100 protein-coding genes and 1 pseudogene (1 of these 101 only partly in view) are annotated in these 107,870 nt (G+C 59.5%); 63 read left to right on the top strand and 38 right to left on the bottom strand.

Features of this window, described 5'->3' with window-relative positions:
* A pseudogene (locus BSF40_RS22830) lies at window positions 1-614 on the top strand (tyrosine-type recombinase/integrase) (its annotated part extends 322 nt beyond the left edge of the window); the annotation flags it as partial.
* A gap of 178 nt (window positions 615-792) precedes the next feature.
* On the opposite strand, the gene BSF40_RS33145 reads toward BSF40_RS22830, so the two are convergent.
* Entirely contained in the window at window positions 793-1,422 is a 630-nt protein-coding gene (locus tag BSF40_RS33145) for a hypothetical protein (protein WP_256589574.1), read from the bottom strand.
* Between the two features lie 277 nt (window positions 1,423-1,699).
* Here BSF40_RS33145 and BSF40_RS22840 point away from each other — a divergent pair, with 277 nt between their 5' ends.
* Together BSF40_RS22840 and BSF40_RS22845 are read left to right on the top strand one after the other, a co-directional pair.
* Window positions 1,700-2,890 carry a hypothetical protein gene (locus BSF40_RS22840; protein ID WP_095966858.1) on the top strand — a complete coding sequence of 397 codons (1,191 nt, stop codon included), beginning with the start codon at window positions 1,700-1,702 and terminating at the stop codon, window positions 2,888-2,890.
* A gap of 169 nt (window positions 2,891-3,059) precedes the next feature.
* A complete protein-coding gene (locus tag BSF40_RS22845) occupies window positions 3,060-3,776 on the top strand; it encodes an HNH endonuclease (RefSeq protein WP_095966859.1) in 717 nt (238 codons plus the stop codon).
* A gap of 367 nt (window positions 3,777-4,143) precedes the next feature.
* Here BSF40_RS22845 and BSF40_RS22850 read toward each other — a convergent pair whose 3' ends face one another.
* Window positions 4,144-5,103 carry a universal stress protein gene (locus BSF40_RS22850; RefSeq protein ID WP_095966860.1) on the bottom strand — a complete coding sequence of 320 codons (960 nt, stop codon included), beginning with the start codon at window positions 5,101-5,103 and terminating at the stop codon, window positions 4,144-4,146.
* Window positions 5,104-5,467: 364 nt separating this feature from the next.
* Between BSF40_RS22850 and BSF40_RS22855 the strand changes: the two genes are divergently transcribed.
* On the top strand, window positions 5,468-5,893 hold the full coding sequence (locus BSF40_RS22855) for a potassium channel family protein (RefSeq protein WP_095966861.1): 426 nt from the start codon (window positions 5,468-5,470) through the stop codon (window positions 5,891-5,893).
* Between the two features lie 63 nt (window positions 5,894-5,956).
* Here the strand turns inward: BSF40_RS22855 and BSF40_RS22860 are convergent, their stop codons facing one another.
* On the bottom strand, window positions 5,957-6,841 hold the full coding sequence (locus BSF40_RS22860; RefSeq protein WP_095966862.1) for a universal stress protein: 885 nt from the start codon (window positions 6,839-6,841) through the stop codon (window positions 5,957-5,959).
* A gap of 260 nt (window positions 6,842-7,101) precedes the next feature.
* On the opposite strand from BSF40_RS22860, the gene fnr reads away from it, so the two are divergent.
* The gene (gene fnr / locus BSF40_RS22865; protein WP_095966863.1) at window positions 7,102-7,845 is read left to right on the top strand and encodes a fumarate/nitrate reduction transcriptional regulator Fnr; all 744 of its coding nucleotides are present in this window, start codon (window positions 7,102-7,104) and stop codon (window positions 7,843-7,845) included.
* A gap of 85 nt (window positions 7,846-7,930) precedes the next feature.
* On the opposite strand, the gene BSF40_RS22870 is transcribed toward fnr, so the two are convergent.
* Window positions 7,931-8,842 (bottom strand): universal stress protein, encoded by a 912-nt coding sequence (locus tag BSF40_RS22870; protein ID WP_095966864.1) that lies wholly within the window; start codon window positions 8,840-8,842, stop codon window positions 7,931-7,933.
* Window positions 8,843-9,067: 225 nt separating this feature from the next.
* Here BSF40_RS22870 and BSF40_RS22875 point away from each other — a divergent pair, with 225 nt between their 5' ends.
* On the top strand, window positions 9,068-9,631 hold the full coding sequence (locus tag BSF40_RS22875) for a GNAT family N-acetyltransferase (RefSeq protein ID WP_095966865.1): 564 nt from the start codon (window positions 9,068-9,070) through the stop codon (window positions 9,629-9,631).
* 53 nt (window positions 9,632-9,684) lie between these two features.
* On the opposite strand, the gene BSF40_RS22880 is transcribed toward BSF40_RS22875, so the two are convergent.
* The gene (locus BSF40_RS22880) at window positions 9,685-10,608 is read right to left on the bottom strand and encodes a universal stress protein (protein WP_095966866.1); all 924 of its coding nucleotides are present in this window, start codon (window positions 10,606-10,608) and stop codon (window positions 9,685-9,687) included.
* A 284-nt stretch (window positions 10,609-10,892) separates the two neighbouring features.
* On the opposite strand from BSF40_RS22880, the gene BSF40_RS22885 reads away from it, so the two are divergent.
* The gene (locus tag BSF40_RS22885; protein WP_095966867.1) at window positions 10,893-11,813 is read left to right on the top strand and encodes a universal stress protein; all 921 of its coding nucleotides are present in this window, start codon (window positions 10,893-10,895) and stop codon (window positions 11,811-11,813) included.
* Between the two features lie 21 nt (window positions 11,814-11,834).
* Here the strand turns inward: BSF40_RS22885 and BSF40_RS22890 are convergent, their stop codons facing one another.
* The 3 genes from BSF40_RS22890 to BSF40_RS22905 form a co-directional block, all read right to left on the bottom strand.
* Window positions 11,835-13,034, bottom strand: coding sequence for a patatin-like phospholipase family protein (locus BSF40_RS22890; RefSeq protein WP_095966868.1), 1,200 nt, complete (start codon window positions 13,032-13,034; stop codon window positions 11,835-11,837).
* A gap of 326 nt (window positions 13,035-13,360) precedes the next feature.
* Window positions 13,361-13,642, bottom strand: a complete 282-nt coding sequence (locus tag BSF40_RS22895) for a hypothetical protein (protein ID WP_095966869.1) — start codon at window positions 13,640-13,642, stop codon at window positions 13,361-13,363.
* A gap of 592 nt (window positions 13,643-14,234) precedes the next feature.
* Complete coding sequence (locus BSF40_RS22905; RefSeq protein WP_095966870.1) at window positions 14,235-16,370, bottom strand: calcium-binding protein; 2,136 nt, start codon at window positions 16,368-16,370, stop codon at window positions 14,235-14,237.
* 529 nt (window positions 16,371-16,899) lie between these two features.
* On the opposite strand from BSF40_RS22905, the gene BSF40_RS22910 reads away from it, so the two are divergent.
* From BSF40_RS22910 to BSF40_RS22925, 4 genes are all read left to right on the top strand, one after another.
* The gene (locus BSF40_RS22910; RefSeq protein WP_095966871.1) at window positions 16,900-17,460 is read left to right on the top strand and encodes a YSC84-related protein; all 561 of its coding nucleotides are present in this window, start codon (window positions 16,900-16,902) and stop codon (window positions 17,458-17,460) included.
* A gap of 232 nt (window positions 17,461-17,692) precedes the next feature.
* Window positions 17,693-18,907 (top strand): sodium/glutamate symporter, encoded by a 1,215-nt coding sequence (gltS, locus tag BSF40_RS22915; RefSeq protein WP_015094820.1) that lies wholly within the window; start codon window positions 17,693-17,695, stop codon window positions 18,905-18,907.
* A 115-nt stretch (window positions 18,908-19,022) separates the two neighbouring features.
* A complete protein-coding gene (locus BSF40_RS22920) occupies window positions 19,023-19,838 on the top strand; it encodes an AraC family transcriptional regulator (RefSeq protein WP_095966872.1) in 816 nt (271 codons plus the stop codon).
* Between the two features lie 108 nt (window positions 19,839-19,946).
* Window positions 19,947-21,020, top strand: a complete 1,074-nt coding sequence (locus BSF40_RS22925) for a low specificity L-threonine aldolase (RefSeq protein WP_256589575.1) — start codon at window positions 19,947-19,949, stop codon at window positions 21,018-21,020.
* Window positions 21,021-21,099: 79 nt separating this feature from the next.
* On the opposite strand, the gene BSF40_RS22930 is transcribed toward BSF40_RS22925, so the two are convergent.
* From BSF40_RS22930 to BSF40_RS22945, 4 genes are all read right to left on the bottom strand, one after another.
* Window positions 21,100-21,357, bottom strand: a complete 258-nt coding sequence (locus BSF40_RS22930; RefSeq protein WP_095966954.1) for an Atu4866 domain-containing protein — start codon at window positions 21,355-21,357, stop codon at window positions 21,100-21,102.
* A gap of 15 nt (window positions 21,358-21,372) precedes the next feature.
* On the bottom strand, window positions 21,373-22,110 hold the full coding sequence (locus BSF40_RS22935) for an SDR family oxidoreductase (RefSeq protein ID WP_095966873.1): 738 nt from the start codon (window positions 22,108-22,110) through the stop codon (window positions 21,373-21,375).
* 133 nt (window positions 22,111-22,243) lie between these two features.
* Window positions 22,244-23,167 (bottom strand): NADP-dependent oxidoreductase, encoded by a 924-nt coding sequence (locus BSF40_RS22940; RefSeq protein ID WP_095966874.1) that lies wholly within the window; start codon window positions 23,165-23,167, stop codon window positions 22,244-22,246.
* A gap of 75 nt (window positions 23,168-23,242) precedes the next feature.
* Complete coding sequence (locus BSF40_RS22945; RefSeq protein ID WP_095966875.1) at window positions 23,243-23,683, bottom strand: DoxX family protein; 441 nt, start codon at window positions 23,681-23,683, stop codon at window positions 23,243-23,245.
* Window positions 23,684-23,836: 153 nt separating this feature from the next.
* Between BSF40_RS22945 and BSF40_RS22950 the strand changes: the two genes are divergently transcribed.
* Window positions 23,837-24,739 carry a helix-turn-helix domain-containing protein gene (locus tag BSF40_RS22950; RefSeq protein WP_095966876.1) on the top strand — a complete coding sequence of 301 codons (903 nt, stop codon included), beginning with the start codon at window positions 23,837-23,839 and terminating at the stop codon, window positions 24,737-24,739.
* Between the two features lie 44 nt (window positions 24,740-24,783).
* Here the strand turns inward: BSF40_RS22950 and BSF40_RS22955 are convergent, their stop codons facing one another.
* Complete coding sequence (locus BSF40_RS22955; protein WP_095966877.1) at window positions 24,784-25,548, bottom strand: SDR family NAD(P)-dependent oxidoreductase; 765 nt, start codon at window positions 25,546-25,548, stop codon at window positions 24,784-24,786.
* Between the two features lie 246 nt (window positions 25,549-25,794).
* Between BSF40_RS22955 and BSF40_RS22960 the strand changes: the two genes are divergently transcribed.
* Both BSF40_RS22960 and BSF40_RS22965 read left to right on the top strand, forming a co-directional pair.
* On the top strand, window positions 25,795-26,712 hold the full coding sequence (locus BSF40_RS22960) for a LysR family transcriptional regulator (RefSeq protein WP_095966878.1): 918 nt from the start codon (window positions 25,795-25,797) through the stop codon (window positions 26,710-26,712).
* A 163-nt stretch (window positions 26,713-26,875) separates the two neighbouring features.
* Complete coding sequence (locus BSF40_RS22965) at window positions 26,876-27,769, top strand: LysR family transcriptional regulator (protein ID WP_095966879.1); 894 nt, start codon at window positions 26,876-26,878, stop codon at window positions 27,767-27,769.
* Here BSF40_RS22965 and BSF40_RS22970 read toward each other — a convergent pair.
* The 3 genes from BSF40_RS22970 to BSF40_RS22980 all read right to left on the bottom strand — a co-directional run bounded on the left by BSF40_RS22970 (window position 27,757) and on the right by BSF40_RS22980 (window position 31,168).
* Window positions 27,757-28,929, bottom strand: a complete 1,173-nt coding sequence (locus BSF40_RS22970) for a carboxymuconolactone decarboxylase family protein (RefSeq protein WP_095966880.1) — start codon at window positions 28,927-28,929, stop codon at window positions 27,757-27,759. The two genes, BSF40_RS22965 and BSF40_RS22970, sit on opposite strands and share 13 nt — an antisense overlap.
* A gap of 18 nt (window positions 28,930-28,947) precedes the next feature.
* On the bottom strand, window positions 28,948-30,000 hold the full coding sequence (locus BSF40_RS22975; protein ID WP_095966881.1) for an alpha/beta hydrolase: 1,053 nt from the start codon (window positions 29,998-30,000) through the stop codon (window positions 28,948-28,950).
* Between the two features lie 64 nt (window positions 30,001-30,064).
* On the bottom strand, window positions 30,065-31,168 hold the full coding sequence (locus BSF40_RS22980; protein ID WP_095966882.1) for an alpha/beta fold hydrolase: 1,104 nt from the start codon (window positions 31,166-31,168) through the stop codon (window positions 30,065-30,067).
* Between the two features lie 206 nt (window positions 31,169-31,374).
* Between BSF40_RS22980 and BSF40_RS22985 the strand changes: the two genes are divergently transcribed.
* Both BSF40_RS22985 and BSF40_RS22990 read left to right on the top strand, forming a co-directional pair.
* Entirely contained in the window at window positions 31,375-31,674 is a 300-nt protein-coding gene (locus BSF40_RS22985; protein WP_095966883.1) for a DUF4189 domain-containing protein, read from the top strand.
* 160 nt (window positions 31,675-31,834) lie between these two features.
* A complete protein-coding gene (locus BSF40_RS22990) occupies window positions 31,835-33,574 on the top strand; it encodes a dipeptidase (RefSeq protein ID WP_095966884.1) in 1,740 nt (579 codons plus the stop codon).
* Window positions 33,575-34,151: 577 nt separating this feature from the next.
* Here the strand turns inward: BSF40_RS22990 and BSF40_RS22995 are convergent.
* Together BSF40_RS22995 and BSF40_RS23000 are read right to left on the bottom strand one after the other, a co-directional pair.
* Window positions 34,152-34,679, bottom strand: coding sequence for a GNAT family N-acetyltransferase (locus tag BSF40_RS22995; protein ID WP_095966885.1), 528 nt, complete (start codon window positions 34,677-34,679; stop codon window positions 34,152-34,154).
* A gap of 3 nt (window positions 34,680-34,682) precedes the next feature.
* Complete coding sequence (locus BSF40_RS23000) at window positions 34,683-36,167, bottom strand: PLP-dependent aminotransferase family protein (RefSeq protein WP_095966886.1); 1,485 nt, start codon at window positions 36,165-36,167, stop codon at window positions 34,683-34,685.
* Window positions 36,168-36,283: 116 nt separating this feature from the next.
* Here BSF40_RS23000 and BSF40_RS23005 point away from each other — a divergent pair, with 116 nt between their 5' ends.
* Together BSF40_RS23005 and BSF40_RS23010 are read left to right on the top strand one after the other, a co-directional pair.
* Entirely contained in the window at window positions 36,284-37,048 is a 765-nt protein-coding gene (locus BSF40_RS23005) for a sulfite exporter TauE/SafE family protein (RefSeq protein ID WP_095966887.1), read from the top strand.
* Window positions 37,049-37,224: 176 nt separating this feature from the next.
* Window positions 37,225-39,351 carry a TonB-dependent receptor domain-containing protein gene (locus BSF40_RS23010; protein WP_095966888.1) on the top strand — a complete coding sequence of 709 codons (2,127 nt, stop codon included), beginning with the start codon at window positions 37,225-37,227 and terminating at the stop codon, window positions 39,349-39,351.
* A gap of 46 nt (window positions 39,352-39,397) precedes the next feature.
* On the opposite strand, the gene BSF40_RS23015 is transcribed toward BSF40_RS23010, so the two are convergent.
* Window positions 39,398-40,228 carry an oxidoreductase gene (locus BSF40_RS23015; protein ID WP_095966889.1) on the bottom strand — a complete coding sequence of 277 codons (831 nt, stop codon included), beginning with the start codon at window positions 40,226-40,228 and terminating at the stop codon, window positions 39,398-39,400.
* A 130-nt stretch (window positions 40,229-40,358) separates the two neighbouring features.
* Here BSF40_RS23015 and BSF40_RS23020 point away from each other — a divergent pair, with 130 nt between their 5' ends.
* From BSF40_RS23020 to BSF40_RS23035, 4 genes are all read left to right on the top strand, one after another.
* Window positions 40,359-41,270, top strand: coding sequence for a LysR family transcriptional regulator (locus BSF40_RS23020; RefSeq protein WP_095966890.1), 912 nt, complete (start codon window positions 40,359-40,361; stop codon window positions 41,268-41,270).
* A gap of 38 nt (window positions 41,271-41,308) precedes the next feature.
* Window positions 41,309-42,586 (top strand): tyrosine/phenylalanine carboxypeptidase domain-containing protein, encoded by a 1,278-nt coding sequence (locus BSF40_RS23025; protein ID WP_095966891.1) that lies wholly within the window; start codon window positions 41,309-41,311, stop codon window positions 42,584-42,586.
* Between the two features lie 172 nt (window positions 42,587-42,758).
* Complete coding sequence (locus BSF40_RS23030; protein ID WP_095966892.1) at window positions 42,759-44,315, top strand: DUF3300 domain-containing protein; 1,557 nt, start codon at window positions 42,759-42,761, stop codon at window positions 44,313-44,315.
* 80 nt (window positions 44,316-44,395) lie between these two features.
* Window positions 44,396-45,235, top strand: coding sequence for a DUF2950 domain-containing protein (locus tag BSF40_RS23035; protein ID WP_095966893.1), 840 nt, complete (start codon window positions 44,396-44,398; stop codon window positions 45,233-45,235).
* A gap of 30 nt (window positions 45,236-45,265) precedes the next feature.
* Here BSF40_RS23035 and BSF40_RS23040 read toward each other — a convergent pair whose 3' ends face one another.
* Window positions 45,266-45,769: a GNAT family N-acetyltransferase gene (locus BSF40_RS23040; RefSeq protein WP_095966894.1), complete on the bottom strand. Its 504-nt coding sequence runs from the start codon at window positions 45,767-45,769 to the stop codon at window positions 45,266-45,268.
* A 144-nt stretch (window positions 45,770-45,913) separates the two neighbouring features.
* Between BSF40_RS23040 and BSF40_RS23045 the strand changes: the two genes are divergently transcribed.
* The 4 genes from BSF40_RS23045 to arsH are packed head-to-tail and all read left to right on the top strand — an operon-like array spanning window position 45,914 to window position 48,774.
* On the top strand, window positions 45,914-46,261 hold the full coding sequence (locus BSF40_RS23045; protein ID WP_095966895.1) for a metalloregulator ArsR/SmtB family transcription factor: 348 nt from the start codon (window positions 45,914-45,916) through the stop codon (window positions 46,259-46,261).
* A 23-nt stretch (window positions 46,262-46,284) separates the two neighbouring features.
* Complete coding sequence (locus BSF40_RS23050) at window positions 46,285-47,568, top strand: arsenic transporter (RefSeq protein WP_095966896.1); 1,284 nt, start codon at window positions 46,285-46,287, stop codon at window positions 47,566-47,568.
* A gap of 28 nt (window positions 47,569-47,596) precedes the next feature.
* Entirely contained in the window at window positions 47,597-48,067 is a 471-nt protein-coding gene (locus BSF40_RS23055; RefSeq protein ID WP_095966897.1) for an arsenate reductase ArsC, read from the top strand.
* Window positions 48,068-48,078: 11 nt separating this feature from the next.
* Window positions 48,079-48,774 (top strand): arsenical resistance protein ArsH, encoded by a 696-nt coding sequence (arsH, locus tag BSF40_RS23060; protein WP_095966898.1) that lies wholly within the window; start codon window positions 48,079-48,081, stop codon window positions 48,772-48,774.
* A 144-nt stretch (window positions 48,775-48,918) separates the two neighbouring features.
* On the opposite strand, the gene BSF40_RS23065 is transcribed toward arsH, so the two are convergent.
* From BSF40_RS23065 to BSF40_RS23075, 3 genes are all read right to left on the bottom strand, one after another.
* Complete coding sequence (locus BSF40_RS23065) at window positions 48,919-49,704, bottom strand: hypothetical protein (protein WP_095966899.1); 786 nt, start codon at window positions 49,702-49,704, stop codon at window positions 48,919-48,921.
* Window positions 49,705-49,973: 269 nt separating this feature from the next.
* The gene (locus BSF40_RS23070) at window positions 49,974-50,360 is read right to left on the bottom strand and encodes a YkvA family protein (RefSeq protein WP_095966900.1); all 387 of its coding nucleotides are present in this window, start codon (window positions 50,358-50,360) and stop codon (window positions 49,974-49,976) included.
* 138 nt (window positions 50,361-50,498) lie between these two features.
* Entirely contained in the window at window positions 50,499-51,713 is a 1,215-nt protein-coding gene (locus tag BSF40_RS23075) for an aldose 1-epimerase family protein (RefSeq protein WP_095966901.1), read from the bottom strand.
* Between the two features lie 240 nt (window positions 51,714-51,953).
* On the opposite strand from BSF40_RS23075, the gene BSF40_RS23080 reads away from it, so the two are divergent.
* A complete protein-coding gene (locus BSF40_RS23080; protein ID WP_095966902.1) occupies window positions 51,954-53,087 on the top strand; it encodes an aminotransferase class V-fold PLP-dependent enzyme in 1,134 nt (377 codons plus the stop codon).
* 90 nt (window positions 53,088-53,177) lie between these two features.
* Here the strand turns inward: BSF40_RS23080 and BSF40_RS23085 are convergent, their stop codons facing one another.
* On the bottom strand, window positions 53,178-54,008 hold the full coding sequence (locus tag BSF40_RS23085) for an alpha/beta fold hydrolase (protein ID WP_095966903.1): 831 nt from the start codon (window positions 54,006-54,008) through the stop codon (window positions 53,178-53,180).
* A gap of 247 nt (window positions 54,009-54,255) precedes the next feature.
* On the opposite strand from BSF40_RS23085, the gene BSF40_RS23090 reads away from it, so the two are divergent.
* The gene (locus BSF40_RS23090; protein WP_095966904.1) at window positions 54,256-54,735 is read left to right on the top strand and encodes a MerR family transcriptional regulator; all 480 of its coding nucleotides are present in this window, start codon (window positions 54,256-54,258) and stop codon (window positions 54,733-54,735) included.
* 15 nt (window positions 54,736-54,750) lie between these two features.
* Here the strand turns inward: BSF40_RS23090 and BSF40_RS23095 are convergent, their stop codons facing one another.
* A complete protein-coding gene (locus BSF40_RS23095; RefSeq protein WP_256589578.1) occupies window positions 54,751-55,677 on the bottom strand; it encodes an acetoacetate decarboxylase (ADC) in 927 nt (308 codons plus the stop codon).
* Between the two features lie 115 nt (window positions 55,678-55,792).
* Window positions 55,793-56,596 (bottom strand): type 1 glutamine amidotransferase domain-containing protein, encoded by an 804-nt coding sequence (locus tag BSF40_RS23100; RefSeq protein ID WP_095966906.1) that lies wholly within the window; start codon window positions 56,594-56,596, stop codon window positions 55,793-55,795.
* Window positions 56,597-57,193: 597 nt separating this feature from the next.
* On the opposite strand from BSF40_RS23100, the gene BSF40_RS23110 reads away from it, so the two are divergent.
* The 5 genes from BSF40_RS23110 (at window position 57,194) to BSF40_RS23130 (ending at window position 62,367) form a co-directional block, all read left to right on the top strand.
* Window positions 57,194-58,045, top strand: coding sequence for a sugar phosphate isomerase/epimerase (locus tag BSF40_RS23110; RefSeq protein ID WP_095966907.1), 852 nt, complete (start codon window positions 57,194-57,196; stop codon window positions 58,043-58,045).
* A 14-nt stretch (window positions 58,046-58,059) separates the two neighbouring features.
* Window positions 58,060-59,130 carry an isopenicillin N synthase family oxygenase gene (locus BSF40_RS23115; RefSeq protein ID WP_095966908.1) on the top strand — a complete coding sequence of 357 codons (1,071 nt, stop codon included), beginning with the start codon at window positions 58,060-58,062 and terminating at the stop codon, window positions 59,128-59,130.
* Window positions 59,131-59,175: 45 nt separating this feature from the next.
* Window positions 59,176-59,970, top strand: a complete 795-nt coding sequence (locus tag BSF40_RS23120) for an ABC transporter substrate-binding protein (protein ID WP_095966909.1) — start codon at window positions 59,176-59,178, stop codon at window positions 59,968-59,970.
* A 64-nt stretch (window positions 59,971-60,034) separates the two neighbouring features.
* Entirely contained in the window at window positions 60,035-61,582 is a 1,548-nt protein-coding gene (locus BSF40_RS23125) for an amino acid ABC transporter permease/ATP-binding protein (RefSeq protein ID WP_095966910.1), read from the top strand.
* A complete protein-coding gene (locus tag BSF40_RS23130) occupies window positions 61,579-62,367 on the top strand; it encodes an SDR family oxidoreductase (RefSeq protein ID WP_095966911.1) in 789 nt (262 codons plus the stop codon). The genes BSF40_RS23125 and BSF40_RS23130 overlap by 4 nt, the downstream gene beginning before the upstream one ends.
* A gap of 150 nt (window positions 62,368-62,517) precedes the next feature.
* On the opposite strand, the gene BSF40_RS23135 is transcribed toward BSF40_RS23130, so the two are convergent.
* Window positions 62,518-63,495 carry a LysR family transcriptional regulator gene (locus BSF40_RS23135; RefSeq protein ID WP_015094778.1) on the bottom strand — a complete coding sequence of 326 codons (978 nt, stop codon included), beginning with the start codon at window positions 63,493-63,495 and terminating at the stop codon, window positions 62,518-62,520.
* Between the two features lie 394 nt (window positions 63,496-63,889).
* On the opposite strand from BSF40_RS23135, the gene BSF40_RS23140 reads away from it, so the two are divergent.
* The 18 genes from BSF40_RS23140 to BSF40_RS23225 all read left to right on the top strand — a co-directional run bounded on the left by BSF40_RS23140 (window position 63,890) and on the right by BSF40_RS23225 (window position 84,683).
* Window positions 63,890-64,219 carry a DUF485 domain-containing protein gene (locus BSF40_RS23140; protein ID WP_095966912.1) on the top strand — a complete coding sequence of 110 codons (330 nt, stop codon included), beginning with the start codon at window positions 63,890-63,892 and terminating at the stop codon, window positions 64,217-64,219.
* A complete protein-coding gene (locus tag BSF40_RS23145) occupies window positions 64,216-65,865 on the top strand; it encodes a cation acetate symporter (RefSeq protein ID WP_095966913.1) in 1,650 nt (549 codons plus the stop codon). The genes BSF40_RS23140 and BSF40_RS23145 overlap by 4 nt, the downstream gene beginning before the upstream one ends.
* Window positions 65,866-66,037: 172 nt before the next feature.
* Window positions 66,038-67,288, top strand: coding sequence for an OprD family porin (locus BSF40_RS23150; protein ID WP_095966914.1), 1,251 nt, complete (start codon window positions 66,038-66,040; stop codon window positions 67,286-67,288).
* A 278-nt stretch (window positions 67,289-67,566) separates the two neighbouring features.
* The gene (locus BSF40_RS23155) at window positions 67,567-69,270 is read left to right on the top strand and encodes an AMP-binding protein (RefSeq protein WP_095966915.1); all 1,704 of its coding nucleotides are present in this window, start codon (window positions 67,567-67,569) and stop codon (window positions 69,268-69,270) included.
* A 107-nt stretch (window positions 69,271-69,377) separates the two neighbouring features.
* Window positions 69,378-70,886 carry a CoA-acylating methylmalonate-semialdehyde dehydrogenase gene (locus BSF40_RS23160; protein ID WP_095966916.1) on the top strand — a complete coding sequence of 503 codons (1,509 nt, stop codon included), beginning with the start codon at window positions 69,378-69,380 and terminating at the stop codon, window positions 70,884-70,886.
* Between the two features lie 89 nt (window positions 70,887-70,975).
* Window positions 70,976-71,866: a 3-hydroxyisobutyrate dehydrogenase gene (mmsB, locus tag BSF40_RS23165; RefSeq protein WP_095966917.1), complete on the top strand. Its 891-nt coding sequence runs from the start codon at window positions 70,976-70,978 to the stop codon at window positions 71,864-71,866.
* Window positions 71,867-71,868: 2 nt separating this feature from the next.
* Complete coding sequence (locus tag BSF40_RS23170; RefSeq protein WP_095966918.1) at window positions 71,869-72,957, top strand: enoyl-CoA hydratase/isomerase family protein; 1,089 nt, start codon at window positions 71,869-71,871, stop codon at window positions 72,955-72,957.
* A gap of 18 nt (window positions 72,958-72,975) precedes the next feature.
* Window positions 72,976-74,127 carry an acyl-CoA dehydrogenase family protein gene (locus BSF40_RS23175; RefSeq protein WP_095966919.1) on the top strand — a complete coding sequence of 384 codons (1,152 nt, stop codon included), beginning with the start codon at window positions 72,976-72,978 and terminating at the stop codon, window positions 74,125-74,127.
* Between the two features lie 66 nt (window positions 74,128-74,193).
* Window positions 74,194-75,822 carry a methyl-accepting chemotaxis protein gene (locus tag BSF40_RS23180; RefSeq protein WP_095966920.1) on the top strand — a complete coding sequence of 543 codons (1,629 nt, stop codon included), beginning with the start codon at window positions 74,194-74,196 and terminating at the stop codon, window positions 75,820-75,822.
* Window positions 75,819-76,502: a TetR/AcrR family transcriptional regulator gene (locus tag BSF40_RS23185; protein WP_095966921.1), complete on the top strand. Its 684-nt coding sequence runs from the start codon at window positions 75,819-75,821 to the stop codon at window positions 76,500-76,502. The genes BSF40_RS23180 and BSF40_RS23185 overlap by 4 nt, the downstream gene beginning before the upstream one ends.
* A gap of 343 nt (window positions 76,503-76,845) precedes the next feature.
* On the top strand, window positions 76,846-77,622 hold the full coding sequence (locus tag BSF40_RS23190) for an ABC transporter substrate-binding protein (protein WP_095966922.1): 777 nt from the start codon (window positions 76,846-76,848) through the stop codon (window positions 77,620-77,622).
* A 111-nt stretch (window positions 77,623-77,733) separates the two neighbouring features.
* Entirely contained in the window at window positions 77,734-78,423 is a 690-nt protein-coding gene (locus tag BSF40_RS23195; protein WP_007978261.1) for an ABC transporter permease, read from the top strand.
* A gap of 12 nt (window positions 78,424-78,435) precedes the next feature.
* Window positions 78,436-79,134 carry an ABC transporter permease gene (locus tag BSF40_RS23200; protein ID WP_095966923.1) on the top strand — a complete coding sequence of 233 codons (699 nt, stop codon included), beginning with the start codon at window positions 78,436-78,438 and terminating at the stop codon, window positions 79,132-79,134.
* A gap of 9 nt (window positions 79,135-79,143) precedes the next feature.
* Window positions 79,144-80,256: a succinylglutamate desuccinylase/aspartoacylase family protein gene (locus BSF40_RS23205; protein WP_095966924.1), complete on the top strand. Its 1,113-nt coding sequence runs from the start codon at window positions 79,144-79,146 to the stop codon at window positions 80,254-80,256.
* A gap of 18 nt (window positions 80,257-80,274) precedes the next feature.
* A complete protein-coding gene (locus BSF40_RS23210) occupies window positions 80,275-81,039 on the top strand; it encodes an ABC transporter ATP-binding protein (RefSeq protein WP_095966925.1) in 765 nt (254 codons plus the stop codon).
* Between the two features lie 123 nt (window positions 81,040-81,162).
* Complete coding sequence (locus BSF40_RS23215; RefSeq protein WP_095966926.1) at window positions 81,163-82,071, top strand: MurR/RpiR family transcriptional regulator; 909 nt, start codon at window positions 81,163-81,165, stop codon at window positions 82,069-82,071.
* 308 nt (window positions 82,072-82,379) lie between these two features.
* Window positions 82,380-83,483 carry a polyamine ABC transporter substrate-binding protein gene (locus tag BSF40_RS23220; RefSeq protein WP_095966927.1) on the top strand — a complete coding sequence of 368 codons (1,104 nt, stop codon included), beginning with the start codon at window positions 82,380-82,382 and terminating at the stop codon, window positions 83,481-83,483.
* Window positions 83,484-83,555: 72 nt separating this feature from the next.
* A complete protein-coding gene (locus BSF40_RS23225; protein ID WP_095966928.1) occupies window positions 83,556-84,683 on the top strand; it encodes a P1 family peptidase in 1,128 nt (375 codons plus the stop codon).
* A 212-nt stretch (window positions 84,684-84,895) separates the two neighbouring features.
* Here BSF40_RS23225 and BSF40_RS23230 read toward each other — a convergent pair whose 3' ends face one another.
* Window positions 84,896-85,777 carry a LysR family transcriptional regulator gene (locus BSF40_RS23230; RefSeq protein ID WP_095966929.1) on the bottom strand — a complete coding sequence of 294 codons (882 nt, stop codon included), beginning with the start codon at window positions 85,775-85,777 and terminating at the stop codon, window positions 84,896-84,898.
* Window positions 85,778-85,876: 99 nt separating this feature from the next.
* Here BSF40_RS23230 and BSF40_RS23235 point away from each other — a divergent pair, with 99 nt between their 5' ends.
* From BSF40_RS23235 to BSF40_RS32200, 5 genes are all read left to right on the top strand, one after another.
* A complete protein-coding gene (locus BSF40_RS23235) occupies window positions 85,877-86,941 on the top strand; it encodes an alkene reductase (RefSeq protein ID WP_095966930.1) in 1,065 nt (354 codons plus the stop codon).
* Between the two features lie 11 nt (window positions 86,942-86,952).
* Window positions 86,953-87,789, top strand: coding sequence for a pirin family protein (locus tag BSF40_RS23240; protein ID WP_095966931.1), 837 nt, complete (start codon window positions 86,953-86,955; stop codon window positions 87,787-87,789).
* Window positions 87,790-87,837: 48 nt separating this feature from the next.
* A complete protein-coding gene (locus BSF40_RS23245; protein WP_095966932.1) occupies window positions 87,838-88,422 on the top strand; it encodes an isochorismatase family protein in 585 nt (194 codons plus the stop codon).
* A gap of 430 nt (window positions 88,423-88,852) precedes the next feature.
* Entirely contained in the window at window positions 88,853-90,283 is a 1,431-nt protein-coding gene (locus BSF40_RS23255; RefSeq protein WP_095966933.1) for an IS1182 family transposase, read from the top strand.
* A 515-nt stretch (window positions 90,284-90,798) separates the two neighbouring features.
* Window positions 90,799-91,449 (top strand): hypothetical protein, encoded by a 651-nt coding sequence (locus BSF40_RS32200; protein WP_141249788.1) that lies wholly within the window; start codon window positions 90,799-90,801, stop codon window positions 91,447-91,449.
* A 465-nt stretch (window positions 91,450-91,914) separates the two neighbouring features.
* On the opposite strand, the gene BSF40_RS23265 is transcribed toward BSF40_RS32200, so the two are convergent.
* The 5 genes from BSF40_RS23265 to BSF40_RS23285 form a co-directional block, all read right to left on the bottom strand.
* Window positions 91,915-92,682: an ABC transporter ATP-binding protein gene (locus tag BSF40_RS23265; protein WP_095966935.1), complete on the bottom strand. Its 768-nt coding sequence runs from the start codon at window positions 92,680-92,682 to the stop codon at window positions 91,915-91,917.
* Window positions 92,683-92,702: 20 nt separating this feature from the next.
* On the bottom strand, window positions 92,703-93,416 hold the full coding sequence (locus BSF40_RS23270) for an ABC transporter permease (RefSeq protein ID WP_095966936.1): 714 nt from the start codon (window positions 93,414-93,416) through the stop codon (window positions 92,703-92,705).
* A complete protein-coding gene (locus BSF40_RS23275; RefSeq protein ID WP_095966937.1) occupies window positions 93,413-94,102 on the bottom strand; it encodes an ABC transporter permease in 690 nt (229 codons plus the stop codon). Before BSF40_RS23275 ends, BSF40_RS23270 begins: the two co-directional genes overlap by 4 nt.
* Before the next feature lie 99 nt (window positions 94,103-94,201).
* The gene (locus tag BSF40_RS23280) at window positions 94,202-94,990 is read right to left on the bottom strand and encodes an ABC transporter substrate-binding protein (RefSeq protein ID WP_095966938.1); all 789 of its coding nucleotides are present in this window, start codon (window positions 94,988-94,990) and stop codon (window positions 94,202-94,204) included.
* A gap of 58 nt (window positions 94,991-95,048) precedes the next feature.
* A complete protein-coding gene (locus BSF40_RS23285; RefSeq protein WP_095966939.1) occupies window positions 95,049-96,218 on the bottom strand; it encodes a M20 aminoacylase family protein in 1,170 nt (389 codons plus the stop codon).
* A gap of 129 nt (window positions 96,219-96,347) precedes the next feature.
* Here BSF40_RS23285 and BSF40_RS23290 point away from each other — a divergent pair, with 129 nt between their 5' ends.
* The 4 genes from BSF40_RS23290 to BSF40_RS23305 all read left to right on the top strand — a co-directional run bounded on the left by BSF40_RS23290 (window position 96,348) and on the right by BSF40_RS23305 (window position 100,069).
* Complete coding sequence (locus BSF40_RS23290; protein ID WP_095966940.1) at window positions 96,348-97,298, top strand: LysR substrate-binding domain-containing protein; 951 nt, start codon at window positions 96,348-96,350, stop codon at window positions 97,296-97,298.
* Between the two features lie 179 nt (window positions 97,299-97,477).
* A complete protein-coding gene (gene gfa / locus BSF40_RS23295; protein WP_095966941.1) occupies window positions 97,478-98,056 on the top strand; it encodes an S-(hydroxymethyl)glutathione synthase in 579 nt (192 codons plus the stop codon).
* A gap of 337 nt (window positions 98,057-98,393) precedes the next feature.
* Window positions 98,394-99,203, top strand: a complete 810-nt coding sequence (locus tag BSF40_RS23300) for a glycosyltransferase family 2 protein (RefSeq protein WP_095966942.1) — start codon at window positions 98,394-98,396, stop codon at window positions 99,201-99,203.
* A 62-nt stretch (window positions 99,204-99,265) separates the two neighbouring features.
* A complete protein-coding gene (locus BSF40_RS23305; protein ID WP_095966943.1) occupies window positions 99,266-100,069 on the top strand; it encodes a 2OG-Fe(II) oxygenase in 804 nt (267 codons plus the stop codon).
* A 567-nt stretch (window positions 100,070-100,636) separates the two neighbouring features.
* On the opposite strand, the gene BSF40_RS23310 is transcribed toward BSF40_RS23305, so the two are convergent.
* Window positions 100,637-100,972 carry a hypothetical protein gene (locus tag BSF40_RS23310; RefSeq protein ID WP_256589579.1) on the bottom strand — a complete coding sequence of 112 codons (336 nt, stop codon included), beginning with the start codon at window positions 100,970-100,972 and terminating at the stop codon, window positions 100,637-100,639.
* A 323-nt stretch (window positions 100,973-101,295) separates the two neighbouring features.
* On the opposite strand from BSF40_RS23310, the gene BSF40_RS32760 reads away from it, so the two are divergent.
* Both BSF40_RS32760 and BSF40_RS23315 read left to right on the top strand, forming a co-directional pair.
* A complete protein-coding gene (locus tag BSF40_RS32760; RefSeq protein ID WP_172435740.1) occupies window positions 101,296-101,454 on the top strand; it encodes a hypothetical protein in 159 nt (52 codons plus the stop codon).
* A complete protein-coding gene (locus BSF40_RS23315) occupies window positions 101,455-102,429 on the top strand; it encodes a TerC family protein (protein ID WP_095966945.1) in 975 nt (324 codons plus the stop codon).
* Window positions 102,430-102,483: 54 nt separating this feature from the next.
* On the opposite strand, the gene BSF40_RS23320 is transcribed toward BSF40_RS23315, so the two are convergent.
* The gene (locus tag BSF40_RS23320) at window positions 102,484-103,419 is read right to left on the bottom strand and encodes a LysR substrate-binding domain-containing protein (RefSeq protein ID WP_095966946.1); all 936 of its coding nucleotides are present in this window, start codon (window positions 103,417-103,419) and stop codon (window positions 102,484-102,486) included.
* A 90-nt stretch (window positions 103,420-103,509) separates the two neighbouring features.
* On the opposite strand from BSF40_RS23320, the gene BSF40_RS23325 reads away from it, so the two are divergent.
* Window positions 103,510-104,460, top strand: a complete 951-nt coding sequence (locus BSF40_RS23325) for a DMT family transporter (protein WP_095966947.1) — start codon at window positions 103,510-103,512, stop codon at window positions 104,458-104,460.
* A gap of 47 nt (window positions 104,461-104,507) precedes the next feature.
* Here BSF40_RS23325 and BSF40_RS23330 read toward each other — a convergent pair whose 3' ends face one another.
* From BSF40_RS23330 to BSF40_RS23340, 3 genes are all read right to left on the bottom strand, one after another.
* Entirely contained in the window at window positions 104,508-105,935 is a 1,428-nt protein-coding gene (locus tag BSF40_RS23330; protein WP_095966948.1) for a GGDEF domain-containing protein, read from the bottom strand.
* 23 nt (window positions 105,936-105,958) lie between these two features.
* A complete protein-coding gene (locus tag BSF40_RS23335) occupies window positions 105,959-106,918 on the bottom strand; it encodes an alpha/beta fold hydrolase (protein ID WP_095966949.1) in 960 nt (319 codons plus the stop codon).
* Window positions 106,919-106,934: 16 nt separating this feature from the next.
* On the bottom strand, window positions 106,935-107,870 hold a 936-nt coding region (locus tag BSF40_RS23340; RefSeq protein ID WP_095966955.1), incomplete at its 5' end, for a hypothetical protein.

Here is a 107,870-nt window from a genome sequence, read left to right on the forward strand (position 1 = left end):
GGGGTCTGACCTCCAAAGAAAATCCCTGTCAGGGTGTACGCAAGAACAAGGAGACGCCTCGGGACTATTACGCAAACGATGTGGTTTGGGATGCTGTTTACAAAAAAGCAGCTCAAGAGCTGAAAGATGCAATGGACCTTGCCTACCTGACAGGGCAGCGGCCGGCCGACGTTTTGGTCATGCGCAAGGATGATATCGAAGGGGGATATTTGATGGTGCAGCAGAACAAGACGCACAAGAAGCTGCGTATCCAGATGACTGCCAGCGGCTCTGCAAACAGCTTGGGTATGCTGATCGCAAAAATCGCAGAGCGAAACGCTCAACACGTTTCGAGCTATCTGATTGTGAGTGCGCGCGGGAAGCGTATGACTGCCAAAATGCTTCGCGACCGCTGGGATAAGGCCCGGGAAAGGGCCAAGAATGAAGCGATCGAGACTGGCGACACGCTGCTTGCTGGAAGAATCAGCAGCTTTCAGTTTCGGGACATCAGGCCAAAAGCCGCGTCGGAAATTACTGACATCGGAGAGGCGAGCCTGCTCTTGGGGCATACCAAGGGTGACATAACTGAACGTGTTTACCGTCGCGTCGGTGCCATTGCGAAGCCATCTAAATAGCGGAACAACGCGTTACAAGACACTGAGTTCATCAAGATAACGCTGGCGGTGACGCCAGCCTCAGATCGTCGCCGCAATGACTACTTTCGGCCAGAAGCAGTCTGAATCGCTTCTGATTTCCTAGACACGTGCGACTGCCTGGTTTGGGTCGGGATCCGTCGGTGGCCATAGATCTCAGTCAATGACGTGGGGGAATCTGACCCGGTAAAACCTGATGGTGCTTTTCCTGCACGGCTCTCACAGTGCTTGACAGGCACGTGTCACCCGTAAGAATCACTCCAAGCTGGAGTGTCATGACGTTAAGCCCATTGCTATTCTGGATGCCACTCTGAATCAGCTCAGGTGGATAGCCTTCGGAGTGTCGGCGCAGAGGGTGAATGCCGCTGTGTACGAACGAGTTCATGGCGTGATAATTCACATCCTTGAAATTCATTAGCATGCTCGATGCCTGCACAGGAGCCCTTTCGACGATCTCATGGAGCATCTGCGAGAACATCGGGAGTTTCTTTGCGCTGTGTTCGGCTTCCAGTGTGAGTGCTGCCGCGAGGGTTTCGACCTGCTGATCCTTAGCCGCATACAGAAGCCAAACGGCCCTTGTTAGGGCTTCATATTGCAAACGCATCATCGCCAGAGCTGACGTGTAGCATTGAGCTCTTACCAACAGGCGCAGGCTTAGAGCGTGTTCCAGCGCCATGCCGCAAGCCACCATTGCGACCTCATGCCGTGTGCCGGGGAATGGAGTAACTCCCTCCAAAAGGTGAAGGATTTCTATATGAAGCTCATCAGATCTATTCAGAAAATCCTCCATCACCCATCTTTCCTTTTGTTTACGTACATGTGAAGTCGTTCGTACCTAATCTTAAGCTTGCGACTGATCGCTGTGGGCCCTTAACTGACGTGTCGATCGCACGCGGTGCCGTTTGCGGCAGGTAGCTTTGGCCCGATCACAGTCGTTGTAAGTGGCTGCAATGTGTCGCCTCCCTTGTTAACCAACAGCTATCGGCCAATATTAGTTATCCTTGGAAGGTAGCCCCCACGCGCGACGGGCGTCTGCTGGCGTAATAAACATTTAAGTGAGATTGATCATGGATGAATCAGATCGGCCGATCATCAAGGCCTATGGTTTTTTGGAGGCAGTTACCTTCCCAGAGGAAAAGACAAAATCCAGAGGCCGAGTGAACGTCGTCATAGACTCAATCAAGATCGAGGCTATCGAATCCGGTACTGCTCACAACCGAGAGGCTTCCGACCTTTTTATCGTACGCATCCTTTCGACCATCAACCGGCTGGATTCATTGTTTCCTGAAAGCCGCTGGGATGAGGGGGGCTGGATTGAATTCGAGTTGCAAGATTGCCCTGGAGAGCCTCCAGCCTGGTTCCTATCGGCCGAAAATGACTATAGTGGTCCCGTTGTCAGAACCAACATCATAAGCGCTGTCGCCTTGTCTGGAGGACCTTTAGAGCCTGCCCCGGCGGTGGATAAATTGATGGAGCTCTGCCAGTCGACGGCGGCTGTTCGAACCCAGAAGCAAGACAAACGCCCTCGAAAACTTGCGGGTGTCGGCCCATTTGTAAGGGTCGTAGACGTCGGACACGCCAGTTTCTCAACTATTCATCCTGTCCGCTCTATACAATCGCCAGTACTCGGTTACTTCGATGTAGGCGGCCCGGTGTTCTTCCATCACCGAACCTTCCCGAATAGTTTTTTTGAAGCCAGACGCGTACCTGCGTCGGGGTTTGTCGTCCTCTCACACTGGGATTTTGATCATTACTCTCTAGCTGTGAGCAAAATCCCAGCACTAAGACAACTCGACTGGTTTGCCCCCGATCAACCAGTAGGCCCTAATGCCGCGTCTCTACAAGCCAAACTCGGTTCAAAGCTTACGCTCCTTTCGGCCCCCTCCTACTCGCTCGACTCTAGCCTTCATCTCTGGAAAGGCACTGGCGCATCGACAGATAGAAACGGAAGCGGATATGTCATGAAGATAAACAGGGCTGGAGGCGACGTTCTGCTTTCCGGAGATGTCCCATATTCGTTACTCCCAAGTGGCGCCGGAAACCAGTTTGCAGCGATTACAGTGACACACCACGGGGGCTCCTTCAGCGGCAGCCCTCCTATTCCGGTAAAAGCAGGCGCCACTGCGGCGGTCTCGTATGGCCATCCGAATCGCTATCACCACCCCAATTCGGAAGCGATTGGACTGCATCAGACTGCGGGATGGCGAATTATCCCGACGTACGAAACGTCCAAAGTACGGGGAGACGTATGGCTATGACTAAGAATTGCCGAGCGATGAGGTACACCTTAAGGCAAAGTCTGCTTTGGGGTCGGGAGCAGCCAGCCGGGAACGATCCATGATGGACGGCGGGCATGCGTATATGCCTACAAACTCGTGGCGATTCAGTTATTGAGTCGTAAATAAACTAATGCTGAGGACGCTATGAATGGCGGTCACTAAAGGACACGGAAATCCTGATTGGACACGCGACGAGGTGATACTTGCGCTTGATCTCTATCATACTTGCAATGGTCAGATTCCGGGCTCGACCGATGATAGGGTTCGAGAATTATCTTGTGTGCTAAGAGCTTTCCCACACCACAGCCAAGCAGCGCGCCAAGAGTCCTTTAGAAATCCAGACGGTGTAGCATTCAAATTACAAAATCTCCGCAGTGTTCATACCGGTGCGGGCCTTAAAAATACCTCAAAGACGGATCGCGAAGTATGGGTAGAGCTTGGTCATGATCGTGTGCGAACACGGGAGTTGGCTGATCTTATTCGCCATTGCCTAAAAATTGTCGACGAGCTTCCGGAAATTGATGATGAGGAAGAGTTTGCTGAGGGTAAGTCAGCAACAAAGGTGCATATTCGACGGGAGCGCAGCCCCAGGCTACGAAAGGAAGTAATTGCTAAGCGCCTTAAACAGGGGGGGCTGACGTGCGACCTTTGCGACTCAGATGGAAGCAAATATGATCCCGCGATAAGGGAGTCGATGTTTGAGTGCCACCACGTCATACCGCTCAGCATTATTGGCGAGACAAAAACCAAGGTGAAAGATATGGCACTACTCTGTGCAAACTGTCATCGCTTACTTCACCGAGCTATAGCTCATAAAAAACAATGGTTTTCGATTTATGAAGCCAAAAAGCAGTTTTTCAGCTGAATTAAGTTAATCAACTCTGGTCCAGAAGCGGGCCTGCTCTTGGGGCCTACCGAGGGTGACATAACTGAACGTGTTTACCGTCGCGTCGGCGCCATTGCGAAGCCGTAAAATAACGGAAAATGCGTTACAAAACGCTGATGCTGCCCCTTGTAGAATGCGGCCTGCAGCGGAGCCAAAAAATAATCGTATTAAAACGAAATCAAGCTAGGGGCGACGAATTACGGGCGTTTGTATCTCGGACTTGAAAACCGTCGACTGTAACAGGTCCATGAGTTCGAATCCCATCGCCTCCGCCATCTTTATACGACAAAGCCCTGATTTTTCAGGGCTTTGTCGTTTCCGGGGTTTGGCGAACATGCGACCACACTCAAAGCGTGGCAAAACCATCCCGTATTCCCGCCTTCCTACATCCTGCCCCCGATAATGGTTTGACGATCATCAAACTGCACGGTGCCCGGTTCAACACGCTCTCGGCGGTATCGCCGATAAACCGGTCAGGCCCATGGTGATAAGCCGTGCCCAGCACCACCATGTCGAAAGCATGCTGTTGAGCGAACAGTGCGATTACCTTGTGGGGGGAGCCCGTCAATAAATGTCGACGGGCATTCTTGATGCAATAGCGCTCGGCAAGCACATCGAACGCCTCTTGTTGGGCATCCTCGATAGCGTCTCTCAAACTCTCATCAAGACTGCCTGTCGGTACACTCATCGGCGCATCGCTTATCTCTGACCAACGACTGACGTTAAGCAAGTGCAACTGCGCACCGCAACTGGCCGCCAGAGTAGAGGCCAAGTCGAGTATTCGGTCATTTAATCCCTGAGTGAGTTCCTCCAGATGGGACAGATCGATCGCCGCGAGAATTTTCAAGGGATTGGGATTTTTGGCGCTGGTCACCAGGTGCAGGTGGGTCGGACACTCGCGAAGCAGTCGCCAGTCCACAGGCCGGTGAAAGGCACGGTCAAGTGCCGGCACATAATGGGTGTCCTTGATCACCAGGTCCGGAACAAAGTCGTTCACGTACTCCAGCAGGTTTGTCAGGCTCGACTTGGCCCAGACCACTTCGGTGGTCACCTGTATGCCGCCGCATCGTTGAAACCGGGCCTGCTGCTCCAGCCAATGACGGTGAACCTGCAGATAGCCTTCTCGTGCCTGTGCCATCGCGTCATGGTCAAGCAGACCGGCTACCGCCAGGGCCTGGACATAATCGAACGCGACAATGTGCAATAAGGCACCGGTTGCACCCGCCAAGGCATGTGCACGCTCAAACGCCGGGGTCAGGGTCATTTCGCTGGGAGCTATCAATAGAATGCGTTTGAGCTTGAGCATGACCTACCTCGCCCTGAAACCTGCCTGAGTGCAAACCCGACTGGCTGTCTGGGCCTTGAGTCAAATGCTTGTTACTTCGAGCGAACTCGTGACGGCAGCCAGCAAAAAATGCCCCGCAATAGAATGAACAGGTACGTGTTCATAATCGTCCTGTCGACTGGTTGCGACCGGGGAAAGCGGCAGTTCGATTATTTGGCGTTATGCCGTGGGGGATCTGACTTTTATCAACTAATCAACAGCTATCGTTAACGGAGCGACTGACTTTCGATGACTTAAACCCTTGTTGATTCAGCTCAACGATTTTCCGGCTTCCTGGCGTAGAACTACGCTGATGCACCACCTCCCCTATCGCTGGAGATTTGCCATGCTGGCAGTCACGCTGATCAATACACTGGTGGTGGTCATCGCCGTAGTGATCCATTACGAATGCCTGTTACGCCTGAATGACTGGCTGCCCCGGCTCAAGGTGTGGAACCGCTTCAGAATCGTGGTTGGCGTATTCGGCGCCCTCCTGGCCCACGCCATAGAGGTCTGGTGCTTTGCGCTGGTCTATTACCTGATGGTGCACTCAGGGAAATGGGGCAACCTGACGGGTAACTTCGACGGTTCGCTGATGGACTGCGTTTACTTTTCCTTTACGACGTACACGACCATCGGCTTCGGCGATATTTCGCCAGTGGGCAACCTCAAATACCTGACCGGTCTACAAGCCCTTACCGGGCTGGTGCTCATCACATGGACCGCATCCTTCCTGTTTCTGGAAATGCAAAAGTACTGGAAGCGCAAATAATCCCCTTTCTGACTCGTATCAGACTCAACTGACGGTCTGGATCAAGTCTGGTACGGACAGGATCTAGACCGCCAGAACGCAGCATGGCACCTGATACAGAATATGCTCGGTCGTGCTGCCTAGAAGCTTGCCCACACCATGGGACTGGACTTTGCCCATCACGATCACATCCACATTGTGTTCATTGGCAAACTCGCTCAACACCGTGACCGGGTTTCCCTCAATTAAATGTCGACGATCGGCGGGCACTCCGAACCGATCTGCCAACTCAATGAAAGACTTTTCCAGGTCTCTGCGAAGTGCTTTGGTCAGGTCAGCCAGTGTCAGGCCGCCCATGTCCGCCAGAAAAGCGGCCGAGATATCGCAGGCATACAGCAAATGCAGCTCGGCGTTGCACTGCATCGCAAGGCTGCAAGCCTGTTTGATGATTCGGTCGTTCAGTTCATTGTCGGTAGACTCGATATCCGATACCTCGACCGCTGCGACAACCTTGCGAGGCAAAACGAAGCTGCTCCCGCCCACCAGAAAAACCGGCACCGGACAGTGACGCAACAAGTGCCAGTCCAACGGGGTGAAGAAGGCCCGCTTGAGCGCGGACTCATGCTGAATCTCCTTGATCAACACGTCGGGCTGCATGTCCGTGACGTGTTCAATGATGTCTTGCTTCATGTCCTCAGCCCAGGCCACCTCGGTGGTCACCTCTATCCCCCTGCCACGCAAATTTTCGGCCTGAGCCTCAAGCCAGCCGTGATGATCCTGCAGGTAGCGCTCTCGACCCGATTCTCGATCGCCCTCTTCAAGCAGCGATAACCATTTGAACGACGGGATAAGCGCCGCGACATGCAAACTTGCACCGCTGGCCTTGGCCAACGCCGCTGCATGACTCATGGCTGGAGAATGGCGCAAGGCCGGGTTGATGATCAGTAACAGGCTTTGATACTGGCTCATGATAAATCTCCCGTGGGGTGGAAATTCGACGCAGGCGGACTCTGTGTAGACGAAAGCGCCTGTCCATCAATGGCAATTGCCGCTCAGCCTGAACGTCATGTGCCTGCAGTTGCCCGGCACTTGGATGATTGCTCATGGGAGCCAGCCGACGGAGCGGTTTTTTACCCGTTTGTCTGTTACATCCACAATAGTTCGGAACAACCGGTGGTTTGGGCAGGTAGCACCTATGCTAAGCCCATCCATACGGGGGCATTTAGATCATGTCTGAAGCCAGGCCGTTTCAAAGTCAGAACCTCAAGTCTGCATGTTCCAACTGCAGCGTCCTGGAGCTGTGCCTGCCGCTTGGCCTGACCAGTCCGGAAATCGAACGTCTCGACACACTGATCGTGCAACGATTCAAGGTCAAAAAGGGCGCGACGCTTTACCGCGCAGGCGACCCGTTGCGTTCGCTGTATGCGGTGCGAATCGGTTCGTTCAAGACCAGCGTGCTGTCGGTCGATGGTCGCGAGCAAGTCACAGGGTTCCAGATCCCCGGCGAAATGCTCGGTCTGGACGCCATCAGCACCGATCTGCATGCGTGTAATGCCGTTGCTTTGGAAGATAGCGAGGTCTGCCCCGTCCATTTTGCTCACCTGGAAAAACTTGCTCGACAACTGCCTTCATTGCAGCACAACCTGAACAAAATCCTCAGCCGGGAAATCGTTCGCGATCACGACATGCTGATGATGCTGGGCAACATGAACTCGGAAGAACGCCTGGCCGCTTTTCTCCTCAATTGGTCGCAGCGCTTGAATACCCGCGGTTATTCATCCCGCAGCTTTGTGCTGAAAATGCGTCGGGAGGAAATTGGCTCCTACCTGGGACTGCGCCTTGAAACCATCTGTCGGGGCATCGCGCACCTGCGTGACCAGGGACTGGTGGAAATAAACGGCCGCGACGTCAACATCCTGAACATGGACGGACTCAAGCAACTGATCGTGGGCTGCCATCGCAACCTCCACTGACACCTGCAGCCTGGAGAATCTTCATGCGTGCCCTTGTGCCAGCTGGCGCTGTTGCGCACAGGTCAGTTCAACGGTGCGACAGTGCTCAATCCCTGACATGCGGCCTGACCACCAACAGACTACCTGGCACGGAGTACAGCGCCCGCTCTGTGTTGCTGCCGATCAACCGGTCGAGCCCCACCCGATGCGCAGTGCCCATCACCACGACATCGGCCAGGTATTGCTCGACAAACTCACTGATCACCGGCACCGGCAGCCCCATGACGAAATGCCGTCGCTCCGGTGGCACCCCGTAGCGCTGCGCCAGTGCAACAAACGCCTGGTGCAAGGATTGACGCAGCTCTTCGCTCAGATCCACGCCCCAACCGCCCCCGGCCAATGGCGCGTCGCTGTTGAAAGCAGGTGACAGGTCATAGGCGTAAAGCAGGTGTAGCGGCGCATCGCATTGCAGGGCCAGGGCATTGGCGGTCTGAATGATGGTGTCGTTCAAACCGCTTAATTGTGTCGACGGATCGAACGGATCCACTGCCGCCACGATTCGGTGCGGCAAGCTGTAACGAACGTGGTTGACCAGATGCACGGGGATCGGGCATTCACGCAATAAGTGACAATCAAGCGGGGTGATGAACACTCGCTTGAGCACAGGTTCAAGGGTTACATCCTTGAGCAACAGGTCGGGTTTGAGATCCTCTACCGTCTTCAAGATATCCAGCAGCGCATGGGTGGTGAAGACGGCTTTGACCGTCACCTGCAGCCCCAGGTCGCTGAGTCGATCAAGCTCTTCGACCTCCCAGCGACGGTAGCGACGCAAATACCGCTGTTGCTCTGCGTCATCGACTTTTTCTTGCCATAAATGCACCACCGGTGCCGGTTCGACAAAGACCCGCACATCCACTACGGCCCCGGCTGCCTTGGCCAATGCGACGGCACGCAACTGGGCGGGAGACTGATGCAGGGTTTGGTCAGCGATCAGCAGAAAACGTTGATATTGACCCATCACACACCTCCGTTCGACTCCGGTCATACAGTGCCGGCATATTTTCCAGACTGCGCTCTATCACCTGGCGCGGTTTGATTTACATCAAGCCCACGCAAACCAGTGCCGCCGGCACGGCTATCTGATCCAGATCAGATTCAAGCATCGACAGCGGTGTAGAAAAGTACTCAAACGCGACCTTTTTACCCCATGCCAACCTTGCAAACCGCACTGGAGGAACACCTCATGCTTACCGTCAAAGACCACAATGATCGGGCCGCGGCCACCTATGCAGCGGTCGACGGCCAATACTGGATAGAAGCGCTCAGGGACGGTCGCCACGTTTTGATCCGACCACTGGCGCAGAAGGATCGCGACCGTGAATACGCTTTCATCAAACGGCTGTCTCCCGAATCCCGGCACATGCGCTTTCTCGCGCAGATCAGCGAACCCGGCGCTGCGATGCTCGATCAGTTGATGGACACGGACAATAAACAGCGCGTGGCCTATATCGCCCTGGTCCATGACAAAGGGAATCTGGTCGAGATCGGCATCAGCCGTTACGCGGCCACTGGCGACCATGAGTGTGAATGTGCCGTAACGGTCGCCGATGAATGGAAGTACTTGGGTCTGGGCACATTGCTGATGGACCATCTGATCAAGGCGGCGCGCAAAAACGGCTTTCGTCAAATGTATTCGATGGACGCCTCCAGCAATGCCCCCATGCGCGACCTGGCCAAGGCGCTCGGATTCGAGACACACAATGATCCCGACGACAGCCGTCAGGTGATTCATCATCTTTACCTGTAGACAATCGCTGCGCGATGTTCCGGCCAACGACTCGTCGCGGGGCGATCAAGCCCTCAGGATTGCAGCATTCTTCCCGGCTTGATCGCCAGCACACTGCACGGCGCCCGATGCAGGAGTTGCTCGGCCGTGGTTCCTAGCAGTCTGCTCAAGCCCTTGTGCTGTACCGTGCCCATGACAATGACATCGCAGCGGTGCTTGAAGACAAACTCACAAATACTCGGTACGGGTGCCCCCACTATGAAGTGACGATGCTCCGGTGACACGCCGTGGCGCTCAGCGATGGCCGCAAATGCCTCATGCTGAGCCGCTCCCAACATTTCATGGATCCCGCTGGCCAGCGGCAATGCGGCAATGCCCATGTCCTGTACGTATACAGCCGTCCAGTCATACACATGCAGCAACTCAAGACTGGCATCACAGACTGAGGCCAGTTTCGCCGCGGCGTCGATAACCTGGTCGTTGAACACGCGGTCCTGATCTTCATCGCGCAACACATCAATGATGGCCAGCACGTTGCGTGGTCGGGCATACAGCGCAGTAGTCACCAGATGCACCGGCACAGGACAATCGCGCAGCAGCTGCCAATCCAGCGGAGTAAAAAATACTCGTTTTAACGCCGATTCTTCCTGGGCGTCCTTGATGATCAGCGTCAGCGGCATCTCATTGATGAAGTTCAGAATCTCCTCATAAGGATGCTGTACCCACACCACTTCGCTGGTGGCCTCGACACCCTGCTTGCTCATCAATCCGGCCTGATCCACGAGCCATTGGCGATGGGTTTGCAAGTAGCCGTCCCGAGCCCGACTGAATTGTTCCGGGGCGAACAACCCGGCCACCGCCAAGGCCTGGGAATAGTCGAACGCCACGATGTGCAACGGCAATTGCATCGCGATCGCAAGCGCAGCAGCCCGGTCGAATGCCGGTGTCCGAGTCATGGCGGCAGGAGCGATCAAGAGTAAACGCTGAGATTGCGACATGGAGCACCTCGGCACACGGCCATTTCAATCCAGGAATAGAACCACAGATTGATTACTCCTTGTTCCGACCACTTGATTTTTATCAGATGCGCGCGCGATATCCTTCAGGGCACTGGATGAAGCCCGGACAACCGCACGTCGGGCAACACCCTCCATTCCCTTCCATTTGACAAAGATCAAACCCGACGCCCTGAACAGCGGCAAGCTAAAGGAAAGGTTTCACTGCCCAATAACGCCGCAGCATTCGGGCGAGCGACTGCGCGATTGCCTACCGGAGATCTGTCATGTCTGATCAATTACGCTTCATGCTGGTCGTTTCGCCGTTGATGGAAAACAGCCCCGCCTTCGACCGGGCCGCTGCCTTGGCCAAGGCCTCAGGTGCTGCCCTGCACATCGTGGCGTTCGATTATCTTGAAGGGCTGGCGACTGCAGGAATGGTCAATGGACAGGCGCTGGAACAGATGCGGCTGGGCTATGTCGAGCGCCATCGCCAGTGGCTGGAAGACCAGGCCCGCCCCCTGCGTAAGATCGGTGTGCACGTCACCACGGAAGTCGTCTGGGTCGAAAGGCCCTTGCAGGAAATCCTCATTCATCTCAAAGAACAGCCAATGGCCGTATTGATCAAGGCACTGGAACACGAATCGCTGCTGTCACGCCTGATGTTTACGCCATTGGATATCCACCTGCTACGTGAATGCCCGGTGCCCCTGCATTTTGTCAGTCATTTGCACAACGCTTTGCCGCGCAAGATCGTCGCCGCCGTTGACCCTTTTCATTCTGATGAGCAATACGAAGGCTTCAACGACAGCATTCTGCGCGAGGCCTCCAAACTGGCGAGCACCTGTAATGCAGAACTGGACGTGATCTACGCCCATGACCTTTCCAGCATCAGTGCGGACGAATTCGGTTTCAGCAATGGATCGGCTTTTTTCTCCTCGGGAAAAGCCAAGTCGCTGTTCGAGGCGCAGGCTGATGCGTTTCGCGAACTTTCTGAGCGCAACGGTATCCCGCCGGAGCACCAGCACATGATCATGGGCAATCCGGTCAAGGTGCTTTCCAGCTACGCGCAGACTTATGACATCGATGTGATTGTCATGGGACGCATTGGTCATCGCGGCATGGAGCGGCTGGTTGGCAGCACGGTGGAACATCTGCTGTACAAGTTGCCCTGCAGCGTGTGGGTGGTTTCTCCGGAAAAAATCTGAATGTTCGATGACGCGCTTGTTTCATCGTTTAGCGTTTTCCAGGTACGGCAATTTATGCCACGGATAGCCCTTCGCGCTGAGTTGAAAGGCGTAATCGAATAAACGCTTCATGTACTCGCCATCGAATTTCCGATCGTGCGCAAAGTTAAAGTCGGAGCCAATGTACGCAAGATTGAAATCCGCCCCATCCTGTTGCGCCATACGGTAGATACGCTCCAGATCGCTGATCCCCTGGGTTTGAATCAAGGCACTGATGGCTCGACCGCCGATGCTCAATGTGCGGCGCTTGGTCCCGGACCACTGTGGCTCCAGTGTCCCGTTACGAATGACATAGAAATGGCGGTCGAATCGCAACGGTGCTCCGGTGGCTTTGCTCAGCGCCATCACGGTGCTGGGTGGGTAAAGAAACACTTGGGTGATAACCCCTCCGTCCACGTGCATTTCCTGGAACTGTTTGCCGTCCACGTCCACATCAATCATGACGGGTGAGACTGCACCGGGAATGCTCATTGACGCGAGCATGATGTTGCGAAAGAGGTCGAGCGCTCCCGGTGCCCGGCTTGCAGCAATCGCGCCCATGTTCCAGGTGACTGGCCGGCCGGAATCAAGGTCTGTTGTGCCGATCAGCAGGATTCGTCCTTTGGCGTACTCCGTCGCAATTGCCTCAAGAGTCTGTGCCGTGACGTATTTTGCGATGAGCCGCGACAGTGGCTTGCTGTCCGCTATACCGTCGCTGGCAAAACGGGTTAATACGTTTCGCGAATGAAAAATGTCTTTGGGACCGATTGCGTTGGAGACATACCGAATCACGCCGTCGTAATCGGACCCCAGGTAAGCGAACGGGGCGACCAAGGCACCCGCGCTAATGCCTGTGACGACCTTGAACTGGGGGCGAGTCCCATGCGTCGTCCATCCCGCAATCAATCCCGCTGCGAAAGCGCCCGCATCGCCGCCACCGGAAACCGCCAGCATATTGGCCAGCGGAAGGATATGGTTCGGCTTCCCGGCCTTGGCGAGCACCTCGCTCTCACGCTTGTTGGACTGAACCGCATCCTCAATGAAAGGCGTCAGGTCGTGGTCCAGCCTGTAGCGAGCATTGGGAATGTCCGGGATGACCGCTTTTTCCGTCAAGGTTGGCGGAACAGCGTCACGACGTGGCAGACACGCTTGAAGAAACATGTCCAGAGTTGAGGCGCCTGGTCTGAGCGGGAATGGTTTCAAAGCGCGTCTCCAGCCCTTGCCGTCGTCGGCAAGCGCTCATCATCGCCGAGAGAGTCCCTCCCCGGCTGCTCGAGTTGACCACACGCCAGCCCCGCCTGCGGCACTACATTCGAACGCCCGGCTGATCATTCTGCGCTCCTTTCCCTGATAAAAAAACTCATTGGCCGCGCGCGCCAGGTTTCATACGAAAGCCGTTGGACTCACCAGGTTAAGGGGCAGAGCGTAATATTCAACAAGCCGGGTTGGAGCGCCTGATGAAAGAGCATGGTTTCAATAACCAGCAGAAGATGCATCAGAACCACTAGTTCACGAATTACAACCCACTATTAGAACAGGACGTTGTATTTATTATTGGCGATGTTCAGTGTTGCCATAACCCTGACAGAACGATCAGCGTAGAACTTCTGGATAATGCCGTCATACACACAGAGCACAACCCCTTCACTTGGCACGTATGAACTACCGTTATCCACCAGCATCAAGTTGTGCACGCCGTAACTACGAGTGATATCTGGCTTGAGCTCGTCGCAAATGGCCAGGTGATCAGGTTCGCCAGCAATGGCGATAAGGGGTGCAAGCAGGGTCAACAGGATGAGTGACTTTTTCACTTTGGCTCGCCTTGACGCACATTGAGTTTGAATCTGACAGGCTCGGCATTCAGCAATACTGCAGGCACAACAGCAGATGAATATATATTTACACCCGGGTGTCCGAGCAAATGCAAGATACCCGTTATTAGCTGCCTTAAAGCTCATGACGCCGGATGGTAGTTTTGGCTTGACTACCTGTCAATATGCGATATCTGCTAGATTTTTATGCAGTATCGGATCCCATCAAATGCAAAAACCGACTGTTTAACTATTGGAACATCAATAATAAAACCGACAAGCCAACCAGGTTAATACTGAGTTTCCATCGTTAAGATCAGCGATTTGCAAGGCACCCAAGTTATCTCGTGCTTGCAACCGGTCCTGGTGGTGACGCTCAGCAACTGTCGCAGGTGCTCATCGACAAGCGTGCTGCCCGAGCTCAAGGCCCAGTTCGGTGAAAAACTCAATGGCAGCGTCGATGTCTTCTACAACGATGCCGATGTTGTCCATGCGCTTGACCGTCATGATGTCTCCCTGGCGCTTGAAGGGGCCCGACGCCCGGCCTGAGGCATGCTCACGCCCTCAATCGGCGTGAGCATGCGTCGTTCACTCACGTAAAGGCGAAATCCGACTCGGTGATGGCGGCCTGTGGCACGCCGCTCAAGGTGATGGTTCCCACCTCCGGCCGGCCCGTGACGCTGATGATGGCCTCGCCGAACTCTACTCCAACGGTGAGGCTGGCGAAGGTCAGACCGCTGGCGCTCAGATCGATCAGGTCAGTGCCGTCCTCGAAGTCGGCGATGGTGTCCGTTCCCCAGAGGGCACCGAACTGGAACCTGTCCGCATCGAGGCCGGGTTCGAACTGGACGCTGCCAACCATGAAATCACCCGCCGCGCTGCCCACCAGCCGGTCGTCCCCGGTGCCACCAATCATGAAGGCGCCTGCGCTGCCCGATTGCAGTGTGTCGTTGCCTTCATTGCCCTCAAGGGTCGTCTGGAAGGCGAACTCGGCGCTGCTGCCGATCACCAGGTCGTTGCCGGCTCCGCCGAAGGCACTGCCGAAATCCTCGATGGTGAGTGTGTCGTTACCCTCGCCGCCGAACAAATTATCCAGGCCAGTGCCGCTGAGCAGCACGTCGTCCCCCGTACCGCCATCGAGCAGGTCCTCTCCTGCCTGTCCGAACAACTGGTCGTTGCCGCCGAGGCCGAAGATCTTGTCGTCGCCATCGGTGCCGACGATGATGTCGTTGCCATCGGTGCCCGCCGTGACGAACTCGGTATTGTTACCGAAGTCGCCCACCGTGAAGTTGTTGACGCCAAGGAAGTTCGCCGTGAAGTCGGTGCTGTCGAGCCGGCCGTTGTCATCGTTGTCCGCTATCAGCCAGGTGTTGCCCTGGCGGACCGTGTAGAACAGGTCGGTGATGCCATTGCCGCCGCCGACCAGTGCCGCGCCAAGCTGTGGATTGAACGTGACCTGGCCACGAAACACGAACTCATCGTTCAGCTCGAGCGTATCGCCCCCGGCCACACCTGCGCCCTGGAAGTCCTGGATCGTATCGAAGGTCGCGAAGGTCGAGCTCGGGTTGAACGAGGCAAGGAAGAACTCGAACTCGTCATTGCCGGCACCGCCGTTCAACTGGTCTGCCCCGGCGTCGCCTTCGAGCGCGTCGTCACCATTGCCGCCGAACAGCTGGTCGTTGCCGGCATCGCCGAACAGTTCGTCGTTGCCGTCCTCGCCGAAGATCTGGTCGTTACCCTCTCCGCCAAAGAAGTCGTCGTTACCGACACCACCGAACAACTGGTCGTTACCGGCATCGCCGTCGAGGGTATCGTTGCCGGCACCGCCATTGACGATATCAGTGCCATTGCCGCCGGAAAGCGTCGTGTCATTGCCGGCGCCACCGTCAATGATGTCGTTGCCGTCGCCCCCGGTGATGAGGTCGCGGTCATCGCCGCCGTTGAGGGTGTCATTGCCGAGCCCCCCGGTAAGCCGGTCGATTCCCGCGCCACCGTTGAGGATGTCGTTGCCGGCGCCGCCGTCGACGATGTCATTGCCGTTGCCGGCGTTGACCACGTCATTGCCACCGAGCGCCAGGATCGTATCGGGGTCCGGGGTGCCGTTGATCACGTCATTACCCTCGGTGCCACGCAGGACGAAGGCCGTGGTGCCGAAATCGGCTCTTGTGAGGTTGTGCTGTCCCGTCAACTCTACGCAGAAGTCACTGGCGTCGAGCACGCCATTGTCGTTGGAGTCCGCGAACAGCAGCGTGCTGGCGGCACCTACGGCATAAAACACCTCGGTAAAGCCGTTGCCGCCGAAACCGAGCGAAGCGCCCAGTGTCGGCACCGTGGGGCGAGCCCCCTCGAAAACCAGGCGGTTACTCGCGGAGAGAAGCAGGTTGTCACCACCGGCAATGCCGGCCCCCTGGAAGTCGGTCACCGTGTCGCGGGCCAGGGAAGTGGAATCCGCGCCAATGCCGACGAACCAGTTGAAAGCGTCATTATCCGCGCCCCCGGTCAGGGTATCGGCACCGACATTGCCCGTGAGACTGTCGAGTCCGGCGCCACCGCGCAGGAGGTCATCGCCGTCACCACCGACGAGTTCATCGTTGCCGTCACCCCCTTCTATCGTGTCGTTGCCTCCCTCACCCAGGATGAAGTCGTCGCCGCCAAGGCCGAAGATCTGATCATCCTCGGGGTTGCCAAATATGAAGTCGCCTTGTTCAGTCCCATTGATAACAGCCATGGTACTACCCTCCATTAAAGGAAATGGTACGCGTTAACTGCGTTACAGCGGGTTGGGTGAATTAGACAATCCCAAGGGGTCGCCAGTGCGCCATTTGGGCCTCCCGTTTATCGCGAATACAGACGGGGGTTCTGGAGCCCTCGCCAACCTTTCAACGCCGCTACATGGCTGGCTCGGGGGTTTCAGGGCAGGAGGGTTTGAAAATCTGCTATCTCCGGCGACCAGAGGAAACATTAAGAAACACTAAAGACTTCCCCTGCGTGAACTTTGACAAAAGTTCTACCGCACACCTTTTTTCTCGACAGGCCCTCCAAAGAAAGGCCCGGCGAACGAACACCGCCATTGCGCAGTGGTCACAACATCTGATGGCATCGCAAATGACAGGTGATTACGAGCCTGCTTCATACAAAAGCGATGCTTGAATTCACACATTTCAGGGTGCGCCGGATAACCTCAGCGGATTCAGTTGCTGCCAAATGCAGGCGCCTGCCGCTGCTCTCATCCAATGCTCCCTCAGCGGAGTATGCAAATGACTCAATCAATGCGGTTCTTCCTCTCGTTTTTCCTCGCCACTGCAACATTGGCATCGACCGGTTTCCTGAACAATGCAGGAGCGGCCACCGCCGAGGATCTCAATGCCGATGCCAAACAAGCCTTGCAAACGCTTTACAAGGCCCATCCGTTTTCCGAAAAAATCTCGCACGAGGCCAAAGCGGTGCTGGTTTTCCCGAAAATCATCAAGGCGGGTCTTGTGTTCGGTGGCAGCTACGGCGAAGGCGTCATGATGAAAGGCACCACAGTCGACAATTACTACAACTCCGTCAGCGGTTCATGGGGGCTGCAGGCCGGCGCCCAGTCGTACGGCTATGCGGTTTTCCTGATGACCGATAAAGCCGTGAAATATGTCGCCGAAACCAAGGGCTGGGAAATCGGTGTGGGGCCAACGGTTGTCGTGGTTGATGAAGGGGTGGCGAAGAACCTGTCCAGCTCGACGCTGAAAGACGACGCCTACGCGTTCATCTTCGACCAGCAAGGGCTAATGGCGGGGGTCAGTATCGAGGGAACGAAGATTTCCCTGATCAAACGCTGAACTCAGCCGTTTGACTGGCCATCGGGAGCGTGATGGCGGCCTATGCCAATACTGGTGGGTTTTCCCATTCAGGCTAGGCTGTCCTCACTGCTGGCGCACAGACGTAGCTGATGATTGGACTATCTGGACGAGCACGGCTGGCAGTGGCTGTATCGACCATTCATTGATCCAGGTCTAAACATTGAATGATCGAATCCTGATAATGATTGATCAGTTTTTAGGTAGGCCTTAAATGACTTCACAGCTCTTCCAGGTTCACGGCCTCGTGAGTTTTACCCTTGCCATCCTCCTGCTTTTCCTCGGCAAAACCCTCGTCCAGCACAACGCCTTTCTCCGTCAATACTGTATCCCCGAATCGGTGGTCGGCGGCTTCGTCTGTGCGGCGGTGACGTCCCTGCTCTACTTCGGCCTGAACATCCAGGTCGAATTCGACCTGCAGGTTCGCGACACCCTGCTGCTCTATTTCTTCGCCGGCATTGGCTTGAAATCGGACATGCGCCAACTGCTCAAGGGTGGGCGCCCGCTGCTGATCCTGCTGTTACTCGCCGCCGTGTTCATTCTCCTGCAGAACTCGCTGGGCATGGGTGTGGCCCAGGCGTTCGGGCTTGATCCCAAGGCGGGCCTGATGGTGGGCTCCATTTCCCTCACGGGCGGAGTGGGCACCACCCTGGCCTGGGCACCGCTTTTCGTCGAGAAACTGGGCATCAGTAACGCCCATGAACTGGGCATCGCCAGCAACACCGTCGGCCTGATTGCCGCTTGTGTCATCGGCGGCCCTATCGCCAACCGACTGATAGATCGTTACCGACTGACGCCGTCCAGGGATGCGGAGCTGGAAGTCGGCATTCTCGAGCAACAACCGAGCAAGGCGCTGGACTACTACGACGTGCTCTGGGCGTGGATGTGGCTCAACCTGACCCTGATGCTCGGCTATGGACTCAACCTGCTGCTGGTCGATGCCGGCATCACCCTGCCCAAGTTTGTCAGCTGCCTGTTCGCGGGCATCGTCATTCACCACCTGGTACTCGCCTTCGTGGGTGATCAACGCCTGAAAAGCTGGAGCGGCGCCAGCCTGGGTCTGTCACTGATCTCCGATATCTGCCTGGGCATGTTTTTGACCATGGCCCTGATGGGGCTTCAACTTTGGCAGCTCAGCGGCGCGCTGTTGTTCATTCTGTGTGCGTTGACCCTGCAAATTCTGCTGACGGTCGCCTATACGTATTTTGTAGTCTTCCGCTTCATGGGGCGCGATTACGAAGCCAGCGTGATCGCTTCCGGATTCGGCGGGATCGCCCTCGGCTCCACGGCGACAGCCATCGTCAACATGTCGACCGTGACACAGAAGTACGGCGCGGCGCACCAGGCCTTCCTGATCGTGCCACTGGTGTGTGGTTTTTTCATTGACCTGGTCAATGCCGTGATCATCAGCCTGTTCAGTGGCCTGTAGCGACCGCGGGTGCCTCAGTAACCACCTCCGTTACTGGCACCCCATGGATCTGAACCGCGTGAGCACCTAGACTTTGGGCGCCCCTGCCCTCCTCGCCGATTGTTGAACGGGTCCCATGACTGAGCATGCCAAGTACCATCACGTGTCCGAAGTACCAGGCCTGGTGCTGGGCTCCGCACGCTTTGCCGATGTCGGCTTCGATCGCCATTACCACCTCGACTTCCACATTGGCTTTGTCACCGAAGGCATCCAGCGTCATCGTTCGAAAGGCGAGTCGTTTCTTTTGGGGCCGGGACGCATTGCCCTGATGCCGCCGGGTGAAATTCACGATGGTGCGTCTGAAGGCGGCGGCGCCTATACGCTCAAGACGTTCCGCCTGTCGCAGGCACTGATCGCGGACATGACCGAGGAGATCAGCGGTCAACCGAGGGAGCTTGAGTTGACCAGTGTGTTGCTGGAAGACCCGCGGCTTGTGGGCAACCTGCGCGGTCTGCACGAAGCGATGCAGCAGGCCGTGGGCCCCGGCAGCCTCGCGCTGCAGACACAATGGATCACCCTGCTTGAACGCCTGTTGCACCAGTCACGGACAATCACGCCCGAAAGCATTCCCGGATCGCTCTCAGCCCTGCAATGGTCGCGCGTCAGGGACTATTGCTTCAGTCACATCGATCAGCGAATCACGCTCGATGATCTTGCCGGATTGTGCGGTCTGGGCCGATTCCCGTTCCTCAAGCAGTTCAAGCGGACCATTGGCATGACGCCGCACGCATGGCTGCTTCGGCTGCGTCTGGAACGGGCGTGTGGCCTGCTATCGCGCAGCGGGCAACCGATCGTCGATGTCGCCCACGCCGTCGGCTTTTACGATCAAAGCCATTTCAACCGCGCCTTTCGCCAGGCATTCGGCGTTGCACCCTCGCGCTACAGGACTTAGGGCGTCGCATCAGGCGAGCGTCAATTTTTTACAAGCGCGACAACCGTCCCTCTCCCTAGGATGCGCCAATCCAGGCGAAACACCTTCGCCTGCGCAGCCGAGAATTGGATGATGAACGGTGAAACAAGCAGAGCGCCCGCCCTGGGTTTTTCAAGTGACAACATCGCAGGCGCATCGCCGGAGGTGGCACACGCCCTCGCCAAACACAGCACGGGCCAGGCGGGGCCCTATGGCAGCGACGAGTTGACGGTGCGGGTCCAGCGCAAATTCAGCGAGATCTTCGAGCGCGACGTGGAGGTCCTTCTCGTGCCCACCGGCACCGCCGCCAACGGCCTGTGCCTGAGCGCGATGACACCACCCTGGGGAAACATCTATTGCCATCCCGCCAGTCATATCAACAACGATGAATGCGGCGCGCCTGAGTTCTTCTCCAACGGCGCGAAGCTGATGACCATCGACGGCCCTTCGGCCAAGCTGGACATCAACCGACTGCGTGAGCGCACCCGCGAAAAACTGGGAGACGTGCACACGACCCAGCCCGCCTGCGTCAGCATCACCCAGGCCACCGAAGTTGGCAGCCTCTACACCCTGGACGACATCGCGGCCATCGGTGAGGTCTGCAAGTCGGCCTCCCTCGGGTTCCATATGGATGGATCCCGATTCGCCAACGCCCTGGTGTCCCTGGGTTGTTCGGCGGCAGAGATGACCTGGAAGGCCGGCGTGGATGCCCTGTCGTTTGGCGCCACCAAGAATGGCGTGCTGGCGGCGGAAGCCATCGTCCTGTTCAACGCCTCGCTCGCCACCGAAATGAGGTACCGCCGCAAGCGTGCAGGTCACCTCTTCTCCAAAATGCGTTTTCTTTCGGCGCAGATCGATGCGTACCTGAGCGATGATCTCTGGCTGCGCAATGCCCGCAAGGCCAACGATGCCGCCCAGCGCCTGGCGCAGGGGCTTGCCGGGCTGAGCGGCGTTGAAGTGCTGGGCGGCACCGAGGCGAATATCCTGTTCTGTCGGCTGGACTCAGCCGTGATCGATGCGCTGCTGAAGGCCGGGTTCGTCTTCTACCATGATCGCTGGGGCCCCAACATCGTGCGTTTTGTCACCTCGTTCGCCACCACCGCCGAGGATGTCGATCACCTGTTGAGCCATGTGAGGCGAGTGGTGAGGTCGGTACACGCATAACGGGCGCAATGCTCGATGACGGATGCCGGCGGTGCTCACTCTTAGTCGAATGAGCACCCGCCACTGCGGCCTCAGGCGTCTACATCTGGCGATAAAGAATCATGCCCGCGTGATACAGAATCCCGTCGCGGAACTCCCCGTCAGCCGTGAAGCCGGTGTCATCGACGTACTCGATGTGGTCACCCTCCAGCCAATACCGGCCCTGGTAGGCACTCGTCTTGCGGCCCCGGGCTTCATCGTACCGGCCACCCGCTAACAGCTCGTGGCGGATGAACCCGTCTGCCGTGACCCACAGACCGACGTACTTAGCCTGATCAGCGGATTTTTTCCTCGTCATGTTCAGGTCCTCCATTCAGAACGCACTGGCGGTCGGGCGGACAATCAGCTCACTGACGTCCACATCGGCAGGTTGTTCAATGGCGTAAGCGATCGCACGAGCGACGGCCATTGCAGGGATGGCGATCTTGCGGAACTCGCGCATCTCGGCCCGCCCGCCTTCATCGGAAATGCTCTCGGCCAATTCGGACTCGGTAACGCCCGGGGAAATCACAGTGACACGGATGTCCCCGCCGACCTCCTGGCGCAACCCTTCCGAGATGGCGCGCACGGCAAACTTGGTCGCGCAGTAGACCGCCGCCGTCGGGCTGACGGTGTAGGCACCGATCGAGGCGATATTGATGAACTGGCCTGATTGCTGTTTTTGCATCAGCGGCAAGCCTGCCGCGATACCGTGCAACACTCCGCGAATATTGACGTCGATCATCTGGTCCCACTCGGAAACTTTCAGCGCCTCGAGTTTCGACAGCGGCATCACACCGGCATTGTTGACGATCACATCGACCCGGCCATGCAGCTTCAACGCAAAGTCCACAAACCCTTGCATGTCGTCTCGGCGGGTGACATCCAATGCCTGGAAGTGCGCGACTCCACCGCTCGCGTTAATCTCGCCACAGAGTATTTCGAGGCGCTCGGTACGACGCGCCCCGAGCACGACATGCGCCCCCTTGCTGGCCAACAGGCGCGCTGTCGCCTCGCCTATGCCACTGCTCGCGCCCGTGATCAGAACGACTTTTTTCGAGATGTTCGACATGACCTAATCCCTCACTTGAGTGTCTGGTGACGCGAGAGCGGTGTCTCGCTGCCAGTCCAGATTAGGGATAACGGCGCTCGGCCAGTTAGTCAGATCCTTCTGACAACTTGCCTGATCCTGTCGGGGGAACACCTTACTTCGTGGCGTCGAGAACAAGCCTGCCCTGCAAATGCCGGCCCATGCTTTTCTCGATCGCCACTTTCGCCTCACTCAACGGGAATGCCTCGACGTCGCCCCTGAGGTGTCCCTTGTCGAACAGTTCGGCAATCAGCGAAAGCTGCCGGCCATCGGAGCGGGTGGCAAAGTTGGCCGGGGTCACACCGTAGTCGTTGGCCAGCGACATGTTCGGCAGGCTCACGGGCGATACCAGCACGCCGTGTTTTTTCAGCACCGCAAAGGAACGGGTCTGTGTGTCGCCGCCCACCAGGTCCAGTACCACATCGACACCGGACACCAGCTCGTCGAATGCCTGGGTCCTGTAGTCGATGGTGTAATCAGCGCCGAGGTCTTTCAGGTAAGCATGATTATGCGCGGAGGCCGTTGCGTAGACTTCGGCCCCCAGGTACTTGGCCATCTGCACGGCCATGCTGCCCACACCACCGGCCGCGGCGTGGATCAACACTTTCTGCCGACGTTGCACACCCGCGTGTTCGGTCAGGGCCTGCCAGGCCGTCAGGGCCGTGGCGGGGACAGCGCCGGCCTGCAAGGCACTCAGTGACTTGGGTTTCAGCGCCAGTTTTGCAACCTGGGCGACGGCTTTGGTCGCATAACCTCCGACGATGTTGATGAAGCCAAACACTTCATCACCAAGGCTGAACTCAGTGACACCCTGCCCCAGCGCGATCACGGTACCGGCCACTTCAACCCCCGGGGTAAAGGGCAGCGGCAAAGGGATGAAGGCTTTCATGGCACCGGAAAGGATCTTCCAGTCAATCGGGTTCACCCCGGCTCCGGCGACATCGATCAGCACTTCACCGACACCGGCCACCGGGTCGGCAATATCTTCCAGACGTAAAACTTCAGGGCTGCCGTATTCGTACACGCGTATGGCTTTCATGGAGGTCTCGACTATCGAAAAAGAAGGGAGAAGAACATTGCGCGGCGAGGGGCTGGCCTTCGCAGCGCGGGGGTATCAACGACGGCGAGCGTCGAGGCTGAAACGACCGGCACCAAAAGCCACGACCTGCAGCAGGCCACCGGCCATCGCGATGTTCTTGAAGAAGTGGATGAACTGGTTTTGATCGCCCAGGGCGTTATGGAAAGCCAGTGCGGTAAACACGCTGAATACAGCCAGCACAGCGGCAACGGTGCGGGTGCGGTAACCGGCGATCAGTGCCAGGCCACCACCGATTTCAACGACGATCGCCAGCGCCAGCGCCAATTGTGGAAGGGGAAGACCCACAGAGCTGATGTAGCCGACCATCATGGCCGGAGCGGCCAGTTTCGAAAAACCGGAGAGGATGAAGATTGCGCTGAGCAGTACGCGGCCGATCAACGAGACCGAGGCTTGGGTGACGTCGCTACCGCTCTGTTCAGAGTTGGCGGAATGAGCGATGTTTGCGGAAGTCGACATGAGGCATTTCCTTCAATGGGGTGCGATTCGACATGAACCGCCCTGTTGAGGAAATGTTGCCCTCGGCCAGCTCATCTGAACAGCCGACTAATTTAGATCATTAGATTCGATAAAATAGACAAGCCAATCACCCCATCGAAAGGGAGCTCAATCGTGCAAACCGCTGAGCGAACGTCTGCAACAGGCCTGGAGGCCCACATTCGCGGTCAGCGCCTGGCCGCCTCCGACGAGGTTTTTTCCAACGATGTGCTGGTGCAGATCTTTACCCGCGAGCGGATCGAGCAAAGCGTCATCGTTCCCGCCGTGGCTGAGCCGCTGATTGTCTGGGTACTTTCCGGGAGCGCCACCATTGAGGAGCGGGAGGCTGGCGAAGCGTGGCGGGCAAGTGACGTGACAAAGGGGGATTTTTTCCTCACCACCAGCGCCGTGCCCTACGAAATGCGCTGGCAAGTGACCAGTGTGGAACCCTTTGTAGTGATGCACATTTACCTCGGCCTGCCCCTGCTGGAACAAGCGATTCAGGAAACCGGCAAACACGTCACGGGTTCGATTGGTCTGCGTGAAATATCCGGGGGGCGTGACCAGACTTTATCGTTGTTGTTCGAACAGTTCAGAGTCGAACTGCGATCCCGGGGAGAAACCAGCCCGCTGCTGATGCAAGGCATCGCCCAGTGCATCGCCGTACACCTGGCACGCCATTATCTGGATGCGCAAGCCGATAACATCGTGCAGCGCAACGCCCTGCCGGCCTTCAAGCTCAGGCGTGTGGTGAATGCAATGGAGCAGTCGCTGGGTGAGACGTTTTGCCTGGGGGACCTGGCCACCGCAGCCGGGATGAGCGAGTACCACTTCAGCCGCCTGTTCAAACGCGCCACGGGGCTTTCACCCTCGCGCTACTTCATCAGGCTGAGAATGACCAAGGCCAGGCAACTGCTGATCGAAACCGACATGAGCATCATCGATGCCGGACTTGAGGTCGGGTACAGCAGCGCCAGCCATTTTTCCCAGGCATTCAAACGGGAGGTCGGCGTTCCGCCCAGTCATTACCGCAAATGAAAACGCGGCACGGCGCTCGCCGTGCCGCAAGTACAACCGGCCAATCAACTGCCCACGGGAATGCTCATGCCGCCATCGGCCATGACCACCGAGCCGACAATGAAACTGGCGCGCTCGGAGGCCAGGAACGCCACGATCTCGGCGATTTCATCGGGCGAAGCCGCACGGCCGATCGGTGCCGACTTGCCGTGCTCTTGCAGGAAACCCGGGCCATCTTCCATGAAGTGATTGAGCAGATTGGTGACCACGTCGCCCACGCCAATCGCATTGACCCGAATACCGTGCTCTATCGCTTCCAGGGCCTGGGTTCGGGTCAGTTGCGCCAGGGCCCCTTTCGATGCGGTGTAGGCCGCGATGCCCGGGAACGCGAAGTAGGAGGCATAGGACGCGATGTTGACGATGGCGCCTGACTTTTGCTTCATCATTTCTTTCGCCGCTTCACGGGAATGAAGGAACGCGCCCGTCACGTTGGTCTCCATCTGCCAGCTCCAGTCCTCGCGCGTCATCTCGACCAGAGGCTTGTAGATGATCCGTCCCGCGTTGTTGACCAGCACATCGAGCTTGCCGAAGTGCTGAACGGCCAGGGCAACCGCTTGTTCCGCCGAGCCATCGACCGTGATGTCGGCCACGAATGGCACCAGGCCCGGACGCTCGAGGGCGTTCACTTCAGGGTTGATGTCTTCGGCAATGACCTTGGCGCCACGGGCATGGAACAGCTCGGCGATGGCACGCCCGATACCACTGGCGGCGCCCGTCACAATCACGACTTTGCCGGCGATTTCGTTGGGGGTAGGCATAAAATCAGTCATTTCGTTTCTCCTTTCCAGAGAGCAGCTGAACCATTCCAGCCGCTGCGCATACGCCGTATGCGGGTGTCGCTTTCGACGACTCAACTGTCGCCGATCACGGTTCGCCACTCTTTAGGAGCCTTGTTCAACCTGTCGTGGTTTTGCGCTTATCTGCCTGGTGTTTCATTTTTTCAGCACACCGGGCAGATGCATGACGCTATACGATGTACCGGGATAAAATTGGCCATTACGTTCGAGGAAATTGGCATGATCTCTGACCCCGGAACACCGACACTGGACCAGCTGCGCGTGTTCCTGACGGTCGTGGAAGTCGGCAGTTTTGCCGCAGCGGCCAGAAAACTGCACCGGGCCACCTCGGTCATCAGTTACTCGATCGCCAACCTGGAAATGCAGCTCGGCGTGTCGCTGTTTGACCGTCAGACCACCCGCAAACCCCAGCTCACCGATGCCGGCCGCACCGTGCTGGCCGAAGCCAGGACCATTGCCAACGGTATTCATGAATTACGCGCCAAAGTGAAGGGCCTGCTCCAGGGGCTCGAAGCCGAGGTTCACGTGGTACTCGATGTAATGCTTCCCCCCGAGCGCGTGGTGGACGCACTCAAATCCTTTCGCGAAGCGTTCCCGACCGTTGCCCTGCACTTGCACATGGAGGCCCTCGGCGCCGTCACTGAGCGGGTGATCAACCGTGGCGCGATCATCGGCGTCAGTGGGCCCATGAATGAAGGCATCGACGGTATCGAAAGAATGGGCGTCGGCAGTGTCGAGTTGATTCCGGTGGCAGCCCCCAATCATCCACTGGCATCGAGCGACGCGAATGTTCCGGGCGCCGGGCGAGAGTTCACGCAACTGGTGCTGTCCGACCGTTCGGTGCTGACCAAAGACAAGGACTTCGCCGTGCTCAGCAACCGCACCTGGCGGCTGGCGGACCTGGGCGCCAAGCACATGCTGCTGCGTGAAGGCATCGGCTGGGGCAACATGCCGGCCCCGATGGTCCAGGAAGATCTGGAGAGCGGCCGACTGGTGCAACTGAACATTCCGGAATACAAAAGCGGCCAATATGCCTTCGACGTCATCTACCGCACGGATGTGCCACCGGGGCCGGCGGCGCGATGGTTGATTGAACGCTTCGTTCAACAAGGCTCGGCGCAGGCGGCATTGGCTTGAGGACGGTACTTGTCGACTTTCTGCAACCAGGGGATTGAAAAATCGTTTTTTCGAGCAGAGATCCCAGGGGCACTCTTTTGACCAGACCGTAAGCGTTCCAGGACAACACCATTACTCACTTCAGATGGCATAATCGCAACCGGTTCATAACAGGTGCGTATCAATGACCGTCGAAAGCTACGACCAACTGGCGATCTTCTCGGCCGTGGCACAGGAGCGCAGTTTCACCCGTGCCGCTGCCAGGCTGGGTATGTCGCAGCCGGCCTTGAGCCGCGCCATGCGCCAGCTGGAGGATCGACTGGGTGTGCGGTTGCTGTCTCGCACCACGCGCAGCGTTTCGCCGACTGAAGCCGGCGAGCATCTGCTGCGGGTGATCGCCCCCAGGTTCGAAGAGATCGACAACGAACTGGCCCTGCTCAGCGCGTTCCGCGACAAGCCGGCGGGCAAATTGCGGATCACGGCCGGCGAGCATGCAGCGATCACGGTTCTGCACCCCGTACTGGCCAAATTGCTGCCGGACTATCCTGACCTCAACATCGAAATCATCGTCGACTACGGCTTTACCGACATAGTGGCCGAAGGCTTCGACGCTGGCGTGCGGTTGGGTGAGCAGGTCGCCAAGGACATGATCGCCATGCGTATCGGCCCCGACATGCGCATGGCGGTGGTCGGCTCCCCGGCGTATTTCGCCCGATACTCAAAGCCCGTCGTCCCGATTGATCTGATGCAGCACAATTGCATCACCTTGCGCATGCCGACTCACGGCGGGCTGTATTCGTGGGAGTTCGAGAAGAATGGCCAGCCAGTGAACGTCCGCGTCGAGGGCCAACTGGTGTTCAACAACATCGCCATGCGCCTGCAGGCTGCCCTGCAGGGGTTGGGCCTGGCCTACATGCCGCAAGACCTGGTGCAGGAGCATGTCACGCAGGGCCGGTTGATACGCGTGCTCACGGACTGGTGCGAACCCTTCTCTGGCTACCACCTCTATTACCCGAGCCGGCGGCAAAGCTCGCCGGCCTTTACCCTGCTGCGCGAAGCCTTGCGCTATCCGGGCTGATTGGTCTGGGTGGCGTCCAGCGCCTCGGCGGCGCGCTTGGCGGCTTCAGCATCCCCCTGATCGGCCAGTAACCGGGTCAACTGACGCAATTGCCCGACAGTCAGGCCAACCCGCAGGCTGGCGGCCATGTGTGAGCGCAGTTGTGACTCTACGCCCGGTGTGGCGGCCAGCGCCGCGACGGTCGCCAGCTCCCGACTTTGCCAGTCAAGGTTGTCGCGCTCGAAAATGTCACCGAACAGATGCGTTTGCAGGTACTGATTGATGACAGGGACGAAGTCGAACAACGGCCCCTGGACAGGCGCCCCGGCAATTCGCGCCTGGTTGGCCTTGCCAACTGCCAGCAACTCATCGCCAACCGGAATGACGCGACCGGGCTCGCGCCCCGCAACATCCTCGATGCCCCGCTGTTTGCGTGCATCCACCACTTTCATCAACTCGCCAAGGGCATTGAGGCTGCGCGGGAAACCGCTGTAGGCGTAGAGCTGCACCAGTATTTCCTTGGCCTCGCTGACCGTCAGGCCCGCATCAAGCCCCTGGTTCAGGGCCGCATTGAGTCGGGGAATATTGCTCGTGGCCATGGCGGCGGCAATCAACGGAATGGCCTGCTGCCTGGACGACAATGTCTCGAAAACGGGTTGCGTAGCAGGCAAGGATTGCGGCGCAACAGGACGCTGGGCGCTGTACTGGGCATCGGTGACCTTCTCCAGCCATTGCACGCTTTTGCCCTCTACCGAACCGGTCACAGCCAGGTGCGTCATGCGGCTCGTCGCAGCGGCACCATGCCAGTGCTTGACGCCCGGCGGGCAGACAATCACATCGCCCGGATGGATTTCCTGCACGGGCTTGCCCCACTCCTGCGTCAGGCCGACACCGGAGGTCACCACCAATCGCTGGCCGGCAGGATGGGTGTGCCAGGCCGAACGCGCGCCCGGTTCGAAGGTGACGTAGGCACCGGACGCATTGTTCTCGCCCGTGGCAGGAAACAACGGATCGACGCGCACCTGTCCGGTGAAATAATCCGCCGGGCCCACGACCGAAGCATGGCTGCCTGCACGACTGATCTGCTGGGCGGCCCTGGGCTCACTGACACTGTCGGCCCCTGCTGCGCCGGCAAAAGGCGCCGCGGCGCACACCGCGATGCCAAAAAGCGTGTTTTTCATGATCAAGGATCCCTCGAGTCAGAGTGTTCTGGCGTAGAACGCGTTCAACTGGCCAATGGCAACGTCCACATACTCAGGCACCCAATAGGTTTCGATATGGGTCGCGCCATCGATCGTGAACAGTTTCTTGTCACCGGTTCCAGTGGCCTTGGCGAACGCCTGCTCCGACATGTACAGGCTGTCGGCCTTGCTGCCGGCGATCATCAGCAAGGGTTGGTCGATCAGTTCGATCTGGTCCGTGGCATCGAAGCTCATCAGGTCCAGCAGGCTGCTCTGGGTGTAGCGGAAGGTCGAGTTCGGATGGGCGTGGGTCTTGCCGTAATACTCGAAACCCTGCCGATACAGATCGAACGGCAGCCTGGCGATCTGTTCATCGGTCAGTCTGGCGTCGCCGACGTAGAGCACCTCCCCGCCCGCCGCTTCCTGCGCGCGGGCGGCCGAAGCCTGTCGCAAGCGCTCCTGGATCGTCGACAGTTGCGAGTCCCGGTAGCCATTGCGACGTACCAGCCCGGAGTTGAACATGCTCAAGGTCGCGATCGACTGGAAGCGCTTGTCGGTTTGCGCCGCCTTCAACGAATACCCCCCGCCGCCGCAGATACCGAGCAAGCCCAGTCGTGCGCTGTCGACGCCCGGATAGCGGGCGATGAAGTCCGCCATGCCATGGATGTCCTCGATGCGATACGCGGGCTTGTCGATGTTGCGCGGATCGCCACCGCTGGCCCCCTGATACGCCGCATCCGCCGTGATCGTGATGTAGCCCTGATCGGCCAGGCGCTGGGCATACAGGCCGGCGACCTGCTCCTTCACCCCGCCATTGGGATGCGCCACGACGACGGCCGGGTATTGCTTCGCCGCGTCATAATGGGCCGGGGTGTAGACGTTGGCGGCGATGTCCAGGCCGTTGAGTCTGTAGGTGACCGGATGGATGTTGACCTTGCCTGGTTCGTTCTTCACCAGCGCGCCTGCGTAGGTCAAGGTGTAGGGATTGTGTCTGTAGTCCGCCGCCTCGGCGTCAACGCCCGACATGCCGATCATGGCGGCCATGAGTGTGGCCTTCAGCGTGGTTCGCATCTTGTGAATACTCCTGACTATTCCAGTTTCCAAGGGTGTGCGGCAGCGATTGCCCTGCTCGGCATCAATCGAGGTTTTTTTCGGCGAGAAACTGCGAAACCAGGTCCGCGATCTCGACGTTGTTCAGGTCCGAAAACGGGAAGTGGCTGTTGCCCCTGATGCCGATCTCCGGCAAGTGAATGAGCCGCACGTCGCCGCCATGGCGGTTCACGGTGTCACGCCACAGTCGCGCCATCTCGAGCCGGGCACGCCAGCTGTCCTGTGCCGGTAAACGAACCGGCTTGTCGGGGATGTTGTCGCCGTAGATGATCAGGATGGGGATATGCGTCAGCGCCTCGAACTGCGCCTTCGATACGACCTGCGCCGAGAGCGTGTCGAACGCGCTGGGAATCGGCGCCGGCACCTCGCCTTCGGGAAATACGAAGCTGCTACCCGGCTCGAACGCGACGATGCCCCGCACCTGTTGGCTCTTGATCGCGGTCATCCAGCCGGGTCCACCGCCCTGAGAGTGGGTGAACAGGATGGCCGGCCCGGTCTTGTCCAACAGCGCGGATACGCCATTGGAGGCGACTTCAATGTCATAAGGACCGGTGTTGGGTGTCATCGAACGGAAGAATTGCTCCAGCGCCTGCGGCCCACGGGGAAACTGACTGCCCTCGAAAGGCTCAGGCCACAGCCCGATGCGGAACTGGTTGAACCACAGTTGCTCATCCGGCACTGGCTTGATCGTCGTTTCCACCAGGCTGCGCCCCGCATCGCCACGGCGCGGTTGGTCAATCAGGTAGGTGGAGAACCCGCGCCGCAGGAAGATGTTCTGGAAGCCTTCACGACCATCGGCCGTGGTTTCCCAGGACTTCGCCGATTGCCCTGCGCCATGCCACATGACGATGGGCAAGGGGTGCGCATCGACCGGTACCTGATAGAACGCATACACATGGTCGCCATGGTAGGTCTGGCCATCCGGCATCATCGGTTTGTAAGGATCGAAGCGGCCCGGCTGGGTGATCAGTCCCCCGCCGGCAATCAGGCTGCCTTGATCCTTGATGATCAGCGGGCTGCGCTCGCTGCGCTCGGCAGCCTCCACCAGCGCCCCGCCAGTCAGGGTGAGACAGAGGGTGCCCGCCCTGACGGCGGCATGTGCGTACTTGCGGATGGAATCCCGGGTCATGAGTGGCTCTCGACGTGTCATCGCAGAGATGCAAACTACCGCCCAGGCATTAATTAATGAATAGACCCAATCGGATAGCAGTAATACCAAAATCACATAATTCAATTGAATGAGGCAGGTCCAGCCGAAGGTGGAGGATGTCCTGAAAGAGGCCTAATCTGAATAGGCACGACCTTGAGCACGCCTCTTGATACAGGGGAACCGCAATGACGGGACATACAGCACGCCAAGGCTCGTCATGGCTCCTGCTTTCCCTGCTCGCCGCCAATCTGGCGCTGACAGCCGGATGTTCAGGCAAAACCACCACGGCTCGCCCAGCAGCCTCAAGCATCGGCTCAACCTGCTATGCAAAGGCACTTCCCACTGTTGGCGAAGGAGGCCTCGCCTGGGGCAACACCTTGAACATCGCTCGCCAGAAATCCCTGGCTAATTGCAAACGCTATGCCGGCCGATCGGGTGGCACGCCGGATACCTGCCAGGTGGTGTTGGCGGAATGTAAACACTGAAAGAGCGTTTTTTCGTTTCTGCGTCGCTTTTGCATTTCTGTGCGACAGATCCCACTTAAGGGACTCCCGTTTCACCGGCTCATGGTGTTAGTTTTGAAATGTTTCTGATCAAACGATCAGATATTTCTTACAACCCGCCTGCAAAGGAATGCCCCCAGCAATGGATTTTTCACTCAAGCACCTGGCTGCGACCACCCTGATGCTCGCCAGCCTTTCGTCGTTCACCAGTGCTGCCCACGCCAACATCACACCGCAACAGAGCGCGATCATCCTCAAGACGTTCAATGATGCGTCGGTCAAGGATTTCCGCCAGTTCCTGCAACCCCTGGCCAAAAGCGATGTCGCCAAAACCGACGACCTCGGCCCGGCCATCAGTGCCTTCCTCGGCAACAAGACGCTGTCTGCTGAGCAGCAGAACGAAATCCATCGTTTGCTGGGTCTTTATGCCCGGGTGAAGTACGGCAGCGCGGCCACCGAAACCCTGAAGGAGCTGGTAGCCATTCCGACCGTGCGCGTGGACGGCGTTGACCAGCACGACAACCCGGAATTCCTCAAGATTGCCGAGAAGATCAAGGGCCTCGCCCAGGCGTTCAACCTGAACTTTCGCAACATCGACAACCGCGTCTACGAGATCTCCCTCGAAGGCAAGGGCGATGAAGTCGTGGGCATTCACGCCCATGCCGATGTGGTGCCGGTGACGCCGGAGAACTGGGTGCTGCAGGACGGCACCCGCCTCGATCCGTTCAAGGTCACCCTGGTCGGCGATCGCATGTATGGCCGCGGCACCGAAGATGACAAAAACGGCATCGTGGTCGCGCTCTACGCCATGAAGATCATCAAGGAAGAGCAACTGCCGCTGGCGCGCCACTTCAAGCTGCTGGTCGACACCACCGAAGAAACCAGCGGTGACGCCATCCCCTACTACTTCGAGCGCAACCCGACGCCCAACTACAACCTGGCACTGGATGGCGGCTACCCGGTGGTGATCGCCGAGAAAGGCTACGGCACCGTCATGGCCAGCTTCGCCAAGCGCGCAGGCGAAGGCAAAGGCGCACAAATCATTTCGATGACCGGCGGCCTGGCCACCAACCAGATTCCATCGACATCGGTCGCGACCCTGGTGACCGACAAGCCCGCCGAACTGGCTGCCAGCCTGCAAAAGGCCGGCACTGAGTACGCCAAGCGCAACGGCGGCAACTTCGAAGTGGCTGTCAAGGTCGACGGCAAGGACGTCAAACTGACGGTCACCGGCGTTTCCGCCCACTCCTCCGAGCCCGAGTCTGGCGTCAACCCGGTGGCCAGGATGCTCGACTTCATCAATAGCCTCGACGGCAAGGTCGCGCTCAAGCACAACCAGATCACCGACGCCGCCCGCTACGCCGCCGACAACTGGGGGCTGGACTACCTGGGTGGCAAGCTGGGGGTCGGTTTTGCCGATGCGTTCATGGGCCCGCTGACCACCTCCCTGACGTATGTCGGAATGGATGACAAAGCCTTCAAACTCGCCGTCAACCTGCGCGTGCCAAAGGGCAAGACGCCAGAAGCGCTCAAGTCCGAAATCGCCACCAAACTGGACGCCTGGAGCAAGAAGACCGGGATCGCCCCGACCTTCGACCTGTCGATTGCCGAACCGATGTACCGCAACCCCGAGGGCGAATGGGTCAAGGCCCTGCTCGCGGTGGCCAGCGAAAACCTCGGCATGGAACACAAGTTCGGCACCTCCGCCGGCGCCACGTCCGTGCATGAGTTGCCGAACGGCGTGCAATTCGGCCTGGCCATGCCGGACGTCAAGTACACCGGTCACAACGACAACGAGTTCAAGACGACCGAGCAGTTCCTGCTGGACTTGCAGATCGTGACCGAGATGATGGGCCGCATCGGGCAATTGCCGACGCTTTGATCGGTTCTTTCACTGGGTTGGACTCGGACGCGGTCCCGTGTGGGAGCTGGCTTGCCAGCGATGGTCGTTAACGATAACGCATGTGAACCGGATAAACGCGGCGCACGTGAGTCCATCGCCAGCAAGCTGGCTCCTACAGTTTCAGCGTGGGCACGGTCCCCTGTGGGAGCTGGCTTGCCTGCGATGGTCGTTAACGATGACGCGTGTTAACCGGATGAACGCGGCGCATTTGAATCCATCGCCAGCAGGCTGGCTCCTACAGTTTCAGCGCGGGCACGGTCCCCTGTGGGAGCTGGCTTGCCTGCGATGGTCGTTAACGATAACGCGTGTTAACCGGATAAACACGGCGCATTTGAATCCATCGCCAGCAAGCTGGCTCCTACAGTTTCAGCGTGGGCACGGTCCCCTGTGGGAGCTGGCTTGCCTGCGATGGTCGTTAACGATTACGCGTGTTAACCGGATGAACGCGGCGCATTTGAATCCATCGCCAGCAAGCTGTCTCCTACAGTTTTCCGGGGATGTGTGAAGAAGATCCCCCTTCAAACCCGCCCTCCCGGCGGGTCCGGTTTGATGCCGGCTACGGAACCTGGGGTACCCGCCACAACATGGCGCACCGGCTACCAGGCTCAAAACCGCAGCCGTACTCTTGTGCCAGGATGTCTGCAAGGCGCTTGCCCAGAGTTGCCCCAGCAGTGACTTCAAACCCCAGCCGCCGGTAAAAGGGCGCGTTCCACGGCACCTGTGTGAAGGTCGTCAACGTGACACAAGCCAGCTGATTCAACCGTGCATATTCCATCGCCGTTTCAACCAGCCTTCGTCCCCAGCCCTGCCCCTGCACGGACTGTTTGACCGACAGTTCATGGATATGAAGATCGCTGCCGTGGCGTTCTGCACTCAAGAAACCCATGGGCCGAGCTTGCGTATCGACAACCACCCAGCAAGTCGATAACGCGATCAACTGCCTGTGACGATCGACTGTCATGGTGGCAGCGTCCGCCAGCCAACCCAGCTCATCGATCGAACGGAATGCCTGAGCGGCGCAACGCTCAACAGCGGGCAGCAACGGTGCATCATCGGGTACCGCCAGGCGAATATGTGCAGGCATGAGTCAGCTTTTCTCCTCGACGTCCCGAATCACGGCAGCAAGAATGCGGACCCCGTCATGAACCTGCTGCGGTGTCAGGCCGGCATAACCCAGAATGAGTCCTGCGGGTCGCTCATGCTCTGCGCACGAGGGTTTGGCAAACAGCGGCGAGAGCGGATATACGCCAATCCCGCGTTCGAGCGCCAGCGCCTGCAGCCTGGGCTCATCCTGAGCGCGCAGTGCCGATAACAGCAGTACGCCATGCAGGCCCGCCGCCATGCCGACCAGTTGCCCGTGTCCCGCCAGATGTTGCTCGACAGCCTCCAGCAACGCCCTTCGCCGTAGCTCATTCTCCCGGCGCAGGCGGCGTACGTGGCGCTCATAGGTGCCACTCTCGATCAACGAGGCGAGCACGTTTTGCTCCCAGCGCGGTGAGTGACGATCGGTCAGCCGCTTGGCTTCACGGAACACATGCACCAACTCCCGAGGCAGCACCAGATAGCCCAACCTGAGCTGCGGTGAAAGTGCCTTGGAGAAGGTCCCGACATAAATGACGCGGGCTTGTGCGTCCATCGATTGCAGCGCGTCGATGGGTCGCTGACCGTAACGAAACTCACCGCCGTAATCGTCCTCAATGATCCACGCGCGGTGTCGACTCGCCCACCCCAGCAGTTCCAGGCGACGCGCGACAGGCAGCACCGCCCCCATGGGAAACTGGTGCGACGGCGTCACATAGGCCAGGCGCACGCGATCATCTTCCGGCAGGGCGCCGGTATTGAGTCCAAAGGTGTCGACGGACAGGGGCAGCGCCACGGCGCCCACGGCCTCAAAGCAATATCTGGCCATGCGGTAACCCGGTTCCTCGAAGACGAACCCATCGCCGGGGTTCAACAAAAGCCGGGCACACAGGTCAAGTCCCTGCTGCGAGCCATGCACCACGAGGATTTGCTCCGCATCGCACGTCAGGCCTCGTGCCCGTTGCAGATAGCCTTGCAGGGCGCTGCGCAAACGCGCCTCCCCTTCGGGCTGCCCGTACGCAAGGCTCGGCTGGCGCTTGACCAGTTCGGCACGATAGGCGCGCTGCCAGCCCAGGGCCGGAAAGTCCCTTGATGCGACCGAACCGTAGCGGAAATCGATGCGCGCACCCGGCGATGCCATGCCGTAGGGCTTCAGGTCGGCAACACGCTGCCCATACAGGGAAAGCGCAGGTGGCAGCGCTTTGTGCCGCACCGCGTTCCCCCTGGCGTGCCCGGACGAGGGACTGATCATGCTCGCGACCGTGGCAGCTTTACCCGCCGTTGTCGCGACAAAACCCTCGGCCGCCAGTTGCTCGTACGCCGCCGTCACCGTGGTTCGCGACACGCCGAGCTCGGCCGCCAGTGCCCTGGTCGACATCAGCTTCGTACCCGCTGCGAGCGTGCCCTCTTCGATCTGCGCCCGCAGCCTGGCATAGATACGGCGCTGCGCACCGCGCAAGGATGCATCCGGCCCATCTGAAAACTGGCCCATGGAAAAACCTCAAAACTGGCACTTTCTGTGATGCAGGTCGTGGTCGACATTATGGATACCCGGCCACCCGGAATGAAATCCCCATTTTCAACCAACAACGGCAAGGAGACCGCCCCTTGGAACTGGAACTGACCGCCACCACACTCCTTGTCACCTTCGCCGGCGTCTTTCTGATCTGCTTCATGAAAGGCGCGTTCGGTGGCGGCTTTGCCATTGTCGGCATTCCGCTGCTGTCGCTGGTGATGGACCCGATCACTGCCGGCGGACTGCTCGCGCCGCTGTTCATCGCCATGGACTTGTTCGGCCTGCGCTACTGGAAGCCGTCCACCTGGTCAAAACCGGACCTTGGTTTGCTGGTACCCGGCCTGGTCGTCGGCATTGGCGTCGGCTATTGGCTCTTTCGCGTGATGGACCACCGCGCGGTCGCCATCGTGATGGCAGCGATCACACTTATTTTTGTCGGTCTCTGGTTCAAGGCCGGTGGAGAAGTCCGCGTACGCCCGCGCTCATCGCCCAAGGCGGTGGCCGCGGGCGTCACCTCGGGCATCACGACCATGGTCGCGCATTCAGGTGGACCACCCTTGGCGATGTACCTGTTGCCGCTGGGTCTGAGCAAGCAGCTCTATGCCGGCACCACCAGCCTGTTCTTCACCGTGGGCAATCTCCTCAAGGCGGTGCCCTGGCTGCTGCTGGCCAAGCCCACTGGAAACGTGCTGAGCCTGATGCTCATTTGCCTGCTCGCCGTTCCCAGCGGTGTCTGGCTTGGCTGGCGCCTGCACGCCAGACTGGATCAACGCCAGATGTACCGCGCCTGTTACGGCTTGCTGGTGGTCACCGCCGTGAAGCTGCTTTGGGATGGCATCGGCGGCTACATCGCCTGAGACTGTCCCGCCATCTGAACGTATTGCTCAGCCTGACCCGGACCCGGGCGTTGCAGTGACCTTAACGCCACTGGAAATATCCGGTGGGCAAAAAACCAAATTGCCATGTGTTCCCTTCGTTCATTCTTGCGTCGCACTGTTCATTGTCCGTTCCCTGTACGTCTGGAGTTTCCCCAATGCCCTCGCCTAATTCCTTGCCCGCCGCGCTGCTGGGCCTGGCCCTTGTTTGTCCGGCCATGACCCAGGCGCAGGGCCTTGAACTGGGGCAAGTGCTGATCGGGGCCGAGGACCAGAGTGACGAAGACCAGGGGATCGAGGACGCCAGGGCCCGGCTGGCCCAGGTACCCGGCGGTACCAATGTGGTCGACATGCGCCGTCCGCTGCAGGGCCGTGTGGCTAGTAACCAGGATGTGCTGGCTTATCAGCCCGGGATCTATGCCCAGTCGGCAGGCAATGAGGGGGTGAAGATCTCGATACGCGGATCGGGCATCAACCGTGCGCCGGGTGCCCATGCCTCGGGGTTGTACGCCATGCTCGACGGTCTGCCGCTGACCGGCCCTGGCGGCACGCCCTATGAACTGCTGGAACCGCTGTGGCTCGACCATGTGGAAGTGCTGCGCGGCGCCAACGGTTTCGACCGCGGTGCCCTGGCCCTGGGCGGAGCCATCGATTACGTCAGTCATACCGGCTACAACGCGCCGAAGTTGCAGGTACGCTACGCAACGGGCAGTCACGGTTATCAGCAGCGTCAGGTCAGCTCCGGACAGGTGCTGGGTGACTTCGATTACTACGTGGCCATGACCGACGCAAACGCCGACGGCTACCAGGACCACACGGCCAGCGAGAGCCAGGGCGTGATCGCCAACTTCGGTTATCGCTTCAACCCGAACCTGGAAACGCGCTTCTACCTGCGCCACCGCCAGACCGACAACGACCTCGCGGGACGCGTGACCAAGCATTCCATCGAGCACGATCCACGGGCGGCCAACCCCGCCTACGTGGCGCGGGACGATCGCCGCGACGAACCCGGCAGCACCTTTATCGGCAACAAGACCACCTGGTACCTCGATGACGATTCGAGCATCCAGACCGGCCTGGTCTACCACGACTACCCCATGGACTTGCGTGAAGGGCCCAACCGCCTGAAGGTGGCGTACACCGACGTCAGCGGCACGTTCGACTACAAGCGGCGCGACACGCTCTGGGGTCTGCAAAGCCAGAGCACCCTGGGCCTGCGGGTGACCAAACACCTGCCCAACGCCGGCGCCAGCGAATTCGTGCGCATCCCCACCGGCAACACCGCCGGTTATGCGCCGGGCACGCTGATGCGCAACTTCACCTACCAGGGCTCGGACACGGTCCTGCATGTCGGCAACGACCTGGAGATCGCCGACGACCTGTGGCTGACCACCGGCCTGGCCGCCATTTACACCCGCCGTGAAAGCGACGTCACCTATCCGCAGGAAGGCGGCAAGACCAGCCTGCACGACTGGGACTATGCCCCGCGCGTGGGCTTGCGCTACCAGCTGACACCTGACCTGCAACTGTTCGGCAATCTCAGTCGCTCGGTCGAGGCGCCGCACCCCTGGTCGCTGATCTATAGCTCCAACGTTCGCTTCCCCGCCGGCAGCGGCCCCGCCACAGGCGCCCAGCGCGATCCGGTCAAGCTGCAAAACCAGACCGCCACCACCCTGGAAATCGGTGGTCGCGGTGACAGCACCCTGGGCCAGTGGAGCCTGGCCTGGTACTACGCCCAGGTGCACCATGAACTGCTCTCGGTGTTGCCGGACGCCAACGCCACCACGCCGTACGAGCTCAACGCCAGCCCCACCGTGCACCAGGGCGTCGAAGCCAGCCTGCTGAGCCCGCTCTGGTCGCCGGGCGATGGCGGCCAGTTGAGCCTGCGCCAGAGCTACACCTTCAGTGACTTCCACTACCGCGACGATGACCGCTTCGGCGACAACCGCCTGCCGGGCCTGCCGATGCACTATTACCAGGGCGAACTGCGCTACGACTGGCCACAAGGCTTCTTCGCCGCGGTCAACACCCAATGGGTGTCCAAGGTGGCGGTCGATTACGCCAACAGCTACTACGCCGATCCCTATGCCCTATTCGGCGCGACTCTGGGCTACAACGCGCCCAAGGGCGACTGGCAGACCTGGCTGGACCTGCGCAACCTGACCGACAAGCACTATGCCGCCACGGTCACGCCGGGCTACGACGACAAAGGGCTGGACGCGGCACGCTCCACCCCCGGCGAGGGCATGGCGATGTACGTCGGGGTGTCGTGGAGCCTGCTCTGAGGCCGCGTTGGACAGGCTTTGAACCTCCACACGGCCCCTGTACGCGTCAGACCTTGAAGTCGGTGGACAGCGCCAACGCTTTCCACTCGGTCAGTTCCGCCTCCACTAAGCGGTTTTTCGCCTCGATGCGTGCAACAGTGTCGCTGCCCAACGCCAGGCGTTGTGGCGGTTTCGGGGCGTTGACCAGCGCGAGCATCGCTTCGGCAAACTTCACCGGATCCCCAAGCTGCGCATGGTTGGCGCCTTCGGCAAACTGGCGCATCTTGCCGACGGTTTCCTCGTAGTCCGGCAGTTCCAGGGCGGTCTTGATCAGCGACTGCTCGTCCAGGAAGTCGGTGCGGAAGAACCCGGGTTCGACAACCGTCGCATGGATGCCCAGCGGCGCCAGCTCTTGGTGCAGCGCTTCGGTAATGCCCTCTACCGCAAACTTGGTGGAACCGTAGACGCCCCAGCCCATGTAGGCCTGATAACCACCGATCGACGAGATATTGATCACATGACCGCTACGCTGGCGTCGCATGTGCGGCAGTACCGCGCGGGTGACGTTGAGCACGCCGAACACGTTGGTGGCAAACAGGCGTTGGGTTTCGCTGGCGCTGGTCTCTTCCACCGCGCCCAGCACGCCGAAGCCGGCATTGTTGATCAGCACGTCAATGCGCCCGAAACGCTTGATGCCTTCGGCGACCGCCTGATGCGCCTCTTCCTCGCGGGTGACGTCCAGCCGCACGGCGAGCAGGTTCGGGTGATCGCCCAAGCGATCAGTGATGTCTTGTGGTTGACGAGCGGTGGCAATCACAGCGTCGCCGGCACGCAGGGCGTGTTCTGCGATGAGGGTGCCAAAACCACGGGAAGCGCCAGTAATGAACCAGGTACGCATTTCAACTCCTCCTGCCTGCGACCCGAGCGTTGTTGCCGGGCCTTCTCGATGAGTTGATGCCACTTTAAGGCTGTGCTACTGATGTGATAATCCCAGCAATTTTGCATGCCTTTGTGAATGGTGCTCACAAATGAAATCCCCCTCCACCGCCGACCTGTCGATCTTCCTGTGCATCGCCCGGCACCTGAACTTCAGCCGGGCAGCGGTCGAACTGGGTCTGACGCCCTCGGCACTCAGTCACTCATTGCGAGCGCTGGAAAATCGCCTGGGCGTACGCCTGTTCAATCGCACAACACGCAGCGTGGCGTTGACTGACGCCGGGGAGCGACTTTTCGCACGGCTGAAACCGGCCTTCCGGGACATCGATGATGCCCTGGAAGACCTTAATAGCTTTCGCGACAAGCCCTCAGGGAACCTGCGCATAACAGCAGGCCGACAGGCGTGTGAGTTGGTGCTCTTGCCGATCGTCAGCCAGTTCCTCAAGGAGTATCCGGATATCCGCCTTGAGATCGTCGAAAGCGACGCCTTGGTCGACGTGGTGGCTGGCGGTTTTGACGCGGGGGTACGTTTCGGCAACCGTCTGGAAGCCGACATGGTCTCGCGGCCTGTCGGGCCGAACATGCGCTCGGTGGTCGTGGGCTCGCCGGCATTCTTCGAGCGGCATGCCACCCCCCAGAAACCCGAAGACTTGCATGGCATCCCGTGCATCCGCCATCGCTTCCCCAGCGGCTCGATGTACCGCTGGGAATTCGAACGCGGCGCGATCACCCAGGAAATCGACGTCAGCGGCCCGCTCACGCTCGGCGATGTCAGCCTGATGATCGGCCCGGCACTGCAGGGTGTGGGTCTGGCCTACGTGTTCGAGGACATGGTCACCGCGTACCTGGCCGATGGCCGCCTGATCCAGGTGCTGGCCGATTGGTGCCCCTTTTATCCGGGCCTGCATCTGTATTACCCCAGTCGCCGTCATGTGCCCGCAGCGCTCAAGGCCTTCATCGACTTTGCCCGTACGGCTCAACACGCAACCGCGCGCGACAACTAAGCTTTTGTAACGTCACCTCGTCCCTCGAGGAGCTATCCATGAGCGCCGCTGCCCTGTCCGAACTCGATGCCGCCCTGCCCGGCCTGACCCGCAAGATCCGCGTGCTCGATGCGCTGTCCTGGCCCGATGGCGTCGAGCAGGACTTCCTGGCGAAATGGCGCAGCGGGCGTGCCACGCTGCCCAATGTCAAGTTGCAGCCCCGCGACCACAGCGCCGACATCGCCGCCCTGGAAACCTTTATCAGCCATTGCGATGTGGGGCATCCGGCCGGCAACCACCTGGCCCTGACCGCCCGTAGCTATGCCACGGCCGGTCACATGCTGGGGGCCGTGGGTACTCCCGCCTTTACCCAATACTCGTCAGCGCTTTACCGGCGTCCGGATTTCCATTATTCGCGCCTGCAACTGAGCATGCTCGACGCGGCCCGATTCTTCCTCCAGACCACCGACGCCCTGTTGGGGGGTGCACGCATTCCACCCTGCCCCGCCGAGATCCCGGCCAAAGTGTTCGCCGCCTGGATTCAACCGGAACTGGACCGTTTCTTCGGCGTCGGACAGGTCACGGTGGTGCTCGATCCGAACCTGGCCGCCAAGGCCATCGCCGGATCGAGCCGCATTCGCCTGCGGGCCAGTGCGCTGTTCACGGAGCTGGACAAGCATCAGCTGTTGCAACACGAGGCCTTCGTGCATGTCGCCACCGCACAGAACGGCGCGCGGCAGCCCAACCTCACAAGCCTGGGCCTGGGAGCGCCCCGCACAACCCAGACCCAGGAGGGCATTGCCACCTTGGCCGAATTGTTCACCGGCAGCATGGACATCAACCGCCTGCGTCGCCTGGCCCTGCGCGTGCTGGCCGTCCAGCAGGCGCTGGACGGCGCCGACTTCATCCAGGTATTCGAAGGTTTTCTGGCTGCCGGGCAGACGCAAGAGGAATCCTTCCGCTCAACCCAACGGGTGTTCCGCGGCGCCGATCTGCGGGGCGGTTCAGCCTTTACCAAGGACGCCGCTTACCTGACCGGGCTGCTGGGCGTCCACACCCTGCTGCGCATTGCAATCCGCGATAACCGGCCGGAACTGATCGGGCATTTGTTTGCAGGGCGCCTCAGCCTGGCGGACACGGTACGCCTGGCGCCACTGTTCGAGTCCGGCTGGCTCAAGGGACCGACCTACCTTCCGGCCTGGGCCTCTGATCTGCGTCTGCTGGCGGCCAACCTGGCCTTCTCGGCGTTCATTTCCCGGATCAAGCTGGATGTGCTGGACCTGGACGTGTTCATGGCATTTGCCGAAGAACACGAAAGCGATGCCAGCGCACACTGATCAGAATCAGGACCTGGATCACAGCGTTTCAAAGCCAGCCTGTCTCCTCCAAATGAGCTGCTACCCTTAGGGAGCGGTGTCGAGGCACAGCTCTGTGGCTTGCAGGGTCGGCTTTCACCTGCCGGGGATTGATCCACTCATTTCAAGCCTGCCTGACCACATGGGGGGTGCAATGCACATTCCATTGCTTTACGCGTTGTCGGCCGTACTGTTATTGAGCGGATCTTCCAGCCTGGCACTGGGTGCGGATGAGACCGCAGCCGCACCGGCCCCGGTTCCGGCACCCGCCACCGCTCCAGCAAGCGCGGCCAATGCGGCGCCCGTCGCCCCGGTGGCCAAGGATCCGGTGTTCAACCAGGAACAGCTGGATCAGATGCTGGCGCCCATTGCGCTTTACCCGGACCCTCTGTTTGCACAGGTGCTGATGGCCACCACCTACCCCGGGGAAGTCGGCGAGGCCGTCAGCTGGTCCAAAGCGCATCCGGACGCCAATGGTGACGACGCGGTCAAACAGGTGGCGAACCAGCCCTGGGATCCGAGCGTGCAAGCGCTGGTCGCTTTCCCGCAGGTTCTGGCAACGCTGGGGCAGGACCCCGTCTGGGTGCAACGCCTGGGTGATGCCTTCCTGGCGCAGCCCGACGATGTCATGCAAAGCGCGCAACGCTTGCGTCGCCAGGCACAGGCAGCCGGCAATCTGCAGAGCAACCAGTATCAGAACGTGACGATCCAGAATGTCGCGGCGCCAGCACCTGCAACCACGAATGCGGCACCGGCACCGGCTCCAGCGCCTGCTGCGGAACCGCCGCCGGCCAGCAGCTCCACCATCATCATCCAGCCTGCCGATCCGCAGGTGGTGTACGTCCCCACGTATAACCCGACAACTACCTACGGCACATGGCCCTACCCGGCCTCGCCGCCCGCGTACTATCCACCGCCACCGGCCTATTACCCTGGCCAGGCCCTGATGGCCGGGCTCGCGTTTGGCGCCGGCGTGGCGATCATTGGATCGTTGTGGGGTGAATGTGACTGGGGCAATAACGACGTCGACATCGACGTCAATCGCTACAACAACATCAACGCCAACAACCGGATCACCAACAACAAATGGCAGCACAACCCGGTGCACCGCAATGGCGTGCCCTATCGAGACAATGCGAGCCGCGCGCAATACGGCCGCCAACTCAACGGTGCCAGTCAGCGTGAAGCCTATCGCGGGGACACTGCCCAGCGCGCCCAGGCCCGTGAAAATGCCCGCAGTTCAATGGACAGGCACGGTATCGAACGACCTGCCACCAGCAACCGCGAAGCCCGTGATCAAACGCGCAAACTCCAGTCAGCAGCCGCGGACGGCAATCGGTTACAGGGCGGTGCGGACAGGCCCAAGGCGGCTGACAGAGGCCAGGGTACCGCCAGAAATACCCGGGAAAATCAGCAGCCGAGGACCCAGGCCCGCCAGGAACCCAGAAACCAGACCGCCCAGTTGAATCAGCGCAGAGAAGGCGCCGCGCAGACGCGGCAAGCACCGAACAAACGGCCCGCCGCCAGTGCCGGCAGTGCCCGCAACAATGCGTTCGCCGGCGCACGCTCACCGTCCCAGGCCAACGTCCAGGCCAATCGTGGCCGGGCCAGCCAGGCATCCGCCCATCGCCCCAGTGCCGCCCGTTCGGCCGGTCACCAGGTCAGTCGGCCGTCCAATCCACCAGCGCGTCAAAGGGGGGGCCGTCGTTGAAAAACCATCCTCGAGTGAAAGGACTCACGGGCGTGCTGCCTCCTGTCCTTGCGGTAGCTGCCGGCTTGTTGTGGTCGTGCATGGCGACGGCGCAGCAGGCCTTTCCAACCCCGGAAAAGGCCGCAGAAGCCTTGGTCCAGGCACTGGGTACGGAACACGCCGACCAGGCACGCCTGACGGAACTGCTCGGTAGTGACTGGCACAATTACATCCCGCGTGAAGGGGTGCAGCGCAAAGACGTCGATGCGTTTTTGCAGCAGTACCGCGAGCAACACCACATTGAAAAAAGCGGCGACCGCAAGGGCATCCTGGCGGTCGGCCCCGAGAATTGGACACTGCCGATCCCCTTGGTAAAAGTGGCGAGCGGCTGGCGCTTCGACTTGAAGGCCGGCAGTGCCGAGATCCGCGCACGCCAGATCGGCCGCAATGAACTCGACGCGGTGCAGTCGGTGCTGGCCTATCACGACGCCCAGATGGACTATGCGTCAGTCGATCGGGACGGTGATGGCGCACTCGAATATGCGCAGAAAATCTTCAGCACCCCCGGCAAGCACGACGGACTCTATTGGGCGCAAGACGATAGCGGCCAGATCAGCCCGCTGGGGCCTTCGTTCGGCAAAGCCATTGCCGACGAAGAATGGCATGGCTACCGCTTCCGCATCCTTCATGGCCAGGGGCCTTCGGCACCGGGTGGTGCCTACAGTTACCTCATCGGTGACAAGATGAGCCGCGGCTTTGCCCTGATCGCCTGGCCGGCGAAGTACAACGTCACCGGGGTGATGAGCTTCATGATCAGTCACGAAGGCCAGGTGTTCGAAAAAGACCTGGGGCCCGAAGGTGAAAAACTGGCGTTGGCGATGAAACGCTTTGACCCGGATGACAGCTGGCAGGAGGTGGCGGCAGATCAGGATCAGGAGTAGCCCGCAGCAACCTGCTGCGGGCTGGCAGAACTATTGAAACGACAGGACGAATCGCTCTTCGCTGCCCGGGCTGTTGTCACGGCAAGGTTGCTCAAGCCTGAATCCGCACCGCTCCAGTACCTTTCTGGAGCCCAGGTTTTCCCTGTAGGCATAGGCCACCAGTTGCGCAAGTCCCCAGCGCACCTGTGCCTGCTGGATCAGATGCCTCAACGCCAGTGTTGCCAGCCCCTGCCCGCACGCGCGCTGATCGATTCGATAACCCACTTCGGCAGACCCCATCGCCAGGTCGATGCTATTGAGATTGGCTCGACCAACGATTGCCTGGCTTGAGTCCTCGATGACAAACGGGTGCCAGGCGCCACTGGCCAAACCCGACAGATAGCTATCGATATGATCGGCGACACCGCGCAACGAATAAAACGCAGGTTCGCGTGCATCGATATGCGATTCGAACCATTCACGGTTGCGGATTTCGAACGCCAGTAAAGCTTCAGCGTCAGTGGTTTTCAGCTCGCGAACGCTAAACGACTCCATGCACTGCATCTCCTTTGCCTTGCGTCGAAACCGTTCAAGTCTATCGCATACCTGAACAACCCTGCCCTGCTTGAGTCCGAGCGGCTTGCACGAAACATATGGATAAACGTATATTCGCATGACCATATGTACAGAGCCCTGCCAATGCTCAATCCTGCCGCCGTATTCAAATGCCTGTCCGACGAAACCCGCGCCCGGGCCACTTTGCTCATCGCCCGTGAAGGCGAGTTATGCGTGTGCGAGCTGGTCTGCGCCCTGGACGATAGCCAGCCGAAAATTTCCCGTCATCTTGCGCAGCTTCGCGGATGCGGCCTGCTTCTGGACCGCCGCCAGGGGCAGTGGGTGTATTACCGGCTCAACCCTGATCTGCCCGCGTGGGTGCGTGATGTTCTGCAGACCACGCTGGCAGCCAACGCCGACTGGCTCGAGGACAACAGCACTCGCCTGAACGCCATGGGCGACCGCCCTCTCAACACTGCCGCCTGCTGCTGACCCTTCAACCGTCGAGATTCCACATGCTGACTGCGTTTTCCATTTTCCTGCTCACCATGGTGTTGGTCATCTGGCAACCCAAGGGCCTGGGCGTCGGTTGGAGCGCCTCCCTGGGCGCGGTTCTGGCCCTGCTGGCAGGCGTCGTGACGCTGCACGATATTCCGCTGGTGTGGGCCATTGTCTGGAACGCCACCGCGACCTTCATCTCGCTGATCATCATCAGTCTGTTGCTCGATGAGGCCGGGTTCTTCCAGTGGGCCGCCTTGCATGTGGCACGCTGGGCCAAGGGTGACGGGCGACGCCTGTTCGTCTTCACGATACTGCTGGGGGCCGGCGTCTCCGCGTTGTTTGCCAATGACGGTGCCGCCCTGATCCTGACCCCCATCGTTGTTTCAATCCTGCTCGCACTGCGTTTTTCGCCGGCGTCCACCCTGGCGTTCGTCATGGCGGCCGGCTTTATCGCCGACACGGCGAGCCTGCCCCTGGTGGTGTCCAACCTCGTCAACATCGTTTCGGCGGACTACTTCGACCTGGGGTTCAGCGAATACGCCGCCATCATGGTGCCGGTCAACTTCGTTGCCGTGGCGACCACCCTCGTGGTGCTGTACTGGTTTTTCCGCCGTGACATTCCCCGGCACTACGCGCTCGATGACGTGATGGATCCGCGACGCGCCGTGCGTGATCCCCTGACCTTCCGCGTCGGCTGGATCGTTCTGGCCCTGTTGTTGGTCGGGCTGTTTGCCCTGGAGCCCCTGGGCATTCCGGTCAGCGCCATCGCAGCGGTCTGTGCCGCGCTGCTGTTCGCCGTGGCGGCGCGCGGGCATGTGATTTCCACCCGCCGGGTGCTGCGTGAAGCGCCCTGGCAGGTCGTGATCTTTTCCCTGGGCATGTACCTGGTGGTGTACGGGCTGAAAAACGCCGGACTGACCACCTACATGACAATGGCCCTGAACCGCATGGCCGAGTTCGGCATCTGGGGCGCCGCATTGGGCACCGGCCTGCTCACGGCCTTGCTGTCATCGGGCATGAACAACATGCCCACGGTGCTGGTGGGCGCGCTGTCGATTCAAGCCAGTGACGCCACAGGCGTAGTGCGTGAAGCCATGATCTACGCCAATGTCATCGGCTCTGACCTGGGCCCGAAAATCACCCCCATCGGCAGCCTGGCCACCCTGCTCTGGCTGCATGTTCTGGAGCGAAAGGGCATCCGCATTACCTGGGGTTACTACTTCAAGGTCGGCGTGGTCCTGACCCTGCCGATTCTGCTCATCACCTTGTCTGCCCTGGCCTTGCGCCTGAGCGTATAGCCCTGTGCGACCGCAAAGAGGAGTCACCATGCGCGTTCTGTTTATGTGTACCGCCAACAGCTGTCGCAGCATCCTGTCCGAAGCCATGTTCAACCATCTCGCGCCGGAAGGCTTTGAGGCAATCAGTGCCGGCAGTTTCCCCAAGGGACAGGTGCTGCCCCGCAGCCTGAGCACCTTGCAAGAGGCCGGCATTGCCATCGACGGCTTGAGCAGCAAAGGCAACGAGGCTTTCGAAGCCAACCCGCCGGACATCGTCATCACAGTCTGCGACAAGGCTGCCGGCGAAGCGTGCCCGGTGTACTTCGGACCGGCACTGAAAGCCCATTGGGGCCTGGAAGACCCCTCGGACATAACGGGGGATGAAGCACGGGTAGCAGCGGCGTTCCACTCAACCCTGGCGCGCATCGAAACGCGCTGCCGGGCATTCCTCGAACTGCCTTTTGCACAACTTGACCGCGATGCATTGAAGCGCGAACTCGAGCGCATCGGCACGCTTTGACCGGAGCCCTTATGACCCATTCCCTGCCCAATCTCGACACGGCACTGACCCACCCCATCGCCCATGGACGCAACGACCAGCACAAGCCGCGCATCCTGTTGTTATACGGCTCGACTCGTGCGCGGTCGTTCAGTCGCCTGCTGGTCGAGGAAGCAGCCCGGTTGCTCGAACACTTCGGTGCCGAGACGCGGATCTTCAATCCATCCGGCCTGCCGCTACCGGACGACGCGCCCTCCGACCACCCGAAAGTCCAGGAGCTGCTCGAACTGATGCAGTGGTCTGAAGGACAGGTCTGGTGCTCGCCAGAGCGCCACGGTTCCATGTCTGCGGTGTTCAAGGCGCAAATCGACTGGGTGCCGTTGGCGTTGGGGGCCATTCGCCCAACCCAGGGTAAAACCCTTGCGGTCATGCAAGTCTGCGGCGGCTCCCAGTCCTTCAATGTGGTGAATCAGCTTCGTGTGCTGGGACGCTGGATGCGCATGTTCACCATCCCCAATCAATCTTCGGTGCCAAAGGCTTTTCTGGAGTTTGACGACGCCAATCGCATGAAACCCTCATCGTTGTACGACAGGGTGGTAGACGTCATGGAGGAACTGGTGAAATTTACCCTGCTGCTACGGGATCGTCCCGACCTGGTTGACCGCTACTCGGAACGCAAAGAGTCCGCGCAAGAACTGACTCAGCGCGTGAATCAGCGCTCGATCTGACGATAGAGATCTGGCTCGACAGCCGAAAAAAAGTCGCAAACCCCATGACGTTTCAGGGCTTGCGACTCTTTGCCGATACGTCCCTCAAGCTCCCGGGACGTTTTCTACGGTATGCCTGCCGTGTTCATTGCCGAACGTGCAGGCTCAGTTCTCTACCTCCATCGCATCGAGATCCGGTTCGTCCGGGGCGTCCGCCATATCCTCTCTGACGTCCTTCGCCTCAACTTTGGCGGCCTCTCTGGCTGCCTTCGCCTCGGCTTTGGCGGCGTCCCTCGCGGCATCCGCGGTAGCCCGGGCAGCATCCCTGGCAGCATCTGCTTCGGCCTTGGCGGCGTCCCGAGCTGCATCCGCAGCGGCACGGGCAGCGTCTCTGGCGGCGTCTGCGTCATCGTCCGCTACGCCAGCCGCTTTTGCGGCATCCCGGGCGGCATCTGCTTCAGCCCTGGCGGCGTCCCGGGCAGCATCTGCAGTCGCTTTTGCCGCATCACGAGCGGCATCAGCAGTCGCTCTGGCCGCGTCCCGGGCTGCATTGGCATCAGCCTTGGCAGCGTCCCTGGCTGCATCGGCGGCATCGTTGTCAGCATCATGATCAGCGTCGTCCGCGTCGTTGTCATGGGCGTTGCCCGGGCCTTTGTTCCCGGCTACACCACCATGGTCAGCGTCGCCGCGTCCCGGGCCTCCATGACCGTCATGGCCAGCAGCCCCATGATCGCCATGATCGCCACCCTCTCCTCCATGGCCACCGGCACCGTGACCGCCACCGTGACCACCGCCACCGTGACCGCCACCGCCACCGCCTCCACCGCTGCCGCTGCCGCCATCCTTGGCATACACGCTGGAGAAACTACCGATGTAATCGGGCACCAGGACAGTCGATGCCGACAGGACTCCACCGATTGCCAGAGCCAATAAACATTTCTTGAGCAGCATGATGCACCTCCGCATGGAGTTGCGAACTCATCTCCGTATCGAACGCAATGTCCAGTGAGTTCCCGGCCGCCCATTGGAGCAGCCGGCCAACCGGCACGGCCATCAATCTGCAACATTGATGAGCTACTGCGGTATACGCACGATCCCTCAGAGCCAGTTGGCATCGTTGCGCGGGAAACATTCCCACATATTTTTTTGGATAAGTGCTTTCAGCCCGAGTTCAAAAAAAAGAATCAGCACTGACACATAGGTTGAGCAACAACTTCAACTCACAGCAAGCCAGCTGCCAGACTGCCCGCAGCAACGAGCCAGACCAATACAACGATCACCGCAGCAATTCTGCTCGCTGGCCGCTTCCTGTGGCTTTTCTCCCACTCACTCGCTTTGATCCGACAATCTTCGAGCACCTGTGCAGGCATCAAGCGAATAGCGAGCAGAATGCCAAGCGGCAAAATAATCACATCGTCCAGATACCCAAGCACAGGAATGAAATCGGGAATGAGGTCGATTGGACTCAGTGCGTACGCGACGACAAAAACCGAAATCCACTTGGGTAACCAGGGTGTTTGCGGATGCTGAAAGCAAAACCAGAGGACCATCGTTTGCCGTTTGAGCTTTCTGGCCCAGCCACGTAAACGATCAAGTAGATGTTTCATATCGGCATCGTCTGTACTTGAAACTTGAAGGCGCGTGCCTGCGAGCGTAGCGCCTTGGGTGATTGACGGCCATGAGTCGAGAGCTGGCAAACAGCAACATGCGGGTGCGATCAGCAAGGCGCAATGCTCTGGCCGGTGTCATCCCTTGGTCAGATCAACCAACGGCGTCTGCCGCACCTCAGTCTTGCGCCCACCCTGAATCTCGCTCACCTGCTTCAAGGCCTTGTCCACAGCCGCCTTATCCGCCAACAAGCTGTAGCTGATGCGGAACTGCTTGTGTTCCTTGGGCCCAATTGTCGGTACCAGGTTCAGTGGCCGTTGATAACGGCGGTTGTAGGAAAAACTTGTCCCCGGCTCCAGCCCCGTGACATAGCCCTGGCCTTGGGTGTCGGTGTTTTTCCATAGGGAAAACACGGGCAGTGTCTGAGTGTTGAAGCCGACCGAAACGCCCAGGCTGCCGGCCTTGTCATGCAACACGGTCAATGTATCGCCCTTGGCATCGGCATAGGGCACCACGTTGTAAACCGTTTCGTCGTAGTCTTTGGTCGGTGCGCGGTAGGTTTGCCAGTCGGGCAGATCGCCCTTGGCCTTGTCGTTGAACGGCGACACCTGTTTCACCGGCGCGGCGAACCGGGCGCCCTGTTCCAGGAACGGGGTGCTGAAGTTGCTGTGGTACAGCGCCTGGTATTCCTTCGGATAGTCGCCGTTATTGGTCAGGGTGTCGTTGAGGGCGAACACTACGCTGCCGGGTTCGGTGACCAGTTCGGTCGCGACGGAGAAGTCGACTTTCTTGAACGCCTGCTCTTTCAGCTCGCCGCGCAGGGTGATGGCGTATGGCGGTTTTTCATCGATGTGCAGGGTGACTTTGTTCGCGGGGATATTGGCGGCGCGACCGTGCAGGGTCAGCAGTTCGCCGTTGTCGATGCCGGGGTGGCCGACCCATTCGTAGCCGCAGCGAGTGACCAGTTCGTTGAAACCTTCCAGCCAGCCCAGGCCACCACGACCGTTGAGTTCGATGAAGGATGGATTGACCACTTCCTTGACCGGTGAATCCCAGCCCATGCGCACATCGCCGACCGAGGCTTGCAGGACGTTCATTCCGCGAGTCGGCACTACCGAAAGTTTCATCGTGCCGTTATCGATGTCGACGATGCTGACGCCCTCCTGCCGACCGCCGTGCAAGGTGCGCAGGGTAACGCTGAAGGGTTTGTCGGTTTTTATGCCGAGTTGCTGACTGGTGATCTGCCAGTTCCGGGCGGCCTTGTCGGTGTCGAGCAGAACGTAATCCCAGGCCATGGCGTGGGACGCAGCGGACAGTGCGCTGAGGGCAACAAAGAGTTTGAGCGGGGTCATGGCAGCAGCCTTTCTTGGAGTTGTGCCGTTTTTATAGACTTGGTGAAACGTTTCAGCAAGCTTGAAAAGCGAAAAAACGCTGGAAAATGCTTCACCTGCGAGCATTGCTACGCCCAGCAATCGACCTGATGATGCCAACCGCTCGACAGAAGTCGCCATTCAAACCCGGGCAATCTTGTCATTTGCCAAGGCTTAGGGCAGGGTCGATACCACTGAGATCTCTGCCAAAGGAGTCACCTTATGTCAAAGCTCTATCCCAGTATCGATCCCGAGGGGCTGGTCGAGTATTCAGTGGTCTACACCGACCGCTCGCTCAACCACATGTCGCAGTCATTTCAAGGTGTGATGAAGAACATTTCCAGGACCCTGAAACAGGTCTACAACGCCCAGGCTGTTGCGGTGGTCCCGGGCAGCGGTACATTCGGCATGGAAGCGGTGGCGCGACAGTTCGCCACCGACCAGCAATGCCTGGTGATACGCAACGGCTGGTTCAGTTATCGCTGGAGCCAGATCCTTGAGATGGGCAACATCCCGGCGGCCACCACGGTGCTCAAAGCCCGACCGGTCGACACTGCTCGCCAGGCTGCCTACGCCCCACCCCCTCTGGACGAAGTGCTGGCAGCCATTGCGGCTTCGAGGCCGCAGATTGTCTTCGCCCCCCACGTTGAAACCTCATCAGGGATTATCCTGCCCGACGAGTACCTGCGGGCCGTCGGCGACGCCGTGCATGCGGTGGGTGGCCTGTTCGTGCTGGACTGCATCGCCTCAGGCACCATTTGGGTTGATATGCACAAATGCGCAGTCGACCTGCTGATCAGCGCACCGCAGAAAGGCTGGAGCGCCTCCCCTTGCTGCGCCCTGGTGATGTTCAGTTCCCTGGCCCTCGAGCGCATCGAACAGACGCAAAGCAGCAGCTTCGCCTGCGACCTGAAAAAGTGGCTTCAGATCATGCAGGCCTACGAACAGGGCGGACATGCCTACCATGCGACCATGCCCAGCGATTCCCTCGCGCGATTTAACGAGGTGATGAAAGAGACGCAAGCCTACGGTTTCGACAAGGTCCGCGGCGAACAACAGGCGCTGGGCGATCGGGTGCGCGCAATGTTGACCGGCAAAGGTTTCAAAAGCGTGGCTGCAGCCGGCTTTCAGGCCCCTGGCGTAGTGGTGAGCTACACCGATGATGCCGACATCAAGAGCGGCAAGAAATTTGCCAACCACGGCCTGCAGATCGCCGCCGGCGTGCCGTTGCAATGCGACGAGCCGGCCGACTTCCAGACCTTCCGCATCGGCCTGTTCGGACTCGAAAAGCTGCACAATATCGAGCGCACGGTCAGCACCCTCGAGCAGGCACTGGACGAGGTAATGGTTGACTAAGCCTTCAATCTTGCCCGCAGCACATGCCGAACTTGTGAATTGCAGGCCTTGAAGAGGGTAAGGGCGGGATGTTTACCCGCCCTCCATTGTTTAGCTCCGCACGAATGCCAGCAGATCGGCGTTAATCGTATCGGCGTTGGTTGTAGGCATTCCATGCGGGAAGCCCGGGTAGATTTTCAGCGTACTGTTTTGCAGAAGTTTTGCTGACAGAACCCCGGAATTTTCATAAGGCACGATCTGGTCATCATCACCATGCATCACCAGAACGGGGATCTTGATGCTCTTCAAATCTTCGGTGAAGTCGGTCTGAGAAAAAGCCACGATCCCGTCATAGTGTGCCTTTGCACAACCCATCATGCCTTGCCGCCACCAGTTCCAGATGATGCCCTCAGACGATTTTGCACCTGGGCGGTTGTAACCGTAAAAAGGTCCCGCTGGAACGTCGTGGTAGAACTGTGCGCGGCTGGCCTTCAGTTGTGCCTGCAAGTCGTCGAAAACTGACTTGGGCAGGCCGCCAGGATTACTCGGGGTCTGGACCATCAGCGGTGGGACGGCACTGATGATGGCGGCCTTCGACACTCGGTCTTCGCCGTGGCGCGCGATGTAGTGAACGACTTCACCCCCGCCGGTGGAGTGGCCGACATGGACTGCGCCTTGTACGCCGAGGTGATCAACCACGGCCGCGACGTCGTCAGCATAGTGATCCATGTCGTGTCCGTCCCAGACCTGACTGGAGCGCCCGTGACCACGTCGGTCGTGTGCAACAACCCGGTAGCCGTTGGCCAGGAAAAAGAGCATTTGCGCGTCCCAATCGTCCGCGCTCAGTGGCCATCCATGATGGAAAAAGATGACCTGGGCATCGCGCGGCCCCCAGTCTTTGTAAAAGATCTCGACACCGTCTCGCGTAGTGACATACCCCATGTTCGCATCTCCTGAATGAAGTGAAGGCCTGAACCGAATCCTGTTTCGATCAAGGCCCTGAATGAACAAAGTGCAGCCCATCCAATAGGCGGTTCAGAGGGCGTGTTTCAGGATCGGCTTCCGTTTGCCCCCCCTCCCCCAGAGCTCCATGACGGCTGAGCCACCCATTGCACCCAAGCCGCTTGGCCGCCCGAAGACTTTAGGTTTAAAGTCAACTTTAAGGTCAATGGATTTTTCGAGGTGGAATATGAGAATAGGCGAACTGGCGAAAATCAGCGGGTTGGCGCCTTCACGCATCCGCTTCTACGAAGCGAGCGGCCTGATCAAATCGGTCGAGCGTAAAGCCAATGGCTATCGCGATTATGCGCCTGACACCCAGTGGGTTCTGGAGATCATCACTGGCGCGCAGGCGGCGGGATTTTCATTGGAAGAAATCCGCCAATTGATGCCGATGAATGCGAGTGGTTGGCAGCACGAAGAGTTGCTCAGTGGCCTCAAGCAAAAGGTTGAGGAAATCGAAGTCCTCCAGCAGCGGTTGGCCCAGAACAAGGCGCAACTTCTGCTGGTCATCAAGGGCATCGAGGGTAAACCCGAGGGCATGGCGTGTGCGGACAATGCGCAATTGCTGTTGCATCGTCTGCGCGATGAGGGCGTGACAGCCACTTCAGGCCGCCGTGATGCAGCGTCTTCCAGGAAAAAAACAGCCCGTCAGGCTTCCGAGGCCTGACAGGCGCAACAGGTTTCAGCGCTCGCCAACCAGGGTGGCAAGTGGTTTTGGCGCATAGAGCGCGCTCTGGAACTCAGGTACATATTCGTACTTCATCATTTTCCCCAGCTTCAGGGTGCGGAGGTAGTTCGACAGACTGCCGTCGCCCAGCGTGAGGGTGGCCGAATCCGCGTCCCGGCTGGAGCCATGGCTGAGCTGACGGGAAACAGCGTACCCATAGGCCAGTTGGCCCTGGTGATCGAGATTGGTGAAACTGCTGGTGACGATATCGACATCGCGGGACAGGTCGTCGAGCTTCTTCGCTTTGAAGGACACGTCCGGTTTGCCGGTCTGGCTGTCGGTAATCTCATACACCACCGATTGCGCATCCTCTTTGCGGTCAATGCCGGTCAGCCATTTCGGCAGGTTGTAACCGACGACACCACGCACCCTCGCCAGCTCGGTATTCACCGGCAGCTTGAGCACATAACCCCAGAAATCTCCAGACATCGACTGGCCAATCAGCGTGAACGGACCCAGATTGGCTTTGCCAGGTTTGTTGGTGATGATCGATACGGCAACCTCGTTGTAGGCATCGTTATCGCAGTGCTCATAGGTGTACGCGGTGAACGCGATCAAGCCGCGACCTGGCCAGACTTGCAGCGGCTGCACGGTGGCCAGTACTTCGGGCGGCATCAGTGCCCGGAGCCGATCCAGGTCCGCCGTATAAACAGCCGTTACGCGACTGTTCTGGTAGTAAAAGTTTGGCGAGTACGACTCAAAGCCAATGTCGACCTTATTTTTCTCCAATCCCTTGAACCAGCTCAGATCAACGCCCGGTACTTCTGCTGCAATCACCGACAACGGAGGGTTGGAGCGAAAACGGTCGTACAGGCCGCCCTTGACGACGGGCACCTGGTGGCCTGCGATATCGATGGTGCTTGTGTCGGTCGGGCTGGGCATCTCAGGCGTCCCCGCCAACGCAGCGTTGGCAAAAGTGTTGAACAGTAATCCTGTTAAAACGGCGCTTGCGAGTTTCAATCGGTCTTTCTCCAGGTGATGGGGTGTACTTGATGGATCAGCGAGCTACGTTGCCGGCGGCGAGCACGGCCATCACGGCTTCAGCCACGGCCTTCGGCGATTGAGGGTTCTGGCCGGTCACCAGCCGCCCATCGGTGATGGCAAATGACGTGAACGGCAGCCAGCCCTTGCGGTAACGCGCACCCTGGCTCTCCAACCTGTCCTCAAGGAAGAAGGGCACCTGGCTCTTCATGCCCGACAACAGTTCTTCGCGGTCAGAGAACCCGGTGATGTTTCTGCCCTTGATGATCAACTGGCCTTGTTCATCCTTCAGATCCAGGAGTCCCGCGACACCATGGCAGACCGCCGATACGATGCCGCCCTGGTTGTAGATGGTTTCGGCGACACGCCGCAGGTCGGGGTTATTGGGGAAATCCCACATGACACCGTGGCCTCCCGTGAAGTAGATGACGCTGAACCGGGACGGATCGACATCGGCGATGGGTATCGTGTTCTGCAGGCGAGCGCGAAAGGCAGGGGACTGCAAATGCTCACGGGCAGCCTTGTCCATGTAAAGCCAGCCGAGGCTACGCTCGTCCAGAGGCACAGCGCCGCCCCTGGGGCTGGCAAATACTGTCGTGTAGCCGGCCGCTTCCACCACATCGGTGAAATGCGTCAGCTCGGTCAGCCACAAACCCGTGCTATCGGTCCGTGAGGGATAGCTGGCGTGGTTGGTCATGATCACCAGTATCTGGCGATCTTGCGCAACAACCGTGGAAGGGGCCGGCCCGGCATTTGCAAAAGTCATGAATGCACCGCCTATCAATACCAACGCACAGGAAATAAAGGTTTTCAACATCATCCGGGGTCCGACAGTCATGCAGGTCCGTGCATGCTCACCTTAAACCTCACTTTAAGGTCAACCCCCGCGGCTGCAAAAAATCGCCGCGCCTGTTCGCACACATCACACCACCGGCATTGCCAATATTGAAGTGTTCATACCGGGTTCTGCCGGCATGATTCGCGGTGCCAGGTTTGCCAATCTGATTCGTCCGCTGCCGGGTTTGTCGTTCGTCATAAACCTTTCAAGTTCAAATCGCCTCGCGGCCCGATGTCGCTTGGCAGTCTTCAAAATGATGTCGTAGTAAAGGCACCCCTCGTCAACACCCAGCGTAGACACGCACTCCCCCACAAAATCCCTCCTGGCAAGCGTGATAATTAGCCAGCTATTGGTTAATGAAAGTCTGAAGTATTCATTTGAACTTTCAGATTCTTTCGCTGCGCAGCCTGTGCCTAACATCGGCTCCACAGCGAACCAGCCTCGGCATCGCTCAGTGGCATCAGGTTACGCAGGGATCCGGTTTCGAAGTCCTCTGCCGCCACCGACCATTGATCGCTTGGCCGCCTGGTGCCGTCGAAGTGCTTTTGCAGTAGGCCCTGGGATTTTTGAGGATCACCGATGAAGCTGGAAATTTTCCGTACGCTGTGGGGTTACACCGCCAGCAAGGCTCAGGCGCTCGAGGAGTTGCTGCAAGCGGGCTTTGATGGCATGGAAGCGCGCCTGCCCCTGGACGCCCGCGAACGGGCTGAGTTTGGCGCCTTTCTCCGGACCAACCGCCTGGGCTATATCAGCACCGTCTTCAGCGCCTACGACGTGCTGCCGGATCAGTCGGCAACGCCTGCCGTCCACATCAATGACCTCGACCAGAAGCTCGCCTGGGCCGCTGAACTCTCCCCGCGCTTCGTCAACGTGTTGGCGGGCAACGATCGTTGGTCCCTGGCGCAACAGGTGGAGTTTTTTGGCCAGGCGCTGGAGCTGGCGCGCAAGCACGGTCAGGTCTGCAGTTTCGAAACCCATCGCTCGCGTTCGCTGTTCAACCCCTGGGTGACCCTGGAGTTGATCCGGCAACTGCCCGATCTGCTGTTCACCAGTGACATCAGCCATTGGGTCGTGACCTGCGAGCGCCTGTTGAACGATCCGGCCGACGACCTGAGCGCGTTCATCGAACGGGTTCACCATATCCAGGCCCGGGTCGGTTATGACCAGGGGCCGCAGGTTCCGCACCCGGCGGCGCCCGAATATGCAAAAGAACTGGCTTTCCATCAGCAGCACTGGGAAAGCATCTGGCGCTCGCAGCAGGCCCGCGGTTACCAGGTCAGCACCCTGACCCCGGAATTCGGTGCCGACGGCTACCTGCATCACCTGCCCTTCACCAATGTCCCGGTCGCCGACCTGTGGTCGTTGAACGTGTGGATGGGCCAGACCGAGCGCAAACACTTCGAGCGTTTCCACCACTCAAGCCATCCTTAGGGAGCCGATGCGTCATGCCTGACAATAAAAACAACAGCGCCAGCACTGACACACTCAAAGCCAACTTCAACAGCATCCCGGTGATCAACATCGCCGGTCTGTTCAGCTTTGAACTGGAACACCGCCTGGCCGTGGCCGAACAACTGGGGCGCGCCGCCAGCGAAGTCGGGTTTCTCTATATCACCAACCACGGTATCGACCCGCAACTGATCGCCAACCTGCGCAAGGCGGCCAAGGACTTTTTCGACCAGCCCCTCGACACCAAGATGCGCCACTACATCGGCACCTCGCAGACCCACAAGGGTTTTGTGCCCGAAGGCGAAGAGGTCTACTCCAAGGGCAAGCCGGACCACAAGGAAGCCTTCGACGTCGGTTTCGAAGTCCCGGCCGATGATCCGCTGGTACTGGCCAATACCCCATTGCTGGGGCCCAACGACTGGCCGCAGCTGGCAGGCTTCAAGGCCTCGGTGCAGGCCTACTATGAAGCGATCTTCGCCCTGGGTCGGCGCCTGTTCGGCGGCTTCGCCCTGACCCTGGGCCTGGAAGAAAACTATTTCGACAGCCTGGTCACCCGTCCGCCGTCCAAGCTGCGCCTGATCCACTACCCGTTCGACGGTGCCGCCCATGACGCACCGGGTCTTGGCGCCCATACTGATTACGAGTGCTTCACCATCCTCCTGGCCGATAAACCAGGCCTTGAGGTGATGAACAATCTTGGCCAATGGATCGATGCACCACCGATTGCCGATGCCTTCGTGGTCAACATCGGCGACATGCTGGAGGTGATGACGGCAGGCGCATTCGTTGCCACTGCGCACCGGGTACGCAGCGTGAAGGAGGAGCGTTATTCCTTCCCGCTGTTTTATGCCTGTGACTACCACACCCAGATCAAACCGCTGCCCGGGTTCGCCCAGGCCGGCAACGACTATGAACAGATCACGATCGGCGAACACATGTATGGCCAGGCGCTGCAGACCTATCAGTATCTGCGCCAGAGGGTGGCCAACGGGGAAGTTCAACTGCCAGGCAAGGCACGCAAGCCCGCCAGTTTCGGACATTTGAAAAATCAGGCGCAACCGTCCTGATTGAAGTTTTCAGCTAACCCCTACCTACGCCGGAGTCAGTAAATAATGAAAAACAATAAAATGAACCTCTTGAGCCTGGCTGTATTGGCAGCCGGCATGTTCGCAGCCACGGCGAGCATGGCCGCGGCAGAATCGTTCAAGGTCGGCATGGAGATCACCTACCCTCCTTTCGAATCCTATGACAAGGACAAGAATGTGGTGGGTTCGGACCCCGAACTGGCAACGGCACTGGCCAAGCACATGAACGCCAAGGTCGAGTTCGTCGACACCAAGTTCCCGAGCCTGATCCTGGGCCTGAACTCCGGCAAGTACGACGCGATCATTTCCGGCATGTACATCACGCCGGAGCGCCAGACCCAGGCCCAGACCATTGCGTATGCCAACACCGGTGCCGCGGTCATGGTGCCCCAGGGCAGCGAGATCAACGCGAAAAAACCTGAAGACCTGTGCGGCCTGAAGCTGGGCCTGGAACAGGGCACGACCTGGGTCAAGGAATTCAGGAAGCTGTCCGACGAATACTGCGTGCCGAACAACAAGGGCGCCATCACCGTCAGCGAATACCCTTCGGCGCCCGAAGTGACCCAGGCCCTGCTGTCCAGGAACATCCAGGCCCAGGTTGAAATCGCCGGCGCCGCCAAGATGATCGCGGAAAAGACCAATGGCCGGGTCGTGATCACCACCGAGCATCCGATCTATCAGCAAACCCTGGGCATCTTCGTCAAGAAAGGTAACGACGAAACCTACCAGGCCGTGCAAAAGGCCTTCGAGGAGACGAAAAAGAGCGGAGAATACGCAGCAATCCTCAAGAAGTATGGCCTGGAAGAACCGACCGCCAACTAAGAACCTGCCCTTGTAGTCTGGTTATCTGCCGTCCCTGCGCGGGGGCGGCAGATCGAGGTGTCCCATGCAATTCGATTGGTCGTATTTCTTCTCCCTGTTCTCCCTGCCGGACTTCTGGAATGCCTGCGTCACGGTCATCCAGCTCAGTGCCCTGGCCTGGTTCATCGGCATGCTGCTGGGTTTTGTCCTGGCCACCGCCAAGCTGTCCCAATCGCCCTTGCTGCGCATTCCCGCAGCGGTCTACATCTGGTTTTTCCGCAGCATCCCGTTGCTGGTGCTGGTGGTGTTCGTCTACAACCTGCCGCAGTTGTTTCCCGGTAGCGGACCGATTCTGTCCAACCCCTTCTACGCAGGCCTGCTGGCCCTGGTGGTCACTGAAGCGGCGTACATGGCGGAGATCCATCGTGGCGGTCTGATTTCCGTGGCCAAGGGCCAGAAGGAAGCCGGGCGCGCGCTGGGGGTCGGCGTGCTCGGCATGCAACGCCTGATCGTGATCCCCCAGGCGTTCCGTATTTCGCTGCCCACCCTGATCAATGAATACATCACAGTGGTCAAGCTGACTTCGCTGGTCTCGGTCATCTCCCTGACCGAAATCCTCACGGTCGGCCAACGCCTCTATGCCACCAACTTCCTGGTCATGGAAACCCTGGCGGCGGTGGGCGTCTACTACGTGTTGATCGTCACTGTATTCGGCTATTTCCTGCAGCGCCTGGAGCGCTACCTGGACCTGAACTTCCGCAAGCCGCACACACTCGACGCGGCCACCATCGCCAGGTTCAAGGCCAGCGCCGAAGCCTTGCCCGACATTGCGCGCAAAGCCGCAGGCAACAACACAACGCCGATCCTGCAACTGAACAACATCCAGAAGAGCTATGGCACCCACAAGGTGCTGCTGGGTATCGACCTGAGTGTCGATTACGGCCAGGTGGTCTCGATCATCGGACCATCCGGCTCCGGCAAGACGTCGCTGATCCGCACGGTCAACGGCCTGGAAAGCATCGATACCGGCGACATCAAGTTGTTCGGCGAAACCTTCATCGAAGCCTCGGACAAACCCAACAGCTCGCGCCTGCGCAAAGGCGTGCGGCACATCGGCATGGTGTTCCAGAACTTCAACCTGTTCCCGCACCGCACCATTCTCGACAACATCACCCTGGCACCGCGGTACCACGGCCAGCCGGGCGAATTGAGCGAGCATCGTGCCTATGCGCTGCTGGACAAGGTCGGCCTGCTGGCCCATGCCCACAAGTACCCGCACCAGCTCTCCGGCGGCCAGCAACAGCGCGTGGCGATCGCCCGGGCCCTGGCCATGGAGCCGCAGATCATGCTGTTCGACGAGCCGACCTCGGCCCTCGATCCGGAACTGGTCAACGACGTGCTCAACGTGATCCGCGACCTGGCCAGGGAAGGCATGACCATGCTGATCGTGACCCACGAAATGGACTTTGCCATGTCGATTTCCGATCGGGTGATTTTCATGGAGAACGGCAATGTTCAACTCGATGCCGCACCTGAGACCATTCGCTGCGAAGCTGAAGGTGAGAGGGTACGGCGCTTCATGGGCATCGGTGCCCGATCGGCAAACCTCTCTGCAGCGGTGGATCACGCATGAATCTTGGAATTGCAGGACGTTGGGCGCTGGTCTGCGCCGCCAGCAAAGGCTTGGGTAAAGCCTGCGCACAGGCACTCGTCACCGAAGGCGTGAACCTGGTAATCACCGCACGGGGCGAAGACACGCTGAATGAAACAGCCCGTCAGCTGAGGGCGATAAATCCTGAAGTGACGGTCATCGCCGTGGCCGGAGACATTTCCACGCCCGAGGGTCGGGCGGCAGCGCTCATGGCCCATGAGCATTTCGATATCCTGATCAACAACGCCGGCGGCCCTCCTCCCGGGGATTTCCGCGAATGGAATCGCGACGCCTGGCTCAAGGCGCTGGATGCCAACATGCTGACCCCTATCGAGCTGATCAAGGCAACGGTAGACGGCATGGCGGCACGCGGATTTGGCCGGATCATCAACATCACCTCGAGCGCCGTGAAGTCCCCGATCGAAAGCCTGGGCCTGTCCAACGGCGCGCGCAGTGGCCTGACGGGGTTCATTGCGGGGCTGGCCCGGCAAGAAAACATTGCCAGCCGCAATGTGACGATCAACAACCTGCAACCGGGCTCGTTCGACACCGATCGACTGCGCGACAACCTGGTCGCCGCTGCCCACGAAATGGGGCAAGACAGTGAGGCATTCCTTGACGAATGCCGTCGCGAAATCCCTGCCGGACGCTTCGGCTCACCCGAGGAGTTCGGTGCGCTGTGCGCCTTCGTCTGCAGCAGCCATGCAGGCTACCTGACCGGGCAGAACCTGTTGATTGACGGAGGGGCCGTTCGCTCAAGCCAGTGATGACGGCAGGCACCCCCATGCCATTGGTCAGCGCCATTCTCTTGCAGGAGCTGTCGAGTGCAACGAGGCTGCGATCTTTTGATTGTTTAAAAGCAAGATCAAAAGATCGCAGCCTGCGGCAGTTCCTGCAAGGCTGCACCTCCCATTCCCTCAGGGCGACGGCAAGTAGAGCATCGTATGGGACTCCCCCATCAACAACGGACGATTCAGCTGCGCACAAGCGCGCAGATAGTCGGCTACCAGGGTGACCCGCTTGAGCTTGCGCAAGTCCTCGCTGTAATACATCCAGAACTGTCGCGTGACTTCCACTTCCCCCGGCAGCACTTCGCACAGGCGGGGATCGGGGCCGGCGAGGAAGCAAGGCAGGATGGCCAGCGCCCGCCCTTCCAGGGCTGCATGGTAATGGGCCACCACGCTGGTGCTGCGCAGGCGGCAGTTGGCGCCAGGCATCAGGTCGTTCAGGTAGAGCAGCTTGAAGCTGAAGGCCAGGTCTTCGACGTAGGTCACGAACGGGTGGCCGGACAGGTCTTCACGACAACCGATCAACGGATGATTGGCCAGGTACTCCGGCGTCGCATACAGGCGCAGGCGGTAATCGCACAGTCGCGAGCACACGTATGGACCGCGTTCGGGCCGCTCCAGGGTGATGGCGATATCCGCCTCGCGCCGTGACAGGTTGATGAAGTGCGGGACCGGCAAAATGTCCGCTGAGATATTCGGGTAGTGCTCGAGGAAATGGCTCATCTGCGCCGTGATGAAACAGGTTCCGAAGGCTTCCGTGCAACCAATGCGCAGATGCCCGGAGAGCCCCCCTGTGGTGCCGAAAACCTGTTCGCAAGCCACCAGCAGCGTACTTTCCAGGCTTTCGGCGTGGCTGACCAGACGCTGCCCTTCCACGGTCAGGACGAAACCTGAGGTTCGCGATTTCTCAAACAGCAGGGCGCCCAGGCACTGCTCCAGGGCACGGATGCGCCGCGACACGGTGGTGTAGTCCACTCCCAGGCGTCGAGCCGCACCGCTGGCGGTGCGAGCACGGGCAACTTCGAGGAAGAAACGCAAGTCGTCCCAGTTCAGCGGCGGCTGCGTTGTGCGTTTTTGCATATCCATCGAGCTTTTCTGCCAATACATATGGGAAATATGCCCTTATATACTCGCATCTCACCCAACTTGGCCAGCGTCGTTTTCCGGCCAGGAAAGTCCCCTCCCCAATAATAAATAACGAGGGCTGACAGCATGAGCGCATGGATAAACGCCGGCCTGCACGCCGGACACAAACAGCTGCGCAACAGCGCAATCGCGACCACGGTTCTCGCCTGCCATTGGCCCGATCCTCTGCTCGCCTCGCAGCCGATCAGGGCCGCCCTCCTGCACCGCCCACTCTCCTTCGCAAGATCGTCCAGGCGGCAATAACTCCAGCACATCAGCATTCAGGTGGCGTCCCGCATCGGGTCGCTGCCCGGGTACCCGTACGCCCCTCAAAAGGCCGAACAACAAAAACAACTAGAAAAAGCGGAGCCTCACCATGACGACTGACCATCCGAACCACACCCAGACCTGTGCACGGGTCAGGGCCAACCCCAAGTTCCAGCGCCTCGCGCGCCAGCGTGCGCTGCTGGCCTGGACACTGAGCGGCGCGGTCCTGGCGATCTATTACAGCTTCATCATGGTGGTGGCTTTCGCTCCCGCCTGGCTGCACCTGCCGCTGTATGACGGCAGTCACCTCAGCCTCGGCATGCCAATCGGCGTGACGATCATCCTGTTGTCCTGGCTACTCACCGCCTGGTACGTGCACAGCGCCAACACCCGCTTCGACGTGCTCAGCTCGCAGATCCTCCAGGAGTCCCGCGCATGAAACGCCTGTCCGCCCTGCTCGCCCTCAGCCCTGTGCTGGCCCATGCCGACCCCATCATTGCGCAGAAGCAACCGCTCAACCTGCACGCCATCGGCATGTTTTTCGTCTTCGTCCTCGCCACCCTGCTGATCACCTGGTGGGCGGCACGGCGCACCCGCTCCGCCGCCGATTTCTACAGCGCAGGCGGCGGTATCACCGGCTTTCAGAATGGCCTGGCAATCGCCGGTGACTACATGTCGGCCGCCACGCTGCTGGGCCTGTCGAGCCTGGTCTTCGCCAAGGGCTACGACGGTTTCGTCTACATCATCGGCTTCTTTGTCGGCTGGCCGATCGTCACCTTCCTGATGGCCGAGCGCTTGCGCAATCTGGGCCGCTACACCTTCGCCGACATCGTCTCCTACCGACTCGATCAAACCCGCGTGCGCAGTTTCGCCGCCCTCGGATCGCTGACCGTGGTGTGCTGCTATCTGGTGGTACAGATGGTCGGTGCCGGCCAACTGATCAAGCTGCTGTTCGGTCTCGACTACCGCACGGCGGTGGTGGTGGTCGGACTGTTGATGCTGGTCTATGTGATCTTCGGCGGCATGCTCGCCACCACATGGGTACAGATCACCAAGGCGGTCCTGCTGCTGGCGGGCGGCACCACCCTGGTGCTGATGGCCCTGAGTCGCTTCGACTTCAGCTTCGAGACGCTGGCCGCCCAGGCTGTGGCGGTGCATGCCAGCGGTATACAGATCATGGGCCCGGGCACCTTGCTGGCCGACCCGATCAACGCAGTGTCCTTATCCCTCGGCCTGGTCTTCGGCATTGCCGGCCTGCCGCACATCCTGATGCGCTTCTTCACGGTGCCCAATGCCAAGGAGGCGCGTAAATCGGTGTTGTTCGCCACGGTGTTCATCGGTTTCTTCTTCCTGGTGGTCTGCGTCCTGGGCTATACCGCCATCGTCATCGTCGGCACGGATCCGCAGTACTACGTCGATGGCAAGCTCGGCGGGGCCATGATCGGCGGCGGCAACATGGTAGCCATGCACCTGGCGAAGGCGGTGGGTGGCAACCTGTTTCTCGGCTTCCTCTCTGCCGTGGCGTTCGCCACCATTCTCGCGGTGGTGGCCGGCCTGGCCCTGGCCGGTGCCTCGGCCATCTCCCATGACCTTTACGCCTCGGTGTTGAAGAAGGGCTGCGCCGACGAGAAACAGGAAATGCGCGTGTCACGCATCGCCACCGTTTGCCTGGGCATCGTGGCGATTTCCCTCGGCATTCTGTTCGAAGGCCAGAACATCGCCTTCCTGGTCGGCCTGACGTTCGGTATCGCCGCCTCGGCGAATTTCCCGGTACTGATCATGGCCATGTACTGGGGCGGCCTGACCACCCGCGGCGCCCTCTACGGCGGACTGACCGGCCTGGTCAGCGCCCTGGCCCTGGTGATCGGCTCGCCGTCGGTGTGGGTCGGCGTACTGGGGCATGCCCAGGCGCTCTTCCCTTACGACCAGCCAGCGCTGTTCTCCATGCCACTGGCCTTCCTCGTCATAGTGGTCGCCTCCAGGCTTGACCGCAGCGAACGCGCCGACCGCGAACGCGCTGCCTATGCCGACCAGTTCGTCCGTGCCCAGACCGGCCTTGGAGCGGCCATGGCCAGCAGTCACTGACGCTGATTTTCCGGGGCTTTCGCCCCGAGCGCGAGTCCGCTCCTTTGCTTCGCGCTTTTTTACACCCGCCCTGCGCCGCTCGGCGCAGGACACCCCCAATAGCGCCCTTCCCTCGCCACTCCAAGTGGCGCGGGAGCGGCTCGTCGACAACAAAAACAACAAAAGGCATCCAATGAAACCCACCACCCTCACCCTGTTCCTGGCCGGCAGCGGCCTCGCTGCACAGGCTCATGCCGACTTCCTGGAAGACAGCACGGCCAGGCTGGAGATGCGTAACTTCTACTTCAACCGCGACTTCCGCCAGGCTAATGCCACCCAGTCCAAGCAAGAAGAATGGGCCCAGGGATTCCTGCTGCGCTACGAATCCGGTTATACCGACGGCATGATCGGCGTCGGTATCGATGCCCTCGGCCAGCTCGGCGTCAAGCTCGATTCCAGCCCCGATCGCGCTGGCACCGGCCTGCTCAAGCGCGACAGCCAGCCGCCCAGGCGCGCCAAGGACGAGTATGGCGAACTGGGCCTGACGGCCAAGTTCAAAGCGTCCAACAGCGTGCTCAAGCTCGGCACCCTGGCCCCGAAGTTGCCGGTGCTGCTGGCCAATGATTCGCGCCTGTTGCCGCAAACATTCCGCGGTGGCCAGTTGAATGTTCAGGAGATCAAAGGCCTGAGCGTCGACGCGGGGCGCGTGGATCGGGTCAACCAGCGCGACTCCTCGGACTACGAGAAAATGTCCATCACCACCACCGGCGCCAAGGGCATTGTCGGTGGCCAGGCCCGCAGCGACGCCTTCAATTTCGCCGGCCTGGCCTACCAGTGGAACGAGCGGCTGAACACAGGCTACAACTACGGCGGCCTGGACGACTTCTATCACCAACACCAGTTCAGTCTGGTCCACGTCCTGCCGCTTGGCGCGGGCCAGACGCTCAAGAGCGACCTGCGCTACGCCCGCTCCACCGACGATGGCCACAGCAACATCGACAACAATGCCTTCGGCGCCATGTTCACCTATGCCCTCGGCGGCCATGCCTTCGGTCTCGGTTACCAACGCATGAGCGGCGACACCGGCTTTGCCTACGTCAATGGCACCGACGCCTTCCTGGTCAACTTTGTGCAAATCAACGATTTCGCCAACAAGGACGAGCGTTCCTGGCAGGCGCGCTACGACTACAACTTCGCGGCCCTCGGCGTTCCCGGCCTGACCTTCATGACCCGCTACTTGTCCGGCGACAGCATCGACCTGGGCGTCGGCAAACCCGACGGCCACGAATGGGAGCGCGACACCGACATCGGCTACGTGCTCCAGAGCGGCCCGCTGAAAAACCTCGGCCTCAAGTGGCGCAACGCTACGGTGCGCACCGCCCACTTCGGTAACGACCTCAACGAAAACCGCCTGATCCTCAGCTATACCCTGGCGCTCTGGTAAATCCCCGCACAAGGCGTGCGCGGCCTGCATCGCTTGACGGTGCGGGCAGCGCCCGCCTTGTCGATTCAACGATGCAGCAGACCCATGCTTTTTTGCACAACATACGGGATTTTTTGAGCATTCTTATTTGATTTATGCCTGCCTATACTCGATTCAACCACCTGGCCATGAACCCGGTCAGTCCCAATAAAAATAAATAGGGCACCCACCGTGAAGCTATCCATGCTTGCCGTCGTCTCCCCACTTTCAGGTAACCGCGCGCGTCTCGGGAGCCTCCAATGAACAACCACTGCCAACCCTTCCTGGACGCTCGTGATTTCCTGCTGGCCCACCGTACCGACTACGCCACCGCCGTACGTGACTTCCGCTGGCCGCAGCTGAACGAATTCAACTGGGCGCTGGATTACTTCGATGCCATGGCCGAAGGCAACCAGGCCAACGCCCTGTGGATCGTCGAAGAGGACGGCAGCGAACAACGCTACAGCTTCCAGCAACTGGCAGCGCGCTCCAACCAGGTGGCCAATCACCTGCGTACCCTGGGCGTGCGCCGCGGCGAACGCATCCTGCTGATGCTCGGTAACGATGTCGCCCTGTGGGAAACCATGCTGGCCGCCTTCAAAATCGGCGCCGTGGTCATTCCCGCTACCGCGCTGCTGACCCCCGATGACCTGCGCGACCGCATCGAGCGTGGCCATGTTCGCCACCTGGTGGTCGGTAGCGCCCATGTCGACAAGTTCGACGGACTGGGTGAAGACTGCAGCCGCATCTGCGTCGGCCCGTCCCCCGCCGGCTGGACCCCGCACAGCGCCGCCAGCGAGCATTCCGAGCAGTTCGAATCAGAAGGTCGCACGCTGGCCACCGACCCGATGCTGCTGTACTTCACCTCCGGCACCACCTCCAAGCCGAAGATGGTGTTGCACAGTCACCAGAGTTACCCGGTCGGCCACCTCTCGACCATGTACTGGATTGGCCTGCAGCCGGGCGACCTGCACCTGAACATTTCGTCCCCGGGCTGGGCCAAGCACGCCTGGAGCTGCCTCTTTGCACCCTGGAATGCCGGTGCCTGCATCTTCATCCACAACACTGCTCGCTTCAGCGCGCCAGCCCTGCTCGGCGTGCTCGAGCGCTATGGCGTCACCAGCCTGTGCGCGCCACCTACCGTGTGGCGCATGCTGATCCAGGAAGACCTGGCCAGTTACAAGACTCGCCTGCGCCTGCGCGAACTGGTGGGCGCCGGTGAGCCGCTCAACCCGGAGATCATCGAGCAGATCCTGCATGCCTGGGGCCTGTTGCTGCGCGACGGCTTCGGCCAGTCGGAAACCACCGCACTGGTCGGCAACACGCCTGGCCAGCGGCTCAAGCCGGGCTCCATGGGCCGTCCGTTGCCGGGCTACCGGGTGACCATGCTCGATCCCGATGGCGTGCCGGGTAACGAAGGCGAAGTGGCCCTGCCGCTGGACGTACGCCCGCTTGGCCTGATGCTGTGCTACGAGGACAGCCCGGAAAAGACCGCCGAAGTGATGCGCGACGGCTACTACCGCACTGGTGACACCGCACAGATCGACGACGAGGGCTACATCACCTTCGTCGGCCGTGCCGATGATGTGTTCAAGGCCTCCGACTACCGCATCAGCCCCTTCGAGCTGGAAAGCGCGCTGATCGAGCACCCGGCGGTGATGGAAGTGGCCGTGGTGCCAAGCCCCGACCCGGTGCGCCTGGCAGTGCCCAAGGCCTATCTGATCCTGGCCCATGACGCACAGGGCAGTCACGAACTGGCCGGCAGCATCCTCGCGTTCGCCCGCGAGCACCTGGCGCCCTACAAGCGGGTACGGCGCATCGAATTTGTCAGCGAGCTGCCCAAGACCATCTCCGGAAAAATCCGCCGGGTGGAACTGCGGCAAATGGAAGTGCAGCGTCGCCAGGGCGACGCACGTGGCCCGCAGGAATACTTCGAAGAAGACTTCCCGCAACTCAAAGGCTGACCCCTGGGGCCGGCATGCCGGCCCCTCTCCCGAATCCAGACCCGACCACTCGGCCAACCACGCCGAGGGGACTCATTCGCCCTAACAAAAGCAGGCAGGACCCGTAAATGACCTCTTCCATCGTTCCCAGCGTCAAGCTTCTCATCAACGGCGAGTTCGTCGAATCGCGCAGCACCCAGTGGCGCGACGTGGTCAACCCGGCCACCCAGGAAATCCTGGCCCGAGTGCCCTTCGCCACCGCCGAGGAAATGAACGCCGCCGTGGCCAGCGCAAAGCAAGCCTTCAAGACCTGGCGCAAGACCCCGATCGGTGCCCGTGCCCGTGTCTTCCTCAAGTACCAGCAGTTGATCCGCGAGAACATCAAGGAACTGGCCGCCCTGCTCACCGCCGAGCAAGGCAAAACCCTGCCGGATGCCGAAGGTGACGTGTTCCGCGGCCTGGAAGTGGTCGAACACGCCGCCAGCATCGGCAATTTGCAGATGGGCGAATTGGCCAACAACGTGGCCAACGGCGTCGACACCTACACCCTGCTGCAGCCGCTGGGCGTGTGCGCCGGTATCACCCCGTTCAACTTCCCGGCGATGATCCCGCTGTGGATGTTCCCGATGGCCATTGCCACCGGCAACACCTTCGTCCTCAAGCCATCCGAGCAGGATCCGCTGGTCACCATGCGCCTGGTGGAACTGGCGCTGGAGGCCGGTGTGCCAAAAGGTGTGCTGAACGTCATCCACGGTGGCGTCGACGCGGTGAACCTGATCTGCGACCACCCGGACATCAAGGCCGTGTCCTTCGTCGGCTCGACCAAGGTCGGCACCCACGTCTACAACCGCGCCACCCAGAACGGCAAGCGCGCGCAGTGCATGATGGGCGCGAAAAACCATGCCATCGTCCTGCCTGATGCCAACAAACAACAGACCCTGAACAACCTGCTGGGCGCCTCCTTCGGTGCTGCCGGCCAGCGCTGCATGGCGCTGCCAGTGGTGATCCTGGTGGGTGAAGCGCAGACCTGGCTGCCGGACCTGATCGAACGAACCAAGACCCTCAAGATCAATGGCGGCACCGAGCCGGGCACCGACATCGGCCCGGTGATTTCCTGCGCCGCCCTGGAGCGCGTCAACGGTCTGATCGCCAGCGGCATCGAAGAAGGCGCCCGGCTCGAACTGGATGGGCGCAACCCGAGCGTGCCGGGCTACCAGGATGGCAACTTCGTCGGCCCGACCATTTTCTCCGGCGTCACCGCGCAGATGTCCGTGTACCGCGAAGAGATCTTCGGCCCGGTGCTGTGCGTCATGCACGCCGCCAACCTGGACGAGGCGATCGAGATCATCAATGCCAACCCGAACGGCAACGGCACTGCCCTGTTCACCCGCTCCGGCGCTGCCGCGCGGCACTTCCAGGAAGAGATCGACGTCGGTCAGGTCGGCATCAACGTGCCAATCCCGGTACCGGTCCCGCTGTTCTCCTTCTCCGGTTCCCGCGCCTCCAAGCTGGGCGACCTGGGTCCTTACGGCAAGCAAGTGGTGACCTTCTACACCCAGACCAAGACGATCACCCAGCGCTGGTTCGACGAGGACGACACCGGCGGCGCGGTGAACACCACCATCACCCTGAAATGACCTTTGCCGGCCGGCGCCTTGCGTCGGCCGACGACAAGCGCGCGCAGGGTTTGCTGCGCCACTGCCCCCACTCGTAAAAGGTAGCCAACATGCATATCGGATTTCTCGGCCTCGGCAACATGGGCGGCCCAATGGCCCGCAACCTGCTCAAGGCCGGCCACAGCCTGACCGTCTTCGATCCCTTCCCCCGGGCGGTCGCCGCCCTGGTGGAAGCCGGCGCCAGCGCCGCCGACTCACCCGCGGCCGTGGCCAAGGCCAGGGTTGAGGTGATCATCACCATGCTGCCGACCGCCGAGCACGTGAAGCAGGTCTATCGCGGCAAGGATGGCCTGCTGGCCAATATCGGCCCGGGCGTGCTGTTGATCGACAGTTCGACCATCGACCCGCTGAGCACCCGCGAGGTGGCCAAATACGCCCTTGCCCAAGGCAACCCGATGCTCGACGCGCCGGTGTCCGGCGGCACCGGCGGTGCGGCGGCAGGCACCCTGACCTTTATGGTCGGTGGCCCGGACAGCGTGTTCGACCAGGCCTTGCCGATCCTCTCGGCGATGGGCAAGAACATCGTGCACTGCGGCGCAGCAGGCAACGGCCAGGTGGCCAAGATCGCCAACAACATGCTGCTCGGCATCTCCATGGTCGGCGTCGCCGAAGCCATGGCCCTGGGTGTAGCCCTGGGCATGGACGCCAAGGTCCTGGCCGGAGTGATCAATACCTCCACCGGTCGCTGCTGGAGCTCGGAAATCAACAACCCGTTTCCGGGCGTGCTGGAAAACGCTCCAGCCTCACGGGGCTACAGCGGCGGCTTTGGCAGCGACCTGATGCTCAAGGACCTGGGCCTGGCCACTGAAGCGGCCAGGCACGCGCGCCAACCGGTCGCGCTCGGTGCCGTAGCCCAGCAGCTGTACCAGACCTTCAGCCTGCAAGGTAACGGCGGCCTGGACTTCTCCGCCATCATCAACCTGTTCCGCCGGGAAGCCTGAACATGAGCGAGCAGCAAGCCCCGGTGCTGGCCAGCGTACGCAACCGTGTCGGCCACCTGACACTGAATCGGCCAGGCGCGTTGAACACCCTGGACTTGCCCATGGTGCGTCTGCTCTGCCGGCACCTGTGGGCGTGGGAGCAGGACCCGGAGATCGTCGCCGTGACCCTTCGCGGCGCCGGTGAAAAGGCCTTCTGCGCCGGTGGCGATATCCGCATGCTGTACGACAGCTACAAGGCCGGCGACAACCTGCATGAGCTGTTCCTCGAGGAGGAGTACGCCCTGGACGAGTACCTGCATGGCTACACCAAGCCCGTGCTGGCACTGCTCGATGGTTTCGTCCTCGGCGGCGGCATGGGCCTGGCCCAGGCCGCCTCGTTACGGGTGATCACCGAGCGCACGCGGATGGGCATGCCGGAAGTCGGCATCGGCTTTTTCCCCGATGTCGGTGGCAGCTATTTCCTGCCGCGCCTGCCAGGTGAACTGGGAACCTATCTGGGTATCACCGGCTGCCAGGTGCGTGCCGCCGATGCCCTCTATGCGAACCTTGCCGACTACTACCTGCCCAGCGAACGGCTGGCCGAGCTGGATGCCTGCCTCGACCACCTGAACTGGACCGCTGCGCCCGTCGAAGACTTGCAGGACCTGCTCGCCGACATGGCCACCGAGCGACTGGCCGGTTCTGAGCTCAAGGCCTGTCGCCAGGCGATCGACGCGTATTTCGCCCTGCCCGATGTCCCGGCCATTCGCGCCGCGCTGCAGCGCGAACAACGCCCCGAGCTGCAAGACTGGGCCGAGCAGACAGTGAAGGTGCTCGACAGCCGCTCGCCAATGGCGATGGCAACGACGCTCGAGTTGTTGCGCCGTGGTCGTTACCTGAGCCTGGCCGAGTGCTTCGCCCTTGAGTTGCACCTGGACTACCAGTGGTTCGACAAGGGCGACCTGATGGAGGGTGTGCGCGCCCTGATCATCGACAAGGACAAGTGCCCACGCTGGAACCCGCCAACCCTGGCGGAACTGGCACCTGCCCGGGTGCAAGCCTTCTTTAACAACTTTGAACGCGCCTCCGGCAAGCCCGTACGCACCGCCTGATCGGCAGGAGACTTTGCAATGCACGATATCGAATTGACCGAAGAACAACGCATGATCCGCGACATGGCGCGCGACTTCGCCCGCAGCGAAGTCGCGCCGCATGCCCAGGCCTGGGAGAAGGCCGGCTGGATCGATGACGCCGTGGTGGCGCAGATGGGCGAGTTGGGCCTGCTGGGCATGGTCGTACCGGACACCTGGGGCGGCAGCTATACCGACTATGTGGCCTACGCCCTGGCCGTTGAAGAAATCTCGGCCGGTGACGGTGCCCTCGGCGCGCTGATGAGCATCCACAATTCGGTGGGCTGCGGCCCGCTGCTGAAATACGGCACCCCCGCGCAACAGGACAGCTGGCTGCCGCTGCTGGTCAGTGGTCAAGCGATCGGCTGCTTCTGCCTGACCGAACCACAGGCCGGCTCCGAAGCGCACAACCTGCGTACCCGTGCCGAACTGCGCGACGGTCAGTGGATTCTCAACGGTGCCAAGCAGTTCGTCAGCAACGGGGAGCGAGCCAGGCTGGCCATTGTCTTCGCCGTCACTGATGCGCAACTGGGCAAGAAAGGGCTGTCGGCCTTCCTGGTCCCCACTGACAACCCCGGGTTCGTGGTCGACCGACGCGAACACAAGATGGGCATCAAGGCCTCCGATACCTGCGCGGTGACCTTGAACAACTGCACCATTTCCGAAGCCAACCTGCTGGGTGAACGCGGCAAAGGCCTGGCCATTGCCCTGTCGAACCTGGAAGGCGGCCGCATCGGCATCGCCGCTCAGGCCCTGGGCATCGCCCGCGCCGCCTTCGAGGCTGCCCTGGGCTATGCCCGCGAACGCGTCCAGTTCGGCAAGCCGATCATCGAACACCAAAGCGTGTCCAATCTGCTCGCCGACATGCACACCCGGCTCAACGCCAGCCGCCTGATGGTCCTGCATGCCGCGCGCCTGAAAAGCGCCGGGCAACCGTGCCTGTCCGAAGCCTCCCAGGCCAAGCTGTTCGCCTCGGAAATGGCCGAACGCGTGTGCTCCAGTGCCCTGCAGATCCATGGCGGTTACGGCTACCTGGAAGACTACCCGGTGGAGCGCTACTACCGAGACGCGCGCATCACCCAGATCTACGAAGGCTCCAGCGAAGTCCAGCGCCTGTTGATCGCCCGCGAACTGAGCCACTACGCACTCTGACCCCCTCGAGCCGGACGCCACTGCCGCCTCCGGCTTTCACCTGCCTTCCCTCTCGCGGAGTTGCCCATGCCCGGCTTGCGCAATATTTCCATTAGCCGACGTCTGTGGCTGATTTTGCTGACATCCATCCTGATGCTGCTGATTCTCGCCGGCCTGATGCTCAAGCAGAGCCATGACGACCTTTACACGGCCAAGGCGCTGAAAACCCGCCACGTGGTCGAGACCGCCAGCGGCATCCTGCGCCACTTCCAAAGCCTGGAAGGCCAGGGCCTCAGTCGTGAGCAGGCGCAGCAACAAGCCATCGCGGTCATGCGCGACTTGCGCTACGACGGCCAGGACTACTTCTGGCTCGAAGACCTCGACACGCGCATGGTCATGCACCCCAATGCCAAGCTCGAGGGCAAGCGCATGGCCGGCACGCTCGATCCGGACGGCAAGGCGCTGTTCGACGAAATGGTCGCCACCGCCAAACGCGATGGCGCCGGGCTGGTGCACTACCGCTGGCCCAAGCCGGGTTCCGACGCGCCGGTGGAGAAGGTTTCCTACGTCGAACTGTTCAAGCCCTGGGGCTGGATTGTCGGCTCGGGCATCTACATCGACGACGTGCAGGTCGAGTTCCGCCGCCAGTTGCTCCAGGCTTTCGTCATATTGCTGACGATCACCCTGATGCTCAGTGCGCTGATCCTGCTGATTGCCCGCAGCATCGCCTCGCCACTGGCGCGGGTGGTCGATGCCATGGAGAACATCGCCAGCGGCGAAGCCGATTTGACCCGTCATCTGGATAACCGCTGGCGCGATGAACTGACAGACTTGAGCGGCCATTTCAACGTTTTCACCAACAAGCTGCGTGGCGTGATCGGCCAGTCCATGCAGTCCGCTGACAGCCTGGATCAGGCTTCGAAGTCGCTCGGTGAAATCGCTGCCGATAGCCAGAACCACAGCCAGCAGCAATCGCAGCAGATGGAGCTGGTCGCTGCCGCCATCCATGAGGTCTCCTACGCCGTGCAGGAAGTGGCGAAGAACGCCGAACACGCGGCCAACGAAGTTCGCCAGGCCGAAGAGCAGGCACGTCGGGGCCAGAACAACATCGACAGCAGCCTGCTCCAGATCGACCAGTTGTCCGATACCATCGGCCAGGCCGTCGAGGTGATCCAGAGCCTGGCCCGGGAAAGTACCCAGATCGGCAGCGTGCTGGAAGTGATCCGCGCCATCGCCGAGCAGACCAACCTGCTCGCGCTGAACGCCGCCATCGAGGCGGCGCGCGCTGGCGAACAGGGTCGCGGCTTCGCGGTGGTGGCCGACGAAGTGCGCCTGCTGGCACAGCGCACCCAGCAGTCCACTGCGCAAATCCAGGACATGATCGAGCTCCTGCACGGCAACTCGCAAGCTGCGGTGGATGTCATCAATGCCAGCAGCCAGGCTGCTCGACAAACCGTGGAACAGGCCCACCAAACGGCTGAAAGCCTGCACCAGGTACTCGGCTCGCTGCGCAATGTCACTGAACTGAACGCCTCGATCGCCAGCGCCACCCTGGAGCAGTCACACGTGGTCGAAGACATCAACCAGAATGTGACCCGAGCAGCCTCTCTGGCCCACGAAAATGCCCAGGCAGCAGACCGTTCCAATGCGGCGAGCCAGGAACTGGGCCAACTGGCGGGTCAGCTCAATCGGCTGTTGGGGCAGTTTCGCGTATGAGGTGGATGAGCAACATGCAGACTTCCAGATCCCTTTTTGCCGTACCTGTCGACGAAGAGCGCAACACGCGCTACCTGGAAACGCGGCACAAGGCGGTCGAGCTGTTCGCCAGGCACGGTTTCAGCCGGGTCAGCATGCGCGACCTGGCCACTTGCCTGGGGATCACGGCCGGCTCCCTCTACAACCACATCGATAACAAAGAGGCACTGCTGTTTGAACTGATCGAGGAGCTCTACGAAGCGTTGCTTGATGGCGCCCGCCTGGTGACCCGGCGCAAATCCGCCCCCACTGCACGACTGCACGGCCTGCTTGAGGCGCACCTGCGGCTCCACGAGCGCATGGCCGCGCATTTCCGCCTGGCTGAGTACGACTTCCATTGTTTGAGCGGCGAACAGCAGGCCTCGATCCTGACCCTGCGCGGACGCTACGAGGAGCACCTGGTGGAGGCCATAGAGCAACTCACCGGTCAACCGGCTGGCGCCACCCTGCGCGCGACCATGAACGGCATCGTTTCCCTGCTCAATCAACTGCCGGCCTGGGTCGGGAAGCCCCAGGCCGGCATTGGCGCACGCCGCAAGCTGCTGCATGAGATGGTGATGAGTACGCTGCAGGGTGCATTGCGCGCAACTCAGGTCGCAGACCTTACACACCAGGAAAAACCACCGCTCCAGCGCTTATGAAGCATGCAGTGGCCAAGCGCCACCTTGGCCATCAGCCCTATGCCTTTGCAGCGACGGCCTCCATGCCGATCAGCCTGTGAACCGAACGACAGCTGCCAAAAAGCGCTCTTTCGCCACCCCGGCAAATTCGTTGTGATAACCCGCAGAAACACTCACCAGTGCCGGGACCGATCGGCCACAGGTGCACATTGTCACGCTCGGGACTGATATGTTTTTTTTCAGCTGTCTTGCATATGGATTTTTATTGTGTCATTTATAGCCTCGCCGATCACAGGACTGATCCACCGCGCCAACCCGGATGGCGGGCACCCGTTCCCCCAATGCCCTCCAGGGAGTCAACAATATGAACAAGACAGAACTTCTAGGTGCTCTGGCGCTATGCGCTTTCAGCTTTCTGGCACATGCCGACGAAGACAGCCTGCGTATCGGTATCGAAGCCGCCTACCCGCCCTTCTCCTTCAAGACACCGGAGGGCAACGTCAGCGGGTTCGATTACGACATCGGCAACGCCTTGTGCGAAGAAATGAAGGTCAAGTGCGAGTGGGTCATTCAGGAGTTCGACGGCATGATCCCGTCGCTCAAAGTGCGCAAGATCGATGCCGTGCTGTCGTCGATGTCCATCACCGAAGACCGGATGAAGTCCGTGGATTTCAGCAAAAAGTACTACCACACGCCGGGCAAGTTCGCGATGAAGGCCGGCAATGTGATCAACGACCCTCTGGTCGACCTCAAGGGCAAGAAACTCGGCGTGCAACGCTCCTCGACCTACGATCGTTTTGCCACCGAGCAACTGGAAAAAGCCGGCGTCGTCGTGGTGCGCTACTCCTCGCAGAATGAAGCCTTCCTTGACCTCGCCTCGGGTCGTCTGGACGCCACCCTCGCCGACATCGTCAACACCGACGAGAGCTTCATCAAGACACCGGCGGGCCAGGGTTTCGCATTGACCGGGCCCGACATCAACGACCCGAAATATTTTGGCCGGGGCGCCGGGATCGCCGTGCGCAAAGGCGACAGTGCCAACGTTGCGCGCCTGAGTGCCGCGATCGATGCCATTCGCGCCAATGGCAAGTACCAGCAAGTGATGGCCAGGTACTTCGCGTTCGATATCTACGGCGAGTAAGCCGGCGCCCTGAAATCTGAAACCTGAAACCTGACCCCGGCGCTGCCCCCTGCAGGCGTCTGCCGGGGTTTGTCCTGCGCGCTTCGCGGCGCTCGCTTGAGGAACTTCATCATGCTCCACGGCTACGGATCGAGCATTCTCGATGGCGCCTGGCTGACCATCAACCTGGCCTTGACCTCCATGTCCCTGGCGATTGCCCTGGGCCTGATCGGTGCGGCCTTTCGCCTCTCGCCGCTCAAATGGCTGGCCCTGCTCGGGGAAAGCTACACCACCCTGATTCGCGGCATTCCAGACCTGGTGCTGATCCTGCTGATCTTCTACGGCGGCCAGGACCTGGTGAACCGCCTCGCCCTGGCGCTCGGTTACACCCGCTATATCGACATCAACCCCTACATCGCCGGCGTCTGCACCATGGGCTTCATTTTTGGCGCCTACCTCTCGGAAACCTTTCGCGGCGCCTTCATGGCGATCCCCAAAGGCCAGGCCGAGGCCGGCGTGGCCTATGGCATGGGCGGTGCGCAGGTGTTCTGGCGAATCCTGGTACCGCAGATGATTCGTTTCGCCATTCCCGGGTTCACCAACAACTGGTTGGTACTGACCAAATCCACCGCGCTGATCTCGGTGATCGGCTTGCAGGACATGATGTTCAAAGCCAAGAACGCAGCGGATGCCACACACGAGCCCTTCACGTTCTTCCTCGCGGTGGCGGCGCTGTACCTGATGCTCACCAGCCTGTCCTTGCTGGTGCTGCGCTATCTGGAAAAACACTATTCGGTCGGCATCAAAGCCGCCGAATTGTGAGGGGAGCCACCCATGATTCTCGACTACAACCTGATCTGGGAAAACCTGCCGCTGTACTTCAATGGCGCCTTGTTGACCCTCAAAGTCCTGCTCATTTCCCTGGCCCTGGGCCTGGTATTGGCGATTCCGCTGGCGCTGATGCGGGTGTCGCGATCGCCGCTGATCAACTTCCCGGCCTGGCTCTATACCTACGTGATTCGCGGCACGCCGATGCTGGTGCAATTGTTCCTGATCTATTACGGCCTGGCGCAGTTCGAAGCGGTGCGCCAAAGCGTGCTCTGGCCGTACCTCTCCAGCGCCACCTTTTGCGCCTGTCTGGCCTTCGCGATCAACACCAGTGCCTACAGCGCAGAGCTGCTGGCCGGCAGCCTGAAGTCCACCCACCATGGCGAGATCGAAGCCGCCAGGGCCATGGGCATGTCCCGCCTGACCCTGTACCGGCGCATTCTCATGCCGTCGGCCTTGCGCCGGGCATTGCCGCAGTACAGCAACGAAGTGCTGATGATGCTGCAAACCACCAGCCTGGCCTCCATCGTCACCCTCGTCGACATCACCGGGGCCGCGCGGACTGTCAGCTCACGGTTCTACCTGCCGTTCGAGGCGTTTATCACCGCTGGCCTCATCTACCTCGCCCTGACCTTCATTCTGGTGCGTCTGTTCAAGCTGGCCGAGCGCCGCTGGCTGGCGTACCAGGCACCGCGCAAGCACTAAGGAGCTGACATGGAGCACATTCAATACCTGTTGCCGTGGAGTGCCTCGGGCACCGAACGCACGCTGTCGCTGTTCCGCTTTGGCAGTGGAGCACGCAAGGCCTACATCCAGGCGTCATTGCATGCCGACGAGTTGCCGGGGATGCGCGTCGCCGTCGAACTCAAGCGCCGTCTGCTGGAACTGGAAACCCAAGGCCGCCTGACCGGAGTGATCGAGTTGGTGCCCATGGCCAACCCGATCGGTATCGCCCAGATGTTCCAGGCCACCCATCAGGGGCGCTTCGAGTTCTCCAGCGGCAAGAACTTCAATCGCGACTTCCCGGCGTTGGTCGATGCCGTCGCACCGCTGCTGGAAGGGAAATTGACAGACGATGCCGACGCCAACATCGCCCTGATCCGCCGCGCCATGGGCGATGCCCTCGCAGCCCTGCCGGCACCGGCCTCGGAACTCGACGGCCTGCGCCGCCTGTTGCTGCAGCATGCCTGTGACGCCGATGTGGTGCTGGACCTGCACTGTGACTTCGAATCGATCATGTTGCTGTATGCGATGCCGCAACACTGGCCACGCTTGCAGTCCCTGGCCGCACGCCTCGGTGCGGAGGTCACGTTGCTGGCCGAAGACGCCGGCGGCAGCGCCTTCGACGAAGCCTGCGCCATTGCCTGGCTGCGCCTGGCCGAGCGGTTTCCCGAAGCCAATATTCCCCTGGCGTGCGCGGCCACCACCATCGAATTGCGCGGCATGGCTGACACCGGGCGCGAGCAATGCGTCGACAGCGCCCAGGCCATTCTTGGCTATCTCGCCGAACAGGGCCTGATCAGCGGTGACTGGCCAGTGGCACCGCCGAGCCGTTGCCAGGCCATGCCATTCGCCGGCGCCCAGTACGCCTGCGCACCCCATCCCGGTGTGGTGAGCTTTCTGCAACCGCTGGGCGCGCAGGTCAAGGTCGGCGATCCGCTGTTCGAGGTCATCGACCCGCTGACCGACCGCCATAGCGTGGTAAGCGCCAGCACCGACGGCATTCTCTATGCCCGCGAACGCCTGCGATTTGCCCAGCCTGGATTGTGGCTGGCCAAAGTGGCAGGCGTCACCCCCATTCGCCAGGGTCGCTTGCTCAGCGACTGATTCCAGAGAGTTCAAACCATGTACAAACTTGAAGTTCAGGACCTGCACAAAAGCTACGGCGCCCACCAGGTGCTCAAGGGCGTGTCCCTGCAGGCGCAGGCCGGTGACGTGATCAGCATCATCGGCTCCAGCGGCTCCGGCAAGAGTACCTTCCTGCGCTGCATCAACCTGCTGGAGCAACCCAATGCGGGGGATATCGTGCTCAATGGCGAACCGCTCAAGCTGGTGACCAACAAACTTGGCGGGCTGAAAGCGGCCGAACCCAGGCAGTTGCAGCGCATGCGTTCGCAACTGTCGATGGTGTTTCAACACTTCAACCTCTGGTCGCACATGAGCGCTCTGGAAAACGTCATGGAAGCCCCGGTGCATGTGCTGGGCCAAGGCAAGAAAGAGGCACGGGAAAAGGCCGAGCACTACCTGGACAAAGTCGGTGTGGCGCACCGCATGCACGCCTGGCCGGCGCACATGTCCGGCGGCGAGCAGCAGCGCGTGGCGATTGCCCGCGCACTGGCGATGGAACCGCAGGTGATGCTGTTCGATGAACCGACGTCGGCCCTCGACCCCGAACTGGTCGGCGAAGTGCTCAAAGTCATGCAGGACCTGGCACAGGAAGGCCGCACCATGGTGGTGGTGACTCACGAAATGGGCTTTGCCCGCGAGGTGTCCAACCAACTGGTGTTCCTGCACAAGGGCGTTGTCGAAGAGCGCGGCGACCCGCGTGAGGTGCTGGTCAACCCGCAGTCCGAACGCCTGCGGCAGTTTCTGGCCGGGAGCCTGAAGTAAGACCGCCACCCGTCCACTGCTCGGCGCTGCCCTGACCAGGCAGGCTTGGGATACACTCCGGCCAACCTTGTCAGGGCATCAGGCACAGCCCTTCTCTCACCTTCAGGAAACGTTGAGCCGGATATGCCAACCCCATCGAAAGACACCACCGTCTATGCCGCGCCGGTCATGCGCAAACTGACGGAAATCGTTTCCGAACTGCCACCGTCACTGCGCAAGGTGGCGGACTTCATCCTGCGTCACCCGCTCAAGGCCGCGACGCTGACCATCGAGGAGATGGCTCACGAAACACTGACCTCACCCGCCGCCGTCAACCGCCTGGCCAAAGCGCTGGACCTCGGTGGCTACAGCGGCATGAAGGCCGAGCTGGTCGCAACCTTGCAGCAGATGGTCTCGCCGGTGGACAAACTGCGCAACGAACTGGCCCATCGCCCGGGCGGCGCGTTTGGCCTGCATGAGCAACTGCAGAGCGCCAGCAGCAACCTGGCCACGGCGGTGACCAACAACCACGCCGACACCTTTGAAGCCTTCGTCACTCGCCTGAGCACGGCACGCAAAATCTACATCCTGGGGTTCGGCAACAGTGTTTACTTCGCCGGCCTCGCCGCGTCGACCCTGATGCCCTTCTGTGCCGACGCCACGGCCATCAGCATGGAGGGTGGCAACGAAAACGCCGCGTACCGCCTGGCCGCGATCACCGATCAGGACGTGTTGCTGGCGATCTCCCTGCCCCGCTACTCCCTCGACACCCTGCAACTGGCACGCTTCGCCAATGAACGCGGCGCATCGGTGCTGGCCATCACCGATTCACCGGCCTCGCCGCTCACCGGCATTGCCGAGCACACGCTGTTTGCCCCTTGCGACCACCCGGTGCTGACCAGCTCCAACATCGCCGTGCTGGCCCTGATCGAAGGCCTGGTCGCCGGCGTGATGGCGCGCAATAAGGAAGCGGTCAAACTGGCCACCGAGCTGACTGAAAGCGTGATGTCGTATCTGCACATCCCTGCCAGCGGTAAACCTGCGAAGAAGTGATTGCGATGTGGATTTGCCTTGCAGACCCGTGCCGTCACTGACAGCCATGGGTTGAATCCACAGTGGTTTTCTGCCTCTTGCGACGGGCAGAAAACGGCCAGAAGAGTCAGTCATGACGGGCAGAAAGTCTCCCGTAGCGTCTCGAGCACCAACGCGTTGTAACGCTTGCCGCAGGGCTTGGCGACGAGACTTAAAATTCACTACCTCTTTCGTGTAACCCGTGATGGTAATAGGCACCTTCGGACGGCGTCACTAACCTGTCGCTTCCCGAATACCATGGTCCTGAAGCAGGCCAGGAGTGCCCCATTGTGAGTCGTTACCGCTCGTCTCTGAAGCTCGGAATCAGCACCTGTGTGTCGGCCTGGATAACGGTCGCAGCAGCTGATGCGCCCACCGTGCACGTGTACAACTGGTACGATTACATAGGTCCGACCACTCTCCAGGATTTCAAGCGTGATACGGGTATTGAGCCCGTATACGACACCTTCGACAGCGGCGAAGTTCTAGAAGCCAAGCTGATGACCGGCCATAGCGGTTATGACGTGGTGGTGGCCAGTAACTTCATTTTGCCCGCCCTGATCAAGGCCGGAGCCTTGCAGAAGCTGGATCGCAGCCAACTGCCCAATCTGAAACACATCGACCCGGTTATTTTGGAGAAACTTCGCGGAAACGATCCTGAAAACCAGTACGCCATACCTTATCTATGGGGCACCGATGGAATTGGCTACAACGTTGAAAAGGTCCGTGCAGCCCTCGGTGATCAGGCACCAGTGAACTCCTGGGACCTGCTGTTCAAAGAGGAGAACCTGGCCAAACTCAGTCAATGTGGGGTGGGGATACTGGATGCACCCGCAGAAATCATGCCGATCGCCCTGCATTACCTTGGCCTGCCCCCCAACAGCAGCAACCCCGATGACTACAAAAAAGCCGAAGCGCTCATGCTGAAGCTGCGCCCGTACATCACCTATTTCAATTCCTCGAAGATTGGCAGCGACCTGGCCAACGGCGATATCTGCGTGGCCCTGACCTGGTCCGGCGCGGTATTCGGTGCGAAACAAGCCGCCACCGAAGCCGGAAAAGGCGTGAAAATCGAATACAGCATCCCCGTCGAAGGTGCACCGCTATGGTCCGACAACCTGGTGCTGGTGAAAGACGGCAGCCACCCCGAGCAGGGGCTGACTTTCATCAACTATATGCTGCGTCCAGACGCGATTGCGCAGGCTACCAATCTGGCGCTCACCGCCAACGCCAACATAGACGCCAAGGCGCTGGTCTCGACTGAGGTGCAAGATAACCCAAACATCTACCCCACAGCGGCAGTAATAGCCACGCTGTTCACCCTGCAACCGCAGCCCCATGCGATCGAGCGTGTCCGCACACGATCCTGGAGCAACATCAAGAACGGCAATTGAGCCGACTTCCTTCGCTGCGTATGTCCTGATCGATGTGCGCCTTTGCTGTCTAACTCGCCTGAGAGCTTGAGTATGAAACCACGTGCCCGCGACCTGAACATTCAGTTCGGCCAACTCCAACCCGGCCCCCTCAACGCCATCACTGATGTCCCCGGCGTCCGCGTCGGCCACAGCAATGTGCGAGGCCGCACCGCCAATGGTCGCGACATCCTGACCGGCGTCACCATGATCGAACCCCGCGCCGGATCCACCAGTCAGCACCCGTGTTTCGCAGGCGTGCATGTACTCAATGGCAACGGTGACGCGACCGGCCTCGAGTGGATCCGCGAAGCCGGCCTGTTGACCAGTCCGATCGCCTTCACCAACACCCACAGCCTGGGCGTGGTGCGCGATGCGCTGGTGACGCTGGAACGCCAGGAGCAACCCGACGACGGCCGACTTTACTGGAACATGCCAGTGGTGCTGGAAACCTTCGACGGCTTGCTCAATGACATCAACGGCTTTCACGTGAAGCCTGAACACGTAGCCCAAGCCGTGCGCTCGGCGACGGGTGGCCCGGTGGCCGAAGGCAATGTCGGCGGCGGCAGCGGCATGATCTGCCACGAATTCAAGGGCGGCATCGGCACCGCGTCGCGACGCTTGAACAGCGCCCAGGGCGGCTGGACAGTGGGGGCGATTGTCCAGGCCAACCATGGCATCCGCCATGAACTGCGCGTCGACGGGTATCCGGTCGGGCGCTACATGGAACAGGTCGATTCGCCGTTCCTCAAGGCCTCGCTGCCCCATCCGGGCATGGGCTCGATCGTGGTCTGCCTGGCCACCGATGCGCCGCTGCTGCCGCACCAATGCACGCGCCTTGCCCAGCGCGCCAGCCTCGGCCTGGCCCGCACCGGCGGCGGCAATGAAGACCACAGCGGTGACATCTTCATCGCTTTCGCCACCGGTAACGATCACGTGCCACCGGCTGCCTACGAGAGCAAGAAAGCGCCGACCACAAACAACCTGAGCATGGTCAACAACGACCACATCAGCGAGCTGTTCCTGGCCGCCACCGAAGCCGTGGAGGAAGCCATCATCAATGCCTTGCTGGCCTCCGACACCGCCGAAGGCAATGGCCATGCGGTGCCGGGACTGGACGCCGAGACGCTTCTCTACGCCTTGCGCCAGGCCGGCTGGCCAGGGGCCGACAAGAAAATCTGATCCAGCACCTCCGGCGACACGCCGAGCAACTTCGTTAACGGCAAAACACCACCTGACTGCGCGAAAGGTGGTGTGCATCTCGCAGTGACCTGAACGGTCAATGGTGGAAGGATTGTACTGGCGTACCCCTGTCTACATTCGATCGGTCAGGGTCGAAAACAGCCTCTCACTAAGGGCCGTACTCGGCCAAAAGCAGTCATGCGCTTTGGACACTATGCGCACTCAAGCTTGTCCCGCAGAAACTCAATAAACCTTTGCGTTTTCGCTGGAAGCAAGCGGGTTTCAGTCAGCGCGTAAACCGACACTGGCAATGCTTGCCATTGCGGTAGTACTTTGCGAAGTTTCCCATCCGAAACGTCCTGCGCTGCGATCCCCTCAGGCAATAACGCCACGCCAAGATCCAAAGATGCCAGACGCCTCAGCATGCCTACGCTGTTAAGTTCGAATCGCCCTCCGACATCGACATCCACCCTTTCAGAAGCGCAAGACAGTGTCCAATGACCAGCACCCTGACCACGCAAGCGTAGGCACTCATGATTAACCAGTTCCGATGGATGGCCAGGTTCACCGGATATCTCCAGATATCGCGGAGAGGCATACAGCCCGCGCCCCAAACTCGCGAGTTTGCGAGCAATCAGATTTGAGTTTGCAGGCTCCCCCATCCGAATCACAACGTCCACAGGATCAGTGATCAGATCGACCTGGCGTGGGCTCAGATCGAATTCGAAATTGATACCGGGATAGATCTGCGAAAACTCCGCAATCAACGGGGCCAGGTAGACGGTGGCGAAGTCTACGGGCAAAGAGGCACGCAGTAGTCCGCTGGGACGGGCCAAGATTTCGCCTAGCTGCTCGTGCGCCAGACGAGCTTCATCGACGATCCGCTTACAGCGTTCAAAATACAGCTGGCCCGCTTCGGTTGGCTCGATCTTGCGCGTCGTTCGGTGCAACAACCGCAAGCCAATTCCTTTCTCTAGCTCACTGATACGCCGTGACAAGGTCGAGTTCGGTATCCCCAACGTTTCTGCCGCACGCGTGAAACTACGCGCCTTTACCACTTCGACAAACAACGCCATGTCGTTAAGGAAGTCCAAATAATTATCCCACCTATGGATTAGTCATTTCGATTTTACGGCATTTATCCCGAATAAGGATTGATCAATCATAAGCCCATCACTCAAAGGGGCACCAAAATGAAATCTCTTTTTTCCGAAGTCCAGGTAGGCCGCTACACACTGTCCAACCGTATGGTCATGGCACCAATGACCCGCTCGCGCTCAGATGATGCGGGTGTGCCCAGCGAACTGGTTGCAAGCTACTACGCACAACGCGCCTCTGCGGGGTTGATCATCAGCGAAGGCGTATTCCCGGTTGCGCTAGGCAAAGGCTATGTCCGCACACCAGGTATCGAAACCACCCAGCAGGTCGCGGCGTGGAAAAAAGTCACCGACGCTGTTCACGCTCGCGGTGGTCGCATCTTCATGCAACTGATGCATTGCGGACGTGTGTCTCATCCATCGTTGCTGCCTGAGGGCGCACGACCTCAGGCGCCCTCGGCGATCAAAGCGGCTGGTCAGACCTACACCGCTACAGGATTGCAGGATTTTGTAATACCCCACGCCCTGACCATCGCTGAAATTGCCGAGGTTGTTGAAGGCTACCGCCAGTCAGCACGCCGGGCGATTGAAGCGGGTTTCGACGGCGTTGAATTGCACGCAGCCTCGGGTTACCTGCCTGAGCAGTTTCTCTCCACCGGCAGCAACCAACGCGACGACCAGTACGGGGGTTCGGTTGAAAACCGCATTCGCTTCGTACTGGAAGTGCTCACCGCCATGGTGAGTGAAGTGGGCAGCGACCGTGTCGGCATCAAGATTTCTCCAGAGATGAACTTCAACGACATTGTCGATGCCAATCCGCAGGAAACCTACACCTATCTGGTCAACCAACTTCGTGACCTGAAGCTTGCTTATCTGCATGTAGCGCTGTTCGGGGCCAAGTTCGACTACCACGAGGCGCTGCGCCCGCTGTTCGACGGCAGCTATCTGATCGGCAGCGGCCAGACCAAAGAAAGCGCCGAGTCGCTGATCTATGAGGGTAAAGCAGACGCCGCGGTATTCGGCAGCACCTTCCTGGCCAACCCCGATCTGCCTGAACGGTTCCGGGTAGGCGCTGAATTAAATACGCCAGACAAGGACACTTTTTACGCCCCAGGCGCAGAAGGCTACATCGATTATCCAACCCTGTCTCAAGAGGCGTGAGGACCGCAACCATGCTACCCATCGCACGTTTACAGCGCATGACCCACGGCAGCCAGTTCCGGGCGTTCACCCTGCGGGGTGATCAGTACGCGAAACCTATCGATCCGTTCTTGGGCGTAGACCATGCATGGATTAGCGGACCAACCTTTCCAGCGCATCCGCATGCGGGCTTTTCTGCGGTCTCCTACCTGTTTCTGGATTCGGAAACAGGCATCGATAACCGGGACTCGCTAGGCAACCGCAACCTGATCCAACCGGGTGGTTTGCACTGGACGGCGGCGGGTGAAGGCATTGTTCATGAAGAGGTCCCAGCCCAGCCGGGCAAGACCGTTCACATGTTGCAAATCTTCATCAACCTGCCACAGGACAAACAGACAGATGCACCCTTTGTCTTCAGTGTGGAAGCTCAGGACGTCCCTACGATTTATCGGGCTGGAGCTAAAATCAGAGTCCCATTGGGCAACTTCGAAGGGCTGGCTTCTCCGCTACTACTGCCTACGGACGTAAGGCTTCTGGACATCACTCTTGAAGCCTCAAGCGAAGTGAAGATCCCGGTTCCAGTAGGACACGTGGCGTTCGTGATGCCAATCGACGGTGAGGTGTATGTGGATGGTCAGCCTTTCGACCTGAATGATCCCAGGGCGCCGGTCAATCTTCCTCAGCGCGCGAATCGGGTTGTCACCCTGCAAGCAAAGAACGGAAATGCCAAGGCAGTCTTGTTTTCCGGCACTCCGTTGAATCAACCCGTGTTTTGGCAAGGGCCAATTGCCCTCGCTTCAATGGACGCGCTGGCTGCAGCAGTCGATGGCTACCGGCGCGGTGAGTTCGGAACACTGCCAACTCTTTAATCCAGAAACAGGGGGAAAGCCCCCATCGCAGTCGCCAGGAGAATCCCCATGTCATTCGAAAACTTCAATGCTGATAATGCCGCCTTGCTGCTGATCGACCATCAGGTCGGGACCATGGGCTGGGCTAAATCCATGCCTTTTGAAGAATTGAAGCGTAATGCCCTGATGCTGGCCAAAGCCGCTCGCATCCTCAAGCTTCCCGTAGTACTGACGTCCAGTATGGAAGAATATGCCCAAGGCCCGCTGCTGAGCGAACTGGAACAGATTCTTCCAACCGAATTTGCTGGTCGTATCAAACGCATGGGCATCGTCAACGCAATGGACGATGAGAACTTCGCAGCAGCCGTGAAGGCAACCGGTCGCAAGAAACTGATCATTGCTGGCGTAACCAACGATGTGTGCACCGTTTATCCAGCACTCTCGCTGGTGCGTGAAGGCTTCGAAGTGCAGGTCGTTGCTGATGGCGGCGCATCACCGACAGCCATGGCGGATGACATCGCCTTACGCCGAATGGACAAAGCCGGTGTGACGCTGACCACCACCAACCAACTGATCGCCGAACTGGCAGGCAGTTGGGCCACACCAGAAGGAGGCAAGTTGGTTCAAGTACTCATGGAGGCCTTCGGCGAATAAAAAGTCTACTGCCTGTAACTTCTCAACAGGCACCGGCCCATGCATTTTAAATGCACGCATTTGCATGGCCGGTGTCATCAGAAGAAGCCACCAAAAGGAAGGTCAATCATGGCGCTCATTCACATAGGGTTTCACGCACGATCCTGAAACTGAACACCTTCAAAAGGCAATTAAAGCCGTGGCGTTATCAATTAATCCGAACGCTATCCATTGCCGAGTGATTCGAAGCATCACACCAGTTTCGTAAGCACGAGGAGCGGCAAGCTCGCTCTCGCAAGCGATCAAGAAAAGCTTAGACGGAACTGGCCGCTGATGTCAGTTTGGGGCGAAAGCGGCGAGTGAAGAACGGCCGCTTCTAGCCCAGAGTGTGTAAAAACGCCTTCGCGAACCCTTGCTATGATTTCTGAGGATTTCATCGCAGGGATCGCCCATGAAGCGCTTTATCCAAGGTGAACATCGAGTCCAAGGCACCTTACTTCCCGAGAGCCTCGACGACTACGTCAGCGATACCAACCCGGTGCGCGTAGTCGACGTCTTTGTCGATGAACTCGACCTGGTCTCCTTGGGTTTTGACGGTGCTATCCCAGCCGACACAGGCCGGCCTGCTTACCACCCAGCGATCCTGCTGAAGATCTACATTTACGGCTATCTCAACCGCATCCAGTCGAGTCGACGCCTGGAACGAGAAGTCCAACGCAACGTCGAGTTGATGTGGCTGACCGGGCGGTTGATGCCCGACTTCAAGACCATAGCTAACTTCCGAAAAGACAACAGCAAGGCCATCCGGGGCGTCTGTCGCCAGTTCGTCGTGCTGTGTCAGCAGCTGGGACTATTCGGAGAAAATCTGGTCGCCATCGACGGCAGTAAGTTCAAGGCAGTCAACAATCGCGACCGCAATTTCACCAGCGCCAAACTGAAGCGGCGAATGGAAGAAATCGAATCGAGTATCAACCGTTACCTGACGGCACTCGATGCTGCCGATCGGCAAGAACCCACAGCTTCAGAGCCCAGTGCCATGCGGCTGGAAGAGAAAATCGCCAAGCTCAAAACTCAAATGAAGGAGCTTCAGGCGATCGAAATCCAGCTCAATGAATCGCCGGATAAACAGGTCTCACTGACCGATCCAGACGCCCGCTCCATGATGACGCGCGGCACGGGAATCGTCGGCTACAACGTGCAGACAGCGGTCGATACGCAGCACCATTTGATCGTTGCACATGAGGTTTCCAACGTCGGTTCCGACCGCGATCAACTCAGCGCAATGGCCAAGCAGGCCCGCGAGGCCATAGCGTCAGAAACGTTGTCGGTAGTGGCTGACCGAGGTTACTTCAAAAGCGAACAAATCCTGGCTTGTCACGATGCTGGCATCACCGCCTACGTGCCCAAGCCGATGACCTCTGGAGCCAAGGCTGACGGGCGTTTCAATAACGGTGCGTTCATCTATGACGCGGCAAAAAACCAATACATTTGCCCGGCTGGAGAGGCGCTGATCTGGCGCTATTCCAACGTTGAAAAAGGCCTGAAGTTGCATCGCTACTGGAGTTCGAAATGCCAGGGCTGCGCGTTAAAAGCACAGTGCACACCAAGCACGGAGCGACGAGTTCGACGCTGGGAGCATGAAGCCGTATTGGAGGAAATGCAGCTTCGGCTGAGCAAAGCACCAGAGATGATGCGAGTCCGAAAACGGACGGTTGAGCATCCCTTCGGGACGCTCAAACAATGGATGGGTGCAACGCACTTCCTGACGCGAAAGCTAGCTGGGGTGAGCGCGGAGATGAGCTTGAATGTGCTCGCCTACAACTTGGAACGGGTTATGAAAATCATCGGTGCCAACGGTTTGATAAAAGCGCTGACGGCCTGAAAAAGGCTGATTTTGGCCCATCCCAGAGGCTGTAAAAACAGCGTTGACGTGTTCCAGGTCGCGACCGATGCGACCCGCAGCATTGACCGTGCGATCGCTCAGCCAACGAAGGTCGATGATCCAAAACGATGAGGTCAAAGCGTTTTTACACACTCTGGGCCAAAAGCAGTCGTCATTGCGTCTAGGATATCAGGGCCGATTCAGCCTGCTATCCAGTGGACCCACTCTGATGCAAGGATGCGCCGCATAGCTTGTGCGAAAAGCTCTTTGTCAAGACTGGTTGGAGTGATGGCGCTCTGCGACTATTAGGGCCGCCGTGATTGTTGTGAAGCCAGAAAGCCTCGAAAAAAGGAGAGTCGAATTGTCCCCACCAAGATTTTCCCTTCCCATCACTGCGTTGTGCTCCTCATTTTCTGGCAATTGCTCTTATACCTCTCCAAAACCTAGTACTTCCCACGAGCATTTAGCTATACGCTGCTTAGATAGCCAATTCCGCTCAATAACAAGGGCTGCCCATGTTCACTAAATTAGCGCAAAGCATGCTGACCAGCTTCGACCGGCGACAAGAGTTCAATCGAAAACATCTGCCGTGGTTACTGGACTTACAGAGCTTTGTCATACGTAAGGTCGGTGAGCACAGCAAGTTGCTTACCCGACTTTGCTTTCTCCTTGCTTCGATATGCATTCTCGCCTTCACCTTCTCGGCCATTCATTACGAAAAACCTTGGGGTGCTTCCACCGTCCTAGGCATTCTGATGCTGGCGAGTCTTCTTAGCCATAGCTTCCGGAGGAGATTCGTAGCCCGAGATGATCGGGTTGCCACCTATGCGAACGGGTTGCGACTCGTCTCGTTTGCGACGCTTCTTATTTTCATTGGCGTCATCCCCACCGAACGTGAAAGTGCTGATTATCAAAAAATGAAAGCAGCGGAGCACGAAGAAAAGGTTGCACTTCTGAAGGAACAACTAGCTGAGGTAGACAGGCTTTCCCGAGAGGTGTCTTTCAAAGCTGAATACTCTCGGCTTTCCGCGCCAAAAATCATGTTTGAATGCAATGGAGCCACCAAGTATCTAGCTGGAACTGGGCTTCAAAATTACAACGCCCTTCTCATAAAAGCCGAGACTGAATGTGGTGGTGATTTTGATTTGCTCGCTGGCGAGAAATGAATCGCCCCTGAATTCGTAGACACTCGATGACCGCTTCTGGAGAGTTTAGGTCTGACGTCAGATGCCGCTTCACGTCGGTTGCAACCCTTCGTGACAAGCATCAATCGGCCGATTGTGTTGAAAAAGTCGGTCCTTACAGACTGCCCACATACTGACTGCTGAAAACGCCTTTTTTGCGCGAGGCTACGCGAAATCCGAGCCCGGAATCCTCTGCTCAACGTAAAGATTTCAATCTCAAGCGCGTACTTTTCTGATGCGCAAACCATGGCCGACTCTTTCAACAGAATCGGCCAGAAGCAGCCAGTCGGTCGCTGTGCTGACGTTAGTACTCGAAATTATCCTTCACGCCTGGAAAGTCGAAATACTCTCTCGGCACTGCTGTCAGAAATCCCCCTTGTGAAGTCTGTCTCCCCTGGGCACCCGCCATTGAACGCCGGTGCCTTTCTTTCGCAGATTAACGGGCAGCTACTTGAGACTCCCGGCCAGGAACTGCTGCAACCGCTCGCTTTGCGGCTGTTCCAGCAGCGTGCCTGGCGCTCCCGACTCCTCCACCCGCCCCTGATGCAGAAACATGACGTGGTTCGACACTTGTCTGGCAAACGCCATTTCGTGAGTGACGACCACCATCGTCCTGCCCTCTTCGGCCAGTTGCTGCATGACCTTGAGCACCTCACCCACCAGTTCAGGGTCTAGGGCCGAGGTCGGTTCGTCGAACAGCATCACCTCGGGTTCCATGGCCAGTGCACGTGCAATGGCCACCCGTTGTTGCTGGCCGCCGGACAAATGCACCGGGTACTGGGCCTCGACTTTTTGTGGCAGCCCGACCTTGGCAAGGTAATGACGCGCCCGCTCCAGTGCCTGCGCCCGGCTGATACCGAGCACGCTCATCGGGCACTCGATGATGTTTTCCAGCACGGTCATGTGGCTCCACAAATTGAAGTGCTGGAACACCATCGACAACCGGCTGCGCAGGCTCCGCAGCTGCCCGGGGTCAACCACACACAGCTCACCCCTCGGGTTTCTGCGGGTGAGCAACTCTTCGTCGTTGACGACAATGCGCCCGGCCGACGGTTGTTCAAGATAGTTGATACAACGCAGGAAGGTACTTTTCCCGGACCCGGAGGAGCCGATGATGCTGATCACATCACCCGCCCTGGCCTTGAGCGAAACCCCTTTCAACACTTCATGGTTGCCATAGTTTTTATGGATATCTTCAACGATCAATTTATACATTCGAGCAAGTCCGATAGGGGTCAGTGCGTGCGCGGTTTGAGGTAGGCCAGCCAATGCAGTTCGCCGCGTCGAAACAGCCAGATCAGGAAAAAAGCACAGGCGGCGTACAACACCCCGGCAATGCCAAAGGCCGTGAAGGATGCATAGGTCGCCGAGTTGACATCCCGGGCGATCTTCAGCAAATCGGGCACGGTGGCGGTAAAGGCCACGGAAGTGGAATGCAGCATCAGGATCACTTCATTGCTGAAAAACGGCAGCGCGCGGCGCAACGCCGACGGCAGGATGATCCGCCGATAAAGCGTGAACCGGCTCATTCCGTAGGCACTGGCGGCCTCGACTTCACCGTGGGCGGTCGCCCTGATGGCGCCGGCAAAAATCTCGGTCATGTAGGCACAGGTATTGAGCCCGAACGCCAGCACCGTGCAGTTGAAGCCGTCACGGAAAAACGCGTTGAGAAAGTCCTGGGACCGCACCACATGCAAGCTGTACACCCCGGTGTAGAAGAACAACAGCTGGATGTACAACGGGGTGCCACGAAACACGTAGGTGTAACACCAGACCGGCAGGCGCAGCAGCGGGTTGCGGCTGACGCGGGCCATCGACAACGGCACCGCCAGCAAAAAGCCCATCACCACCGCCAGAATCAGCAGCCACAAGGTCACCACCAGCCCGGAAAAGTGCGGCCCGTCACTCCACAGGTAAGCCTGCCAGTAGTTTTCGAGAATGGCGGTCATAGCGCAGCCTTCCTGACGCCGACCGAGTAGCGGCGCTCAAGCCACAGCAACACGCCATTGGAGACCGTGGTAATGGCGAGGTAAATCAGGCCGCCGACCAGGGTGAAGTAAAAGAACTGCATCGAGCCCTTGCCCGCATCCTGCGTGGCCTTGACCACATCGGTCAGGCCGATGATCGACACCAGGGCCGTCGACTTGATCAGCACCTGCCAGTTGTTGCCGATGCCCGGCAAGGCGTGGCGCAGCATTTGTGGAAAGAGGACCTTGCGAAAGGTTTGCCCACGGGTCATGCCGTAAGCCCTCGCCGCTTCGATCTGCCCCGCTGGGACGGCCTGGAAGGCGCCGCGAAACGTCTCGGTAAAGTAGGCCCCGTAAATGAACGCCAGCGTCATGACACCGGCCAGAAAGGGGTCGATGTCTATCTGAGTGATGCCCAGCCAGTCGGTTATCCGGTTGAGCAACATCTGCAGGCTGAAGAACAGCAGCAACATGATCACCAGGTCCGGTATGCTGCGGATCACCGTCGTATACCCTGCGGCCAGTGCGCGCAACAATCGATTGGACGACAACTTGGAACTGGCGCCGATCAGCCCGGCCAGGACGGCGATCAGCAATGAACAAAGCGCCAGTTTGACGGTAGCCAGGGTGCCCAGCAGGATCTGCGGGCCAAAACCTTCCAGAAGCATCTCACTCTCCTTGTTCTTGTTAGGGTGAGGTGAAGGGGGCAATAGAGCGCTCGAACGAGCGCCCTGTTCAAGGTCACGACGACGGTTTACCTAGCGCCGTTACCGGGCGCCGTAGACGTCGAAATCGAAGTACTTGTCGTTGATCCGCGCGTAAGTACCGTTGGCGAGAATGGTTGCCAGGGCTTTATTCAAGTCTTCGCGCAACGCGACATCGCCCTTGCGCAGACCAAGGCCATCGCCGACGCCGAAGAAGCCCGGGTCCTCCAGGGTGGCACCGGCAAATTCATAGTCCTGACCCGCCGCTGTTTTCAGGAAGCCGTAACTGGCTTGAATGGCACCCTGCAACGAGGCGTCAAGTCGCCCAACGACCAGGTCGGCGTACACCTGGTCCTGATTCTGATAGGAAAGAATGTCCACGCCCTTGGAACCCCAAACCGCTTTGGCATAGGACTCCTGGGTCGAGCCCTGCTCCACACCAATGCGCTTGCCCTTGAGCGATTCGAGGGTCGGCTGCAATCCCGATCCACGCTTGGCCACCAGGCGTGCCGGTGCATTGGACACCTTGTCGGTAAACGCAATCTGCTCAAGGCGTTTGGGGGTGATGGTCATCGAAGACGCCACCGCATCGAACTTGCGCGCCAGCAGTGCCGGGATCATCCCGTCCCAACTGCTTTCCACCCAGACGCAGCGGGCTTTCAGTTCGGCGCACAACGCTTCGGCGATGTCGACCCCGAAGCCAGTCAGCGTGCCATCCTGGTTCTTGTACTCCAGCGGTGGATACGTCGGGTCCACCCCCAGCTTCAACACTTTGCCGGACCAGTCGGCCGCCCCCGCCAGGCTCGAGGCCGTCAGGAACACCAGGGAAACGGCTGCAATTATCTTGTTCATTTTTATTCCTCTCAGACCGTAGATTTTTTACCGGCACAACGGGTGGAACTGCGCCGTCTCAACTCAGAAAACGTTCGACCAACTTGACCCAATAGCTCGCGCCTACCGGCAGGCAGCCGTCATTGAAGTCATAGCCGGGGTTGTGCAGCAGGCACCCGCCTTCGCCCTCGCCATTGCCGATCACCAGATAGCTGCCGGGGCACTTTTCCAGGACAAAGGCAAAGTCCTCGCTGGCCGTGAATGGCCGCAAGTCATCGATCAGGTGTTCATCTCCCAGCCACTCGCGGGCGACCTCATGGGCAAATGCCGTCTGTTCGGGATCGTTGATCAACACCGGATGACAGTGCTGGTAATCGATGTGGACCCGGGCGCCGAAACTCTCGGCCTGGCCCTTGACCAGTTCGGTGATCCTGACCTCCAGCAACCGCCGAACTTCGGGGGTCAGGGCGCGTACGCTCAGGCTCAAGTCGGCGCTGGACGGGATGACATTCGAGGCGCTCCCGGCTTGCAGGGAGCCCACGGTGATAATCGCCATCTCCTGCGGGTTGACGTTGCGCGAGACGATGCTTTGCAGGGCCATCACGATCGAGGCACCGACCACCACCGGGTCGACGGCTTTGTGCGGCACCGCGCCATGGCCGCCGTTGCCGATGATCTTGATGTTCACCGTGTCGGCAGACGCCATGAACGGTCCGCTGTAAAAACCCAAATGCCCGACGGGGTAACCCGGCACGTTATGCATGGCGAAGATCGCATCACACGGAAACCGTTCGAGCAATCCGTCCTCCAGCATTTTCCTGGCACCACCCAGCCCCTCTTCCGCCGGTTGGAAAATCAGGTGCACGGTGCCGTTGAATGTCCGTGTCCGGGCCAGATACTGACCCGCCGCCAGCAGGATGGCGGTATGTCCGTCGTGACCGCAGGCATGCATGACACCGTCTATCCGGCTGGCATAAGGCAAACCGGAGGTTTCCTGGATCGGCAACGCATCCATGTCGGCGCGCAAGCCAATGGACCGACCCTCGCCATTTTTCAGGGTGGCAACGACCCCGGTCTTGCCCACCCCGGTGCTGACCTCAAAGCCCCACTGAGTCAGACACGCGGCAACCCGCTCACTGGTGGCGAATTCTTCAAAACCCAGCTCAGGGTGCGCGTGAATGCTGTGACGTATCGCGATCATTTCATCTTGCATCGCGGCAATACCAGGCAGAACCAAACCGGCATTCATGAGTGTTCTCCTTCGAGGGCTGTGCGGCAGCGAAAGCGCTGTTGGGCTCGATCTTAGGGAACTGGCGCTGGGCTGGGGAGGCGCAGTTTGGTTATGATGACAACCATGAGTTGTCACCAGGGTGAGCAGATGAAACTGCATCAATTACAGGCGCTGATTGCCAGCGCTGAAACCGGCAGCATCCGCGCGGCCGCTCGTTCGCTGGAGATTTCCCAGGCTGCGGTGACCAAAGCGCTGCGCGAACTGGAAACCAGCCAGCAGCTACCGCTGTTTACCCGAACCTCCAGCGGTCTGAACTTCACCGAATACGGCAAAGTGCTGCTGACTCATGCCCGGCTGGTGATCAAGCAACTGGAGCACGCACAGACCGAGCTTGATCACATGCGCGGGAAGGCCCAGGGCCGGCTCTGTGTCGGGATCACCCCATGGGTCGCCCTGACCTTCCTGCCCGAAGTCGTGTCGGTTTTTCGCGAGCGTATGCCACAAATCAGGCTGGAGCTGTTCGAGAGTCTGATGGCCGTTGCCCAACCGCTGTTGCGCGACGGCAGCATGGACTTCGCGATTGGCCAACTCCATCCCACCCAATCGACCCAGGAATTCGCCAGCGAAACCTTGCTCGATTACCAGACCTCGGTGCTGGTCCGCGAGGGTCACGCCCGACAGCATGCGCGATCGATCCACGAGCTACTGGAAGAAAACTGGACGCTGAACTACGCGCCCGACGGGCACGATGGGCTGATGCAGGAACTGTTCTGGAAACACGGCGCGCAGATTGACGAAAATCGAATCGTGCGCGCTCATTCACTGGCCATTTTGCAGATGATGGTCGAACGGGCCGACATGTGCACTTGGGGGCCTTCGATCGTGAGCACAGCCCCGCCATTTCTGGGGCGTCTGGTATCCCTGGGGTTGGCCGAGCAGTTCGAGCCCCGGCAGCTGAGCATCGTGACACGCCGCAATGGTGCACTGAGCAACCCGGCAGTCTGCTTCACCGAGTGCCTGTTGCAGGTCATTCGGCGCCATGCGCGCTCGGCCAAAAAAGAAGACCGCGCGCTGTTTGAAACCTTGCGGCTGCGGTGAGGTCACCCGGGCCGCGCTCAAGGCGTCATCGCAGACTATTCTTGATCTGGGTAACCCACCGGTCGCACCGAAGGAGGTCTCTCGTTGATGCACTGTGTCCTTTTCAAAATCCGCTGATCCAACGGTCTGGGGCACGGCCCCAGGCACCTTTGTCTGCCCCCTGAAACGGAGACGCCAGCATGAGCACCTTGCAACTTCACCCTGCACTGGACAATGGCATCCAACCCGCCGCCGCGAATTTCACAGGCGGCACCCTGCAATGCCTGTGTGCGACCGACAAGGTCGAGGTCAGGATCGACGCACAAACCCTGCATAACCACGCATGCGGCTGCAGCAAATGCTGGAAACCACAAAACGCGATATTCGCCGTCATCGCCGTGGTGCCTCGAGATAAGGTCAGCGTCATTGCCCACGGCGAAAAACTGGCGATTGTCGACGAAGCCGCCACCATCCAGCGCCACGCCTGCAAGCAGTGTCACGCCCATCTCTTCGGGCGCATCGAGAACAAGGACCATGCATTTTATGGCCTGGACTTCGTCCACACCGAGCTTTCGCCACAGAGCGGATGGGCGGCGCCGGGATTCGCGGCGTTCGTATCCTCCATCATCGAAACCGGCACACCGCCAGGGCAAATGAAGGCTATCCGCGAGCGCTTGCGCTCGATCGGCCTGGAACCCTACGACTGCCTGTCCCCGGACTTGATGGACGCACTGGCGACCCATGTCGCCAAACAGAGAGGCGTGCTGCCCGCCGCCTGATTGATCGGTCGCCGCGGTTTCTTGTCCGGACCGCGGCGCCGATTCACCTTGAGATTGAATCCAGTCCCACACCACCCCCGGTGGGCTCATCTGACCCGCCGCCCGATGTAACGAACCATTTCGCGGATATTTACCTATAGAGTGGATCCTTATACGATGAGGCCCAAAGCCACTGCTCTCCATCAGGCGCGAGTAAGCCATCTAAATTTAGTGCATGACAAAGCGACTTGAAAATTGAGCTTTACAGACGAAAAACATTGCGCGGGCAAATACGCGAAACCGGATACGGACTCAATCGCCCCCACCTATAAATACAATATCATTGAGCACCCGAACAATGAACAGTACTAGCCCTCCGGCTGATTTCCCCAATAACTTCAGCATCGTCATCGTGAATTACAAAACACCGGAAATCACCAAGATATGCTTAGAGTTATTGCACCAGCACGTGGGTGACAAGAACGTCCCGGTCTGGGTGGTTGACAATTACTCGGCCGATGAAAGCACTCAATACTTGCGAACACTTGACTGGATCAATTTAATCGAACGATCTATTTCGGAACCAGAAGCAGGCCATATCGCGCACGGCAAGGCACTCGACATGGTTTTGGAGCGAGTCGACACCGATTATTTACTTCTGATGCATACCGATACTTTTGTTTTCGATAAAAACGTTTTCCCGATGATATTAAACAAGTGCGCCAACAATAAAAAAGTCGTCGCCGTCGGGTGTGTAGAACAATTAAATCGCGGCACCGCGAGAACGGTTTGGCGCTACAGTTCACGACTATTCAAACACCACTACAGACGCCTTAAAATCTCCATGGGCTTACGTTCAAGAGAACCAAAACCCTACAAAGAAGTTTACTTGAAGAGCTTCTTTACATTGTGGAACTGCAAGCTCGTCAAACAGCACGGCATGCACTTTTCGATGGATGATCGCGTTCCTGGATATACCCTTCAAGACCAGATGACCCAGCTTGGTTACGTCGTTGAGACTTTATCGCCACGTAAAATCTTCAGCTATCTTGATCATATCCAGGCGGGTACTGTTGCAGCGACTGGCGGCTATGGAAAGACTCATAGACGAACCAAAATGTACAATAATATACTTAAGCGCCTGAACAAGGGTGACGGCAAGGCTTAAGCTACGCCGACACGTATGAGCCCGTCACCCACAGGTCGTTATATCAAGTTATCGGAGCAATAATGGCAGTCATCACTCAGGCACTACCCATCACCCTCTCACCGGAGCTTGATTTCGACCAGAACGACGCCAGCGCCTTTGGTGAGTCATTGACCAGCCAATATGTTCAGGCTACGCCATTTCCGCACATCGTCATCGACAACTTCCTGGACGAAGACCTGATTGCAAGTATTTGCTCGAACTTCCCGGTCGAGCCAACCAACAACGAAATGCTCTACGAGCGCGGCTATAAAGGGCAACGAAAACGTCAAATCAGTCCCAACGAATGCTCTCCGTTTTTAAAGACCGTTTTCAATGCTTTCAACTCGGCACCCATGTTGCAGTTTCTTGAAAAGTTAACAGGCATCGAAGGCTTGATACCTGACCCCTACTTCACCGGTGGCGGCTTGCATGAAACGAAAAGCGGGGGGTTCCTGGGGGTGCACTCGGACTTCAGGCTCAACAAGAAGCTTAACGTCGAGCGCAGACTGAATATCATTATTTATCTGAACGAAGACTGGAAAGACGAGTATGGAGGCAACCTGGAGCTTTGGGATGTCAAGATGAAAACCTGTCTTAAAAAGGTCTTGCCCATTTACAATCGCTGCGTCATTTTCAATACAGACAAAGACAGCAATCATGGGCACCCGGAGCCTTTGACGACCCCAGAGCACATCACTCGCCGGTCTATAGCGCTTTATTACTACACCGCAGGCACCTTGGCGATCGATCCCGCGCAAAGAAATAAAACTCACTACAAGCCAAGACCCAAAGATCGTTTCAGTCTCAAGTACTACATGAACAAATTACTCAAGAAGAAAAACTAAGCCATACCGCCAGACGATTGAGCTCGTGCTTTTCAGGCTTTAGCTCGGCGCCCGGTCGCGACCAGATCCGTCGAGCATCAGCACCTTTTGCACGGTCGCGCGCCGGCAAGCCGATAACCTCTGGATCGCTCCTGCTGCAAGGGTAACGGAACGGAAACGCAAACGGGGGTGTCAGCTGTTTAGACACCCCCTGTTTCTTCCCTCAACCCAAATGAAGCGGTGAAGTCATGAACAATATCGTCTACCTCGTTGGCGCCGTCGTGATCATCCTGTTTATCCTGTCGTTTGTCGGCTTGGTCTGAATCAGACGGCCAGATGCCAAAGGTAAAAAAGCCCGCTCAAAAGCGTAACGCTGTTCACTTAAGCGCGGTACTTCAGGCACACCTACTTTTGTGGCGAGGGAGCTTGCTCCCGCTGGGCTGCGTAGCGGCCCCAAAAATGTGACAACAATGCCATTTTTTGTGAGTGCTACGCACTCAAGCGGGAGCAAGCTCCCTCGCCACGGGTTCAGTGTCGGCCGTAAGTGAACAGCATTACGCTCAATAGCGGGCTTCGTAATCGGCTTTTTTATGGCGTGTGGCTCAAACTCTTGCGGAAGTCGTCCTCCAGCTTTCGACAAACCTCTGCGATTATGCTTTTTCCGACTGCCGGGCCGGAGTAGCTGTCTACTTCCTCGCGGCATCGTTCGGCGGCATCACGGGCCTGCATGCTGTCCTTGTCTTGCGATGTGTTGCTGACATAAAAGCCGACGGCCAGGTACAAGGTGATTGCGATAGTGATGCCGACGACGATCTTGCCGACCCGGCCAATTTTCTTTTCTGACGGTATTGGCCACCCGGGCGAGATTCGTATTTTTTGCCTGAGGTCAGATTGGCAGTGTTTACATAAAATGGCTTCAGCCATGATGACTTCCGCGCAATAGGGACAGCTCTTTTTTCCAGCCTCCACAGATGAAACTCCTTTTTCAAAACGAGATTCTATCATTGGGTTCGGGGATGCTCAGCCTCTTCTGCCCCAAGGCAGCTAAAGTCAGCAGTTTGGATCAAAACCGCAATAGCACCCGTTGGCCACGGAGCAGCACTAATGCAATGGCCGGTAGTTGAGCATCTGAATCAAATGCTTCGTAAAAAACGAACATTTCAAAACGAATAAACGATTTTTATTGATGCAACATGCCCGTTAGCATGACCTCTTGCAGCCCATTGCTGCGCCATGCGGAGACAGTCATGCAGATGGCCATTCAACGCCGCGGTTTCGAGCTAACCGAGGCTTTTTACGGTTACCTCAGCAAGCGCCTGGCCTACAACTCAAGTCACGGCGCCGCCCGCACTGGGGCGGGTGACCGTGCGGCGCCACATGGGTATCGACCAACCCTGGATACTTAAATGACCGCCATTAGCGTCGGCCAATCCTGGATGTGGGCCGCCTTCATCGGGTTCGTCCTCGCCATGCTGGCGCTGGATCTTTTCGTCTTCGGCGGTCGCAAGGCGCATCGTGTTTCGGTACGCGAGGCGCTGGCCTGGGTCATCGCCTGGACCAGTTTGGCGTTGGTCTTCTCCGTCCTGCTCTGGTGGTATCTGCGCAGCATGTTCGGCGCCGAAGTGGCCCAGCGTACAACGCTCGAATTCCTGACGGGTTACCTGATCGAGCAGTCGCTGTCGATCGACAACATGTTCGTTTTCGTGATGATCTTCGGCTATTTCGCCGTGCCGCCAGAGTTGCAGCGCCGCGTCCTGCTCTATGGTGTGCTCGGCGCCATCTTCATGCGTGCCGTTATGATTTTCGCCGGTGTCTGGCTGGTGCAGGAGTTTGCCTGGCTGCTCTATGTCTTTGGCGCTTTCCTCGTCATCACCGGCATCAAGATGCTGATCTTCGCCAACCAGCAGCCAGACCTCGAAAAAAACCCTTTGCTGTGCTGGCTGCGTAGTCATCTTCGCATCACCGACGGTTTTCACGGCGAGCACTTCTTCGTGCGCCAGGAAGGCCTGCGCTGGGCGACGCCGATGTTCCTGGTGCTGGTACTGATCGAGGCCAGCGACCTGGTATTCGCAGTCGACAGCATCCCGGCTATCTTCGCCGTCACCACCGACCCCTTCATCGTGTTCACTTCCAACATTTTCGCCATCATGGGCATGCGCGCACTGTATTTTCTACTGGCCGACATGGCTGACCGCTTTCACTTGCTCAAATATGGTCTGGCCATCGTACTGGTGTTCATCGGCGGCAAGATGCTGGTCACGCCGTGGTGGCACATGCCGATCCAATGGTCGCTGAGCACAGTCGGCGGCATCATCTTGATCACGGTACTGTTGAGCCTGACTTTGACGAAGAGCAAAGCACGGGTTACGAAAGAACAATGATGAATTTGAGACAAGAACGGGAAATGACGGCACCGACGCTAGTCGCCTTGCTCATCAGTCGCCCATCGACCCCAGGAGCCACTGGCGAAATATCTCGGCAGAGGCAGAACGCTTGCGATGCTTGAGCGATACCAGGAACTCGCCATTGCCCGTCACGCATTCAAAAGGCGTCACCCGCTGCAACTCTCCCTTGGCCAGCGCCTCATCCGCCATGAACGACCAGGCCAGGCCGATGCCCATGCCTTGTTGAACGGCCCGATACGCCAACGTCAGCTGGTTGAAGACCGGGGCCTTCTCCCGCGCGACGAAGTCGATACCAAAGTGGCCGAACCATTGATGCCAGTCCAGACACTGCCAGGCGCAGGTGTCGATTTGCACCAGGTTGGCTTGCGCCAATTGCTCCAGTGTCTCAACCCCCGAAACATCCAGTGAAGGATGAGCCACGGCATAGACGATTTCCGGCAGCAGGAAATCGCTGTCCAGCGAGGGCCATTGGCCGCAACCATAGAGTACGCCCACGTCGAAATCATTGAGGCTGGCCTCGTCGAATTCATTCATCGCGTGAACGTGCACGGCGATGTCGGGGTACGCCTTGTTGAATTCGATCAGCTTCGGGAACAGCCAGAACTGGGCCAGGGCATGGGTCGCCAGCACCGAGACGGCGTTGGACTGATGAACGTTGCGAATGCGCGTGACGCTTTGGTACATCGTGGTCAGGAGCACGTTGACCGTCATCAGCAGTTCATCCCCTGCGCTGGTCAACTTGACCCCTCGTGGTTTGCGCTCGAAGAGCGGGACGCCCATGCAGTCCTCAAGCTGGCGCATCTGTTTGCTCACGGCGCTCTGGGTCAGAAACAGTTCGCCGGCGGCGCCCGTGAAGCTGGCGTGTCGTCCCACGGCCTCGAACGTGATCAGGGTCTCCAATGGGGGCAAGGTACGCAGATAACGGTTAATGACGGTTCTCCGGGACTGGCGATTGCTACGAGACATTCCCCTGCGGAATGGGTGACCAACTTTATATCGCAGGTGGCGCTTATCTGCCATGGCTAGAATGCGGCTAAACAGCCTGCCAGAGCCAAAATGATGAACAGTGGAGTTGTATTTGCGATATTGGCGGGTGCCATCTGGGGTGGCGTGATTATCGGCCCTTCGTTGCTGCCGGAATTCAATGCCGTGCTGATCAGCAGCGTACGGTTTGCCCTGTACGGGATGATCTCGCTCCTCGTGGCCTTGCCCATCGCGTCTCGCCTGCTGTCACGTTTGACGCGCAGCGATGCCTGGATGCTGCTGCGCCTGTCACTGACCGGCAATATCCTGAACTACGCGCTCCTGGGTGCTTCCGTACAGCTGAGCGGGGTGACCGCGGCGGCCCTTATCAACGGCATGATGCCGCTCGCCATCACCTTTCTGGGGCGTAGCGATGCAGGGTCCCTGCCCCTGACCAGGCTCAAGCTCCCCTTGCTGCTGGTATTCCTGGGCATCGTATCGGTCAGTCTGGAACATACGGGCGCGCCGGCGCAGAGCACCTCGCTGCCTTCCCGGTTGCTGGGCCTGGCCTGCGGGTTCAGTGCCGTGGCCTGCTGGTCGTGGTACGCCACCCACAACGCCCGGTATCTCAAGCAAAGCCATTTCAACAGCAGCGAATGGTCGACGCTGACAGGCATCGTGACGGGCATCGTGGCGATCGTGTTCGGCATCGCGGCCTTGATGCTGTTCCCGAACCTGGTGCCCTCCGAGGTTGAAAGCAGCCGCTGGACGACTTTCCTGTGGGTTTGCCTGTTCCTGGCGCTCTGTGGTTCATGGCTGGCCAATGGGCTCTGGAATGCTTGCTCGCGTCGAATGCCCGCGTCGTTGAGCGGCCAGATGATCGTGTTCGAAACGCTGTTTGCCTGCGTGTACGGTTTTCTGTTCAGCCAGCGAATGCCTGGCTTGATGGAAGTGGTCTCGATCCTGTTGCTGGTGGGCGGGGTCGTATGGGCGGCGAAACGTCATCGGATAATGCCGGTGAAACAGGCTGAACCCTGCGAATGACAGTCAATACTGTGGCACAAACGCTTTCGGCGACTTCAAGACGACGGTCAGGGCAGAGGTTGGAGGCTGGTCTTGAAGGCAGTGACCACACGGTTACGGCCTTGGTGTTTAGCGTGATACAGGCGTTGATCGGCTGTACGCAGAATGGCCTCGATGGTGTCGCCATCGCGACCGGATTGCGATACGCCGATGCTCACCGTGACCACGGTTGACCGCTGCAGGCCATGAAAAGAACTATTGGCCACGGTGCTTCGCAGACGCTCGGCGATTTCGTGCGCGCCTTCAAGTGAAGTCTGAGGTAGCAGTATCATGAATTCCTCTCCGCCCACTCGGGCTACGCCGTCATACGGCCGGATCGAATCAAGGCATTTCTCCACGAAACTCTTCAGGATGTCATCGCCAACCTGATGCCCGAAGCGATCGTTGATGGACTTGAAATTATCCAGATCCAGTGCCAACACGGAGAACGGCGCATCACCGCGTTTGGTCCGGCCGATTTCGCCCTCGACCCGCTCCATGAACCGACGCCGGTTATCAGCGCCTGTCAGTGGATCGGTCGCCGCAAGGTGCCCGAGTTCCTGATTGGTGCGCTGGAGTTCCTGCAGGGCGTTCTCGGCATACGCCATCGCTTCGGCGAGACGCACCATCAACTCCTCCTGGCTGTAGATCCTGGAAAACGACCGCGTGGTGAGGAACGCTTGCACGACCCCATAGCTCAACATGAAGAATCCACCGGCGAAGATCGCGTGAGCGAGCCACCACATGTGGTTCCACGGACGTGCAAGGATGAAGGCAAGGGAGGACAGCGCGAATGCGGTGACCGAGATGATGAAAATGGTCATCAGCGGCGAACGGATACGGCGCAGCAGGAGAATTGTCACGGTCAATGTGGAAAGAACGAGGGCGCCCCCCTCCATCGAGAGGCGCACCGCGAGATTGCCGGCGATCGGCGAATTCGCGACGTACGCCACTGCCACGTCAACCAGCAGGAACAGTCCTATCCAGGCCAACCAAGGGCGGGCCGTCATTCGTTGGTCCGCGGCATCTGGTGGGCGCTGGTACGAGAGCATTGCGACTAACAGCAGAACCGACATGACCAGTCGAGAGACCGGTCCATAAAGCAGGAAGAGCCAGATATTGTGGTGCGCAAGCCCGGTGAACGCACCATGCAACGCGTAGATCACTACAAAGCCGAGAAATCCAAGCGTCATCCATCGTAGCAGCGGCTCTCCGGATGACTGATAACAGCGCCACGTGACGTAAGTAACAAACAGGCCTGCCAAGGTGGCTGCCGTGATCGCAATGATATGGAACAGGTGATTCTCGAATAAAAGCGTGGGGTCCTGAAAAAAGTACAGGTAGCCAATCAGATAGGCCGGAACAAGCGCAAACCCTGCGAGCAGAAAGCAGGCGTAAACCCTGACCATGAAGCGAACGGCTTCAGGTGGCTCGTCGGTGGCGATGAAATTGATCATGGGTCCCTCCGGTCTTGATCCATTCATAGTTTTTTCAGGAAGCCCAGTAGCAGCTCATTGACCTCTGTCGCGCGCTCTTGCTGTATCCAGTGGCCGGCACCTTCGAGGATATGACACCCGCGCAGTTGCGGCAGTGTCTGCGCGAAGGCTTCGATCTGCCGCGGGGAGCTCGGAAACTTCAGCACGGCGTCGCGGCTGCCGGCTATGAACATCGACGGCTGCTGGATTTTGCAACCGCGCCAGGGTGCCAGCAGTGCCCATGAGCGCGTCATGTTGCGGTACCAGTTCAAGCCGCCGTGAAATCCGCTGCGGGTGAATTCACGGCTGTAGTAGGCAATATCCTCCAGGCTTAGCCAGCCTGGCAGGGTTTCGGGCTCGATCATCGCGCCCAGGAAGCCCTGGCCCGGCTGCAGCCGGCCGAACACCGGCCCCTCGGGCCCGTCACCCGAGCCACTGAAGTAGATGCGCCGGATCGACGACTCGACGTCCCTTTCCAGCTCGGCTTCGGCCACACCCGGCGTCTGGAAATACTGGATGTAGAAGTCGCTGATACCCCGCGAGACCAGCGCGCTGAGGAGCTCCACGCGCGCCGGTGGCGAGAACGGAACGCTCATGCCGACCACGGCGCGGAACAGATCGGGTCGCATCATTGCTGCGCTCCAGGCCACCTGCGCGCCCCAGTCATGGCCGACGATCACGGCTTGCTGTTCGCCGAGTGCGTTGACCAACTCGACCATGTCGCCTACCAGGTGGAGCGTGGTGTAGGCGTCGGGCTCAGCCGGCGCATCTGTGCCGCCATAGCCGCGCATGTCAGGTGCTACCGCCCTGTAGCCGGCGGCCGCCAGCGCAGCGAGCTGGTTGCGCCACGAGTACCACAGCTCCGGAAAACCATGGCAGAGCAAGACCAGCGGGCCGCTACCTTGCGTGGCGATCTGCATGCGGATGCCATTGATGTCGAGCAGTTCCAGGTGTGGCTCGTTCATGTGCGCTTCCTGCGATTCAAGCGATGTCCCCCAGCAACCGTGGCAAGCTCGCCAGAGCCTGCTGTCGGCTGGCAGAGAGCCGATGCAGCTGTGCGAGTTTCTCGGTGTCGGTTTCCTCAAGGCCCCTGACCACCGCTGTCATGAAGAACAACCGCGACTGCTTGATCCAGCGGGCCAAACCTTCATGCTCTCCCCAGCGTAGCTGGTTACCCAGGTAGACCGCCCAGATTCTGATCCAGTCCGTGGGGACGTGAGGCGGCGGGACCATCCTGCACAGCGCGTTCATTTGCGCTTGATCGACCAGGTGGCTTTCCACATAGGCGATCAAGGCCGCGCTGAACACGGGTTGGCAGCTGCTGACCATCAACAGGTTGATCTTGCCGCCGTCGAATACCTTCATTTCAGGCAGTCTCGGGATGGCACTGGCGCTGCAATCAATGTGCAGGGCATGTGGGCTTGTGGCGATGCTGTCCTGCTCGAGCACGATGCGCGTTGGCTCGATAACGCGCACCCTCCCCTGGCGCACGACGTTGTCGATGCGTCGAAGCTCACGCAGTTCCGCCTGTGTGACGGTGGCGCAGCGGTAAGCAGTGGGTTCGACGGACTTGTCCAGGCGCAGGAGCTGACCTGTCGCCTCAAGCCTTAAGAACAGGTCCGGGATCGAGCCCGCGGCTGCGATAGCCTCGAACTGTGCCGTGAGACCGCCGATTGTTCGTTCGAAGCCGTCGAGGCCGGGTTGCAAGTTGGCCCGGTCGATCAACCACGGATCGTTCGGCATGATCCAGCAGATTTTTTCGGGCGCAACAGCGTTTTGCAGCAACCACAGGCAAGCGTCGATCCCGGTCTTGCCTGCCCCCACCACGACGTAGCTGGAGTATGGGTGGCGGATTTTCGGCAAGTCGTTCAGTGGCACGCATTGCACGCCGGGTTCCACCCTGTACCTGGGCGGGTG

Source organism: Pseudomonas sp. ACN5 (assembly GCF_002303975.1).
GTDB classification, from domain to species: domain Bacteria; phylum Pseudomonadota; class Gammaproteobacteria; order Pseudomonadales; family Pseudomonadaceae; genus Aquipseudomonas; species Aquipseudomonas laurylsulfatiphila.

Coding starts and splice junctions, on each gene's coding strand:
- BSF40_RS23085 (WP_095966903.1), bottom strand. CDS start 54,008: ATGGGGTATGTCACTACGCGAGACGGTGTCGAGATCTTTTACAAAGAC.
- BSF40_RS23120 (WP_095966909.1), top strand. CDS start 59,176: ATGAAAAACAATAAAATGAACCTCTTGAGCCTGGCTGTATTGGCAGCC.
- BSF40_RS22925 (WP_256589575.1), top strand. CDS start 19,947: ATGATGAACGGTGAAACAAGCAGAGCGCCCGCCCTGGGTTTTTCAAGT.
- BSF40_RS22940 (WP_095966874.1), bottom strand. CDS start 23,167: ATGAAAGCCATACGCGTGTACGAATACGGCAGCCCTGAAGTTTTACGT.
- BSF40_RS22920 (WP_095966872.1), top strand. CDS start 19,023: ATGACTGAGCATGCCAAGTACCATCACGTGTCCGAAGTACCAGGCCTG.
- BSF40_RS23285 (WP_095966939.1), bottom strand. CDS start 96,218: ATGAATGCCGGTTTGGTTCTGCCTGGTATTGCCGCGATGCAAGATGAA.
- BSF40_RS22960 (WP_095966878.1), top strand. CDS start 25,795: ATGATCTCTGACCCCGGAACACCGACACTGGACCAGCTGCGCGTGTTC.
- BSF40_RS23145 (WP_095966913.1), top strand. CDS start 64,216: ATGAAACGCCTGTCCGCCCTGCTCGCCCTCAGCCCTGTGCTGGCCCAT.
- BSF40_RS22855 (WP_095966861.1), top strand. CDS start 5,468: ATGCTGGCAGTCACGCTGATCAATACACTGGTGGTGGTCATCGCCGTA.
- BSF40_RS23240 (WP_095966931.1), top strand. CDS start 86,953: ATGCTACCCATCGCACGTTTACAGCGCATGACCCACGGCAGCCAGTTC.
- BSF40_RS23110 (WP_095966907.1), top strand. CDS start 57,194: ATGAAGCTGGAAATTTTCCGTACGCTGTGGGGTTACACCGCCAGCAAG.
- BSF40_RS22995 (WP_095966885.1), bottom strand. CDS start 34,679: ATGCCTGCACATATTCGCCTGGCGGTACCCGATGATGCACCGTTGCTG.
- BSF40_RS23310 (WP_256589579.1), bottom strand. CDS start 100,972: ATGGCTGAAGCCATTTTATGTAAACACTGCCAATCTGACCTCAGGCAA.
- BSF40_RS22980 (WP_095966882.1), bottom strand. CDS start 31,168: ATGACCCGGGATTCCATCCGCAAGTACGCACATGCCGCCGTCAGGGCG.
- BSF40_RS23265 (WP_095966935.1), bottom strand. CDS start 92,682: ATGTATAAATTGATCGTTGAAGATATCCATAAAAACTATGGCAACCAT.
- BSF40_RS23335 (WP_095966949.1), bottom strand. CDS start 106,918: ATGAACGAGCCACACCTGGAACTGCTCGACATCAATGGCATCCGCATG.
- BSF40_RS22930 (WP_095966954.1), bottom strand. CDS start 21,357: ATGACGAGGAAAAAATCCGCTGATCAGGCTAAGTACGTCGGTCTGTGG.
- BSF40_RS23015 (WP_095966889.1), bottom strand. CDS start 40,228: ATGCGTACCTGGTTCATTACTGGCGCTTCCCGTGGTTTTGGCACCCTC.
- BSF40_RS23155 (WP_095966915.1), top strand. CDS start 67,567: ATGAACAACCACTGCCAACCCTTCCTGGACGCTCGTGATTTCCTGCTG.
- BSF40_RS22885 (WP_095966867.1), top strand. CDS start 10,893: ATGTCTGATCAATTACGCTTCATGCTGGTCGTTTCGCCGTTGATGGAA.
- BSF40_RS23140 (WP_095966912.1), top strand. CDS start 63,890: ATGACGACTGACCATCCGAACCACACCCAGACCTGTGCACGGGTCAGG.
- BSF40_RS23305 (WP_095966943.1), top strand. CDS start 99,266: ATGGCAGTCATCACTCAGGCACTACCCATCACCCTCTCACCGGAGCTT.
- BSF40_RS22955 (WP_095966877.1), bottom strand. CDS start 25,548: ATGACTGATTTTATGCCTACCCCCAACGAAATCGCCGGCAAAGTCGTG.
- BSF40_RS23040 (WP_095966894.1), bottom strand. CDS start 45,769: ATGGAGTCGTTTAGCGTTCGCGAGCTGAAAACCACTGACGCTGAAGCT.
- BSF40_RS23195 (WP_007978261.1), top strand. CDS start 77,734: ATGCTCCACGGCTACGGATCGAGCATTCTCGATGGCGCCTGGCTGACC.
- fnr (WP_095966863.1), top strand. CDS start 7,102: ATGTCTGAAGCCAGGCCGTTTCAAAGTCAGAACCTCAAGTCTGCATGT.
- BSF40_RS22850 (WP_095966860.1), bottom strand. CDS start 5,103: ATGCTCAAGCTCAAACGCATTCTATTGATAGCTCCCAGCGAAATGACC.
- BSF40_RS23095 (WP_256589578.1), bottom strand. CDS start 55,677: ATGCCCAGCCCGACCGACACAAGCACCATCGATATCGCAGGCCACCAG.
- BSF40_RS23245 (WP_095966932.1), top strand. CDS start 87,838: ATGTCATTCGAAAACTTCAATGCTGATAATGCCGCCTTGCTGCTGATC.
- BSF40_RS22905 (WP_095966870.1), bottom strand. CDS start 16,370: ATGGCTGTTATCAATGGGACTGAACAAGGCGACTTCATATTTGGCAAC.
- BSF40_RS22875 (WP_095966865.1), top strand. CDS start 9,068: ATGCTTACCGTCAAAGACCACAATGATCGGGCCGCGGCCACCTATGCA.
- BSF40_RS23135 (WP_015094778.1), bottom strand. CDS start 63,495: ATGTATTGGCAGAAAAGCTCGATGGATATGCAAAAACGCACAACGCAG.
- BSF40_RS22870 (WP_095966864.1), bottom strand. CDS start 8,842: ATGGGTCAATATCAACGTTTTCTGCTGATCGCTGACCAAACCCTGCAT.
- BSF40_RS23020 (WP_095966890.1), top strand. CDS start 40,359: ATGAAATCCCCCTCCACCGCCGACCTGTCGATCTTCCTGTGCATCGCC.
- BSF40_RS23185 (WP_095966921.1), top strand. CDS start 75,819: ATGAGGTGGATGAGCAACATGCAGACTTCCAGATCCCTTTTTGCCGTA.
- BSF40_RS23235 (WP_095966930.1), top strand. CDS start 85,877: ATGAAATCTCTTTTTTCCGAAGTCCAGGTAGGCCGCTACACACTGTCC.
- BSF40_RS22880 (WP_095966866.1), bottom strand. CDS start 10,608: ATGTCGCAATCTCAGCGTTTACTCTTGATCGCTCCTGCCGCCATGACT.
- BSF40_RS22985 (WP_095966883.1), top strand. CDS start 31,375: ATGACGGGACATACAGCACGCCAAGGCTCGTCATGGCTCCTGCTTTCC.
- BSF40_RS23025 (WP_095966891.1), top strand. CDS start 41,309: ATGAGCGCCGCTGCCCTGTCCGAACTCGATGCCGCCCTGCCCGGCCTG.
- gltS (WP_015094820.1), top strand. CDS start 17,693: ATGACTTCACAGCTCTTCCAGGTTCACGGCCTCGTGAGTTTTACCCTT.
- BSF40_RS23075 (WP_095966901.1), bottom strand. CDS start 51,713: ATGACCCCGCTCAAACTCTTTGTTGCCCTCAGCGCACTGTCCGCTGCG.
- BSF40_RS22975 (WP_095966881.1), bottom strand. CDS start 30,000: ATGCGAACCACGCTGAAGGCCACACTCATGGCCGCCATGATCGGCATG.
- BSF40_RS23180 (WP_095966920.1), top strand. CDS start 74,194: ATGCCCGGCTTGCGCAATATTTCCATTAGCCGACGTCTGTGGCTGATT.
- BSF40_RS23170 (WP_095966918.1), top strand. CDS start 71,869: ATGAGCGAGCAGCAAGCCCCGGTGCTGGCCAGCGTACGCAACCGTGTC.
- BSF40_RS22990 (WP_095966884.1), top strand. CDS start 31,835: ATGGATTTTTCACTCAAGCACCTGGCTGCGACCACCCTGATGCTCGCC.
- BSF40_RS23215 (WP_095966926.1), top strand. CDS start 81,163: ATGCCAACCCCATCGAAAGACACCACCGTCTATGCCGCGCCGGTCATG.
- BSF40_RS23055 (WP_095966897.1), top strand. CDS start 47,597: ATGCGCGTTCTGTTTATGTGTACCGCCAACAGCTGTCGCAGCATCCTG.
- BSF40_RS23160 (WP_095966916.1), top strand. CDS start 69,378: ATGACCTCTTCCATCGTTCCCAGCGTCAAGCTTCTCATCAACGGCGAG.
- BSF40_RS33145 (WP_256589574.1), bottom strand. CDS start 1,422: ATGGAGGATTTTCTGAATAGATCTGATGAGCTTCATATAGAAATCCTT.
- BSF40_RS23300 (WP_095966942.1), top strand. CDS start 98,394: ATGAACAGTACTAGCCCTCCGGCTGATTTCCCCAATAACTTCAGCATC.
- BSF40_RS23255 (WP_095966933.1), top strand. CDS start 88,853: ATGAAGCGCTTTATCCAAGGTGAACATCGAGTCCAAGGCACCTTACTT.
- BSF40_RS32200 (WP_141249788.1), top strand. CDS start 90,799: ATGTTCACTAAATTAGCGCAAAGCATGCTGACCAGCTTCGACCGGCGA.
- BSF40_RS23115 (WP_095966908.1), top strand. CDS start 58,060: ATGCCTGACAATAAAAACAACAGCGCCAGCACTGACACACTCAAAGCC.
- BSF40_RS23065 (WP_095966899.1), bottom strand. CDS start 49,704: ATGCTGCTCAAGAAATGTTTATTGGCTCTGGCAATCGGTGGAGTCCTG.
- BSF40_RS23200 (WP_095966923.1), top strand. CDS start 78,436: ATGATTCTCGACTACAACCTGATCTGGGAAAACCTGCCGCTGTACTTC.
- BSF40_RS23050 (WP_095966896.1), top strand. CDS start 46,285: ATGCTGACTGCGTTTTCCATTTTCCTGCTCACCATGGTGTTGGTCATC.
- BSF40_RS23100 (WP_095966906.1), bottom strand. CDS start 56,596: ATGATGTTGAAAACCTTTATTTCCTGTGCGTTGGTATTGATAGGCGGT.
- BSF40_RS23320 (WP_095966946.1), bottom strand. CDS start 103,419: ATGTCTCGTAGCAATCGCCAGTCCCGGAGAACCGTCATTAACCGTTAT.
- BSF40_RS23000 (WP_095966886.1), bottom strand. CDS start 36,167: ATGGGCCAGTTTTCAGATGGGCCGGATGCATCCTTGCGCGGTGCGCAG.
- BSF40_RS23150 (WP_095966914.1), top strand. CDS start 66,038: ATGAAACCCACCACCCTCACCCTGTTCCTGGCCGGCAGCGGCCTCGCT.
- BSF40_RS23030 (WP_095966892.1), top strand. CDS start 42,759: ATGCACATTCCATTGCTTTACGCGTTGTCGGCCGTACTGTTATTGAGC.
- BSF40_RS22860 (WP_095966862.1), bottom strand. CDS start 6,841: ATGAGCCAGTATCAAAGCCTGTTACTGATCATCAACCCGGCCTTGCGC.
- mmsB (WP_095966917.1), top strand. CDS start 70,976: ATGCATATCGGATTTCTCGGCCTCGGCAACATGGGCGGCCCAATGGCC.
- BSF40_RS23035 (WP_095966893.1), top strand. CDS start 44,396: ATGGCGACGGCGCAGCAGGCCTTTCCAACCCCGGAAAAGGCCGCAGAA.
- BSF40_RS22965 (WP_095966879.1), top strand. CDS start 26,876: ATGACCGTCGAAAGCTACGACCAACTGGCGATCTTCTCGGCCGTGGCA.
- BSF40_RS23045 (WP_095966895.1), top strand. CDS start 45,914: ATGCTCAATCCTGCCGCCGTATTCAAATGCCTGTCCGACGAAACCCGC.
- BSF40_RS22945 (WP_095966875.1), bottom strand. CDS start 23,683: ATGTCGACTTCCGCAAACATCGCTCATTCCGCCAACTCTGAACAGAGC.
- BSF40_RS23125 (WP_095966910.1), top strand. CDS start 60,035: ATGCAATTCGATTGGTCGTATTTCTTCTCCCTGTTCTCCCTGCCGGAC.
- arsH (WP_095966898.1), top strand. CDS start 48,079: ATGACCCATTCCCTGCCCAATCTCGACACGGCACTGACCCACCCCATC.
- BSF40_RS23010 (WP_095966888.1), top strand. CDS start 37,225: ATGCCCTCGCCTAATTCCTTGCCCGCCGCGCTGCTGGGCCTGGCCCTT.
- BSF40_RS23290 (WP_095966940.1), top strand. CDS start 96,348: ATGAAACTGCATCAATTACAGGCGCTGATTGCCAGCGCTGAAACCGGC.
- BSF40_RS22935 (WP_095966873.1), bottom strand. CDS start 22,110: ATGTCGAACATCTCGAAAAAAGTCGTTCTGATCACGGGCGCGAGCAGT.
- BSF40_RS22970 (WP_095966880.1), bottom strand. CDS start 28,929: ATGAAAAACACGCTTTTTGGCATCGCGGTGTGCGCCGCGGCGCCTTTT.
- BSF40_RS22845 (WP_095966859.1), top strand. CDS start 3,060: ATGGCGGTCACTAAAGGACACGGAAATCCTGATTGGACACGCGACGAG.
- BSF40_RS23210 (WP_095966925.1), top strand. CDS start 80,275: ATGTACAAACTTGAAGTTCAGGACCTGCACAAAAGCTACGGCGCCCAC.
- BSF40_RS23190 (WP_095966922.1), top strand. CDS start 76,846: ATGAACAAGACAGAACTTCTAGGTGCTCTGGCGCTATGCGCTTTCAGC.
- BSF40_RS23275 (WP_095966937.1), bottom strand. CDS start 94,102: ATGCTTCTGGAAGGTTTTGGCCCGCAGATCCTGCTGGGCACCCTGGCT.
- BSF40_RS23280 (WP_095966938.1), bottom strand. CDS start 94,990: ATGAACAAGATAATTGCAGCCGTTTCCCTGGTGTTCCTGACGGCCTCG.
- BSF40_RS23330 (WP_095966948.1), bottom strand. CDS start 105,935: ATGATCAATTTCATCGCCACCGACGAGCCACCTGAAGCCGTTCGCTTC.
- BSF40_RS23130 (WP_095966911.1), top strand. CDS start 61,579: ATGAATCTTGGAATTGCAGGACGTTGGGCGCTGGTCTGCGCCGCCAGC.
- BSF40_RS22840 (WP_095966858.1), top strand. CDS start 1,700: ATGGATGAATCAGATCGGCCGATCATCAAGGCCTATGGTTTTTTGGAG.
- BSF40_RS23175 (WP_095966919.1), top strand. CDS start 72,976: ATGCACGATATCGAATTGACCGAAGAACAACGCATGATCCGCGACATG.
- BSF40_RS23080 (WP_095966902.1), top strand. CDS start 51,954: ATGTCAAAGCTCTATCCCAGTATCGATCCCGAGGGGCTGGTCGAGTAT.
- BSF40_RS23090 (WP_095966904.1), top strand. CDS start 54,256: ATGAGAATAGGCGAACTGGCGAAAATCAGCGGGTTGGCGCCTTCACGC.
- BSF40_RS23070 (WP_095966900.1), bottom strand. CDS start 50,360: ATGAAACATCTACTTGATCGTTTACGTGGCTGGGCCAGAAAGCTCAAA.
- BSF40_RS23205 (WP_095966924.1), top strand. CDS start 79,144: ATGGAGCACATTCAATACCTGTTGCCGTGGAGTGCCTCGGGCACCGAA.
- BSF40_RS23315 (WP_095966945.1), top strand. CDS start 101,455: ATGACCGCCATTAGCGTCGGCCAATCCTGGATGTGGGCCGCCTTCATC.
- BSF40_RS23325 (WP_095966947.1), top strand. CDS start 103,510: ATGATGAACAGTGGAGTTGTATTTGCGATATTGGCGGGTGCCATCTGG.
- BSF40_RS23270 (WP_095966936.1), bottom strand. CDS start 93,416: ATGACCGCCATTCTCGAAAACTACTGGCAGGCTTACCTGTGGAGTGAC.
- BSF40_RS32760 (WP_172435740.1), top strand. CDS start 101,296: ATGCAGATGGCCATTCAACGCCGCGGTTTCGAGCTAACCGAGGCTTTT.
- BSF40_RS23225 (WP_095966928.1), top strand. CDS start 83,556: ATGAAACCACGTGCCCGCGACCTGAACATTCAGTTCGGCCAACTCCAA.
- BSF40_RS22910 (WP_095966871.1), top strand. CDS start 16,900: ATGACTCAATCAATGCGGTTCTTCCTCTCGTTTTTCCTCGCCACTGCA.
- gfa (WP_095966941.1), top strand. CDS start 97,478: ATGAGCACCTTGCAACTTCACCCTGCACTGGACAATGGCATCCAACCC.